Annotated in this window: 102 protein-coding genes, 4 tRNA genes, 1 other RNA gene and 2 pseudogenes (1 of these 109 running past the window's edge); 50 read left to right on the forward strand and 59 right to left on the reverse strand. The window is 62.9% G+C overall.

Features of this window, described 5'->3' with window-relative positions; translation table 11 throughout:
• Nucleotides 1-327: 327 nt before the first annotated feature.
• Nucleotides 328-1,788, reverse strand: a complete 1,461-nt coding sequence (gene guaB / locus BXU06_RS08530; RefSeq protein ID WP_077298655.1) for an IMP dehydrogenase — start codon at nucleotides 1,786-1,788, stop codon at nucleotides 328-330.
• 185 nt (nucleotides 1,789-1,973) lie between these two features.
• On the opposite strand from guaB, the gene uvrC reads away from it, so the two are divergent.
• From uvrC to BXU06_RS08575, 9 genes are all read left to right on the forward strand, one after another.
• The gene (gene uvrC, locus BXU06_RS08535; RefSeq protein WP_077298658.1) at nucleotides 1,974-3,770 is read left to right on the forward strand and encodes an excinuclease ABC subunit UvrC; all 1,797 of its coding nucleotides are present in this window, start codon (nucleotides 1,974-1,976) and stop codon (nucleotides 3,768-3,770) included.
• A gap of 257 nt (nucleotides 3,771-4,027) precedes the next feature.
• Entirely contained in the window at nucleotides 4,028-4,609 is a 582-nt protein-coding gene (gene pgsA, locus BXU06_RS08540; protein ID WP_077298660.1) for a CDP-diacylglycerol--glycerol-3-phosphate 3-phosphatidyltransferase, read from the forward strand.
• 74 nt (nucleotides 4,610-4,683) lie between these two features.
• Nucleotides 4,684-4,759, forward strand: a tRNA-Gly gene (locus tag BXU06_RS08545).
• A 40-nt stretch (nucleotides 4,760-4,799) separates the two neighbouring features.
• Nucleotides 4,800-4,875 (forward strand) — tRNA-Gly (locus tag BXU06_RS08550).
• Between the two features lie 36 nt (nucleotides 4,876-4,911).
• Nucleotides 4,912-4,987: transfer RNA gene (locus BXU06_RS08555), tRNA-Gly, on the forward strand.
• Between the two features lie 66 nt (nucleotides 4,988-5,053).
• A tRNA-Cys gene (locus BXU06_RS08560) sits at nucleotides 5,054-5,127 on the forward strand.
• Nucleotides 5,128-5,316: 189 nt separating this feature from the next.
• Nucleotides 5,317-9,825: a PAS domain S-box protein gene (locus BXU06_RS08565; protein WP_150125161.1), complete on the forward strand. Its 4,509-nt coding sequence runs from the start codon at nucleotides 5,317-5,319 to the stop codon at nucleotides 9,823-9,825.
• 169 nt (nucleotides 9,826-9,994) lie between these two features.
• Nucleotides 9,995-10,525, forward strand: coding sequence for a winged helix-turn-helix domain-containing protein (locus BXU06_RS08570; protein ID WP_077296878.1), 531 nt, complete (start codon nucleotides 9,995-9,997; stop codon nucleotides 10,523-10,525).
• Entirely contained in the window at nucleotides 10,495-11,052 is a 558-nt protein-coding gene (locus tag BXU06_RS08575; RefSeq protein ID WP_253189427.1) for an IS630 family transposase, read from the forward strand. The genes BXU06_RS08570 and BXU06_RS08575 overlap by 31 nt, the downstream gene beginning before the upstream one ends.
• 377 nt (nucleotides 11,053-11,429) lie before the next feature.
• Here the strand turns inward: BXU06_RS08575 and panD are convergent, their stop codons facing one another.
• The 6 genes from panD to pcnB form a co-directional block, all read right to left on the reverse strand.
• Nucleotides 11,430-11,813: an aspartate 1-decarboxylase gene (panD, locus tag BXU06_RS08580; protein WP_077298666.1), complete on the reverse strand. Its 384-nt coding sequence runs from the start codon at nucleotides 11,811-11,813 to the stop codon at nucleotides 11,430-11,432.
• Between the two features lie 30 nt (nucleotides 11,814-11,843).
• Nucleotides 11,844-12,677 carry a pantoate--beta-alanine ligase gene (panC, locus tag BXU06_RS08585; protein WP_077298668.1) on the reverse strand — a complete coding sequence of 278 codons (834 nt, stop codon included), beginning with the start codon at nucleotides 12,675-12,677 and terminating at the stop codon, nucleotides 11,844-11,846.
• A gap of 59 nt (nucleotides 12,678-12,736) precedes the next feature.
• Nucleotides 12,737-13,528, reverse strand: coding sequence for a 3-methyl-2-oxobutanoate hydroxymethyltransferase (gene panB / locus BXU06_RS08590; protein WP_077298670.1), 792 nt, complete (start codon nucleotides 13,526-13,528; stop codon nucleotides 12,737-12,739).
• 108 nt (nucleotides 13,529-13,636) lie between these two features.
• Complete coding sequence (locus tag BXU06_RS08595; protein ID WP_077298672.1) at nucleotides 13,637-14,275, reverse strand: deoxynucleoside kinase; 639 nt, start codon at nucleotides 14,273-14,275, stop codon at nucleotides 13,637-13,639.
• A 76-nt stretch (nucleotides 14,276-14,351) separates the two neighbouring features.
• Nucleotides 14,352-14,846, reverse strand: coding sequence for a 2-amino-4-hydroxy-6-hydroxymethyldihydropteridine diphosphokinase (folK, locus tag BXU06_RS08600; protein ID WP_077298674.1), 495 nt, complete (start codon nucleotides 14,844-14,846; stop codon nucleotides 14,352-14,354).
• Nucleotides 14,843-16,192: a polynucleotide adenylyltransferase PcnB gene (gene pcnB / locus BXU06_RS08605; protein WP_077298676.1), complete on the reverse strand. Its 1,350-nt coding sequence runs from the start codon at nucleotides 16,190-16,192 to the stop codon at nucleotides 14,843-14,845. Before pcnB ends, folK begins: the two co-directional genes overlap by 4 nt.
• 318 nt (nucleotides 16,193-16,510) lie before the next feature.
• Here pcnB and BXU06_RS08610 point away from each other — a divergent pair, with 318 nt between their 5' ends.
• The 4 genes from BXU06_RS08610 (at nucleotide 16,511) to ssrA (ending at nucleotide 19,584) form a co-directional block, all read left to right on the forward strand.
• Nucleotides 16,511-16,786, forward strand: coding sequence for a hypothetical protein (locus tag BXU06_RS08610; protein ID WP_077298678.1), 276 nt, complete (start codon nucleotides 16,511-16,513; stop codon nucleotides 16,784-16,786).
• Between the two features lie 211 nt (nucleotides 16,787-16,997).
• Nucleotides 16,998-18,530 (forward strand): threonine ammonia-lyase, biosynthetic, encoded by a 1,533-nt coding sequence (ilvA, locus tag BXU06_RS08615; RefSeq protein ID WP_077298680.1) that lies wholly within the window; start codon nucleotides 16,998-17,000, stop codon nucleotides 18,528-18,530.
• The gene (locus BXU06_RS08620) at nucleotides 18,527-19,189 is read left to right on the forward strand and encodes an HAD family hydrolase (protein WP_077298682.1); all 663 of its coding nucleotides are present in this window, start codon (nucleotides 18,527-18,529) and stop codon (nucleotides 19,187-19,189) included. Before ilvA ends, BXU06_RS08620 begins: the two co-directional genes overlap by 4 nt.
• A 32-nt stretch (nucleotides 19,190-19,221) precedes the next feature.
• Nucleotides 19,222-19,584: a transfer-messenger RNA gene (gene ssrA, locus BXU06_RS08625) on the forward strand.
• Between the two features lie 166 nt (nucleotides 19,585-19,750).
• On the opposite strand, the gene BXU06_RS08630 is transcribed toward ssrA, so the two are convergent.
• Nucleotides 19,751-20,407, reverse strand: coding sequence for a HugZ family protein (locus BXU06_RS08630; RefSeq protein WP_077298684.1), 657 nt, complete (start codon nucleotides 20,405-20,407; stop codon nucleotides 19,751-19,753).
• Between the two features lie 239 nt (nucleotides 20,408-20,646).
• Here BXU06_RS08630 and BXU06_RS08635 point away from each other — a divergent pair, with 239 nt between their 5' ends.
• The 3 genes from BXU06_RS08635 to BXU06_RS08645 all read left to right on the forward strand — a co-directional run bounded on the left by BXU06_RS08635 (nucleotide 20,647) and on the right by BXU06_RS08645 (nucleotide 24,958).
• On the forward strand, nucleotides 20,647-21,597 hold the full coding sequence (locus BXU06_RS08635) for an Rpn family recombination-promoting nuclease/putative transposase (RefSeq protein ID WP_077298686.1): 951 nt from the start codon (nucleotides 20,647-20,649) through the stop codon (nucleotides 21,595-21,597).
• A gap of 253 nt (nucleotides 21,598-21,850) precedes the next feature.
• Nucleotides 21,851-23,029 carry an acetyl-CoA C-acyltransferase family protein gene (locus BXU06_RS08640; RefSeq protein ID WP_077298688.1) on the forward strand — a complete coding sequence of 393 codons (1,179 nt, stop codon included), beginning with the start codon at nucleotides 21,851-21,853 and terminating at the stop codon, nucleotides 23,027-23,029.
• A gap of 273 nt (nucleotides 23,030-23,302) precedes the next feature.
• A complete protein-coding gene (locus BXU06_RS08645) occupies nucleotides 23,303-24,958 on the forward strand; it encodes a methyl-accepting chemotaxis protein (protein ID WP_077298690.1) in 1,656 nt (551 codons plus the stop codon).
• Nucleotides 24,959-25,063: 105 nt separating this feature from the next.
• Here BXU06_RS08645 and BXU06_RS08650 read toward each other — a convergent pair whose 3' ends face one another.
• The 4 genes from BXU06_RS08650 to BXU06_RS08665 form a co-directional block, all read right to left on the reverse strand.
• The gene (locus tag BXU06_RS08650; protein WP_171982166.1) at nucleotides 25,064-25,936 is read right to left on the reverse strand and encodes an efflux RND transporter periplasmic adaptor subunit; all 873 of its coding nucleotides are present in this window, start codon (nucleotides 25,934-25,936) and stop codon (nucleotides 25,064-25,066) included.
• Nucleotides 25,937-26,496: 560 nt separating this feature from the next.
• Entirely contained in the window at nucleotides 26,497-27,771 is a 1,275-nt protein-coding gene (locus tag BXU06_RS08655; RefSeq protein WP_077298694.1) for an RNA-guided endonuclease TnpB family protein, read from the reverse strand.
• A 325-nt stretch (nucleotides 27,772-28,096) separates the two neighbouring features.
• Nucleotides 28,097-28,708: a glutathione S-transferase N-terminal domain-containing protein gene (locus tag BXU06_RS08660; RefSeq protein WP_077298696.1), complete on the reverse strand. Its 612-nt coding sequence runs from the start codon at nucleotides 28,706-28,708 to the stop codon at nucleotides 28,097-28,099.
• 243 nt (nucleotides 28,709-28,951) lie between these two features.
• Complete coding sequence (locus BXU06_RS08665; protein WP_077298698.1) at nucleotides 28,952-29,653, reverse strand: SIMPL domain-containing protein; 702 nt, start codon at nucleotides 29,651-29,653, stop codon at nucleotides 28,952-28,954.
• Nucleotides 29,654-29,925: 272 nt separating this feature from the next.
• Here BXU06_RS08665 and BXU06_RS17390 point away from each other — a divergent pair, with 272 nt between their 5' ends.
• Nucleotides 29,926-30,939, forward strand: coding sequence for a LysM domain-containing protein (locus BXU06_RS17390; RefSeq protein ID WP_171982167.1), 1,014 nt, complete (start codon nucleotides 29,926-29,928; stop codon nucleotides 30,937-30,939).
• A gap of 39 nt (nucleotides 30,940-30,978) precedes the next feature.
• On the opposite strand, the gene BXU06_RS08680 is transcribed toward BXU06_RS17390, so the two are convergent.
• Nucleotides 30,979-31,488, reverse strand: coding sequence for a GNAT family N-acetyltransferase (locus BXU06_RS08680; RefSeq protein WP_077298702.1), 510 nt, complete (start codon nucleotides 31,486-31,488; stop codon nucleotides 30,979-30,981).
• Entirely contained in the window at nucleotides 31,472-32,023 is a 552-nt protein-coding gene (locus BXU06_RS08685) for a DinB family protein (protein ID WP_077298704.1), read from the reverse strand. The genes BXU06_RS08680 and BXU06_RS08685 overlap by 17 nt, the downstream gene beginning before the upstream one ends.
• 274 nt (nucleotides 32,024-32,297) lie before the next feature.
• Between BXU06_RS08685 and BXU06_RS08690 the strand changes: the two genes are divergently transcribed.
• From BXU06_RS08690 to BXU06_RS08705, 4 genes are all read left to right on the forward strand, one after another.
• Nucleotides 32,298-33,161: an MBL fold metallo-hydrolase gene (locus tag BXU06_RS08690; RefSeq protein WP_077298706.1), complete on the forward strand. Its 864-nt coding sequence runs from the start codon at nucleotides 32,298-32,300 to the stop codon at nucleotides 33,159-33,161.
• Nucleotides 33,158-33,961, forward strand: coding sequence for a sulfite exporter TauE/SafE family protein (locus tag BXU06_RS08695; RefSeq protein ID WP_253189428.1), 804 nt, complete (start codon nucleotides 33,158-33,160; stop codon nucleotides 33,959-33,961). The genes BXU06_RS08690 and BXU06_RS08695 overlap by 4 nt, the downstream gene beginning before the upstream one ends.
• Before the next feature lie 266 nt (nucleotides 33,962-34,227).
• A complete protein-coding gene (locus BXU06_RS08700; protein WP_077298708.1) occupies nucleotides 34,228-34,605 on the forward strand; it encodes a rhodanese-like domain-containing protein in 378 nt (125 codons plus the stop codon).
• A gap of 168 nt (nucleotides 34,606-34,773) precedes the next feature.
• The gene (locus BXU06_RS08705) at nucleotides 34,774-36,300 is read left to right on the forward strand and encodes a DUF1800 domain-containing protein (RefSeq protein WP_077298709.1); all 1,527 of its coding nucleotides are present in this window, start codon (nucleotides 34,774-34,776) and stop codon (nucleotides 36,298-36,300) included.
• A gap of 131 nt (nucleotides 36,301-36,431) precedes the next feature.
• On the opposite strand, the gene BXU06_RS08710 is transcribed toward BXU06_RS08705, so the two are convergent.
• From BXU06_RS08710 to BXU06_RS08725, 4 genes are all read right to left on the reverse strand, one after another.
• Entirely contained in the window at nucleotides 36,432-37,685 is a 1,254-nt protein-coding gene (locus BXU06_RS08710; protein WP_077298711.1) for a murein transglycosylase A, read from the reverse strand.
• A gap of 102 nt (nucleotides 37,686-37,787) precedes the next feature.
• The gene (locus BXU06_RS18135) at nucleotides 37,788-39,707 is read right to left on the reverse strand and encodes a sigma-54-dependent Fis family transcriptional regulator (RefSeq protein ID WP_077298713.1); all 1,920 of its coding nucleotides are present in this window, start codon (nucleotides 39,705-39,707) and stop codon (nucleotides 37,788-37,790) included.
• Between the two features lie 110 nt (nucleotides 39,708-39,817).
• Nucleotides 39,818-40,177 (reverse strand): DUF1304 domain-containing protein, encoded by a 360-nt coding sequence (locus tag BXU06_RS08720; RefSeq protein WP_077298715.1) that lies wholly within the window; start codon nucleotides 40,175-40,177, stop codon nucleotides 39,818-39,820.
• 49 nt (nucleotides 40,178-40,226) lie between these two features.
• Nucleotides 40,227-40,682 (reverse strand): thioesterase family protein, encoded by a 456-nt coding sequence (locus BXU06_RS08725; protein WP_077298717.1) that lies wholly within the window; start codon nucleotides 40,680-40,682, stop codon nucleotides 40,227-40,229.
• Nucleotides 40,683-40,746: 64 nt separating this feature from the next.
• Between BXU06_RS08725 and BXU06_RS08730 the strand changes: the two genes are divergently transcribed.
• Nucleotides 40,747-41,361, forward strand: a complete 615-nt coding sequence (locus tag BXU06_RS08730; RefSeq protein ID WP_171982168.1) for a TetR/AcrR family transcriptional regulator — start codon at nucleotides 40,747-40,749, stop codon at nucleotides 41,359-41,361.
• Here BXU06_RS08730 and BXU06_RS08735 read toward each other — a convergent pair.
• The 5 genes from BXU06_RS08735 to BXU06_RS08755 all read right to left on the reverse strand — a co-directional run bounded on the left by BXU06_RS08735 (nucleotide 41,350) and on the right by BXU06_RS08755 (nucleotide 45,710).
• On the reverse strand, nucleotides 41,350-42,120 hold the full coding sequence (locus BXU06_RS08735) for an arylamine N-acetyltransferase (RefSeq protein WP_077298721.1): 771 nt from the start codon (nucleotides 42,118-42,120) through the stop codon (nucleotides 41,350-41,352). The genes BXU06_RS08730 and BXU06_RS08735 overlap by 12 nt on opposite strands.
• Nucleotides 42,121-42,310: 190 nt before the next feature.
• Nucleotides 42,311-43,279 (reverse strand): GlxA family transcriptional regulator, encoded by a 969-nt coding sequence (locus BXU06_RS08740; RefSeq protein ID WP_077298723.1) that lies wholly within the window; start codon nucleotides 43,277-43,279, stop codon nucleotides 42,311-42,313.
• A gap of 52 nt (nucleotides 43,280-43,331) precedes the next feature.
• A complete protein-coding gene (locus tag BXU06_RS08745; protein ID WP_077298725.1) occupies nucleotides 43,332-44,237 on the reverse strand; it encodes an EamA family transporter in 906 nt (301 codons plus the stop codon).
• Nucleotides 44,237-45,103: an AraC family transcriptional regulator gene (locus BXU06_RS08750; RefSeq protein WP_077298727.1), complete on the reverse strand. Its 867-nt coding sequence runs from the start codon at nucleotides 45,101-45,103 to the stop codon at nucleotides 44,237-44,239. Before BXU06_RS08750 ends, BXU06_RS08745 begins: the two co-directional genes overlap by 1 nt.
• Nucleotides 45,104-45,161: 58 nt before the next feature.
• A complete protein-coding gene (locus BXU06_RS08755) occupies nucleotides 45,162-45,710 on the reverse strand; it encodes a YbhB/YbcL family Raf kinase inhibitor-like protein (protein ID WP_077298729.1) in 549 nt (182 codons plus the stop codon).
• 691 nt (nucleotides 45,711-46,401) lie between these two features.
• Here BXU06_RS08755 and BXU06_RS08760 point away from each other — a divergent pair.
• From BXU06_RS08760 to BXU06_RS17870, 3 genes are all read left to right on the forward strand, one after another.
• A complete protein-coding gene (locus BXU06_RS08760) occupies nucleotides 46,402-47,106 on the forward strand; it encodes a hypothetical protein (RefSeq protein WP_216352449.1) in 705 nt (234 codons plus the stop codon).
• Nucleotides 47,107-47,183: 77 nt separating this feature from the next.
• Nucleotides 47,184-47,525: a zf-TFIIB domain-containing protein gene (locus BXU06_RS08765; RefSeq protein WP_077298733.1), complete on the forward strand. Its 342-nt coding sequence runs from the start codon at nucleotides 47,184-47,186 to the stop codon at nucleotides 47,523-47,525.
• A gap of 256 nt (nucleotides 47,526-47,781) precedes the next feature.
• On the forward strand, nucleotides 47,782-49,725 hold the full coding sequence (locus tag BXU06_RS17870; protein WP_216352450.1) for a methyl-accepting chemotaxis protein: 1,944 nt from the start codon (nucleotides 47,782-47,784) through the stop codon (nucleotides 49,723-49,725).
• Nucleotides 49,726-49,778: 53 nt separating this feature from the next.
• Here BXU06_RS17870 and BXU06_RS08775 read toward each other — a convergent pair whose 3' ends face one another.
• From BXU06_RS08775 to metG, 7 genes are all read right to left on the reverse strand, one after another.
• On the reverse strand, nucleotides 49,779-50,021 hold the full coding sequence (locus tag BXU06_RS08775; protein WP_077298737.1) for a PhaM family polyhydroxyalkanoate granule multifunctional regulatory protein: 243 nt from the start codon (nucleotides 50,019-50,021) through the stop codon (nucleotides 49,779-49,781).
• A gap of 206 nt (nucleotides 50,022-50,227) precedes the next feature.
• The gene (locus BXU06_RS08780) at nucleotides 50,228-52,522 is read right to left on the reverse strand and encodes an NADP-dependent malic enzyme (protein WP_077298739.1); all 2,295 of its coding nucleotides are present in this window, start codon (nucleotides 52,520-52,522) and stop codon (nucleotides 50,228-50,230) included.
• Nucleotides 52,523-52,840: 318 nt separating this feature from the next.
• Nucleotides 52,841-54,124 carry a TRAP transporter large permease gene (locus tag BXU06_RS08785; RefSeq protein ID WP_077298741.1) on the reverse strand — a complete coding sequence of 428 codons (1,284 nt, stop codon included), beginning with the start codon at nucleotides 54,122-54,124 and terminating at the stop codon, nucleotides 52,841-52,843.
• Nucleotides 54,121-54,741, reverse strand: coding sequence for a TRAP transporter small permease (locus BXU06_RS08790; RefSeq protein WP_077298743.1), 621 nt, complete (start codon nucleotides 54,739-54,741; stop codon nucleotides 54,121-54,123). The genes BXU06_RS08785 and BXU06_RS08790 overlap by 4 nt, the downstream gene beginning before the upstream one ends.
• A gap of 109 nt (nucleotides 54,742-54,850) precedes the next feature.
• Complete coding sequence (locus BXU06_RS08795; RefSeq protein ID WP_077298745.1) at nucleotides 54,851-55,849, reverse strand: TRAP transporter substrate-binding protein; 999 nt, start codon at nucleotides 55,847-55,849, stop codon at nucleotides 54,851-54,853.
• Between the two features lie 145 nt (nucleotides 55,850-55,994).
• Complete coding sequence (locus tag BXU06_RS08800; RefSeq protein WP_077298747.1) at nucleotides 55,995-56,804, reverse strand: methyltransferase domain-containing protein; 810 nt, start codon at nucleotides 56,802-56,804, stop codon at nucleotides 55,995-55,997.
• Between the two features lie 301 nt (nucleotides 56,805-57,105).
• A complete protein-coding gene (gene metG, locus BXU06_RS08805; protein WP_077298749.1) occupies nucleotides 57,106-59,214 on the reverse strand; it encodes a methionine--tRNA ligase in 2,109 nt (702 codons plus the stop codon).
• A 78-nt stretch (nucleotides 59,215-59,292) separates the two neighbouring features.
• On the opposite strand from metG, the gene apbC reads away from it, so the two are divergent.
• The 4 genes from apbC to BXU06_RS08825 all read left to right on the forward strand — a co-directional run bounded on the left by apbC (nucleotide 59,293) and on the right by BXU06_RS08825 (nucleotide 63,301).
• Nucleotides 59,293-60,420 (forward strand): iron-sulfur cluster carrier protein ApbC, encoded by a 1,128-nt coding sequence (gene apbC / locus BXU06_RS08810; protein ID WP_077298751.1) that lies wholly within the window; start codon nucleotides 59,293-59,295, stop codon nucleotides 60,418-60,420.
• Nucleotides 60,421-60,712: 292 nt separating this feature from the next.
• Complete coding sequence (locus tag BXU06_RS08815) at nucleotides 60,713-62,065, forward strand: TrpB-like pyridoxal phosphate-dependent enzyme (protein WP_077298753.1); 1,353 nt, start codon at nucleotides 60,713-60,715, stop codon at nucleotides 62,063-62,065.
• An 86-nt stretch (nucleotides 62,066-62,151) separates the two neighbouring features.
• Entirely contained in the window at nucleotides 62,152-62,955 is an 804-nt protein-coding gene (locus tag BXU06_RS08820; RefSeq protein ID WP_077298755.1) for a hypothetical protein, read from the forward strand.
• Between the two features lie 100 nt (nucleotides 62,956-63,055).
• On the forward strand, nucleotides 63,056-63,301 hold the full coding sequence (locus BXU06_RS08825; protein WP_216352451.1) for a zinc ribbon domain-containing protein: 246 nt from the start codon (nucleotides 63,056-63,058) through the stop codon (nucleotides 63,299-63,301).
• Here BXU06_RS08825 and BXU06_RS08830 read toward each other — a convergent pair.
• The 3 genes from BXU06_RS08830 to BXU06_RS17700 all read right to left on the reverse strand — a co-directional run bounded on the left by BXU06_RS08830 (nucleotide 63,286) and on the right by BXU06_RS17700 (nucleotide 65,363).
• Nucleotides 63,286-63,612: a deoxyribodipyrimidine photo-lyase gene (locus BXU06_RS08830; RefSeq protein WP_077298756.1), complete on the reverse strand. Its 327-nt coding sequence runs from the start codon at nucleotides 63,610-63,612 to the stop codon at nucleotides 63,286-63,288. The two genes, BXU06_RS08825 and BXU06_RS08830, sit on opposite strands and share 16 nt — an antisense overlap.
• Nucleotides 63,613-63,674: 62 nt before the next feature.
• Nucleotides 63,675-64,271, reverse strand: a complete 597-nt coding sequence (locus BXU06_RS08835) for a trimeric intracellular cation channel family protein (protein WP_077298758.1) — start codon at nucleotides 64,269-64,271, stop codon at nucleotides 63,675-63,677.
• A 501-nt stretch (nucleotides 64,272-64,772) separates the two neighbouring features.
• A complete protein-coding gene (locus BXU06_RS17700; protein ID WP_171982169.1) occupies nucleotides 64,773-65,363 on the reverse strand; it encodes a hypothetical protein in 591 nt (196 codons plus the stop codon).
• 83 nt (nucleotides 65,364-65,446) lie between these two features.
• On the opposite strand from BXU06_RS17700, the gene BXU06_RS08845 reads away from it, so the two are divergent.
• Nucleotides 65,447-66,430, forward strand: a complete 984-nt coding sequence (locus tag BXU06_RS08845) for an IS481 family transposase (RefSeq protein WP_077298762.1) — start codon at nucleotides 65,447-65,449, stop codon at nucleotides 66,428-66,430.
• On the opposite strand, the gene BXU06_RS08850 is transcribed toward BXU06_RS08845, so the two are convergent.
• Nucleotides 66,390-67,565, reverse strand: a complete 1,176-nt coding sequence (locus BXU06_RS08850) for a calcium-binding protein (RefSeq protein WP_077298764.1) — start codon at nucleotides 67,563-67,565, stop codon at nucleotides 66,390-66,392. The two genes, BXU06_RS08845 and BXU06_RS08850, sit on opposite strands and share 41 nt — an antisense overlap.
• Nucleotides 67,566-67,762: 197 nt before the next feature.
• Here BXU06_RS08850 and BXU06_RS08855 point away from each other — a divergent pair, with 197 nt between their 5' ends.
• A complete protein-coding gene (locus tag BXU06_RS08855; RefSeq protein WP_171982090.1) occupies nucleotides 67,763-68,989 on the forward strand; it encodes an IS4 family transposase in 1,227 nt (408 codons plus the stop codon).
• Between the two features lie 8 nt (nucleotides 68,990-68,997).
• Here BXU06_RS08855 and BXU06_RS08860 read toward each other — a convergent pair whose 3' ends face one another.
• Nucleotides 68,998-69,201, reverse strand: coding sequence for a hypothetical protein (locus BXU06_RS08860; RefSeq protein ID WP_077298766.1), 204 nt, complete (start codon nucleotides 69,199-69,201; stop codon nucleotides 68,998-69,000).
• A 724-nt stretch (nucleotides 69,202-69,925) separates the two neighbouring features.
• Between BXU06_RS08860 and BXU06_RS08865 the strand changes: the two genes are divergently transcribed.
• The 4 genes from BXU06_RS08865 (at nucleotide 69,926) to BXU06_RS08880 (ending at nucleotide 73,746) form a co-directional block, all read left to right on the forward strand.
• Nucleotides 69,926-70,903, forward strand: coding sequence for an ABC transporter substrate-binding protein (locus BXU06_RS08865; protein ID WP_077298768.1), 978 nt, complete (start codon nucleotides 69,926-69,928; stop codon nucleotides 70,901-70,903).
• A gap of 125 nt (nucleotides 70,904-71,028) precedes the next feature.
• A complete protein-coding gene (locus BXU06_RS08870) occupies nucleotides 71,029-71,931 on the forward strand; it encodes an ABC transporter permease (RefSeq protein WP_077298770.1) in 903 nt (300 codons plus the stop codon).
• Nucleotides 71,928-72,722, forward strand: a complete 795-nt coding sequence (locus tag BXU06_RS08875; protein ID WP_077298772.1) for an ABC transporter ATP-binding protein — start codon at nucleotides 71,928-71,930, stop codon at nucleotides 72,720-72,722. The genes BXU06_RS08870 and BXU06_RS08875 overlap by 4 nt, the downstream gene beginning before the upstream one ends.
• 112 nt (nucleotides 72,723-72,834) lie before the next feature.
• Nucleotides 72,835-73,746: a LysR family transcriptional regulator gene (locus tag BXU06_RS08880; protein WP_150125164.1), complete on the forward strand. Its 912-nt coding sequence runs from the start codon at nucleotides 72,835-72,837 to the stop codon at nucleotides 73,744-73,746.
• Between the two features lie 34 nt (nucleotides 73,747-73,780).
• Here the strand turns inward: BXU06_RS08880 and BXU06_RS08885 are convergent, their stop codons facing one another.
• Nucleotides 73,781-74,314, reverse strand: coding sequence for a flavodoxin family protein (locus BXU06_RS08885; protein WP_253189429.1), 534 nt, complete (start codon nucleotides 74,312-74,314; stop codon nucleotides 73,781-73,783).
• Here BXU06_RS08885 and BXU06_RS08890 point away from each other — a divergent pair.
• Entirely contained in the window at nucleotides 74,313-74,453 is a 141-nt protein-coding gene (locus tag BXU06_RS08890) for a DUF2249 domain-containing protein (RefSeq protein ID WP_253189430.1), read from the forward strand. The genes BXU06_RS08885 and BXU06_RS08890 overlap by 2 nt on opposite strands.
• Before the next feature lie 13 nt (nucleotides 74,454-74,466).
• On the opposite strand, the gene BXU06_RS18610 is transcribed toward BXU06_RS08890, so the two are convergent.
• Entirely contained in the window at nucleotides 74,467-74,676 is a 210-nt protein-coding gene (locus tag BXU06_RS18610; RefSeq protein ID WP_216352452.1) for a transposase, read from the reverse strand.
• A 41-nt stretch (nucleotides 74,677-74,717) separates the two neighbouring features.
• A pseudogene (locus BXU06_RS18615) lies at nucleotides 74,718-74,762 on the reverse strand (hypothetical protein); the annotation flags it as partial.
• A gap of 132 nt (nucleotides 74,763-74,894) precedes the next feature.
• On the opposite strand from BXU06_RS18615, the gene BXU06_RS18620 reads away from it, so the two are divergent.
• On the forward strand, nucleotides 74,895-75,047 hold the full coding sequence (locus BXU06_RS18620) for a hypothetical protein (RefSeq protein ID WP_374754329.1): 153 nt from the start codon (nucleotides 74,895-74,897) through the stop codon (nucleotides 75,045-75,047).
• A 64-nt stretch (nucleotides 75,048-75,111) separates the two neighbouring features.
• On the opposite strand, the gene BXU06_RS08905 is transcribed toward BXU06_RS18620, so the two are convergent.
• Nucleotides 75,112-76,101: a CapA family protein gene (locus BXU06_RS08905; protein WP_077298776.1), complete on the reverse strand. Its 990-nt coding sequence runs from the start codon at nucleotides 76,099-76,101 to the stop codon at nucleotides 75,112-75,114.
• On the reverse strand, nucleotides 76,098-76,517 hold the full coding sequence (locus tag BXU06_RS08910; RefSeq protein ID WP_077298778.1) for a hypothetical protein: 420 nt from the start codon (nucleotides 76,515-76,517) through the stop codon (nucleotides 76,098-76,100). The genes BXU06_RS08905 and BXU06_RS08910 overlap by 4 nt, the downstream gene beginning before the upstream one ends.
• Before the next feature lie 210 nt (nucleotides 76,518-76,727).
• On the opposite strand from BXU06_RS08910, the gene BXU06_RS08915 reads away from it, so the two are divergent.
• A complete protein-coding gene (locus BXU06_RS08915) occupies nucleotides 76,728-77,108 on the forward strand; it encodes a 5-carboxymethyl-2-hydroxymuconate Delta-isomerase (protein ID WP_077298780.1) in 381 nt (126 codons plus the stop codon).
• A 221-nt stretch (nucleotides 77,109-77,329) separates the two neighbouring features.
• On the opposite strand, the gene BXU06_RS08920 is transcribed toward BXU06_RS08915, so the two are convergent.
• From BXU06_RS08920 to pmbA, 3 genes are all read right to left on the reverse strand, one after another.
• Nucleotides 77,330-77,833, reverse strand: coding sequence for a disulfide bond formation protein B (locus BXU06_RS08920; protein ID WP_077302778.1), 504 nt, complete (start codon nucleotides 77,831-77,833; stop codon nucleotides 77,330-77,332).
• A gap of 195 nt (nucleotides 77,834-78,028) precedes the next feature.
• Nucleotides 78,029-78,667, reverse strand: coding sequence for a DNA-3-methyladenine glycosylase (locus BXU06_RS08925; RefSeq protein WP_077298782.1), 639 nt, complete (start codon nucleotides 78,665-78,667; stop codon nucleotides 78,029-78,031).
• Nucleotides 78,664-80,010 carry a metalloprotease PmbA gene (gene pmbA, locus BXU06_RS08930; RefSeq protein ID WP_077298784.1) on the reverse strand — a complete coding sequence of 449 codons (1,347 nt, stop codon included), beginning with the start codon at nucleotides 80,008-80,010 and terminating at the stop codon, nucleotides 78,664-78,666. The genes BXU06_RS08925 and pmbA overlap by 4 nt, the downstream gene beginning before the upstream one ends.
• A gap of 116 nt (nucleotides 80,011-80,126) precedes the next feature.
• Between pmbA and yjgA the strand changes: the two genes are divergently transcribed.
• The 5 genes from yjgA (at nucleotide 80,127) to BXU06_RS08955 (ending at nucleotide 83,835) form a co-directional block, all read left to right on the forward strand.
• Nucleotides 80,127-80,690, forward strand: coding sequence for a ribosome biogenesis factor YjgA (gene yjgA, locus BXU06_RS08935; protein ID WP_077298786.1), 564 nt, complete (start codon nucleotides 80,127-80,129; stop codon nucleotides 80,688-80,690).
• Nucleotides 80,687-81,271 (forward strand): molybdopterin adenylyltransferase, encoded by a 585-nt coding sequence (mog, locus tag BXU06_RS08940; RefSeq protein WP_077298788.1) that lies wholly within the window; start codon nucleotides 80,687-80,689, stop codon nucleotides 81,269-81,271. The genes yjgA and mog overlap by 4 nt, the downstream gene beginning before the upstream one ends.
• 6 nt (nucleotides 81,272-81,277) lie before the next feature.
• Entirely contained in the window at nucleotides 81,278-82,252 is a 975-nt protein-coding gene (locus BXU06_RS08945; protein WP_077298790.1) for a YheT family hydrolase, read from the forward strand.
• A 15-nt stretch (nucleotides 82,253-82,267) separates the two neighbouring features.
• Nucleotides 82,268-83,056 carry an indole-3-glycerol phosphate synthase TrpC gene (trpC, locus tag BXU06_RS08950; protein WP_077298792.1) on the forward strand — a complete coding sequence of 263 codons (789 nt, stop codon included), beginning with the start codon at nucleotides 82,268-82,270 and terminating at the stop codon, nucleotides 83,054-83,056.
• 116 nt (nucleotides 83,057-83,172) lie between these two features.
• Nucleotides 83,173-83,835: an OmpA family protein gene (locus BXU06_RS08955; protein WP_077298794.1), complete on the forward strand. Its 663-nt coding sequence runs from the start codon at nucleotides 83,173-83,175 to the stop codon at nucleotides 83,833-83,835.
• Between the two features lie 29 nt (nucleotides 83,836-83,864).
• Here BXU06_RS08955 and BXU06_RS08960 read toward each other — a convergent pair whose 3' ends face one another.
• From BXU06_RS08960 to BXU06_RS09000, 9 genes are all read right to left on the reverse strand, one after another.
• Entirely contained in the window at nucleotides 83,865-84,362 is a 498-nt protein-coding gene (locus tag BXU06_RS08960; protein WP_077298796.1) for a phosphatidylglycerophosphatase A, read from the reverse strand.
• Nucleotides 84,346-85,299 (reverse strand): thiamine-phosphate kinase, encoded by a 954-nt coding sequence (thiL, locus tag BXU06_RS08965; protein WP_077298798.1) that lies wholly within the window; start codon nucleotides 85,297-85,299, stop codon nucleotides 84,346-84,348. Before thiL ends, BXU06_RS08960 begins: the two co-directional genes overlap by 17 nt.
• A gap of 226 nt (nucleotides 85,300-85,525) precedes the next feature.
• A complete protein-coding gene (locus BXU06_RS17875) occupies nucleotides 85,526-85,750 on the reverse strand; it encodes a zinc ribbon domain-containing protein (RefSeq protein ID WP_077298800.1) in 225 nt (74 codons plus the stop codon).
• Nucleotides 85,751-85,949: 199 nt separating this feature from the next.
• Entirely contained in the window at nucleotides 85,950-90,011 is a 4,062-nt protein-coding gene (locus tag BXU06_RS08975) for a DEAD/DEAH box helicase (RefSeq protein WP_077298802.1), read from the reverse strand.
• An 85-nt stretch (nucleotides 90,012-90,096) separates the two neighbouring features.
• A complete protein-coding gene (locus BXU06_RS08980; RefSeq protein ID WP_077298804.1) occupies nucleotides 90,097-91,164 on the reverse strand; it encodes an ABC transporter ATP-binding protein in 1,068 nt (355 codons plus the stop codon).
• Nucleotides 91,161-92,846: an iron ABC transporter permease gene (locus BXU06_RS08985; protein ID WP_308418066.1), complete on the reverse strand. Its 1,686-nt coding sequence runs from the start codon at nucleotides 92,844-92,846 to the stop codon at nucleotides 91,161-91,163. The genes BXU06_RS08980 and BXU06_RS08985 overlap by 4 nt, the downstream gene beginning before the upstream one ends.
• A gap of 182 nt (nucleotides 92,847-93,028) precedes the next feature.
• The gene (locus tag BXU06_RS08990) at nucleotides 93,029-94,027 is read right to left on the reverse strand and encodes an extracellular solute-binding protein (RefSeq protein ID WP_171982170.1); all 999 of its coding nucleotides are present in this window, start codon (nucleotides 94,025-94,027) and stop codon (nucleotides 93,029-93,031) included.
• Nucleotides 94,028-94,237: 210 nt separating this feature from the next.
• Complete coding sequence (locus BXU06_RS08995; RefSeq protein WP_077298806.1) at nucleotides 94,238-94,420, reverse strand: hypothetical protein; 183 nt, start codon at nucleotides 94,418-94,420, stop codon at nucleotides 94,238-94,240.
• Between the two features lie 79 nt (nucleotides 94,421-94,499).
• The gene (locus BXU06_RS09000; RefSeq protein WP_077298808.1) at nucleotides 94,500-95,054 is read right to left on the reverse strand and encodes a DUF4136 domain-containing protein; all 555 of its coding nucleotides are present in this window, start codon (nucleotides 95,052-95,054) and stop codon (nucleotides 94,500-94,502) included.
• A gap of 293 nt (nucleotides 95,055-95,347) precedes the next feature.
• On the opposite strand from BXU06_RS09000, the gene pdhA reads away from it, so the two are divergent.
• From pdhA to BXU06_RS09015, 3 genes are all read left to right on the forward strand, one after another.
• Nucleotides 95,348-96,415 carry a pyruvate dehydrogenase (acetyl-transferring) E1 component subunit alpha gene (gene pdhA / locus BXU06_RS09005; protein WP_077298810.1) on the forward strand — a complete coding sequence of 356 codons (1,068 nt, stop codon included), beginning with the start codon at nucleotides 95,348-95,350 and terminating at the stop codon, nucleotides 96,413-96,415.
• Nucleotides 96,412-97,389, forward strand: coding sequence for an alpha-ketoacid dehydrogenase subunit beta (locus BXU06_RS09010; protein WP_077298812.1), 978 nt, complete (start codon nucleotides 96,412-96,414; stop codon nucleotides 97,387-97,389). The genes pdhA and BXU06_RS09010 overlap by 4 nt, the downstream gene beginning before the upstream one ends.
• 394 nt (nucleotides 97,390-97,783) lie before the next feature.
• Nucleotides 97,784-98,896 (forward strand): dihydrolipoamide acetyltransferase family protein, encoded by a 1,113-nt coding sequence (locus tag BXU06_RS09015; protein ID WP_077298813.1) that lies wholly within the window; start codon nucleotides 97,784-97,786, stop codon nucleotides 98,894-98,896.
• A 163-nt stretch (nucleotides 98,897-99,059) separates the two neighbouring features.
• On the opposite strand, the gene BXU06_RS09020 is transcribed toward BXU06_RS09015, so the two are convergent.
• Nucleotides 99,060-100,508 (reverse strand): PLP-dependent aminotransferase family protein, encoded by a 1,449-nt coding sequence (locus BXU06_RS09020; RefSeq protein WP_077298815.1) that lies wholly within the window; start codon nucleotides 100,506-100,508, stop codon nucleotides 99,060-99,062.
• A 360-nt stretch (nucleotides 100,509-100,868) separates the two neighbouring features.
• Here BXU06_RS09020 and BXU06_RS09025 point away from each other — a divergent pair, with 360 nt between their 5' ends.
• The 4 genes and pseudogenes from BXU06_RS09025 to BXU06_RS09035 all read left to right on the forward strand — a co-directional run bounded on the left by BXU06_RS09025 (nucleotide 100,869) and on the right by BXU06_RS09035 (nucleotide 105,855).
• Nucleotides 100,869-101,150: a DUF2917 domain-containing protein gene (locus BXU06_RS09025; RefSeq protein ID WP_171982171.1), complete on the forward strand. Its 282-nt coding sequence runs from the start codon at nucleotides 100,869-100,871 to the stop codon at nucleotides 101,148-101,150.
• Nucleotides 101,151-101,312: 162 nt separating this feature from the next.
• Nucleotides 101,313-104,189 carry a caspase family protein gene (locus tag BXU06_RS09030; protein ID WP_077298819.1) on the forward strand — a complete coding sequence of 959 codons (2,877 nt, stop codon included), beginning with the start codon at nucleotides 101,313-101,315 and terminating at the stop codon, nucleotides 104,187-104,189.
• A 10-nt stretch (nucleotides 104,190-104,199) separates the two neighbouring features.
• Nucleotides 104,200-104,577 (forward strand): annotated as a pseudogene (locus BXU06_RS18625) (toll/interleukin-1 receptor domain-containing protein); the annotation flags it as partial.
• 27 nt (nucleotides 104,578-104,604) lie between these two features.
• A complete protein-coding gene (locus tag BXU06_RS09035; protein WP_253189432.1) occupies nucleotides 104,605-105,855 on the forward strand; it encodes a hypothetical protein in 1,251 nt (416 codons plus the stop codon).
• Nucleotides 105,856-105,947: 92 nt separating this feature from the next.
• Here the strand turns inward: BXU06_RS09035 and BXU06_RS09040 are convergent, their stop codons facing one another.
• The 6 genes from BXU06_RS09040 to BXU06_RS09070 form a co-directional block, all read right to left on the reverse strand.
• On the reverse strand, nucleotides 105,948-108,149 hold the full coding sequence (locus BXU06_RS09040) for a malate synthase G (RefSeq protein ID WP_077298823.1): 2,202 nt from the start codon (nucleotides 108,147-108,149) through the stop codon (nucleotides 105,948-105,950).
• Nucleotides 108,150-108,742: 593 nt separating this feature from the next.
• Nucleotides 108,743-109,105, reverse strand: a complete 363-nt coding sequence (locus BXU06_RS09050; protein ID WP_216352453.1) for a DUF4351 domain-containing protein — start codon at nucleotides 109,103-109,105, stop codon at nucleotides 108,743-108,745.
• Nucleotides 109,106-109,180: 75 nt separating this feature from the next.
• The gene (locus BXU06_RS09055) at nucleotides 109,181-110,143 is read right to left on the reverse strand and encodes an Rpn family recombination-promoting nuclease/putative transposase (protein WP_077298827.1); all 963 of its coding nucleotides are present in this window, start codon (nucleotides 110,141-110,143) and stop codon (nucleotides 109,181-109,183) included.
• A gap of 213 nt (nucleotides 110,144-110,356) precedes the next feature.
• Complete coding sequence (locus BXU06_RS09060; protein ID WP_077298829.1) at nucleotides 110,357-110,824, reverse strand: histidine phosphatase family protein; 468 nt, start codon at nucleotides 110,822-110,824, stop codon at nucleotides 110,357-110,359.
• Between the two features lie 69 nt (nucleotides 110,825-110,893).
• The gene (locus BXU06_RS09065; protein WP_077298831.1) at nucleotides 110,894-111,610 is read right to left on the reverse strand and encodes an LrgB family protein; all 717 of its coding nucleotides are present in this window, start codon (nucleotides 111,608-111,610) and stop codon (nucleotides 110,894-110,896) included.
• Nucleotides 111,603-111,841, reverse strand: partial view of a CidA/LrgA family protein gene (locus tag BXU06_RS09070; protein WP_077298833.1) — the 3' portion only. The gene runs 121 nt beyond the window's last position; the window shows 239 of its 360 coding nt (coding positions 122-360); the start codon falls outside the window, past its right edge — the gene reads right to left on this strand; its stop codon occupies nucleotides 111,603-111,605. The genes BXU06_RS09065 and BXU06_RS09070 overlap by 8 nt, the downstream gene beginning before the upstream one ends.

Consider the following 111,841-nt stretch of genomic DNA (forward strand, 5'->3'; position numbering starts at 1 on the left):
AGTTTTTTGGTGTTTCGGTAAAATCTGCGGGTCGCTGTGCATGAGCTGGCCAGCCAGTGGGCAGGAGAGTCTTTGATTATTGATCATGAGAATTTTCCCCGGCGCTATCGTCACATGCTGGCAGTGCCTTCTGATGACACACCAGAGCAGGAGCTGGTGCGCAGCATGCAAAGAGCTCGCTTGAACTAAGCCAAAGTTTGGCGCGCCATGGCTTTGGCTTTTCCAGTGTTTCTTCCTGGCCATCGCTAAATGGACAAAACCCCGCCGCCAATCCTGGCAACGGGGTTCTTGTCTATCCGGGCAACACCTGCATGCCCACGGGGTTGTTCAGTCCACGTGGTAGTTCGGTGCTTCCTTGGTGATCTGCACATCGTGCACATGCGATTCACGCATGCCTGCCGAGGTGATTTCCACAAACTCGGACTGGGTGCGCATGGCGTCGATGCTGGCGCAGCCGCAGTAGCCCATCGACGAGCGCAGGCCGCCCATCAGTTGATGGATAACGGCAATCACCGAACCCTTGTACGGCACACGGCCTTCGATGCCTTCCGGCACCAGCTTGTCGGCGTTGGCTTCGTTGTCCTGGAAGTAGCGGTCGCTGGAGCCTTGCTGCATGGCACCCAATGAACCCATGCCACGGTAGCTCTTGAACGAACGGCCCTGATACAGTTCGATTTCGCCCGGCGCTTCTTCGGTGCCGGCCAGCAGGCCGCCCAGCATTACGCAGTTGGCGCCAGCGGCAATGGCCTTGGCGATGTCGCCGGAGAAGCGGATGCCGCCGTCGGCGATCATCGGCACGCCAGTGCCCTTCAGCGCTTCAGTGACATTATGTACAGCAGTCAGCTGCGGCACGCCCACACCGGCGACGATGCGGGTGGTGCAGATCGAGCCGGGGCCGATGCCCACTTTCACGCCGTCAGCGCCGGCGTCCACCAGGGCGCGCGCGGCGGCGGCGGTGGCGATGTTGCCGCCGATCACGTCCACTTGCGGGTAGTTTTGCTTCACCCAGCGCACACGGTCCAGCACGCCCTGGCTGTGGCCGTGGGCGGTGTCCACCACGATGACATCCACACCGGCGTCCACCAGACGGGCCACGCGTTCTTCGGTGCCTTCACCCACGCCAACCGCCGCGCCCGCGCGCAGGCGGCCTTGGTCGTCTTTGTTGGCAAAGGGTTTTTCGCTGGTCTTGACGATGTCTTTGACCGTCATCAGGCCCTTGAGCTCGAAGTCGTCGTTGATGACCAGCACGCGTTCCAGACGGTGGGCGTGCATCAGTTCGCGGGCTTCTTCCAGCGCCGCGCCTTCCTTGACGGTGACCAGACGCTCGCGCGGGGTCATGATGCTGCGCACCGGAGCGTCCAGGCGGGATTCAAAGCGCAGGTCGCGGTTGGTGACAATGCCCACCACCTTGCCGTGCTCGATGACCGGCAGGCCGGAGACTTTTTTCTCGCGCACCAGACGGATGACCTCACCGACGGTCATTTCCGGCTTGATGGTGATGGGGTCTTTGACAATGCCGGATTCGTGACGCTTGACCCGCGCCACTTCGTCGGCCTGCTTGGCCGGAGACATGTTTTTATGGATGATGCCAAGTCCGCCTTCCTGGGCCAGCGCAATGGCCAGGCGGCTTTCTGTCACGGTATCCATCGCGGCAGACACCAGGGGCAGGTTCAGCCGGATATTGCGGGTCAGCTGAGTGGCCAGGGTGACATCACGCGGCAGAATGGCAGAGTGGGCGGGGACGAGCAGAACGTCGTCGAAGGTGTAAGCTTTCTGGACGATGCGCATGGGAATTCCTTTGCGGCAAAGGTCTATTATACCGACACTTTATGGGATTGGGCAAAAAAGCGTAAAACGGCCTGCGGCCAGGGCGATTTGGCCTTGGCCGCAGGCGCATTTTGTGAGCGCGTCTTAGCTGGCCCCGCGCCTCCATGGCACAATGCGCATCCTGCCTGCCGGATGCCTGCTCTGCCATGTTCGACCCGAAACCTGTTCTGGACAGCCTGCCCGCCCTGCCTGGCGTGTACCGCATGCTCGACGCCGACGTCCAGGTGCTGTACGTCGGCAAGGCCATCGACCTGAAAAAACGGGTCAGTTCGTATTTCCAGAAAACCGACCTCAGCCCGCGCATTCAGTTGATGGTGCGCCAGATTGCCGCGATTGAAACCACCGTGGTGCGCTCCGAGGCCGAGGCGCTGATTCTGGAAAACAACCTGATCAAGGCGCTGGCCCCCAAGTACAACATCCTGTTTCGCGACGACAAGTCCTATCCCTATCTGATGCTGTCCGGCCATGCCTGGCCACAGCTGGCGTATTACCGGGGGGCGCTGGACCGTCATCACCAGTATTTTGGCCCTTACCCAAATGGCTACGCGGTGCGTGAGTCGATTCAGGTGTTGCAGCGGGTGTTCCGCCTGCGCACCTGCGAGGACAGCGTATTTACCAACCGCTCGCGCCCGTGCCTGCTGCATCAGATCAAGCGCTGTTCGGCACCGTGCGTGGGCCTGATTGATGCCGACAGTTATCAGGCCGATGTGCGCCATGCGGCGGCGTTTTTGCTGGGCAAGCAATCCGAGCTGATCGACGACCTGTCGGCGCAGATGCAGGCGGCAGCCGAGGCGCTGGCATTCGAGCTGGCGGCCACGTTGCGCGACCAGATTCAGGCGCTGGCGCGGGTGCAGGAGCGCCAGTTTGTCAGCAGCAACGCCACCCAGCTGGATTGTGATGTGATTGCCGCCGTGGTGGCCGAAGGGCTGGCGTGTGTCAATCTGGTGATGATTCGCGGCGGGCGTCATCTGGGCGATAAAAGCCATTTTCCGGACCGCGCCATCGAGATGGACGCCGGCGATGTGCTGGAGGCGTTTCTGGCCCAGCATTATGTGGGCGCGCCCATGCCGCCGCTGATGCTGGTCAACCAGCCGGTCAGCGAGGCACTGGTGACGGTGCTGCAGGCGCAGGCCGAACACCGCCTGGCGGTGGTGCATCACACCGTGGGCGAGCGGCGGGTGTGGCTGGAGATGTCGGAAAAAAACGCCCGGCTGGCCATCGACCAGCGTGTATTGTCCAAAGCCACGCAAAGCCACCGGCTGGCGGCGCTGGCCGAGGCACTGGCGCTGCCGGGGGTGGAGCGGATGGAGTGCTTTGACATCAGCCATACCCTGGGCGAGGCGACGGTGGCGTCGTGCGTGGTGTACGACCATGGCGGCATGCAGTCCAGCCAGTACCGGCGCTATAACATCAGCGGCATTACCCCCGGTGATGATTACGCGGCGATGCGCGACGCGCTGACCCGCCGCTACAGCAAGCTGGCCGACGGCGAAGGCCAGTTGCCTGATGCCTTGCTGATTGATGGCGGCAAGGGCCAGGTGGGCGTGGCGATGGCGGTGCTGGACGAGCTGGGTTTGTCGTCGCTGCCCATCATTGGCGTGGCCAAGGGCGAGGGGCGCAAGCCGGGGCTGGAAACGCTGATTCTCCCACGCGAACAAAAAACGTTACAATTGCCGAAAGATCATCCGGCGCTGCACCTGATCCAGACCCTGCGCGACGAGGCGCACCGCTTTGCCATTACCGGCCACCGTGCCCGACGGGCCAAGGCGCGCACCACCTCGCGGCTGGAGGATATCCCTGGTATCGGGGCCAAGCGTCGCCAGCGCCTGCTGACCCGCTTTGGCGGGCTGAAGGGGGTGATGGCGGCCAGTGTGGATGAACTGGCCCAGGTAGAGGGCATCAGCCATACCCTGGCCGAGGCTCTGCACCGGGCTCTGCATTAAGTGTCAGTGCCGCGCACAACCCCCACCTGGTGTGGTGGCGCGGCCTTGCCGTACGGCTGTGTCTTGCCTGCGGCAGCACGCCTGACCAGGAACGCTACGCTGGGTGTTTGTTGGCAACGCGCAAAACGGGCCGGGGCAGTCCACCAGCACCATGTCTGTATCAATTCATCCCGCAGGGCCCTGGCCCTGCCCGACCAACCGATTGCCGATCCGCAGCGCCTTCTGCCCTGCCGGCAGAAACGTGCCAGCCAAGACCCATGCCGTTCAATTTTCCGATTTTCCTGACCTGGTTGCGGGTAGCCCTGATTCCGGTGTTTGTGGTGCTGTTCTATCTGCCTGACAGCTGGCTGCCGCTGGCCGGGCGCAATAGTCTGGGCGCGCTGATCTTTGCCCTGGCGGCGGTGACCGACTGGCTGGATGGCTTTCTGGCGCGCAAGTGGGAGCAAACCTCGGCGTTTGGCGCGTTTCTCGACCCAGTCGCCGACAAGCTGATTGTGGCCGCTGCGCTGATTCTGCTGGTGGAGCTGGACCGCACCCAGGCCTGGCTGGCGATGGTGATCATTGGCCGCGAGATCACCATTTCGGCGCTGCGCGAGTGGATGGCGCAGGTGGGCGAGCGGCGCAGCGTGGCGGTGGCCTATATTGGCAAGCTGAAAACCGCCGCACAGATGGTGGCGATTTTGCTGCTGTTGTACTGGCAACCCATCGTGCCGGGAATTGATACGCCGATGCTTGGAAATTTTTTAATGGTGATCGCAGCAATTTTGACTTTATGGTCAATGGCTTATTATCTGCAGATGGCCGGGCAGCAGTTACGTGCCGAAAAAAAATCGTTGTGAGGTGTTGACAGCAAAAAAAACTTGCTTATAATGCGCAGTCTCTTGCAGCGATTAACTGCAACGAAAGACACAGCGCGGGAATAGCTCAGTTGGTAGAGCGCAACCTTGCCAAGGTTGAGGTCGCGAGTTCGAGCCTCGTTTCCCGCTCCATTCTTTCGTTACAGATTAACAGCAAACAAGTTCTGGCCATGCGGGAATAGCTCAGTTGGTAGAGCGCAACCTTGCCAAGGTTGAGGTCGCGAGTTCGAGCCTCGTTTCCCGCTCCACCCCGCCAGAAGGTGTTTGTACCAGTCGCCGCAAACGCGGGAATAGCTCAGTTGGTAGAGCGCAACCTTGCCAAGGTTGAGGTCGCGAGTTCGAGCCTCGTTTCCCGCTCCATTTCATATCGGCAAGCTGCCGTCATCCATCCTGTCAGGATTATGCGCAGCTCGCTGGTTCGCCTACGGCGGGGTAGCAAAGTGGTTATGCAGCGGCCTGCAAAGCCGTCCACGCCGGTTCGATTCCGGCCTCCGCCTCCAGACTCAAGCCCTGAATGCTGATTCAGGGCTTTTTTGCGTTTGCCCTGTCCCTGAAAGAAACGCTGGCCGGCACGGCGTGTGACGCTACCGGGCAAGAAAAATGCCACTTCTGTTTAATCCCCCCGCTTTCCTGGCTACACGCCATTCGCAGACAATGGTAGGCTTATCGATTGATCTGGTTTCCGGGTATTGCAACATGCAAGGTTCCCTGATGAGCCCAACCCGGCATTGTGGGCGGGCATGGGCATGAATGGGGTGTTCAAGCAGTGGATGATGGTTCTGGCCGTGGCGCTGGCGTATTTTGCCAGCGGCCAGCTGGGGCTGACCGTGCCTTATCTGGGGGCGTTTGTTTCGCTGATCTGGCCGCCCACCGGGCTGGCCGTGGCGGTTTTGTGGCGCGGCGGCCTGTCGCGCTGGCCAGGCATCTGGCTGGGGTCGCTGGCAATTAACCTGGCAGCCGATGGTGCGCTGCCAATGTCGCTGGTGATTGCCTGCGGCAACACCCTGGCCCCGCTGATCACCGTCTGGCTATTGCGCCACAGCGGGGCCAGCCTGCACTTTGACAGCCGCCGCGACATGAACCACTACCTGCTGGCGATTGGCTCGGGCATGCTGGTATCCGCCAGCATTGGCGTGCTCAGTCTGTGGCTGGGCGGCATCATGCACGGCAGCCAGCTGTTGCGGATTTTCCTGATCTGGTGGGTGGGCGATGCCGTGGGTGCGCTCTTGCTGGGCATCCCGCTCCTGACCTTTTCCCTGCGCCGCTGGCGCGAACTGTCGCCTGGCCGTCAGCTGGAGGCGCTGGGCTGCCTGCTGGTTATGGTGCTGGTGGGTGGCCTGATGCTGCATTCGGCCACCCATCAATTGCTGATGCCGCTGGTGTTTGTGCCCTTCCTGTTGTTGTCCTGGCTGGCCGTGCGGGGCGGGCTGGGGCTGGCATCGCTGAGTGTGCTGCTGCTGTCGGCGTTAACGGCCTGGGGCACCGTGCAAGGCCAGGGGCCGTTTTACCGCAGTTCGGTGCATGAGGGCCTGGCGCTGTTGTGGGGCTATATGACCACGCTGATGGTGCTGGCGCTGCTGCTCAGTGCGCTGGTGGCCGAACTGTCGGCCAATGAGCGGCGCTGGCAGTTTGCTCTGGAAGGCGCAGACACCGGGGTGTGGGACTGGCATATTCCATCCGGACAAATGCATTACTCGGCGCGCTGGTGCGCGCTGTTGGGGCTGAGCCCCACCCAGCTGGGCCATCGGCTGACCGGTTGGGAGGCGCGGGTTCACCCGGAAGACCGCGCTGAATTTGCCGCGCTGTTGCTCGGGCGCAGTCAGGCAGAAGGCGCACACGGCAGCGAACTGCGCTTGCGCACCGGCAGCGGTGAATGGCGCTGGTATGGCTTGCGCAGCCGGGTGGTCAGCACCACGCTCCAGGGTGAGCCGCTGCGGGTGATTGGCACGCTGACAGATATCAGCCGCCACAAAGACACCGACTACTGGCTGCGCCTGCTGGAACGTGCGCTGCATTCGGCCCGTAACGGCATCATCATCACCGATGCCCGCCAGCCCGACCAGCCGATTCTGTACGTCAATCACGCTTTTGAGAAAACCACAGGCTATCGCAGCCAGGAAGTGCTGGGCATGAACTGCCGGCTGCTCAACAGGGCCGATCGCCACCAGCCTGGCCTGGCCATCGTGCGAGAAGCCATGCAGTCCGGACAATCCTGCCAGACGGTGTTGCGCAACTATCGCAAGGATGGTTCGCTGTTCTGGAATGAACTGAGCATCGCGCCAGTACACGACGCCCAGGGCAAGCTGAGCCATTTTATTGGCGTGCAAACCGATATCAGCGCCCAGGTGGTGGCCCAGGAGCGGCTGCGCGAGCGTGACCAGCTGCTGCGCAAGCTGTCGCAACAGGTGCCGGGCATGATCTGCCAGTTGCACACCCGGCTGGACCATCTCAGTCTGCCCTACGCCAGCGAAGCCATTCGCGAGGTATTTGGCCTGAGCCCGGACCAGGTGCGCGACGATGCCAGGGCGCTGTGCCTGCGCGTGCATCCGGATGACCGTCAGCGCCTGTACCACGGCCTGGCCCAGGCTGCCCGCCAGCAAGCGCCGTGGCGCGATGAGTTCCGGGTGGAATTGCAGCCCGGCCAGCCGGTCTGGCGCGAAGCGCATGCCATGCCTGAACAGCTGGAAGACGGTAGCGTGCTGTGGTATGGCTATGTGGCCGATATCAGCGAGCGCAAGGCGGCAATGCGCAAGCTGGAAGAAGGCGGTGCCTTTTACCAGGCGATGTTTGAAACCAATAATGCGGTCAAGCTACTGGTTGATCCGGTTAGCAAGCGGGTGGTGGACGCCAACCCGGCCGCCTCACAGTTTTATGGCTATCCGCACGATCTGCTGGTGGGGATGCCGGTCAATCAGATCAATACCGCTGCGCCAGAGGTGATTCACGCCGCCATGACGCGGGCACAGCAGCAGGGGCAAACCAGCTTTGAGTTTGTTCACCGGCTGGCCGACGGCAGCCACCGTCAGGTAGAAGTGTATTCCGGCCCGATCCGGCTGGAAGGCCGGCAGTTGCTGTTTTCCATCATACATGACATCAGCGAACGCAAGCAGGCCGAAGAACGCCTGCGCTTTACCGCCAGCGTGTTTGAGCATGCCCACGAAGGCATCATGATTACCGACGCCAGCGCGCGGATTGTCGATGTCAATCGCACCTTCAGCGAAATCACCGGGTATAGCCGCGAAGATGTGCTGGGGCGCTCGCCCAATCTGCTGCGTTCGGGCTACCACAGTCCGTCGTTTTACAGCGAAATGTGGGCGGCGTTGTATACCGACGGCTACTGGCGCGGCGAGGTATGGAACCGGCGCAAGAATGGCGAGGTGTACCCCGAACTGCTGACCATTTCCAGTGTGCAGCCGCCAGACGGTGGCGTCAGCCATTATGTGGCGGTGTTTTCCGACATCACCGTGCTCAAGGAACACCAGCAAAAACTGGAGCGCATGGCCCATTACGACGCGCTGACCCAGCTGCCCAACCGCGTGCTGCTGGCCGACCGGCTGATGCTGGCGCTGACCCAGGCGCGACGTACCAGCAAGCTGCTGGCGGTGTGTTATCTGGATCTGGACGGTTTCAAGCCGGTCAACGACACCTTTGGCCATGAAGCCGGCGACATGCTGCTGATCGAAGTGGCTGCCCGGCTCAAACAGGTGCTGCGCAGTGGCGACACCGTGGCCCGACTGGGCGGCGATGAATTTGTCCTGCTGCTGTCTGGCCTGGACGATATTGGCAAATGCCAGCTGGCGCTGGACCGGGTGCTGCAAACCATTGCCCAGCCCTATCCGCTGGGCAACGACCGCGTGGCCACATTGTCGGCCAGTATTGGCGTCACCCTGTATCCGGTGGACGGTGCCGACGCCGATACCCTATTGCGCCACGCCGACCAGGCCATGTACCTGGCCAAGCAGGCTGGCCGTCATCGCTACCATTTGTTTGACCCGGAACACGACCGCCAGGCGCACGCTCACCGCGAAGCCATGGCCCGAATTGAGCAGGCGCTGTCTGCCGGCGAATTCCGCCTGTATTACCAGCCCAAGGTGAATATGCGCTACGGCACGGTGATTGGCGCAGAAGCCCTGATTCGCTGGCAACACCCCGAACGCGGCCTGCTGCCGCCCAGCGAGTTCCTGCCCGTCATTGAAGACAGCGAGTTTTCTGTGGCGCTGGGTGAGTGGGTGATGGCCGAAGCCTTGCGACAGATGGACGCCTGGCAGCAGCACGGCCTGGCGCTGCCGGTCAGCGTCAATATTGCCGCCCGCCACCTGCAACACCCCGGTTTCAGCGAGCGGCTAAGTGCCTTGCTGGACCATTACCCCAATGTACCAGCCAACCAGCTGGAGCTGGAAGTGCTGGAAACCGCCGCACTGGATGATATCGCCTATGTGTCGGCGCTGATCGAGCGCTGCCGGGGGCAGGGAGTGAGCTTTGCCCTGGATGACTTTGGCACCGGCTATTCCTCGCTGACCTACCTGAAGCGCCTGCCCGCCAGTGTCCTGAAAATTGACCAGAGCTTTGTCCGCGACATGCTCAAGGATCCGGAAGACCTGGCCATTATCGAAGGGGTGATTGGCCTGGCTCAGGCGTTTCGCCGCAGTGTGATTGCCGAAGGCGTGGAAACCCTGGAGCACGGCGCACTGCTGATCCAGCTCGGCTGCGACCTTGGCCAGGGCTATGGCATTGCCCGCCCCATGCCCGCCGATGCCATTCCGGCCTGGGTGGCCGGCTTTGTGCCGCCGGCCATCTGGCAGGCGGCAGCCCGCCATCCCTGGTCACGCGATGATTTTCCGCTGCTGGGTGCCAGCATTGACCACCAGCACTGGATTGCCGAGCTGGTGCCATGCCTGGAGCAGGAACACCCCGGCCAGTGTGCGCCACCGCTGGACATTCATCATTGCCGGTTTGGCCGTTGGTACCATGGCGCAGGTGAAGACCGGTACGGCCATCTGCCCGCGTTTCGCGTCATCGACGCCTGCCATCGCGAAGTGCATGAGCTGGCCAGTCAGCTGCAGCAAGCGCACCTGGCAGGAGAAATGGGCCGCGTGCGCGCCGGCATTCCCCGGCTGTACACGCTGCGCGACCAAATGCTGGCACAACTGGACGCGCTGCGCCGGGTGGTGGCAAGCCGTCACGACGGACAGGCGTAGCACACACAGCGTAAAGGCAGGCTGCGCCAGTCAGTCACGTTGAAACACAACGGTTCATGCGAGCCAGTTTATGCCGGGTATCTCGGTTTCATTTCTGTTAAAACAAATCCTTATTCCAATTACAGATATAAAATGAAATAATATCTCCACCCTATCGATGGAGATGAACATGGCACGGCTTCCGGGCGGGATGGAACATCTGGCACAGGCTCAAGATTTGCTGAAAAAGGCAAAGACAGTAGAAGAGTTGCGCACCGCTCAGGCGGTTGCGCTGCCACTGCTGTTCAACCTCAGCATCGAGCAAACGGCTCAAATCATTGGTCGTTCGGTCGGGGCAACCTGTACGTTGCGGACGAATTTCTGCCGGGAGCAGGCTGGCGAAGCCAGGCCCAAGCGCAGCAAGCGCGAACTGCGCAACCGGGCCAAGGCCAGCCTGGAGCAAGAGGCCAAGATTCTGGATGAGGCACTCACCGAGGCGGCTACCGGCGGAGTGGTGATCGTTCCGCCGCTCAAGCCGGTCATCGAGGCCAAGCTGGGCAAACCGCTGGCGCTCTCCACCATTTATGCGATGCTGGCGCGCCATGGCTGGCGGAAAGTGGCTCCGGACAAGATTCATCCGAAAAGCGACCCCGATGCCCAGGAAGACTGGAAAAAAAACTGCAGGGGCGCTTGGCAGAAGAAAGAACCCGATTTGCCGTAGCGCGTCCGCTGCGATTGATGTTCCAGGACGAGGCTCGATTTGGCCGCATCAGCGACGTTCGCCACTGCTGGCAGAAAAAGCCGCATCGGCCCGTGGTGAAAGCCATGGTGACACAGCAATATGTCTATGCCTACGGTGCGATCAGTCCGGCAGATGGGCGTTTCGACTCATTGATCCTGCCGCAGGTGAACGGCAAGTGCATGCAGCTGTTTCTGGATGAGGTTGCCCGGCGCTACCCCGACGAAAACATCGTGATGGTGCTGGATGGAGCCGGTTGGCACAAGAGTCCGTTTCAGCTGGCGGACAACTTGAGGTTGATCCTCCTTCCGCCCTATGCGCCGGAACTCAACCCGCAGGAACACGTGTGGGATGAGTTGCGCGAGAAGTACTTCCACAACCGAGCCTTCGATAGCCTGGAGGCCTTGGAAGCCCACTTGGAACAGGGCCTTGCTCAGTTGGAAAACCAGCCGGGAAAGATGCAGAGCCTCACCGGCTGGGAATGGATAATTAATTCAATTTATAAATAGAAATGGAATTACCTAGTAGCCAGTCACGTTGAAACACGATGGCTCACGTTCCACGACGAACCACTCGCCGCGCCCCACCGCGTCATTCCCGCGCAGGCGGGAATCCAGGCGTGTCCACAGCGTACAGCGGGGTGAGCGCGCTCATCAGCGCTACCTGCGCCATGCCCACCGCGCCCGCTGTGGCGCGGTCTGGGTTCCCGCCTTCGCGGGAACGACACCTGAGGTGAAACTCATCCCGAAAGCGCTCTAATCGCCTGTCAGTCGATTCAGATCATGGTGACTGGCTACTAGCAATCCAGGAGCTTGATCATGCACATGGCCCGATCACGCTGGTGCGTGATCGGGCCATGAGGGTCTGGCGCTGGGTGGGGTTTGGCTTATTCTGCCGCCTGCACCGGAATCGACCCGCCAATCCCCTTGATGCGGTTGTGTTCATCGGCATACACCAGCTTGGGCGCGTAGCTGCGGCTTTCGTCGTCGGTCATTGCGGCAAAGGTGGCGATGATCAGGATGTCGCCCACGGCGGCGCGGCGGGCGGCTGAGCCGTTGACCGAGATGATGCCGCTACCGCGTTCGCCGCGAATGGCGTAGGTGGTGAAGCGTTCGCCGTTGGTCACGTTCCAGATGTCGATCTGTTCGTACTCCTTGATGTCAGCGGCGTCGAGCAGGTCGTCGTCGATGGCGCAAGAGCCTTCGTAGTGCAGTTCGCACTGGGTGGTGGTCACGCGGTGAATCTTGGATTTGAGCATCATGCGTTGCATGGTTGGGTGTCCTCTGCGGATGCGGCAGCGTTAGCGCTGCACTTCGATATTGTCGATCAGGCGGGTTTTGCCCAGACGGGCAGCGGCCAGCACCACCAGCTGGTGTTCGCCGGCATGGGCGATATCCAGGGTGTTGGCGGCGCGGATTTCAATGTAGTCCACCTGCCAGCCGTGCGTGGTCAGGTCAGCGCAGGCGGCGGCTTCCAGATCGGCGTACTGGTTGTTGCCGGCGGTCAGCGCATCGCGGATCTGGCACAGGTTGCGGTACAGCCGTGGTGCTTCGGCGCGCTCGGCCTCGCTCAGATAGCCATTGCGCGAGGACAGCGCCAGGCCGTCGTCGGCGCGGCCTGTGTCTACCGGCACGATGTCAATTGGCATGTTCAGGTCGCTGACCATGGCGCGGATGATGGCCAGCTGCTGGAAGTCTTTCTTGCCAAAACAGGCGGCGTCTGGCTGGACAATATTGAACAGCTTGGTCACCACCGTGGCCACGCCACGGAAGTGGCCCGGACGGAATGCGCCACACAATTCGTTTTGCAGGTGCGGCGGCTCGACGTTGAAATCCTGACGGATGCGCGGGTAGAGCTCGCGCTCGTCGGGGATGAACAGCGCGTCCACGCCGGCGGTTTCCAGCTTGGCGCGGTCGGCGTCAAAGGTGCGCGGATAGCTGTCGAAATCCTCGCCCTGACCAAACTGCAGGCGGTTGACAAAAATGCTGACAATCACCGCATCGCCGCGCTGGCGCGCTTCGCGCACCAGGGCAAGATGGCCATCGTGCAGATTGCCCATGGTGGGCACAAACACCACACGGCCGGCCTGGCGGCGCCAGTCGCGCACGGCCTGAATGGAATGAAGAATATGCATGAGTCAAATCCGGGTTGGGTGGCCAGGCCGCATCCTGCCGGCGGGCCTGGCGGGGTCCATCAGAAACAGTGTTCCGGGGCGGGGAAGCTGCCGTTTTTCACGGCGTGCACGTAGGCTTTGACCGCGCCGGGAATGCTGCCGGCTTCGGGCATGAAGTTTTTCACAAAGCGGGCTTTTTTGCCGGGATAGACGCCCAGCATGTCGTAGATCACCAGCACCTGGCCGCTGACCTCGGGGCCGGCACCAATGCCGATGGTTGGCACCGACAGCTCGGCGGTGATGCTGGCAGCCAGGCCAGCCGGCACACATTCCATCAGCACCATGCTGGCCCCGGCGTCGGCCAGCGTGCGGGCGTCGGCGCGAATGCGCGCGGCGTCGTCCTCGCTCTTGCCCTGCACCCGATAGCCGCCAAAGGTGTTGACGAACTGCGGGGTCAGGCCAATGTGTGAACACACCGGAATGCCGCGTTCGACCAGAAAGCGGGTGGTATCGGCCATGAAGGCACCGCCTTCGAGCTTGACCATGTGCGCACCGGCCTGCATCAGCCGCACCGCGCTGGCAAATGCCTGCTGCGGGCTTTCCTGATAGCTGCCAAACGGCATGTCGCCAATCACCAGCGCATTGCGCGTGGCGCGTGCCACACAGCGCACATGGTAGATCATTTCGTCCAGGGTCACCGGCAGGGTGGAGTCCGCCCCTTGCATCACCATGCCCAGCGAATCGCCCACCAGCAGGGTTTCCACCCCGGCTTCGTCCAGCATGGCGGCAAAGCTGGCGTCATAGCAGGTCAGCATGGTGATTTTTTGCCCTTCCTGGGCCAGTTTCATCAGGGTTTGGACGGTGATCTTCATCGGTAGGTGATTCCTTCATGGTTCGGCGCGCCCGTCTGGCTGGGGTAAGCCGCCTGACGCGCGCGCGGGGAGGCATTGGCCGATCAGCCAATGGCGCAGCCAGGCGGCTTACACGGCCACGTTAAAGTAACTGCGTTGCCCCTTGGCCTCGCTGATGCAGCGCAACAATAGCTCGAAGTCTTCCGGCTTATCAACAAAATCCAGCCGCTCGGTGTTGACCATAATCACCGGGGCAGCTTCGTATTGCATGAAAAACTCGCTATAGGCGGTGTCGATGCGCTTGAGGTAGCCATCAGGAAATGCCACTTCGTAGGGCGCGCCGTAGGCGGCAATCCGCCGGCTGAGCACCTCGACCGGGGCTTGCAGATACACCACCAGATCGGGCACGGGTAATTGTGCTGGCTGCAGTGCCGCCTGCAGGGTCTGGTACAGCGTCAGTTCGTCGGCTTCCAGGGTCAGCCGGGCAAACAGCGCGTCCTTCTCAAACAGGAAATCGCTGATCATATTGCCACCGTTGCCTTCTTCGGCCACCAGCTGGCGCAGGGTGTCCGCACGCTGCAGCAGGCTGTGCAGCTGGGTGGACAGCGCGTGGTGGCCCATGCTCTGGTAAAAGCGCGGCAAAAACGGGTTATCGCGAACCGGGTCGGCGTACAGGCGCAGGCCACAGTGCTCGGCCAGTTTTTTGGCCAGTGCGGTCTTGCCAACGCCGACCGGGCCTTCAATGGCAATATAACGGTATGGAATCATGGGTAAGCATCCGGTTGGCAGCGCACAGCATCAAGGCACACCCAGCTGAGTGGCCGGCAGAACGCTCACCTTGTCGTCAGCCGGGCAGAATGTCAAGCCGGTAAATGCCCGACTGGTCACAATCGGCCAGGCAGTCCACCACCCGGCCCCGCCCCGGAATCTGCAGTGCTGCGGCCAGTTCGGCCAGCGGTACCAGCACAAATGCCCGCTCGTGCATGCGCGGATGCGGCAGGATCAGCGTCGTGCTGTCCTGGCAGTGTTCACCATACAACAGCAGATCGAGATCGAGCACGCGTGGCGCATTGCGAAAGCTGCGCACCCGGCCAAAGCGGGTTTCCAGCGCCAGCAATGCCTCCAGCAGGGCGGAGGCATCCAGTGTGGTATCCAGCCGGGCAACGGCGTTGACAAAATCTGGCTGGTCGGCATAGCCCACCGGGGTGGTGGCGTACAGCGACGAGGCACAGACATTGTGGCAGTGTGGCAATGTGGCCAGCGCCGCCAGCGCGGCGCTCACCTGCTGCGCGGGCTGTTCCAGATTGCTGCCCAGGGCAATATAGGCGGTGACGCTCATTCGCCGCTGTCCACCGGCTGGCCGTTGCCATTGGGTTTTTTCTTGCGCCGGCGGCGTTTTTTGGCGGCACCGCTACGTGGGCCGCCGCTGTCGCGGGCTGCGGCAATCAGTGCCTGGCGCTCGGCTTCGTCGCCATCCTGAAAGTCCGTCCACCAGTCCACCAGTTCCTGCGGCACTTCGCCCACCGCCGCGCGCAGCGCCAGGAAGTCGTAGCCAGCACGAAAACGCGGCTGCTCCAGCAAGCGGTAAGGCCGGCTGCCGTCACGGCTGTCAAAGCGCGGCTGCAGCGCCCAGATTTCACGCATGGTGGTGGCAAAGCGGCGCGGAATGGCCAACTGCTCTTCCTGGATGCGCTCGGCGGTGGCCATGGCGTCAAACAGCGCCGGAATCGGCTTGTCGCCCAGGTCCATGCGCCGGGTCCATTCGCGCTGGACCTGGTTCCACAGCAGGGTGGCAAGCAAGAAGCCCACCGACACCGGTTTGTCTTCGCGGATGCGCCGGTCGGTGTTTTCCAGCGCCAGCTGGACAAACGACGCGCCGGAAGACGACTCGGCAATCATGTCCAGTAGCGGGAAAATCCCCTGATGCAGGCCTTCCTGGCGCAGCATCTGCACACAGTCGTAAGCGTGGCCGGAGAACAGCATTTTCAGCATTTCGTCAAACAGCCGCGCCGCCGGCACGTTTTGCAGCAGCGGGGCCAGTTCGGCAATCGGCTTGCGCGTGGGCTCGTCAATGCGCAGCCCCAGCTTGGCGGCCAGACGCACCGCGCGCAGCATGCGCACCGGGTCTTCGCGGTAGCGCTGCACCGGGTTGCCAATCATCGCCAGCTTGCGTGCATGCACATCGCGCACGCCGTGGTGGTAGTCGATGATGGTTTCGTCGCTGGGGTTGTAAAACAGCGCGTTGACGGTGAAATCCCGCCGGCGGGCGTCTTCTTCCTGGCTGCCGAACACATTGTCGTTGAGAATGCGCCCCTCGCTGTCGGTCACCGTGTCGTCGCCGCCACGGAACGTGGTGACCTCCACGGTTTCTGCGCCGACCATCACATGGACGATGCGAAAGCGCCGGCCAATGATGCGCGAACGGCGAAAGGCATGGTGCACCTGCTCGGGCGTGGCGTTGGTGGCCACGTCAAAGTCTTTGGGGTGCTGGTCCAGCAGCAGGTCGCGCACCGCGCCGCCCACCACAAAAGCGGCAAAGCCAGACTCCTGCAGGCGGGTGATAACTTTCAGCGCGGCCGGGCTGATGCCTTCGCGGCGCACCCCGTGCTGGGTAAATGGGATCACCCGAGGCCGCACACGGCGGCTGGGGAACTTGAACACACGGCTAAGGAGCTTGCGAATCATCGCTTTCGGATAAACAGTTGGCGAAACAAGGTCGGGATTATACCGCCTTGTGGCCGGTTTCTGCGTGAATTCGGCAAGATGGCGTCATTCTGTTGGCTGGCTGGCAGCAGATCGGGGCATTCAGCCAGCCACGGCACTGGACGAACAAAGGTTAAAAACCAGAAAGCACTTGCCGACACAAATAAGAATAACTATCATTTGATGGGTGTATTATCGTGGCAACCGTCCCGCTCACCGGCCCAAATCGGCCAGGCTGGCCCTGGGTGCCTGACCGCCCTGGCATGCGCCAGCACGCCAATCTGAATCAAGGAGTCCGCCATGTTGTCCTGGTTATCCCGCCGCCGCCCCGCCCCGCTGATTCCACGTGCCCCGCTGTTTCGCCTGGCCCGTTTGTATGCGCTGTCCAGCGCGGTGATTGGCGAATACCTGTGGGAAGAGCGTGCCCGCTGGCAACGAGCGGTGGAAGGCGCATGGACAGTAGAAGAATACGCCCAGTTGCGCGAGCCGCTGGCGGCAGCGTTGCGCGCCGTAGGGGCCGAAACCGAGGCGCAGGGGGTGATGGCCGAGTTTGATGCGCTGATTGCCCCCGGCTGAATCCGCCCCATAATTGTGCTGGCCAGGGTGGTTGTGCCTTGGCTGGCCAGCGTCAGCAAGCCAATTTTATGGCGCTGGCACAGGCCGTGGCGGCTTAAACCGACAAACCGCCATGCTGCACTGCGGCACTGCCCGCCAGAGTGGATTCCTGTTAATCTTGCCAGCATTGCCGACTTTGCCGCTTTTGCGACGCTACCCCAAGATTGCCGCCATGCAACACGACTACCTCGAACGCATCCTCACCTCCCGCGTCTACGACGTGGCCATCGAAACCCCGCTCGACCCGGCACCAGGCCTGTCACGCCGGCTGGACAACACCGTGCTGCTCAAGCGCGAAGACCTGCAGCCGGTGTTCTCGTTCAAGCTGCGTGGAGCCTACAACAAAATGGCCCGCCTGAGCGCTGAGCAACTGCAGCGCGGGGTGATTGCCGCCTCCGCCGGCAACCACGCCCAGGGCGTGGCGCTGTCGGCGCAAAAACTGGGCTGCGAAGCCACCATCGTCATGCCGGTCACCACCCCGCAGGTGAAGATTGATGGCGTCACCCGTCGCGGCGGCAAAGTGGTGCTGCATGGCGATTCCTACAGCGACGCCTATCAGCACGCCAAAAAGCTGGAAGCCGAAAACGGCATGACCTTTATCCATCCGTACGACGATCCGGATGTGATTGCCGGCCAGGGCACCATCGGCATGGAAATCCTGCGCCAGCACCCGGATCCCATCCACGCCGTGTTTGTTGCCATCGGCGGCGGTGGCCTGGCTGCCGGGGTGGCGGCGTATGTGAAGCGACTCAAGCCAGAAATCAAGGTGATTGGCGTGCAAACGGTGGATTCCGACGCCATGCACCGCTCGATTGCCGCCGGCCATCGGGTGGAACTGAAAGACGTGGGCCTGTTTGCCGACGGCATCGCGGTGAAGCTGGTGGGCGAGGAAACCTTCCGTTTGTGCCGCGAGCTGCTCGACGAAGTGATTCTGGTCGACACCGACCAGATCTGCGCGGCCCTGAAGGATGTCTTTGAAGACACCCGCGCCATTCTCGAGCCCGCCGGTGCCGCCGCCGTGGCCGGGCTCAAGCTGTACGCCCAGCGTCAGGACATTCATGGCGAAACCCTGGTGGCAGTGGCATGCGGGGCCAATATGAACTTCGACCGCCTGCGCCATGTGGCCGAGCGCGCCGAGCTGGGCGAACAGCGCGAAGCCGTGCTGGCCGTCACCCTGCCGGAACAGCCAGGCAGCTTCAAGAAATTCTGTTCGCTGGTGGGCAGCCGCAACATCACCGAATTTAACTACCGCTACGCCGATGACCACACCGCCCATGTGTTTGTCGGCGTGCAGATCCAGCGCCGCCAGGACGTGGCCGGCATGCTCAAGGATCTAGCCGACAGCGGCCTGCAGGCGCTGGACCTCACCGACAACGAACTGGCCAAGCTGCATATCCGCCATCTGGTGGGCGGCCACGCGCCACAGCTGCCCAATGAACGCGCCATCCGCTTTGAGTTTCCCGAACGCCCCGGCGCGCTGATGCGCTTTCTGACCGCCATGCACACCGACTGGAACATCAGCCTGTTCCACTACCGCAACCACGGTGCCGACTATGGCCGCGTGCTGGTGGGCGTGCAAGTGCCAGACAGCGACCGCCAGGCATTCCAGACCTTCCTGGACGAACTGGGCTACCCCTGGGTAGACGAAACCGACAACCCGGCGTACCGGCTGTTTCTGGGCAATAGTCAGGCGAACAAACCATGATCCGCGCCGTGCTGTTTGACCTGGACGGCACGCTGGCTGACACCGCCCGCGACCTGGGCTGGGCGCTGAACGCACTGCTGGCCGAGCACGGCCTGCCGCCGCAGCCGTATGAAGCCATGCGCCCGATTGCCTCGCACGGCGCACGCGGGCTGATTCGCCTGGGCTTTGGCCTGGACCGTGACGACAGCCGTTTTGACGGCCTGCGCCAGCGCTTTCTGGACCTGTACGATACCCATTACGCCGACGATACCGTGCTGTTTGACGGCGTGCCCGAGCTGATCGACGGCCTGGCCCACGCCGGCTACGCCTGGGGAATTGTCACCAACAAGCCGATGCGCTTCACCGATAAGCTGGTGCCCCGGCTGGGCTTTCCCATCGCGCCAGCCGTGGTGGTCAGCGGCGACACCGTGGGCGTGGCCAAACCCGACCCCAGACCCATGCTGCACGCCGCCGCCGGGCTGAACACCCCCCCGGCGCAGTGCATGTACGTGGGCGACGCCGAGCGTGACATCGAAGCGGGCCGGGCCACCGGCATGCGCACCGTGCTGGCCGACTATGGCTACATTGCTGCCCACGACGCCCCACACACCTGGGGTGCTGACCTGCGCATTGCCCAACCAGTGCAATTACTGGACTATCTGCCCCCACTTGGGCTATGATGGAGCACTGAATTCGTTTTCAGACCAGCATCGGGGGCGACATGGCTTCGACGGGGGTTGCAAAGCGGATGAGGGCATACCGGGATCTCAGACCCCCGTAAAACACTGAATTTATATATTCGCAAACGACGAATCTTACGCTCTGGCCGCTTAATTGCGCCGGACTCTGCGCTATCTCGCCCATCGGGTAGGTCGGGTCAAACCGACAGCAGAGTCATTTAGATGGGATCGTGCCGATCCGGGTTACTTGGGTCGGAGCTAAACTATAGGTAACTCGCCAAAGCACAGCCTGTCGGTCGGCGGTGTGGCGGTTAAATCCAGTTGGCCAGACTAAGTATGTAGAACTCACCGTAGAGGATTTCCGGACGCGGGTTCGATCCCCGCCGCCTCCACCAAAACATCACTTCATGGCCTGCCATGAAGCCTTGGAAACCCCGATAGCCTGCTTAGGTTTTCGGGGTTTTTATTGGCCTGAATTTTCAAATCCTAGGCATGCGCAGATCTGCCCAATTCGACTGCGCAACCAGCACATCTACCCGTTGGCCGGCTGAACCAGTGTCGTCAATCCTCCCCACACCGCCGCCGCCCGGCCCATGCCGCGCGCACCGCCTCGGCACTGGCGCAGGGGGCGTTGAACTGGTCGCGCCAGCGCTGGCCGTTGCCATCGCAGCCGTCCACGCCATAGGCATCCACGCCCAGCAGCGTATCGCCGTTCGCCATCTCCCCGCCCAGTTCTGCCAGCAGGCGGGCCTCGTCCGCCAGACTCAGCGCCGGGGCATGGCCGTAGCGGCTTCCGGTGACCCAGCCGGCGGCGCCAAAACCGCCAATCAGCCGCAGTCGCTCCGGGCGCAGTTGCCAGAAGCTGAAATCACCAAATGACAGGTACTGTTCTGCCGCCGGGTGCAGGCGGGCAAAGCGTGCCTGGGCCATGGCGTCCAGCGTTACCGGTTCGGCGTAACCCATCAGGCTGAGCCGGGGGGCACCTTCGGTGGGGGCATACGGATCGACCACCAGCAGGCTGGCGCGCGGGTCGGCACGCAGGTTACGGGTGTGTTCGGCCAGGCCGCTGATCAGGAATGCCGGGCAGCCATCCGGCTGGGCCACCAGGTTGACCGCAGACGCAAATGGCCAGCCATCCTGCTCGACCGACAGGGTGGCCAGTGCGCCATGTGACGCCCGGCGCAACACCCGCTGGGCCAAATGGTAGGGGTCTTTCATACAAACTCCATCTTGCTGGGCATGTTTGGGGTAATGCGGATCATTGTCGCTGGCCCTGTCCGGTGTGACAACAGGGCGATCGCCCGAACGCCTCCCCCTTGACAATCAATCCCCTCAACACCGTCTCGGTGGTTCATCGCTTCTGGAGGTGTGCTGCGTCCTGCTTTTTTGGCCCGACACATGACAAACAAGCACAGCAGCATCTTGAGCCCACCCATCCGCCACGCTACACTTGGGCGATGGCACACCTCCACGACAACGGTTATAAATACCTGTTTTCCCACGCCGAACTGGTGCAGGAACTGCTGGAAGCTTTTGCCCCGCCGGGGGTGTCCGCTTTGCTGGATTACACCACCTTGCGCCTGGAAAACGGCAACTACGTCACCCCGGCGATGAAGCCGCGCGCGGATGATCTTGTCTGGTCGGTCGAACTACAGGGGCGGCGGATTTATTTGTATTTGCTGCTGGAATTCCAATCCACCCCAGACGACACCATGCCGGCGCGCATGCTGCAATATGTGGCTGCGCTTTACGACCACCTGCTGCGCAGCAAGGCGGTCAATGTCGCCGAAGGGCTGCCGCCGGTATTGCCCATCGTGCTGTACAACGGCGACGCCCGCTGGCGGCAAAGCAGCGAACTCTACGATCTGATTCGCGTCCATCCGCAGGTGCTGAAAGCCTTTCAGCCCCGGCTGAAATTCTGGCTGCTGGACGAAGGGGCATTCCCCGCTGCCGAGCTGGAAGACATGCACCGCGTGGTGGCGGCCATCTTTTGTTTTGAACACACGCCAGACAGCGCAGCGGCCAAACGCGCCATTCGCAACCTGGCTGATGCCGTCGCCCACTCCCCGTTCAAGCAACGCATCGACCGGGTGGTGACGCGCTGGATAAAACACCGGCTGCAGAGCAAAATGCCCGGACTGGCCGTGCCCGATGCCGAAGAATTGACGAAAGGGATGGAAATGCTGGAAACCAATATTGACCGCTGGGAAGCGCAGGCGATTGCCAAGGGGATGCAGCAGGGTGAAGCGCTGTTGCTGCAACGCCAGCTGACCCGCCGTTTTGGCGCGCTGTCGGCCACGCGGCTGGCCAACATTGCCGCAGCCACGCCGGCCCAGCTGGAAAGCTGGGGCGACCGGGTGCTGGAGGCCAAATCGCTGGATGAGGTATTTGGCGACACCCGGCACTGAGCGTGGACTCCCCACAACCCCTTTCTGCCACAGTGGGCCGCCACACACAAGCGGCGATGCGCCACCCAGGCCGTGAGGCTGACCGGCCAGCGGTGATGCGATTGCCTTGGGGGCGACAAGCCACACTTTGCCTGCATCGCAACTAATGGTAAAGTTGGCCCCGGCGCAATGTTGCAATGCAGCATTGCGCCGCAGGATCGCAAGGAAATCCCGGTTGCCGGGACACATCAGAAAAATAGAGGAACACTGACAAATGACAAAAGACGTTTTGGTATTGAGCGCCGTGCGCTCGGCGGTGGGTACGTTCAATGGCTCGCTGGCCAGCCTGGAACCGGCTGATCTGGCTGGCCGGGTGATGAAAGAAGCGATTGCCCGCTCCGGCGTGGACGCTCAGGCCATCAATTACGTGACCGTGGGCAACTGCATCCCCACCGAGTCGCGCTTTGCCTACGTGGCTCGTGTGGCATCGATTCAGGCCGGTCTGCCGATGGAATCGGTGGCAATGGCGGTAAACCGCCTGTGCTCGTCCGGCCTGCAGGCTGTGGTCAGCACTGCGCAAAACATTTTGCTGGGTGATTGCGACTACGGCATTGGCGGCGGCGTGGAAGTGATGTCGCGCGGTGCTTACATGCTGCCGGCGCTGCGCAGCGGTGCCCGTCTGGGCAATACCCAGGCCATCGACATGATGGTGGACACCCTGACCGACCCGTTTGGCGTCGGCCACATGGGCATCACCGCTGAAAACCTGGCCAGCAAGTGGGGCATCAGCCGCGAAGATCAGGACGCCTTTGCGCTGGAATCGCAGCAACGCGCGGCCAAAGCCATCGCCGAAGGCCGTTTTGCCGGCCAGATCGTGCCGATCACGCTGAAGGGCCGCAAGGGCGACACCGTGTTCGATACCGACGAACACCCGCGCGCCACCACGCTGGAAGCGCTGGCAGCCATGAAGCCGGCCTTCAAGAAAGATGGCTCGGTGACGGCAGGTAACGCCTCCGGCCTGAACGACGGCGCAGCTTTCCTGGTGCTGGCTGATGCCGCCACGGCGATGAACGCTGGCCACAAGGCGATGGCGCGTCTGGTGTCTTATGCCGTGGCCGGGGTGCCCAACGATGTGATGGGCGAAGGCCCGATTCCGGCTACCAAGCTGGCGCTGAAAAAAGCCGGCCTGAGCCTGGACCAGATCGATGTGATCGAATCCAACGAAGCATTTGCCTCGCAGGCGCTGGCCGTGGCCAAGGCGCTGGAACTGGATCTGGGCAAGACCAACGTCAACGGCGGTGCCATTGCCCTGGGTCACCCGGTGGGCTGCTCCGGTGCGCTGATTGCCACCAAGGCGCTGCACGAACTGCATCGCGTGCAAGGCCGTTACGCGCTGGTGACCATGTGTATCGGCGGCGGTCAGGGCATTGCGGTGATTTTTGAACGGGTGTAAGCCTGCGCTGATGTTACCCCCGGCTTGAATCTGTTTAAGCCTTCATCGGGCCGCGTTTTGCGGCCCGATGGCATTTTCCCCTTCCCCCGGCCAAGTGCTGCGCCCAAAAAAAACCCACAAAAAATTCATTTGTATTTTATTTAAGTACAAAAGCATGTTTCACCAAGGTGACGCCAGCGCCACCTTGCCGTAATATTTGAGCTGATTTGTGATTGACTGAGCCCTGCTGCGTGCCGGTCAACACCCCATCATGATTTTCAAGGACATCCCCCCATGACCCATCCTCCGGCTGGCTGGCTCCAGCGCATGGCGCTGCAGACCAAACTCTTGCTGATGTTGATTACCATTAATCTGCTGACTGTGCTGGTGTATACCGGCTATGCAGCCTACGCCCGTCAGCAGGATGAAATTCGCCGGCTGGATAGCATTCTGGAAACTGCCAGCCATGCCGTGCCAGGGCTGCTGGCGGCGGGTATGCTCGACCGCGAGCGCACCCCTGATGCCATCAGCCGCCAGGAATACCGCGAGCAAAGCCAGCGTCTGCGCCACTACGCCGACCAGACCGGGCTGGCGTATCTGTATGTGCTGGACATGAAGGATGGCAAGGCGCGCTACCTGATGGACAGCGCCACCCCGGCAGAAGTGGCCAAGGGCGACGCCGGGTTTTATCTGGAAGCCTATCCAGACGCCAGCCCTGCGGTGGCCAGGGCATGGGACAGCGGTCAGCTACAAGTGGATGAATACACTGATAGCTATGGCGCATTCCGCTCGGTATACCTGCCCCAGCGCACAGCCCAGGGACATCGCTATGTGATTGGTGCCGACATGAGTGCCGACAGCGTGGCGCAGGTGATGCAGCAGGCGCTGCTGCGCCAGCTGGGCATTGGCGCGGTGATGCTGCTGCTGGGGGCGGCTTTGTCCTGGCTATTTGCCCGCCTGCTGGCGCACAGTCTGCGCCGGGTGTCGCGCCAGATTGGCCAGATTGCCGTCAGCAAGGATTTGTCCACCCCGATCCGGGTGGCCAGCCGTGATGAAATTGGCGAAATGGCCGGCCAGCTTAACAGCCTGTTTGATGTGCTGCGCCAGTCGCTGGGCAAGGTGCGCGACGTGGCCGAACACAATGCCGCGCTGGCGTCGCAGTTCAAGTCCAGCTCGGGAAAAATGCAGGAACAGGTGGCCAGCAGCGCGCTGCGCATGGACGAAATGGCCGGCGGTGCCGTGCAGATTGCTCACTCCGCCAGCCAGGCCGCTGAAATTGCCGGTCAGGTGCGCGATGAAGTGCAACAAACCAGTCAGCAGCTTGACCAGGCGCGTCAGGTGCTGGCCGAGATGATGCAGGGCGTGGAAACCAGCACGGCCAGCAGTGTCCGGCTGGCCGACGAGCTGCACGCACTGAACCAGGATGCCAGCCAGATCAGCCAGGTGCTGGGGGTAATTGGCGAAATTTCCGACCAGACCAATCTGCTGGCGCTTAACGCCGCCATCGAGGCCGCCCGCGCCGGCGAGGCCGGGCGCGGTTTTGCCGTGGTGGCCGACGAAGTACGCGCCCTGGCGGTGCGCACCCAGACCACGGTCAAGCAGACCCACGCGATTGTGGCCAAAATCACCGATGGCATCGACCGGGCGGTGGAACGCATGGCCGACAACCGCCAGCAAGCCGACCGGCTCAGTGCCAACTCACAGGGCGCGCTGGCGCGCATTGATGGCATGGTCGTGCAAATCCGCCAGGCTTCCGGCAGTGTCGATCTGGCCGCCAGCCAGGGCCACAGCATCAAGGGGGCCACTGAACAAATGTCCGGGCAGATGGATTCGGTGAATCAAACCCTGGCCCACTGTGCCAGCGACGCCGAAGAAATCCGCGATGCCGCCCGCACCCTGGGCGACCAGGCCAGCCTGCTGCAAAGCCAGCTGGCGGTGTTCCGGTTTTGAAAGGTTTTAAAAAGGTGTGGATTGATTCAGAAACATCGTTTTAGCCAAAAAACCCAGTTTGGCGCGGGAATGACGATTTTTTCAGTATTTCCCGGCCCGAAGGTTTTATCGCGATGGGCGGGACAACCCCGCCACCTGGGCCGGCAGGGCGCTGCGCATGCGGGGATGATACTGTTGTAATTGAATCACCAGCGTATGTGGTGGCAGCACGCGCAGCACTTCGCCAGCAAACACCTGCCCAGGCAAGGCAGCAAACTGCACGGCACAGGCCTGGCCAAGCTGGGCATGCGCCAGTTGGCTGGCGCTCAGGCTCACGCGCAGTTGCAATGACGCGGCGTCAACCAGACTGAATAACGCCCGCTGCGCCTCGCTGGCCGCCGGGGGAATGTCACCGCCCAGCTGACCCTGTCGCTGCTGCACCCAGCCCGCCCAGGGCGCGCGCACCAGGGTGGCATTCAACGCCTGAACGGCTTCCTGCATGGCGGTTTCAGCCTGGCCGATGGCGGTCTGTCCAGCCTGTTCGCTGGCCTGTGCCTGCTTGAGCTGCACCTCAGCCTGTGCCAGCGCGGCGCGGGCGGAGGCCGAATGGCGCCGTTGGGCGCGGGCCTGTGTCAGTTTGCCACTGGCCTGTTCCAGCTCGGCACGCGCCTTATCCTGCCCGATGCGCGCGCGCACCAGCACTGCCTCGGCCTGCTGCTGCGCCTGCTCCAGCCGGGCAGAGTGCAGCCGGGCCAACACTTCGCCAGCCACCACCCGCGTGCCCACCGGCCCACCCAGCCACTGCACGCGGCCTGCTGAGTTGGCCACCAGCGTCAGCGTGCGCAGCTCGCCCAACTGGCCGGATGCCTGCCACAGGATCGGATCGGCCAGCGGTGCCGGCCTGGCCAGCCAGACCCCAAGCCCCCCCACCAGCCACAGCACTGCCACCCACCCGCGCAGGCGCACAAGCACGCGCAGGCGGGCCAGCAATCGGGACACATACACTCGGACGGGCAGACTCACACGATACCTGTTGGGCAAAACATGCACAGCTTGCGGCTTCATCCCCATCAGATGCGGACAGGCTTGTGTACCGGCTGTGGATAAAGTGGGCAAGATATTGTTGTTATTCGGGTTTTTGCTTTTGCCTATTTTTTAGGCAAAAGTGGGGGCAAGCGGCAAGATAATACGGAGTATTGACATTCTCTTCCCCCTCTCACTAACGCTTGCTGGCCTTGAAGCCGGGGGATTCCTACCGCGCTCAGGCGCAGCATGAGCCGGCCCTGCTGAGTCGCTGCGGTGGGTTCCTGCTGCTGACGGCAGGACCGCACCATTCACTTCACAGGCTAACCGGATGTGTCCCACCCTTAGAATATTCACCGTGCCAACCACATCGGCGTTTTCCTTCGAAACCACATTCCACGCACAGAAACAGCACCTGCGTCTGGCGGTTATTCGCCGATGCATGGCTGCAGGCCGGGCGCATCCGGCTCGTGTTTTGTGGCAGCACGACGATCAGGTGCCCTCCGCGCATGCCAGCTTTTGACATCCTCCCCGGCCTAAAGTCGGGGGATTCCTACGGCGCTCATCCCGGCATCGAGCCGGCATAAGTCGCTTCGGCGGGTTCCTGCTGCTGGCGGCATGACTGCACCGCTCACTTCACAGGCGATCCGGGCATCGTCCTGCCCTTCGCTACTCAGTAGCGCTTCGCCGTGGCGAAGCACGTTGATCGCGCCGACCAGATCGGCGTTTTCCTCGAAGCCACATCCAACGCACGCAAACCGTTCCTGTGTGCGCCGGTTATCCGCCGACACATGGCCGCAGCACGGACACGTCCGGCTGGTGTTCTGCGCCGGCATGGCGATGAGATGCCCGCCGTTCCACGCCAGCTTGTAGTCCAGTTGCCGCCTGAACTCGGCCCATCCCTGATCCAGAATGGCCTTGTTCAGCCCGGATTTTGCCCGAACGTTTCTGCCCGGTGTTTCGGGTGTGCCTGCCGCCGACCTGGACATATTCCGCACCTGCAAGTCCTCGATACACACCATCGCGTGGTTTTGGCTGATCGTGGTGGAGCACTTGTGCAGGTAGTCGCGGCGGGCATTGCCGATGCAGGAATGAATCTTCTGAACGCGGGCTTTCGCCTTCTTCCAGTTGCTGCTGAACTTCACTTTGCGGCTCATCGCCTGCTGCGCTTTGCGCAGCGCCGTTTCATGCCGCTTGAAGCTGTTGAGCGGCGCGTAGAACGCGCCATCCGAGAGCGTGACAAACCGTGCAATGCCCATGTCGATGCCGACTGCGCCACCCTGCGGGATGGGCTGCTCAATCTCGCGTTCGGTCTGGATGCTCACGAACCATTTGCCGCAAGACTGGCTCACCGTGATGTTCTTCACCGCGCCCAGCGCTTGACGGCTGTTGCGGTAGCGCAGCCAGCCGAGCTTGGGCAGGAACAGGCGGCTGTTGGCCTGATCGAGCTTGATCTGTTTTGGGTCGGGATAGCGGAAGCTATCCGACTGGCCCTTCTTCTTGAAGCGCGGGAAGTCTGCCCGCCTGGCGAAAAAGTTGCTGTAGGCCCGTTCCAGGTCCTTGAGCGTCTGCTGCAGCGGATGAACGGGCGCATCCGCCAGCCATGCTGTCTCCGCGCTGTGGCGCCACTCGGTGAGCAGCTTGCACAGCCCTGCGTAGCCGAGCTTCTTCTTGCCTTGCTCGTAGCGCGCCTTCTGCAACGCCAGCGCCTTGTTGAACACGAAGCGGCACGAGCCAGCAAAGCGGCGCATTTGCCGCTCTTGCTGGCCGTCTGGCCGCAATTCGTATTTGTAGGCTTGAAGGCGTTGCATACTGGTATTTTATACAGTCCACCCCCATCGACGGCAAGGACGGCTACGCCGTCCGCGCCATCCTTCCCCGCCCTGAACGGCGGGGCTTGCCGCGCACCGGGTCATTCAGTTGGCGGCAGAACCCGAACCCGCCTGGATTGAGAATGGCTTTGTTCAGCCCAGACTTGGCCTGAACGTTTTTCCCCTCCCGGCTGTGGTGATAGCCGCAGCCCTTCTCTGCCCTCGTTGAAGGGCAAGATTTGCCGCGCAACGGATCAATGCCCGACCCACGCCAATCAGGCGGGTGTCGGGCATGCGGGTTTACCTGTGTTGGTATTGATACCGCTCATGCCACCGGCGGGCGGGTGTCCACAAACGACGGGCGGGCTTCCAGCTTGGCCATCAGCGTGGCCAGGTTGGGATATTGTTCGCGCCATTTGATGTGCGGAAAGCGCAAATCCAGATAGTTCAGGCTGCAGCCCACAGCAATGTCAGCCAGGCTGTAAGACTCACCGTTGCACCAGGTTTTTTCACCCAGGTCGGTGGCCATGGCTTCCACGCCACGGCGCATCTTGCCCAGCTGGCGTTCAATCCAGCCGGGGTTCTGCTGGGTGGAGTCGCGCTTTTTTTCCAGAAAAATGGCCACGGCGGCGTCCAGCACACCATCGGCCAGCGCTTCCCAGCGCTTGGTCATCGCCATCGGGCGGCTTTCGGCTGGCAGCAGGCGGGACACCGGCGAGAGCTTGTCCAGGTATTCGACAATCACCCGGGAGTCGTACAGCGCGGTGCCATCGTCCAGCACCAGCACCGGGACTTTACCCAGCGGGTTGTAGTCCGGCACCTTGGTGTCTTCATCCCAGGGGATGTCCACCTCAAGCTGGCAGTCGATTTTCTTTTCCAGCAATACGATCCGGGCCTTGCGGCCATAGGGGCTGGTCAACGAACTGAGGATTTTCATGGGCGGTGCAACAGTCTTCAATAAGAGGAATGAATCGGGTCATCATAACACTGCGCCAGCCTCCGGCGCAGTTGCGCACCGGCCAGCCTGCACACCCCGGCGGTGCATTATCTTGCCATATTCGCTTGCCGCTGTGGCGATCCTGGATGGCTTTCTGTTGTCAGCGCCCGTCAGACCGCCGCAGATAAGGCCGGGGGCGGACGGTTTGGGCCTGAGTGGGGGCTGAGGTGTGGCCGGCCCCCGTCAGGGCTGGGCCTGCACTGTGCCGTTGACCTGCACGCTGATTTCGCTGGCACCGGGGGCAAAGCCTGGGGCCGGGCTGGCTTCGGCGGCCATGGCCAGTTTGTTGCTGCGCGGCGCGCGGAACAGTTGCATGCCGGGAGCGCCATTGTGTTCCACCCGCATCTCCACCAGCTTGTAGTCGCGGCTGCCCAGCGCCCGGCTGATCAGCTGGGCCTTGTCGCGAAAGGCGTTGATGGCTTGCGGAATCAGTTCGGCTTCGGTCTTGCGTCGGGCTTCGTCCGAGACTGAAAACCCAATCTGGCTGATTTGCAGGCTGCCCTGCAACTGGCCAATCAGCTGCGAGGCGCGTTCGATATCGCGGCTTTCCAGGCGAATTTCTGCCCGACCACGCCAGCCGGTGATACGGTTATTGTTGTCGTACAGCGGCCAGGTGCTGAGCTGACCGCTGCTGGTTTTGACCTGGCTGGCTGCTTTGGCAACATTCAGCGCGGTGGCGATGCGTTCGTTCAGCAGCGCCGCCAGCCGGGCCGGGCTGCTGTGGCTTTCTTCGCTGAACAACACGGCGTTGAGGGTGTCGTTATTGACTTCGCGGCGGGCGTCGGCAGACAGCTGCACCTGGTTGTAGTTCAGCGGTTCGGCCAGTGCGCTGGCGCTGAGGGTCAGCAGCAAGGCGGCGAATGCCGGGTAGAGTCGAATGGCCATGTGCGCAGTCCTTGGGTGAAAAGTGGCAGGGCAAAGCTGTGCTGCTAGACGGGTGTGGGCATGGCAAGTTCCCGGCTGGACTGGCAACGTCGGCAAGCAATGAGTCCGTGTATGTCAGTGTAATGGAATGTTGTCGGATTTTGCGCCATGCTGGACTTTGGCCGGCAAGCTTCACAAGCGGGGGAGGGGTAGCGTTCTCTGGCTGGGTTGTTCGCGCCATGCTGACCTACAGCTTGAGCCGGCGCTTGTTCACTTTATCCAGGATGACATGCATGAGCATTGCACTGATTTATACCGTTCTCCCCGGTGATAGCTATTTTTCCATTACCCAGGGCATTGATCTGAGCGCCGGCGTCAGTGTTCAGACGATTGAAGCCGCCAATCCTTCGATTGCCGCCAGCCGCCTGATGCCAGGGCAGGTGCTGAATATTCCGTCAGCGCACAATGCCAGCGAGATTGTCCTGCATTACACCGTGCAGCCAGGCGACAGCTATGCATTGATTGCCCAGCAATTGGCCTTGTGCGCCAACCTGACGGTGGCCGAGCTGGAAGCCGCCAATCCTGGCTCGGCCCCCACTGCGCTGCAGCCCGGGCAAACGCTGCAGGTTCCCCGCCCGCAGGATACCCCAACCGACCCGGTGTCACCGGATGCAAGCGTGCTGGGCTACTGGTGCTGGAGCTGGGACGCCGGCAGTGCGCCAGCCGGGGCCAATCTGGGCATTGCCTTCAGCGGCTGGGTCAGCCCGGACGAGGCCTTGAGCAACAGCCTGGCGGTGGTGAATCAGTTGCAGGGCAAGAAATTCATTTGTCTGGGTGGCGGCAATAGCAGCGGTGCCTGGAGCAATGACGCGGTGAACGCGGTAACCCAGGCGATTGAAGCCAATCGTTTTGCCGGCTATCACGGCATTGCTTACGATATTGAAGAAGGCAGCGCCGGCCTGGAAGCGCAGTTTGCTGCCTCGTTTGCCGCCGCCAAGGCCAAGGGCATGACCGTGCTGGTGACGGTCAGCCATTCCTGCCCGTACGGAATTACCGACGCGGTCAGCCTGATGAACAGCTTTTTTGCCAATCGCGATATCGACCTGCTGTCGCCGCAGCTGTATACCACCGGCCAGGAAACCAGCAACGACTACACCGCGCTGAATGTGCCATGGAGCGCTTACGCCCAGGCCCAGGCGGCCATTGTGCCCAGCATTGTCCGCGCCAATCTGTATCCGTCGGCGCAAAGCTATTTTGCTGACCAGGGGGTAACGCTGGGCGGTTTTGTCCAGTGGGCGCAAAACTGAGCGACATCGCGCCGGGGCACGCGCCCCGGCCAATACCGCTTACGCGGGCGCGCGCAACCGGGCGCAGTCGGCGCGAAAATGCACCAGCGCCACCGGCTGGCCATCGCGCTGGCGCGCTTCAACGGCAAACGGCTGGAAACCCAGCGCCGGGTAGCACAACAGCCCGGCCACATTGCCATTAAAGCAGGACACTCTTAGTTCCCTCACCTGCCAGCGGGCGTGCGCCTGCTCGGCCATTGCCGCCATCAGCGCCCGCGCCGCACCCCGGCCTCTGGCCTGCGGTGCGACAATCACATTGCCAATGCAGGCATACTCGCCCGGCTGCTGGCGGTAGCAGTTGGCAAACCCCACTGGCGCGCCATCGGCCAGCAGCAGCGTGCCCAGCTCACGTTCAGCCAGGGTGGCGGCCAGTTGCGCCACTGTCAGCGGAAACTGCGCCCTGGGGTGCAGATAAAACAGCGTGTCGGCATTGTCTACCCAGGCGCATACCGTGGCCAGATCCTCTGGCTGCACGGGCCGGTAGCCGAATGGCTCAAACGGGCTCTTCATCGCATTGCGGAATCAGCCCAAGCAGGTCGGTTTCGCCAATGTCCACCCCGCACTGCGACAGCAAGGTGCTGACCTGGCCGCGATGGTGGGTCTGGTGATTGAAAAAATGCATGATCAGGCTACCGGTAGGACGCACCGCCGGCACGCCTTTCAGGCTGTGGTAGGGCAGTGGGCAGATCAGGTCGTCGGCCTTCAATTCGGTACACCAGTCGACAATGGTTTGGTCGAGCTGGTGGCGATCGGCCGTCAGCGCGGGCAGGGTGTCGTGAATCAGCACATCCACCCGCTGCGGCGCGCTGGTGTGGCGAAACAGCTCCAGGCTGGCATGGCGGGCCGGGTGGCGGGCAAAGCGCGACAGCCACACCCGATCCCCCACCATGATGTGATTCAGCGTTCCCAGCACCGAGCGAAAAAATGCGCCGCGATCCTGAGTCAGCATGTCATGAGGCAGTTCTGCCGTGGCGGCGTACAAACGGGTGTTGATCCATTGGTTGTAGTCCGCCATCAAGCGGATATGGGCAAGCAGGGCAGGCATGATTCCCTCCGACTTTTTGTTGTATGGTGCAGTGCAACATAAGCGTAGCACAGAAGTGCGCCGGGTTGATACGTTCAGGCCCGCCGGCAGGGGTGGTCGCCAGCCAGGCGCAAGTGGGGTGCGCAGCAGGATATTTGTCCGACATTATGCCATGACTGGCTGCCAGAGCAGGTGGATTGGGGAGATTCCACCTGACCCGCGCAGGGGCTGACAAACATTTTATAAAATCATATAATAAATTCACTCGACTATCACTGTTGTCACGGAGCCTGGCATGTCCCCGCTTGTGGAAAGCTTTTACGATCCCGCCACCTGGACCTTCACCTATCTGGTCTACGACCGCCCCGGCGGCACGGCGGCAATCATCGACCCGGTGCTCGACTTCGACCCGCGCTCCGGACGCACCCACACCACCTCGGCACATGCCGTGCTTGACGCGGCGCACGCACGCGGGCTGACGGTGGCCTGGGTGCTGGAAACCCATGCCCACGCCGACCACCTGTCGGCAGCCGACTGGCTGAAAACCCAGCTGGGCTGCTCGATTGGGATTGGCGAGGCCATCCGTCAGGTGCAGCAGGTGTTTGCCGGACTGTTCAATCTGGGCGAACACGCCCCGCGCGATGGTGTGCCGTTTGACCGGCTGTTTGCCGATGGCGAGATTTTTGCCATTGGCGAACTCAGCGTGGAAGTGCTGGCCGTGCCCGGCCACACCCCGGCTGACGTGGCCTATCGGATTGGCGACCATGTGTTTGTTGGCGACACGCTGTTCATGCCCGATGTGGGCACCGCCCGCTGTGACTTTCCTGGCGGCGACGCCCGCCAGTTGTACCGCTCGATCCGCCGTCTGCTGGCACTGCCCGACACCACCCGGCTGATGCTGTGCCACGACTATCCGCCAGCCGAACGCAGTGCGCCGTGCTGTCACTGTACCGTGGCCGAGCAGCGTGCCGGCAATCTGCATGTACACGACGGCGTGGACGAAGCCAGCTTTGTCGAACGCCGGCAGGCGCGCGACCGCACGCTGGACATGCCCACCCTGCTGCTGCCGTCGGTGCAGGTGAATATCCGCGCCGGCCAGCTGCCGCCAGCCGAAGCCAATGGCGTGCATTACCTCAAGCTGCCGGTTAACGCGCTGTGAGCCTGCAACTGTTCAATCTGCTGTGGGTAGGGGCGCTGATTGGCGGCCTGCAGGGCATCACCGGTGCAGGCGGCGGCATTCTCGCCGTGCCTGCGCTGGTGGCGGTGCTGGGCTGGGGGGTGTTGCAGGCCGGGCCAGTGGCCTTGCTCGGGGTGGCCGGCAGCGCTGCGCTGGGCGCGTGGGATGGCTTTCGCCAGGGGCTGGTGCGCTATCGGGCCGCCTTGCTGATGGCCTGCGCCGGCGTGCCGGCGTCCTGGCTGGGCAGCCTGCTGGCGCACTACCTGCCGGGCCGCCTGCTGCTGGCGCTGTTTGCCCTGGTGATGCTGTGGACTGCCTGGCGTTTGCGCCATCGGCAACCCGATGACGGCGCACTGCCAGCATCGCTGTGCCCATTGCACCCGGAGACCGGGCGTTTTGTCTGGCCGCTGCGCAGCCTGCTGATGATCAGCGGGGTGGGCGCGCTGGCCGGGCTGATGACCGGGCTGCTGGGCGTGGGCGGCGGTTTCATTATTGTACCGGCCTTGCGGCGGATTTCTCCGCTGCCCATGCACAGCATTGCCGCCACCTCGCTGCTGGTGATTGCGCTGGTGGGCGCAGGCGGGGTGGTGATGGCCGGCCTGCACGGCTTGCCGCTGCCCATCGACGTGGCCCTGCCGTTTTTGCTGGCCACCCTGGCCGGCATGCTGGTGGGCCGCCGCTTGTCGCGGCGCTTGTCGCAGGCGGCAGTGCAGCGCGGGTTCATTGGCTTGTTGTGCGTGATTGCCGGGTATTTGCTGCTCAAAAGCCTGGCACTGGTTTAGGGATACGCTGAAAAAATCGTCATTCCCGCGAAGGCGGGAATCCAGGTTTTTGATTTTACTAGGTTTTGTTTTTGGCAAAAACGGTTTGTCTGAATAAATCAGCGCGTCCTTAGTTCCCCCTCTGACATTGTTGTGCTGCCTTGCCGTGCTGTCTGCGGAAGCACACCTCGCCAGCATCGCTATGCTGTTTTTTAGCCACGCTTAAACGTTTCATTGGCGTCTGACCAAGCGATCAACGCAACTTTAATCATTCTGGAGAATGCAAGATGAAAACCGCCCACGACCTGGTGCTGGCTGCGCGTGCGCAGATTGAAGAATTGTCCCCGCAAGATGCCCAGCGCTGGCAGGCTGCCACGGCGGCGCGGGTGCTGGATGTGCGCGAACCGGACGAGTTTGCCGCCGGCCACCTGCCCGGTGCGGTGAATGTGCCACGCGGCATGCTGGAATTTCGCATTGGCGAACTGCAACCCGACGGCGATGCGGCCATTTTGCTGTACTGCAAAACCAGTGGCCGCGCCGCGCTGGCCACCCAGTCGCTGCACAGCCTGGGCTACACCCGGCTGCGCTCGGTGGCCGGGGGGTTTGACCAATGGCAGGCCGATGGGTTGAGTGTGGAAAAACCGGTTCTGCCATCGTTTGAATAACCTGGCGGCAACACCGCCGTGCCGGTGAGAGCCACCCGCAGCAGACCATGCCCGGCGGCACGCTTCATGCGACTGTTGAGTTCGCTTTTGCACCGTCCATCCGCGCTGGTTGCTTTGGGCGCTTGGTGGGACAATCCGTGTCATACCTTGCCTTAACCGGATTGTTCGATGACTGCTGCCCGTTTTTTCTGTCGCATTGGCCTTGTTCTCCTGCTTGCCCTGGCTGCCAGCACCCGCGCCGCGACACCGGGCCTGGCGCTGAACCAGCCGATGGGCGAGCCGCTGGCGCGGGCCATGCTGGCGCGGTTTGGCTATGGCGCAACAGAACGCAGCCTGGCCGAATACGCCCGGCTTAGCCCCAGCGCCATGCTGCAGCGCGGCATCCGCGACGGTGCCATGCTGCCCGAAGCGGTGCGCCAGCAGCTGGCCGTGTTACCTGGCTCCCGGCCAACCGACCAGCTGTGGCGCGAGTTCGGGCCGCAGCGTCAGCAGGAAGTGCGCCGCAGCGGCGATGCCATGGCATGGCGCGCGCTGGATCTCGGCGGCCAGGCCATGGTTCGCTCCGTCGTGCATCGGCGCTTGCTGGCCATGGCCAATAGCGACAATCCGGCGCATGAAAGCCTGCTGAGCTTCTGGCTGAACCATTTTTCCGTGCATGTCTACCGGGGGTGGGTGCGCTGGGTGGCCAACGACTACGCCAGCCAGCTTGAAACCGCCATGGCGGATGACCGGTTTGAAACCCTGTTGCGCGCCAGTTTTTACCATCTGGCCATGCATAGCTATCTGGATAATCTGTCCACCGTGTCCCCCGACAGCCCGCTGGGGCGGCGTGGGCGCAGCCGACAAAACGAAAACCTGGCGCGCGAGCTTCTGGAACTGCACACCCTGGGCGTAAATGGTGGCTATACCCAGGCCGATGTGCAGGCGCTGGCGCGCATCATCAGCGGCGTGGCACCGCCGGATCTGGCCGACCCGGCCAGCCTGGCCGAAGGACGTGGCGGTTTTGTGCTCGACCCGGCGCGTCAGGATGATGGCGACAAAACCCTGCTTGGCCAGCATTACCCGGCTGGCGGCGGCCGCGCCGATATCGACCGGGCGCTGCACCAGCTGGCCAGCCATCCGGCCACTGCCCGGCATATCAGCCACAAACTGGCCGTGCGATTCCTGTCCGACCAGCCGTCCGAGGCGCTGGTGGCGCGCATGGCGCAGGTGTTTGTGCGTACGCAGGGCCGGGTGTCAGCCACTTTGTCGGTGTTGCTGGCCAGCGCGGAATTTACCCGCAGCCTGCAGCCGCCAGGCAAATTTCGCGAACCGCTGGACTATGTGCTGGCGCTGAGCCGGGCGGTGTGCCAGGAACGCCCGATCCTTTATACCGAACCTTTGCTGGTGGCCTTGCTGGGCATGGGGCAGGCACCGTTCATGCATGTGTCCCCGGAAGGCTATGGCGCGCGGCAAAGCGACTGGCTGTCCCCGCTGGCAATGGTGCAGCGGGTACGGGTGGCCGACAACCTGGCCATGCAGCGCTGGCGACTGACCGGCCCCGGCGACGCGCCACAGCCCTGCCTGATTGACCCGGCCGCGCTGGCGCACAGCCTGGGGCCGGCGGCAGCCAGCACGCAGGCGGCGCTAACTGGGCTGGACGCCCGCCAGCAAGTGGTGGTCCGGCTGGCGGCACCGGAGGGATTGTGGCGTTAAGTGCGCACCTGCTGGGGGTTAGGAATACGCTGAAAAAATCGTCATTCCCGCGCAGGCGGGAATCCAGAATGTTGATTTTGCGGGATGTTGCTGTTGGCAAACACGATTTTTCTGATTCAGTCCGCGCGTCCTTAGCGACCGCCCGCCATCGCCTGCGCCGGGGTCATGCCCTTGGGCAGGATGATCCACATTTCGCCGGTCTGCTTCATCCGGCCCGCCTGCTCGCCGGCTTCACGGCCAAAGCCCCAGAAAAAGTCGGCGCGCACTGCGCCGCGAATCGCCCCGCCGGTATCCTGAGCGTACATCAGCCGTTGCAGTGGCTGGTTGCTCATCGGATAGCTGGTGGACAACCACACTGGCGCACCCAGCGGGGTGTAGCGCGGATCCACCGCAATGCTGTAGCCATCGGTCAGTGGCACACCCAGCGCGCCCAGCGGGCCGCCTTGGGTGTTGTTCAGCCGGCGGAAAAACACATAGCTGGGATTGCTGTTCAACAGCTCGGCCAGGCGTGCCGGGTTGGCCTGCGCCCAGGCCTGAATGCCCTGCATGGTGGCCTGGCCTGCGGTCAGCTCCCCCTTGTCGATCAGCCATTTGCCAATCGATTTATACGGAAAACCATTCTGGTCGGCATAGCCCACCCGCATCAGTTCACCATTGGCCAGCTCCACCCGGCCTGAGCCCTGCACCTGCAGGAAAAACAGCTCGATCGGATCTTCCACCCAGGCCAGCACCTCGGCGCGCTCCACCCCACGCCCGACTTCAATCTCGCTGCGGGTCCAGTACGGCACCACCTTGTTGCCCTGCACCCGACCGCGCAGGCGCAGGTTTTTCAGTTCCGGATAAATACTGGCCAGGTCTACGGTCAGTAAATCCGCCGGTGGTGCATAAATCGGGTAACGGCCACGCGCGCTGCGCTGGCTGTCGCCACGCAACAGCGGTTCGTAATAGCCGGTGACCAGGCCCTGCAGTTTGTCGCCATCGCTCAAGCGGTAGGGGGTGAAGCGGGTTTGGTAGAACTGACGCACGGCGTCGGGCTGGCGCGCGTCCACCTGAGCGGCGGCGTCGCAGCTGGCACGCCAGCCGGCGCGTTTGCCCAGCGCCTTGCAGCTTTCGCTGAAGGCGCTGAAACCTTCGGCCAGATTGGCCACATTCCAACCCGGCAGGGCGGCCCAGGTGACCGGGATATATTTGGCGTCGGCATCGCTGGCGGGCACGGGCGCTTTGACCACTGGGCCAGTGGGGCGCGGTGGCGTGGATGGCGTGGGCGTGACTGGCGGCGTTGGGGTGGGGGTCACCGGCGGGCGGGCGGGCGGCGGGGGCGGCGCGGTCACGCAAGCAGCCAGCACCAGGGTGGCGCACAGGGACAGAATCGAACGTAAGGTCATCGGGCTGCACAAATGAGAATTAAGCCAACGCCGATTGTACCTGAACCCCGGGGGGAGGCGGGCTGGAGTGAGCGCGGGAACAACCGCCCGCGCGCCTTGCCTTCACGCCCGCAAGCGCCGGTACAGCGTGGCCCGGCTGATGCCCAGCTGGCGGGCGGCAGCGGAAATATTGCCGCCGCAGGCACTCAGGGTATGCTGCATGGCGCGCTGCTCGATGTCGGCCAGCCGGCTGGCCTGGCTATGGCTGGTCAGCAGGGAGGGCGGCATCATCCGCATGGAAAAATCTTCGTCCAGATGACAGCAATCCAGCGCTTCCAGCGGATCGTCGCGGCTGGCCAGCGCTGAGCGCAGCACGCTGCGCAGCTGGCGCAGATTGCCCGGCCAGGGATGTTGTTCCAGCCAGCGGCCAAGCGCCGGGCTCAGGCTCACCGGCAGGCCGTGGTTTTCTTCCGCCAGCAGACGCTGGCACAGCGCCAGGCGGTCGCTGCGCTCGCGCAGCGCCGGCAGGCGCACGCGCACCCCGGCCAACCGGTAGTATAAATCTTCGCGAAACCGCCCCTCGGCCACCGCCTGACGCAGGTCGCGGTGGGTAGCGCAGACAATGGCAATATCCACCGGCTGGGCCTGACGCCCGCCCAGTGGACACACTTCGCGCTCCTGCAGCACCCGCAGCAAGTGCGCTTGCAAACTAAGCGGCATATCGCCAATTTCATCCAGAAACAGCGTGCCGCCGTCCGCCTGGGCAATCCGGCCAACATGGCCCTTGCGCCGCGCGCCGGTAAATGCGCCGTCCTCGTAGCCAAACAGCTCGGATTCGATCAATCCTTCCGGAATTGCCGCGCAGTTCAGCGCCACAAACGGGCCATTGCGCCGGGGGCTGCTGCGATGAAACGCCTGGGCAAACACTTCTTTGCCGGTGCCGGTTTCGCCTTCGATCAGCAGCGGAATATCCTTGCCGACAATGCGCAAGGCCCGCCGCGCCGCGCTGTCCAGCTGCGGATCGCCGCCGGTCAGCGCCATCAGCGTGCGTGGCAGGCCCGGACTGGGGGCCGCGCTCAGCAGGGAAGGCGGCAAGGGGTCGTCGGTCACCACCCGGCGCACATGGCCGCGCCACAGCCGGCCCTGATGGTCGGCCAGCGGGTGGCTCTGGCCGGGCGCGTGCAGCGCGCGCTGGGTCCAGCTGGCAAAGTCATCGGCAAACAGCTGGGCAAAACGCCAGCTGGGCAGCACCCTGGCGTCGGGGGCAAACTGGTGGCGGGCCGGCGCACAGGCGGCCAGCCAGTCGCCGTGCGCGCTGAACACCAGTTGGTATTCCGCCCCGGCCTTGCCGCTGGCGTCAGCGTCGGCCACGCTGAGCAGCCAGTGGCCAGCCGCCTGCTGGTGCAGCAGGCGCTGTTCAATGCCTTGTGCGGCCAGGCTGACCAGTGCCAGGGTGTGTGGCTGGCGGTGCCGACACGGCCCGGTGATGCCCAGCACCCCGGCGCGCCGGCCACAGGGCAGGCGCAGCGGCGTGGCAGCACAGGTAAGCTGGCGCAAGGCGGCCAGATAATGTTCCGGGCCATGCACGGTCAGCGCCTGGTCGGCTTCCAGCGCCGTGCCAATGGCATTGGTGCCACAGCGCGCTTCGCGCCAGTCTGCGCCCAGTTGCAGGCCCAGCGCGTCCAGCTGGTCGAGCAACACCGGCTCGCCCAGCCGGTCCACCACCACCCCGTCGGCATTGGCCAGCACCACTGCGCTGCCACTGGCGGCCAGCTGGCTGGCCAGGGTGGCCAGCAAGGGTGCCGCCGCCCGCAACAAGGCACCCGCCTGCTGGCGCAGCGCATACGCCTGGCTGGCGCTGGCCTGGCCGGCGGGCAGGCTGTGGCTGGACAGGCCGGCAGCCTGACAGCGTTGCCACGACTGCGCCAGCAGGGCAGGCAGCGGGCTGCGGGTGTCACCCAGCTCGGGCGGGAGGGAAGTTTCCAGGGCCATCGGCAGTTCCTCGTCGGCGTTTTCTTGTTCGACATCCAGCAGGCGGGCCATGCGTTGCTTGCCCTGCCCCCTGGCTTTCTACAAGTAAACTGCCGTGTCGGGCTATCCGTCCTTGGTCGGGGTGCCGCCGTCGAGTCGCACCGGCAGGGTGCGGCCTGCCCCTATCGAGCCAGCAACACGCAGGCCAGCGCCAACCCGGCGGGCAGCGCCTGCACCCACCAGATTTTGCGACTGACGGTGCAGCCGCCGTACACGCCAGCCACGATCACGCAGCCCAGAAAAAACTCGGCCAGCCCCGCCGGGCTGCCCGGCCACAGCGACCACAGCAGGCCAGCGGCCAGAAAGCCGTTGTACAGGCCCTGATTGGCCGCCAGCGTGCGGCTTTGAGCAGCATATTCCGCGCTCAGGCCAAACACCCGTCGCCCGGTGGGACGTGTCCACAAAAACATTTCCAGCACCAGAAAATACCCGTGCAACGCCGCTACCAGGGCGGTCAGCCCGATTGCCAGCACAGCCCACATGATTCACTCCTTGCGTAATTGAAAAAAATATTGAAAACGCGCTGGCAACTTACTGGTATTGCGGTTGCGGCAGGGAGGAAAAGTCCACTCTGGCCAGGCTGGCAAAAATTGCCATCAGCCCGGCGCTGGGCGGTGCCAGCTTGCGTTCGGCCAGATTCAGCCAGGCACCGTACACCCGGTGGGTGGCGGCCAGGCTGCCGTCGGCCTTGTGCATGTCCTGGCGGATTTTCCAGCGGCCATAGTCCGGTGTGGCGGCTTCCAGGCGCAGGGAAATCTCCAGACGCTCGCCCAGATGGACTTCACGGAAGTAATCGGTACTTTCCTGGAATAACACCGGGCCCAGGCCAAGGCGGGCAAAATCCTGGCCGGCAAATCCATGGTGGCTGAGCCAGCCCAGCCGGGCGTGGGTGCACAAATCGGCGTAGGCGCTGTGGCGCATATGCTGGTTGGCGTCGAGATCAGCCCAGCGGACTTCGACGGATTGGGTGAAAATAGCGTCTGACACTGTGAACCTCCTTCAAAAAAGAACGATCGTTCTTTTTTACAGCAAAATCGCCCGGATGACCAGAATGACCCGCAAAAAAAACCAGACTCGTGAGCATATTCTGCACCACGCCCTCGCCCTGGCCAGCCAGGTGGGCATTGCCGGCCTGACCATTGGCCAGGTGGCCGAGGCGTGCGGATTATCCAAAAGCGGGATGTTTGCCCATTTTGGCAGCAAGGAAGCGTTGCAGCTGGCGGTGGTGGAAACCGCCCAGTTGCAGTTTGTCAGCGAGACGTTCCAGCCGATTCTGACGCTGCCACGCGGCTTGCCGCGCTTGCAGGCACTGATGGATGCCTGGCTGGCGTGGCTGGACCAGGCCCGCTATCCGGGCGGCTGTCCATTGCTGGCGGCGGTGTACGAGTTTGACGATCAACCGGGGGCGGTGCGCGACGCGCTGGTGCGCGGGCAGGGCTGGCAGCGCGATACCGTGCTGCGGCTGGCGCAGGCGGCGGTGGCGCAACAGCAGCTCCCCGCCGATACCGACGCCGAACTGCTGGCGCTGCTGCTGTTTGGTCTGGTGCAAAGCGCACACCATGATGTGCGCCTGCTGGCGCGGCCAGGCAGCCTGGCGCTGGCGCGACGCGGCGTGAGTCAGTTGCTGACTGCGCCGCCGCGTGGGGGTCCGCCGTCAGGCGGGTAAGGATAGGGCAAATTCTTCAACCAGCAGCTGGTCGGCCTGCTCTGCCGGCACGCTGTGCTGGCGGGTTACGCCGTTTTCGATCCGCTTGAGGCTGTCGCCGAGCAGAATCTTGCGGCCCTGCGGGGTATGCAGCACCACCAGGCGTTTTTGCACAAAAATTGCCTCGGGGTGGGTGGAGTTCAGGTAATTGGCCGGCGCAAAGTCGATCCACTCCTGCGGATGCAGGTCAAAGCCGTACTGATTGGCCCACTGGCCATCTACCCAGGCCTGCAGCAGATACACGCCGTCGGCGTCGCGGCTGAGGCGAAACTGGTCATCATCCTGCGCCACTGGGGTATCCAGCACATCCAGCGCCATCGGCGCACGGATACCGTAACTGCCAAAGCCCAGATCGCACAGCCAGTCGCGGCCATCGGCGCGCACCAGCAGCACCATATGGGTTTTGGGCCGGCGTACCGGATAAAACATGGGCCGGGCGGCCAGCAGGCAATACGGCAGGCCAATGGCCTGCAAGGCCATGGCAAACAGGCCGTTCACTTCGTAGCAATAGCCGCCGCGTGGCTGGTAGACAATTTTCTGCACAATATCTTCCGGCGTCATCGACACCACCTTGCCGGCTTGCACATCCAGGTTTTCAAACGGCACGCTGAACAGCTGGGCGCGCATCAGCCGCGCCAGGGTATCCGCGTCGGCGGCCAGTGGGCCGCTGAAGCCGATGCGATTCAGGTAATCGTCAAGCACAAAATTATTGGCATGCATGGTCTGGCTTTCTCAGGAAGAACGAACACCTGAGCCAGTGTACGCGATGGCGGCGCATGCGCCAGAGACAGCCAGCCGGCAATCCGGGCGGTACAGTTGCGCACGGATCTGCCTGGGGTAGCGCATCCGCCAAGCCGGTGTGGGCCACACGCGGGGGCGCACGACGCCATCGCGCCCCCGCGTGGCGCGCTTACGCCCGCGCCCGTACCGCGCCTGGCGACAGATGCTCAAACTTCTGCCACACCCGGCGCAGGCTGCGCGCCGAGCCAAAGCCTGCCTGTTGCGCGGCACACTCCACGCTTTCGCCACGCTCCAGCCGCTCGCGGGCCAAGGCCACGCGCAGGCGGTGCTGGTAGTCGATGATGCTCAGGCCTGCATGCTGGGCAAACAGCCGGGCCAGATGGCGCGGGCTGACATGCACCCGGTCGGCCAGCTCGCTGACCGGCCAGTGCCGTTGCGGGTCGAGCGCAATCAGGTCTTGTGCGCGGTGCACTGCCGGGTGCAGGTGGTTGCGGTTGGCCAGCCACGGCGACAGTTGCGGGTCGTTGCCCTCGCGGCGCAGATACACCACCATTTCCCGTGCCACCGCCAGCGCCACCGCCGGGCCAGCCTGGCGGGCAATCAGGTGCAGCGCCAGGTCAATCCCGGCGGTCACCCCGGCGCTGGTGTACACCTGGCCGTCTTCAACAAAAATCCGGTTTTCCAGCACGTCGGCCTTGGGGGCCAGGCTGGCCAGCCGGTCGGTCAGCGTGTGGTGGGTGGTGCAGCGCCGGCCATCCAGCAGCCCGGCCATGCCGGCCAGCAGCGAGCCAGAACAGATACAGGCCAGGGTGTGGCTGGGGCGCAGCGTGCGCGCCAGCCAGTCCCGCGTTTGCCGGGCTGCCGGGGTGGCGTAATCCTTGGCGGATTCGGTCACGCCAGACAGCATCACCCAGGCGTGCTCGGGCAAGCGTTCGGGCAAGGCTTCCACTGTGTGCACCGGCAGGCCCAATGAGCTGTTCGGGGTTGGTTCCGGGCCAATCAGATGCAGCCGGAACTTGCCACCGTAGTCATTGGCCAGCCGGAAGGCTTCCGCCGGACCGGCGAAATCCAGCAGGAGAAACCGTGGCAGCAAAACACAATACACATCCACACCCTGCGGACTGGGCCACTCGGCCATGATACGTCACTCCTTACAGGTGTTCTCCCTCGCCCGCGCGCCAGCCTGGCCATTACACCTCCGGCGTCCGGCGCGTGCGCAGCCTGGCAAGGAAGGAACCCCCTGAAACATGAACAATCAATCCGGCCAGCACCAGCGCGCTTCCGGTCATTTGTGGGGAGGACAAGCGTTCATCCAGCAGCCACGAAGCCGACAACAACCCCACTGCAGGCACCAGAAGCGAAAAAGGTGCCACCCGGCCAGCCGGATGGCGGGTGAGCAGCCGGCTCCACAGGCTGTAGCCCAGCAAGGTGGCCACCAGCGCCAGATAAATCACGGCAAATCCGCCGCGCCAGCTTAGCCCCGCCAGCCCCTCGCCAATCCGCGCCGGGCCTTCCAGCAGCAAGGATAGCGCCAGCAAAGGCAGGGGTGGAACCAGGCTGCCCCACACCACCAGCGCCAGGGTGTTGGGGCGATAGCCCGACTGGCTGGCGTGGCGCACCACCAGGTTGGACATGGCCCAGCACAGGGCGGCCAACAGGGTCAGTACAAAGCCGGTCATCGTCATGTTTGCGCCATGAGTGGAGGCAATCAGCCATAAACCGACACTGGCGCACAGCATGCCCAGCAGGTGGTTCAGCTGCCAGCGCTCCTTGAGCCACAGCCCGGCCAGCAGCAAGGTAAAAAATGCCTGCGACTGCAACACCACCGACGCCAGCCCGGCGGGCATGCCGTAGGCCATGGCAGAAAACAGCAAGCCAAACTGGCCCACGCCCATGGTCAGCCCGTAGGCCAGCACATAGCGCCAGGGCAGCGCCGGGCGGGCAATCAGCCAGCCCGCCGGCAGCGCCGCCAGCATAAAGCGCAACGCGCCCAGCAACAGCGGGGGCAAATCGCCCACTCCCCACTTGATCACCACAAAGTTCACGCCCCACACCAGTACCACCAGCAAGGCGGCCATCAGATCATTGAACGGCATCATGCCTCCTGAGTCTTCACATGCCTGTCGCCCCGCGCCGGCAGCAGGGTGGCGCGCAGGCTGCTGGGCGACACCCCATAACGCTGTCGAAACGCCAGGGCAAAACGCGACGGGCAGGTATAGCCGCACACCCCGGCAATCTGTGCAATCGGCTGCGCCGTGGTTTGCAGCAGCATCAGCGCCTGCCCCAGCCGGCAGTCGCGCAGCAACTGGTTAAACGCCTGGCCTTCCCGCGCCAGCTGCCGGCGCAAGGTGGCCGGGCTGCGATGCAGGCGCAGCGCCACCGCATCGGCCAGCCACGGCGCGCCGGGCTGATTGAGCAGCAGCCGGCGCACCTGCTCGCTGACCGTCAGCGCTGCCGGCGGGCGCAGGGCGGCGCGATGGCCGTCCAGCGCCAGCACCAGCAGCAGTTCTTCCAGCCGATGGCTGAACACGCGTGGATCGACCGGCTGGCCCCAGCACGCCAGACAGTGCCGCCACGCCTGCTGCAATGCCGGCGACAGCGGCACGCACGGGGTGGGCGGTGAGGTTGGGCCATCCAGCAAGGCGGCATGGCGATGGGCAAACCCCTCTACCAGCGCCGGGGCCAGCACCAGGCATTCCGAGCGGAAGCCACTGGCCGAAGGCAGGTTTTCCACATCCATCCGGCTGCCCGGCGGGGCCAGCAGCAAGGTGTGTGGACAGGCCAGCGCACGGTGCCCACCCAGGCTGACCCGTTTACTGCCCTGCACCACCTGCACCAGGGTCAGGCGGGGAAATTCAACCGCGCGCATCTGTTGCGTGCGCGCGGCGCGAAACCCCAGCCAGCTGGCCACATCGGGCATATGCCAGGCCGGAAGGTCGGCGGGCGTCAGGGGAAATGCCATGCGGGCTCCAGACGTGAAGGGGTTGAAAAGTGTTCAGGGCAAACCGCCGCCACCCCGTTCAGCGGGCGTACTGCACCGTCAGGCTGGCCTGCCCCAGCGCATGCTGGCGCAGCATATACCCGGTCATCGCCCCGCTGGCTTCGCCGTTCAGCGGCAACTGCTCGCTGGATAGCGCCCAGACGGTAAACTGGTAGCGGTGGCGGCCATGGCCTGGCGGCGGGCAGGCACCGCCATAACCCGGCTGGCCAAAGTCGGTGCGGGTTTGCACCGCGCCCGCCGGCAGACCGCTGACGCTGGCGTTGCGCGGCAGTTCGCGGGTGCTGGCCGGCAGATTGACCACCTGCCAGTGCCACCAGCCGCTGCCGGTGGGCGCATCCGGGTCGTATACGGTAATTGCCAGACTCCGCGTGCCAGCCGGCGGGGTGTTCCAGCGCAGCGCGGGCGACTGATTGCCACCCTGGCAGCCAAACCCGTTGAAGACAAATTCAGCTGCCAGCGGCTGGTCTGGCGACACGTCCGGGCTGCTTAACTGAAAGCGCTCGGCCTGCGCCAGCGTGGACACACTCAAGCCTGCCAGCAACAGGGATACGGCAATACGATGCAACATGGTGAACTCCTTGAAAAGACACAGCCGGGGAGGTTTTTCCCAGCCCAGCCCGGTGGGCTGAAGATGGAGTATGCCGGCTTGCGTTTGCCGGTGGCGTGCGTGGCCGCGCAGTCAGCATGCCAGGCCGCGCATTCTGCGCGATGGCATGCCTGCATCTGCGCAATAAGGCATGGCCCAAGTTGAGCGTACATGACCAGCTTACCCTGATGCCGCTGTCTCGCCAGCCCGCTATCCGGCCAATATCAGGACGGATTCGGCCAATATTGTCCAGTATGGGGTTAGTAGCCAGTCACGCTGAAACACAAGGGTTCATGTCGCCACGAAGAACTACTCGCCGCACGACACCGAGTCATTCCCGCGCAGGCGGGAATCCAGGCGTGTCCACAGCGCACAGCGGGGTGAGTTCTCACGAGCGCTTACCTGCGCCATGCCCACCGCGCACACTGTGGTGCGGTCTGGGTTCCCGCCTGCGCGGGAACGACACGTCAGATGAAACTCATGCCGAAAACGCTCGAGTCGCCTGTCATTCGGTTCATATCATGGTGACTGGCTACTAGCCCACGCGCCTGTTTGCGCCAGCCAATCCACCTTGGCCTTCTTTCCTCCTGGCCGGGCTGATTTCCCGATGACGCTGGCAGTCAGGGCTGGCTACAATGCCGATAGCTGATTTGAATGAAATACGGAGCCCATGATGAAAGTGTTTCCTCTGTTACTGGCGGCTCTGGCTGCCTCGTCCCTCAGTCTGGCAGCCCCCTCGGCCACGCCGCCTGCCGGAGAATATCTGACTGAACAAGGCTGGGGGGTGCTGACGCTGAAACCGGCCAGCGCCAGCGGCCAGCCGTTCAGCCTGTCCACCGTGGGCAGCAATGCCCATGTCTGCCAGATCGAAGGGGTGATTCGTCAAGGGCATGCCCAGGTGCCCACCGAGGGCAGCGATGAGCGCTGCGAGATGGATTTTGTCCGCCAGGGCCACGATATTGCCCTGAGCAGCACGCCAGGCTGTCGCTACTTTTGTGGCATGCGCGCCGGGCTGGACGGCTTGTACCTGCGTCCGGCCCCAGGCTGCGACACCGCCAGCGTGCGTCAGCAGCGCAAGCTGTTCAAGCAGCACTACGATCAGAAGGACTACGCTGGCGCGGTGAACATCCTGGCCCCGGTGCTGGCGCGTTGCCAGAAAACCCTGGACTGGCTGGGCGCACACTGGCTGCGCAATGATCTGGCGCTGGCGCAGCTGCGCCTGGGCGACGCCGCCGCCTGCCGGGCCACCCTGCAACCGCTGGCCGCCGATGCCGCCCGCCGCGACGAGGCCATCCGCGACAGCTACCCACCCGCCGAGGCAGAAGGCTATCTGGGCGTGCTCCGGGCCGCCCGCACCAACCTCAAGCTGTGCCGGTAAACCTGTCACCTTTGAACCTTGGCCCGGCCTGGCCGGTCCAAACAGGCTTGCCATCAACCCTGAGAAGGATGCGTGTGATGAAATGCCCAGTATGCCGAGACGTGACCCTGGTGATGAGCGAACGCCAGGGCATCGAAATTGACTACTGTCCGCAATGCCGTGGCGTATGGCTGGACCGGGGCGAGCTGGACAAGATTATCGAGCGCTCGGCCAGCCCGGCTTATGCGGCCACCCCGGCCAGCCCTCCGCCGGCCCAGCACGCCACCCCCGCGCCAGCGCCGTCTCACCCCAGCAGCCTGCCTTACCCCGACCCGCGCCAGCATCATGGCTATCCGGCACATGGGCAGCACAAGCACGACAGCCATAAACACGGCAGCCACCGGCGCAAATCGTTGTGGGAAGAGTTGTTTGACGATTGATTGACCAGTGGCCGATGCGCACTGAGGGCCACTCGCGGTCCCTGTGCGTGCCGGCAGCGGTTGTCCCCATTTCCTGCCACGCTGGCGTATCCTCACACAGCGCGTTGCCCCCGACACGCGCCCGCCCAAGACGATAATTATTCTTGCTGGCATTTCCGTCCGGCCTGTATCCTAGGTAGATACCGCAATGCTCAGCCGCTGGCGTATTCGGCGTGGCCGGGCAGTTGATCACCAACTTTACCAGGCAGGAGGAACTATGGCCGTCAGAATGGGAATATCGTTTCGCGGACGCATTGTGCTGGCGCTGTTGCTCAGCCTGGTGATGATGCTGCTGACCGCAGGCACACAGATTTATTTCACCCAGATCAACCAGCTGGAGCACACGCTGGACGCTGACATGCGTGGTGATGAACAGGTTTTTCTCAACCAGATTGCCAGCGATGCCGAAGGCCTGGGCCGGGCGCTGACCACCACCGCGCAAATCGACCATCTGCTGGAGCCCTTTGTCAGCAAAAACCGCGAGCAACTGTATGCGCGCGCCAAGCCCTTGTTCGACGAGCTGAAAAGCCAGTTCCGCATTACCCATTTTTATTTTCATGATGCGGATGGCACCACTTTTTTGCGCGTGCACAAGCCAGAACAGTTTGGCGATAAAAACGCCCGCAACAGCTTCAAGCTGGCCGACGCCAGCAATGCGCTGGCGTCCAGTCTGGATATGGGCAAAAACTTCTTTTCGCTGCGCGCTGTGCGGCCCGTGATGCTGAACGGGCAAAAAATTGGCTACTGGGAGCTGGCTCAGGAAATTGACCATGTGCTGCCTGCCACCAAACGCATGACCGGCGACGACGTGGCCGTGCTGCTACGCGCCAGCTACACCGAGAAAAAAGGCACCGAGATCAAGGGCGAAAAGCTCAACGGGCTGATCCTGCTGGATGCCACCGACAAAGCGCTGGCGCTGAGCACCGCCCAGACCGCCGGCCTGAACGCCGACAGCCAGACCGCCCAGCTGTATATTGGCCCAAGCCATGCGGTAATGAGTTTTCCGTTCAAGGATGGCGCGGGTGAAGTGGCCGGCCTGCTGGTGTTTACCCGCGACATCCAGGCCACGCGTGACGCCGTGCAAGCGGTGATCTTCCGCAATCTGGCCTGGATGGCGCTGATCCTGACGCTGGGCAGCGCGGTGGTGCTGCTGGCGGTGCAACGGGCACTGGGCCAGTTGGGCGGCGATCCGGCCTATGCCGTGCAGGTTGCCCGTGAAATTGCCAGTGGCAACCTGACGGTGGAAATCCACAGCGACAGCCCCCGTGCCGACACCCTGCTGGCGGCGGTCAAAACCATGCAAACCCAGCTGCGCGATACCGTGGCGGAAATCCAGCGCAGCGCCGACACCCTGGGGCGGGACGCCAGCCAGCTGGCCCAGCTGGTGCGCCAGGCGTCGGGCGCGCTGAACGAAGAAGTCCACTCGGCAGAAGCCATTGCCGCCGCTGTCGAACAGGTGTCGGTCAGCATCACCAGCGTGAATGACAGCGCCAGCCAGGCCAGGGCCACGGCGCAGGCGTCCGGGCAGTTGTCCCGTGAGGGCGGCCAGATTATTGACCGTTCGGTGCAGGAAGTGTCACGGATTGCCGACACCGTACACCGCTCTTCGGAGATGATCGAAAACCTGGTGGGCCAGTCTGACCGCATTTCGGCGGTGACCGCCGCCATCAAGGACATCGCCGACCAGACCAATCTGCTGGCGCTGAACGCCGCGATTGAGGCCGCCCGCGCCGGTGAGTCCGGGCGCGGCTTTGCCGTGGTGGCCGACGAAGTGCGCAAGCTGGCCGAACGCACTGCCCGCTCCACCCAGGAAATCAGCGAGATCATCAGCCTGATCCAGCACAGCACCCACGCTGCGCTGGACACCATGCAAACCGAAGTGCGTCAGGTGGAAGAAGGCGTGGAGTTTGCCCGTCAGGCCAGCACGGCCATTCGCCAGATTGAAAACGGCTCGGAGCGGGTGGTGGACGCCATCAGCGGCATTTCCGACATGCTGCGCGAGCAAAGCGCCGCCAGCGAAAGTATGGCTGGCAGTGTGCAGCGGGTGGCAGAAATGACCGAGCGCAACAGCACCACCCTGCATCAGGTGGAACACGCCGCCAGCGAACTGGCCGGCCTGGCCCAGCGCCTGCAGCAGGCCGTGCGGCATTTCCGCGTGTAACTCTCGCCCCTCGACACCCCGGCCAGCGTCCAGTGAAGGCCGGGGTGCCGGATTCAGTCTTTGGGCTTCAGCGCCGCACGCGCGGCTTTTTGCATTTCCAGCGTGCGCACCTGCAGGTGCAGCATGCCCAGATTCATCGTCAGCCAGTCTTCCACCACTTTCAGCTCGGCCAGCTTGCGCTCAAGGTCTTCTTCGGTCATGGGTGGCAGGAATGGCTGGGCACCGGGCGGGGTGGCGGCCTGCCAGAATTGGCGGAACAGGGCAAATGGGTCGCCGGGATTGAAGTCTGCGTTCATGGTGAAGTCCCCTGGTTATGTGATAAAACGCCCCGCGCCGGATACTGGGCCACACGCCAGCGGGTGCGGGGTTGCACCAGGCTCCGCTCTGGCGGCCAACCCAAAAAAACGGGCCGGCTCATTGGAGCCTGCCCGTTCAGTATAAGCCGACCGCGCCGCGTCAGGGATAGCCCCTTGGTCGCAGCGCGGTTTTCCCCGCAGTGGAGTCAGTCTGCCTTGTTGGCCGCCTGGTTTTGCGCGTCCACTGCTGCCAGCGCCACCATATTGACGATGCGGCGCACCGACGAGATGGCGGTGACGATATGCACCGGCTTGGCCATGCCCATCAGGATCGGGCCGATGGTCACGCCGTCGGAGGCCGACACACGCAGCAGGTTGTAGCTGATATTGGCGGCTTCCACGTTCGGCATCACCAGCAGGTTGGCCGCGCCCTTGAGCGTGGTGCTTGGCATGGCTTGCAGGCGGATGGTTTCCAGCAATGCGGCGTCGCCCTGCATTTCACCGTCGATTTCCAGTGTCGGATTCTTGGCGCGGATGATGTCCAGCGCGTCGCGCATCTTGCCAGCACCGGCGCTTTGCACCGTGCCAAAGCTGGAGTTGGACAGCAGTGCCACCTTCGGCGCAATACCAAAGCGCTTGACTGCCTTGGCGGCCATGTCGGTAATGGCGGCCAGCTGTTCGGCGTCCGGGTTGGCGTTGACGTAGGTGTCGGCGATGAAGATATTGCCGGTTGGCAAAATCAGCGCGTTCATGGCACCGGCCACCTGGTCTTCATGGCCGTAGCCAATCACGTTTTCGACAATGTCGAAATGCTGGCGATAGGTGCCATACGTACCGCAAATCATCGCATCGGCTTCACCACGGCGCACCATCAGCGCGCCAATCAGCGTGGTATTGCCAATCACCCGGCGGCGGGCCTGCTCTTGCGAGACGCCTTTGCGCTTCATCAGGTGGTAGTAGTCGTTCCAGTAGTCGTTAAAGCGCGGATCGGATTCGTTGTTGACCAGTTCGAAATCCACACCGGCCTGCAGCTTCAGGCCGAGTTTTTCGATGCGCTTTTCGATCACGCTCGGACGGCCAATCAGGATCGGGAAGGCCAGGCCTTGCGAGGCGATTTCCTGGGTGGCGTGCAGCACGCGCTCGTCTTCGCCTTCGGCCATGACCACGCGCTTTTTGTCTTTCTTGGCCTGGGTGAACACCGGCTTCATGAACAGATTGGTCTTGTAGACAAACTGGGCCAGTTGTTCGATGTAAGCGTCCATGTCGGCAATCGGACGGGTGGCCACGCCGGAATCCATCGCTGCCTTGGCCACTGCCGGGGCAATCTTGACGATCAGGCGCGGGTCAAACGGCTTGGGAATCACGTACTCGGGGCCAAACGACAGGTCCTGGTCGCCGCCGTAGGCCGAGGCCACCACTTCGTTTTGTTCGGCCATGGCCAGATCGGCCAGCGCACGCACGCAGGCGAGCTTCATTTCTTCGTTGATGGTGATGGCACCCACGTCCAGCGCACCACGGAAGATGAACGGGAAGCACAGCACGTTGTTCACCTGGTTCGGGTAGTCCGAACGGCCAGTGCCGATGATGGCATCCGGGCGCACTTCCTTGACCAGATGCGGCAGGATTTCCGGCTCCGGATTGGCCATGGCCAGAATCAGCGGATGCGCGGCCATGCTCTTGACCATTTCCTGGGTGACCAGCTTGGGACCGGACAGGCCCATGAAGATGTCGGCACCGACCATGGCGTCGGCCAGTTTGCGCTGGCCATTGTCCGGGATGGCGAAGCGTTTTTTCGATTCGTCCATCTTGTCGTCGCGACCCTGGTAGATCACCCCCTTGGAGTCACACACGGTGATGTTGGCGCGGGTGACGCCCAGTGCAACCAGGAGTTCCAGGCAGGCAATGGCGGCAGCGCCAGCGCCAGAAGCCACCACGCGCACCTGGCTGATGTCCTTGTTCACCAGGCGCAGGCTGTTGAGCACGGCAGCCGCAGACACAATGGCGGTGCCGTGCTGGTCGTCGTGGAACACCGGAATGCCCATGCGTTCGCGGCATTTTTGCTCAATGTAGAAGCATTCCGGGGCCTTGATGTCTTCCAGATTGACGCCGCCGAAGGTGGGCTCCAGCGCGCAGATGATGTCCACCAGCTTGTCCGGGTCGTTTTCGTTGACTTCCAGGTCAAACACATCAATGCCGGCAAACTTCTTGAACAGCACGCCCTTGCCTTCCATCACCGGCTTGCCGGCCAGCGGGCCAATATTACCCAGGCCCAGCACGGCGGTGCCGTTGGAGATGACCGCGACCAGATTGCCGCGCGAGGTGTATTTGTAGGCGTTGTTCGGGTCTTCGACGATGGCGTCACACGCTGCGGCCACGCCGGGCGAGTAAGCCAGGGCCAGATCGCGCTGGGTGGTCAGCGGCTTGGTCGGAGCTACCTGGATTTTGCCGGGGGTCGGGTACTGGTGATATTCGAGAGCGCTTTGGCGCAGTTGCTCATCCATTGCTGGATCTCCTGATCAGGGTGCGAGGTTCTTCGTGTCTTTGGGAGGATGCGTGTCTGGTCGTGATACGACTCATTGTGGATAGTGCAGATATCGTGTCCAGCCCGATAACCTTGCCAGCGCAGCGGGTAGCTGCAGCCGGTGGCTGACGGGAGGGAGTTGGGCAGGATAAGCCCCAGCCCTGGCATTATAGGGGCTTGGCGCACAGTTGGCGCAGCCGGTCATGCATGGGGTTATGCCGTGTTGGCATGGGTCACCCCATCCGCTGGCTCCCGCCGGCCCAGGCGGGCCAGCGGGGACATGCGCTCAGTCAGGCATTTACATCATGCCCAGGGTGCGCGGCAGCCACAGCGAAATTGCCGGAATATAAGTCACAATGCCCAGGAACACGATCATGGTCAGCAGCCATGGCCATACGGCCTTGGTCAGCTCGGTGATGCCCATCTTGGTGATGCCCGAGGCCACGTATAGGTTCAGGCCCACTGGCGGATGGCACATGCCCACTTCCATATTCACCGTGATCAGGATGCCAAAGTGCACCGGGTCGATGCCCAGGCTTTGCGCCACCGGAAACAGAATCGGCGCAAAAATCAGCACAATCGACGACGGCTCCATCACATTACCGGCCAGCAGCAACAGGATGTTGACCATCAGCAGGAAGCTGATCGGGCCCAGGCCCATGTCCAGCAGCCAGGCGGCCATGTTTTGCGGGATGTTCTCGCTGGTCATCAGGAAGGAGAACAGCACGGCATTGGTGATGATGTACAGCAGCATGGCGCTCATCGATGCCGAATCCAGCAGCACCTTGGGCACTTGCTTGAGGGTCATGTCCTTGTAGACAAACACCGCCACGATAAAGGCATACACCGCGCTCATGGCCGCTGCTTCGGTCGGGGTGAAGATGCCGGAATAAATCCCGCCAATCACCACCACAATCAACAGCAACCCCCACACGCTCTCACGCAGGGCGTTCAAGCGCTGTGCCAGGCTGGCCTTGGCCAGACGCGGGTAGTTGTTCTTGCGCGCCCGATACCAGGTGGTCAGGCCCAGCAGGGTGGCCAGCATCAGGCCCGGAATCACCCCGGCCATGAACAGCTGACCCACCGAGGTGTTGGTGGCCACCGAATACATCACCATCACGATGGACGGCGGAATCAGGATGCCCAGCGCGCCAGAGGTGGTGATCACCCCGGCACCAAAGCCATTGGGGAAGCCTTGCTTGACCATGGCCGGCAGCAGGATGGAGCCAATTGCCACCACGGTGGCCGGGCTGGAGCCGGATACCGCCGCAAACAGCGCGCAGGCCATCACCCCGGCCAGACCCAGGCCGCCATGCCAATGGCCCACCATGCTGGTGGCAAAGTTGATCATCCGCCGCGCCACGCCGCCGTGGGTGAGGAAATTGCCGGCCAGAATAAAGAACGGAATCGCCATGATTTCGAACTTTTCAATACCGGTAAACAGCTTGAGCGCCACCGACTCGATCGGAATGTCGGTCATGGTGAAGAAGAAGGTCAACACCGTCAGGCCAAGCGAAATGGAAATCGGCATGCCAGTGAGCATCAGCGTCAGCAGCAGCACAAAAATAAAGACGGTGCTCATTGTTTGCCTCCGTGCGGATGATTTTTAATGTCGTGCGGATGCAGATCATCATCCATGGCGAACCAGTTGATGTCGTCCTTGGCGTCGTCCATGCCTTCCACGTGGCTGTGGTCATGCTTGGGCAATTCGCCAGTACGGATGAAGTTCACTGCCACTTGCAGGAAGCGGAAGCACATCAGGTAAGAGCCGCACGGCACCGCCAGATACACCAGCCACATTGGCAGTTCCAGGTCAGCCGAGGTTTGTTCGGTGTGGGCAATTTCCCAGACAAATGTCGCGCCCAGGGTGCCAACAATGGCGGTAAACAGCGCGCCGGCGCACAGGCCAAACACAATAAACTTGGCGCGGTTGCTGTCTTGCAGGCGGTTGATCAGCACGTCAACACCCACATGGATGCCGGTGCGCACGCCGTAGGCCGCGCCAAATTTGGCCATCCACACAAACATGTAGATGCACAGCTCCTGCGCCCAGGAAAGATGAATGTCTTGCAGATACGGCTGCAGCGCCTCAATGCCCATTCCGTAGCGATGCACCACCGCCACAAAAATCAGCAAGGTCGCCGCCGCCATCAGGGTGGCAATCAGCCACTCTTCAAGATGGTCAAGAAAGCGGAACATGGATAAAGTCCTCGTCAAGTTACACGGCAAAACCCACCCCTGCCGGCGTCCATCATGGGCGCGGCATCAGGGGTGACACGGGCCCGCCGGATAGCGGGCCAGCACAGGATTACTTGGTAAAGCCGGTTTCTTTGTAGATGGCGTCAATGATGTCCTGGCCAATGCGGCTGGCCATCTTGGCGTGAACCGGGGTCAGCGCCTGTTTCAGCGCCGCTTTTTCTGCCGGAGTCGGCACGTAGATGGTGGTCTTGCCCGAAGCCTTGACCTTTTCCAGGTCGCTGGCGTTTTCTTTCTCGGCAATCTGGTTGGCGTAGGCAGTCGAATCCTTCATGGCACTGTCCAGCGCCGTGCGCACGTCAGCCGGCAGACCGTCCCAGAACTTCTTGTTGACGATCACCGCGTAACCCAGATAACCGTGGCCGGTCAGGGTCATGTGCTTTTGCACTTCGTGCATTTTCTGGGTGTAGAAATTGGACACCGGGTTTTCGGTGCCATCCACCACGCCAGTTTGCAGCGCCTGATACACTTCGGAGAACGCCATCACCTGCGGAATGGCACCGAGCGAGCGGACTTCTTCTTCCAGCACCTTGGACGACTGGATACGCAGCTTCAGGCCCTTGAAGTCTGCCGGGGTTTTCAGCGGCTTGTTGGCAGAGAACTGCTTGAAGCCGTTATCCCAGAACGCCAGACCCTTGATGCCCTTGCTGTCGAGCTTGCCCAGCAGTTGCTGGCCGATCGGGCCCTGGGTGACCTTGTGCAGCTCTTTGTAGTCGTCAAAGATGTACGGCAGGTCGAACACTTCAAATTCCTTGGCACCCAGCGGGCCAAACTTGGCCAGCGACGGGGCCAGCATCTGCACCGCGCCCAGCTGCAGCGCTTCCAGCTCTTCCTTGTCCTTGTACAGCTGGCTGTTCGGGTAGACCTGCACCTTCACCTTGCCCTTGGTCCGCTCTTCAGCCAGCTTCTTGAAATATTCCGCCGCCTTGCCCTTCGGCGTATCCACCGCCACCACGTGGCTGAACTTGATGACAATCTCGCCTGCGGCGTGCGCCATCGACGACAGACCCAGGGCTGCGCCCACCAGGACAGCAGCAATTTTCAGTTTCATTTGTTTTCTCCTCGGCTATTTTGCGGATGATTTGGCAGATGGTTAAACCGCCAGTATCGCCACAATAGGCAAAGCGGACGGTAAGCGCCATTGGGGGATTCCGCATTAGGGTTTACCCTAATGCACCTGATGCTGGGCCTGCATGCTATGGAGCCACCGCACACAGCCGCACCGCCAGATACTGAAACGCCACCTCCGGGCGCGCTTCCAGCGCGGCAAATTCAGCCAGCAAAGCCTGTTCATCGGCTTCGCTGACCAGGCCCGCGCGCTTGAGACTGTCCGCGCCGGACAGCAATAAGTCGCGGGTGTAGCGCAGCAAGGCCAGCCGGCGCTGCGGCGCTTGCCGGCTGGAGACAATCGGCAAGAGCTCCACACGGATGTCCTGCAGGCCCACCTCTTGCGCCAGCGACGCCAGTTGCTGGCCAATAAACGGATCAGCCCCGGATTGGCTTTGCAAGATGTTGAATGTCTCCCACCAGCCTTCAATCACTGGGTTGTGCGGAAAAAACCGGAAGGTGCTGTTGTCTACCTCGGTCAGAATCACCCGCCCGCCCGGCTTCAGCACGCGCACCATCTCGGCCAGAATCTGCGCCGGCTGGGGCACATGCTCCAGCACCCAGATGGTCAGCGCCACATCAAACTGCCCAGCCGCCAGCGGCAGGCATTCGGCCTGGGCGCGGGTCAGGGCCACCTGGCCCTGTGCCATTTCGTCGCACAAATACGCCGCCGCCGCCGCCAGATGGGTGGGGCTCTGGTCCACGGCATGAATGTGTATGTGCGGCCAGCGCGTCAACAACTGCCGGGTTTGCGCACCGACACCGCAGCCGACTTCCAGCAGGGTGCGCGTATCAGCCAAATTCAGGCCGCCAAAAACCACCGACGCCAGGGCGTCAGCCTGCGCCACCAAGCGGGCTTGCTCGGTGGCGGAAAAACCGTGGATGTAAGTACAAGACATGGGGAAGGCTCGATCATTATCAGGAAAAATGCCGGAAACATTATACTGACGTCATCGACTTTGGGTGTAAACAACACGCACATGCTGATGCCGGAGGGAAAAACCAGAGAAAACGCCGGGTGCGGTGGCGATGGCTCACGCTGTTCTGGCAGCTTGCCGCAGCCAGAACAGCGTGAAGATGGGGCTTGGGAGTAACGCGGAAAAAAATCGTCATCCCCGCGCAGGCGGGGATCCAGACTTTTGATTTTGCTGGGTTGTGCTTTTGGCCAAAACGCTGTTTCTGAATCAATCAGCGCAAGCTTCAGCTCACCCGCATGCCCGGCATGGCACCATCATCAACATCCAGCAAAAACAGCCCGCTGCCGTCGTCCACGCCGCTGGCGCACAGAATCATGCCTTGCGACACGCCAAAGCGCATCTTGCGTGGGGCGAGGTTGGCCACCACAATCACCTGGCGGCCAATCAGGCTGGCCGGGGCGGCGTAGGCTTTGCGGATGCCGGAGAAGATATTGCGCGTTTCACTGCCCAGATCGACGGTGAATTGCAAGAGCTTGTCCGAGCCGTCCACCAGCTTGCAGTCCAGCACAGTGGCCACGCGCAGGTCCAGCTTGGCAAAGTCGTCGATGCCGATGGTGTCGGCAAACGGTTCGATGTCCACAGCAGCCGGAGCGGTGTCCAGGCTTTGCTTGTTGGCTTCGATCAGCGCTTCGATCTGCTTCGGGTCGATGCGCGTCATCAGGTGCTGGTAAGGCTGGATGCTGTGGCCCAGCAGCAGGCTGCCGGCATCCTGCCAGGTCAGCGGGGCGATATTAAGGAAAGCTTCCACATCGGCGGCCAGCTTGGGCAACACGGGCTTCAGGTACAGCGCCAGCAGGCGGAATGCGTTGATCAGCACGCTGCACACTTCGTGCAGACGCGCTTCCTGGCCTTCCTGCTTGGCCAGCTCCCACGGCTTGTTGGCGTCTACATAGGCGTTGACCTTGTCGGCCAGGCCCATCACCTCGCGCAGTGCGCGGGCGTATTCGCGTGCCTCCAGCGCGCTGGCGATGCTGTCGGCTTGCTGTTGCAGGTGAGCCAGCAGTGCCGCGCCGGATTCCAGCTCGCTGGCGTAGCACACCGGGCTGGCCAGGCTGTCTGGCGCGCTCAGCGTGGCGGCCAGTTGGCCGGCAAAGCGCTTGCTGATAAAGCCGGCGGCGCGGCTGGCAATATTGATGAACTTGCCAATCAGGTCGCTGTTGACGCGGGCGACAAAGTCCTCCAGCGACAGGTCGATGTCCTCGATCTTGCTGGTCAGCTTGGCGGCGATGTAATAGCGCATCCATTCCGGGTTCAGCCCGCAATCCAGATAGCTTTGCGCGGTGATGAAGGTGCCGCGCGACTTGGACATTTTCTGGCCGTCCACAGTCAAAAAGCCATGGGCAAACACCCCGGTCGGCGTGCGGTAGCCAGAATATTGCAGGGTGGCCGGCCAGAACAGCGCGTGGAAATACAGGATGTCCTTGCCGATGAAGTGGTACAGCTCGGCAGTCGAATCCGCCTTGAAGTAGTCGTCAAAGTTCAGGCCGCTGCGCTCGCACAGGTTTTTGAAGCTGGCCATATAGCCAATTGGCGCATCCAGCCACACATAAAAATACTTGCCCGGTGCGTCGGGGATTTCAAAGCCGAAGTACGGCGCATCGCGCGAGATGTCCCAGTCCTGCAGGCCGCCGTCGATCCACTCGTTCATCTTGTTCAGCGATTCGGTTTGCAGGTGCGGCTGGCGACGGCCATCGGCCAGCGTGCTGGCCCCGGCGGTCCAGTCGCGCAGGAAGTCGGCGCATTCGCCCAGGCGGAAGAAGAAATGCTCGCTCTCGCGCAGCACCGGCGTGGCACCAGACACGGCGGAATAGGGGTTTTTCAGCTCGGTTGGGCTGTAGGTGGCACCACACGCCTCGCAGGAATCGCCGTATTGATCCTTGGCACCGCACTTGGGACATTCGCCCTTGACGAAGCGGTCGGGCAGGAACATCTGTTTTTCCGGGTCGAACAGCTGCTCGATGGTGCGGCTGACAATCTTGCCGTCGGCTTTCAGCTTGCGGTAGATGTCATACGAGTAATGGCGGTTTTCTGCGCTATTGGTGCTGTAGTAGTTGTCGTAGCCGATGTGAAAGCCGGTGAAGTCGCGCAGGTGCTCGGCGTGCACGCGTTCGATCAGCGCCTCGGGGGTGATGCCGTCTTTTTCGGCCTTGAGCATGATCGGCGTGCCGTGGGTGTCGTCGGCGCAGACATAGTGGCAGTCGTGGCCACGCATCTTCTGGAAACGCACCCAGATATCGGTCTGGATATGCTCGACCATATGGCCAAGGTGGATGGCGCCGTTCGCGTAGGGTAACGCGCTGGTCACAAGAATCTGGCGTTTCTGGGCAGTCATGGGATTCCGCGTCTTGTAAAAAGCAGTAAAACCCCTATTGTAGCAAGTTGACCCGCCACACCCAATGGAACCCCCACCATGAATCTGATTAAAACCCTGTTTGGCGGCGGCAACGCTGCCCTGACCCCGGAGCAGGTAACCGAGCACCTGACAACCTGTCTGGACCCCAACACCGGCAAGGATCTGGTCAGCGCCAAAGCGATCAAGAACCTCAAGATCGACGGCGGTCGCGTCAGCCTGGACGTGGTGCTGGGCTATCCGGCCCGCTCGCAGTGGGACGCACTGGCTGCCCAGGTGCGTGCCCATCTGCTCACCCTGGCCGGGGTGACCGACGCCGAGGTGAAGGCCAGCAGCCAGATTGTCGCCCATGCCGCCCAGCGTGGCGTGTCGCTGCTGCCTGGCGTGAAAAACATCATTGCCATTGCTTCCGGCAAGGGCGGGGTGGGCAAGTCCACCACCACGGTGAACCTGGCGCTGGCGCTGGCCGCCGAAGGTGCGCGGGTGGGCATTCTCGACGCCGACATCTACGGCCCGTCGCAGCCCTTGCTGCTGGGCCTGCAAGGCAAGCGCCCGGAGTCGCCGGACAATAAGTCGCTGTTGCCGCTGGAAAGCCTGGGCCTGCAAAGCATGTCGATCGGCTATCTGGTGGACGACGACCAGGCGATGATCTGGCGCGGACCGATGGTCAGTCAGGCCCTGCAACAGCTGCTGAACGACACCCGCTGGGACAATCTGGACTATCTGCTGATCGACATGCCGCCGGGCACCGGCGATGTGCAGTTGACGCTGTCGCAAAAAATCCCGGTCACGGGCGCGGTGATTGTCACCACCCCGCAGGATATTGCCCTGCTGGACGCCAAGAAGGGCCTGAAGATGTTCGAGAAGGTTGGCGTGCCGATTCTGGGCCTGGTGGAAAACATGAGCGTGCATATCTGCTCGAACTGCGGCCATGCCGAGCCGATTTTTGGCGAGGGCGGCGCGGCAAAAATGGCCGAGCAATACGGCGTGGCCGTGCTGGGCCAGTTGCCACTGGATTTGTCCATCCGCCTGGCCGCCGACCAGGGCAAGCCCACCGTGGCCGCCGATCCCGATGGTGCCATTGCCCAGCGCTACCAGGCGATTGCCCGTCAGGTAGCCATCCGCGTGGCCGAGCGGGCGCGGGATTTCTCCTCGCGCATTCCCAAGATTGTGATTCAGAACAGCTGAGCCACAGCCAGCGCCTGGCTGACCAGATCAGCCTCCTGCCTGGCAGTGTGAACCCGTGGCCCATCAGCCCGCCCGGCGTGAACGCCGGGCTTTTTTGGCCGGGTGGCTGTGCACGCTTTCACGCAAAACGCATGGCCGAGATTGCCCGCTGGAGGGCGATGGATTATTCTCTTGCGCTGACCTGAAACATCCGCTTGTTTTGGCCGGCTGGGCCGGTGGCTGCAAGCGGCAGGCGTTGAGGGGCGTGCGCTGTTGGCCGCCCTGTGTTTATCTTGCCCATCACGAGAACATCATGTCCGCCACCCGCTTCATCCTGCCCGAAACCGACATTCCCACTCACTGGTATAACGTGGTTGCCGACCTGGCCCATCCGCCAGCGCCGGTGCTGGGGCCGGACGGGCAGCCCATCGGGCCGGACGCGCTGTCGGCCATCTTTACCGACGCCATCATCGAACAGGAAATCTCCAGCGAACGCTGGATTCCCATCCCGGAGCCGGTGCGCCAGCTTTACCAGCTGTGGCGGCCCACCCCGCTGGTGCGCGCGCGCCGGCTGGAAGCCGCGCTGGGCACCCCGGCGCGTATTTATTACAAGTACGAAGGCAGCAGCCCGGCGGGCAGCCACAAGCTCAATTCAGCGATTGCCCAGGCCTACTACAACCACGAAGCCGGCATCCGCCGCATGACCACCGAAACCGGTGCCGGCCAGTGGGGCAGCTCGCTGGCGTTTGCCGGTCAGGCCTTTGGCATTGATGTGCGGGTGTTCATGGTCAAGGTCAGCTATGAACAAAAGCCGTTCCGCCGCTCGATGATGCAAACCTGGGGTGCCGAAGTGCTGGCCAGCCCCAGTGCGCACACCGCCGCTGGCCGCGCCGCGCTGGAAGCTGACGCCAACAATCCCGGCTCGCTGGGGCTGGCCATTGCCGAAGCGGTGGAAGAAGCCGCCAGCCGCAAGGACACCACCTACGGCCTGGGCTCGGTGCTCAACCATGTGCTGCTGCACCAGACGGTGATTGGCCTGGAAGCCATCAAGCAGTTTGCCCTGGCCGACGACTACCCGGACATGGTGTTTGCCCCGTGCGGCGGTGGCTCCAACTTTGGCGGCGTGGCCTTCCCCTTCCTGGCCGACAAGGCCTGTGGCAAGCCGGTGCGGCTGGTGGCGGTGGAGCCGTCCAGTTGCCCGACACTGACCCGTGGCCACTATGCGTATGATTTTGGCGATACTGCCGGGCTGACCCCGCTGATGAAGCAATACACCCTCGGCCACGACTTCATGCCGCCGTCAATCCACGCTGGTGGCTTGCGCTACCACGGTGCCAGCTCGCTGGTCAGCCAGCTCTACCACGATGGGTTGATCGAGGCGCGCGCGGTGCCGCAGCTGTCCACCTTTGAAGCCGGCGTGACTTTTGCCCGCGCAGAAGGCATCATCCCTGCGCCGGAGTCTTGCCACGCCATCCGGGCCACGCTGGACGAAGCGCTGGCCTGCAAGGAAAGCGGTGAGTCCAAGGCCCTGTTCTTCAACCTGTCCGGGCACGGTCACTTCGACATGGCAAGCTACGACAAATATTTTGCCGGCGCGCTGGAAGATTACGACTACCCCGACGAGGCCATCCGCGCCGCCCTGGCGCGCCTGCCCCGCGTCGGCTAACCCCGCTCCGCTGGCCCGGACCCGCCACTGCCTGCCGCCACCCTCGGCAGGCAGTGGTCATTTGCACCCATGAGGAAGCAGAATTCATGCGCTTCATCCAGTACATGCATCCGGCCGCCCAGCCCATACCCGACGGCTCCGGCCTGTGCCCGGCCAACCCCGGCCCGCGCCATCAGCGCAAATTTTTTCAGGTGGGCCACGCCCACTGGCTGGCCCGTCCTGGCGCGCCGATTGAAACCGGCGCGCTCAGTTTCTGGGGCAGCTGGGAGCAAGCCACCCGCTACCGTGCGCTGCCGGCCAGCCGCAACAAGGCCGACGCCAACGCCGTGCATCAGCCAGTGCTGTCTGGCCGCGCCAGCCGCCAGCATGGCGACCAGGCCCAGGCACTGCCCACTCACCCGTTTGTGTTTGACGCACCGTTTTTGTTTTTGCCGGGCAAGGACAGCCCCAACCGGGTGCTCAGCCGGCTGGACATTGGCGATATTGTCGCGTTTGGCTCGCACCTGCAGGGCGAATTTGCCCTGGATACGGTGTTTGTGGTCAATGGTCGCCAGCCGGTAGGCGACGCCAGCCTGTCGGCGCTGTTTCGCCGGGTAAATCAGGCGTGTTTTGACAGCCCGACCCTGCCGGTGTATCGCGGAGCCAGCCTGGACCAGCCGCTGGGGGCCTTGTTCAGCTTTTTTCCGGCCCGCCCGGTGGGCGCTGATGGCGTGCATGGCTTTACCCGCCCGCTATTGCGCCCGGAAGGCGCGCTGGCCGAGCTGATCCAGCCCCGTCTGCCGCATAATTTCCGCAGCCGGGAAACCCTGTTGCCAACGGGTGCGGTATGGGACGAAATCTGCCGGCAGGTGATGGCGCAGGGCTGCGTGCTCGGGCTGGTGGCCAGTTGACCCGGTGCGCGGCAAGCCCCGCCGTTCAGGGCGACGAAGGATAGCGCGGACGGCGTAGCCGTCCTTGCCGTCGATGGGGGTGGACTGCAAAAATACCAGTATGCAACGCCTTCAAGCCTCGCGGACGTGCCCTGCCTGCGGCCATGTGTCGGCGGACAACCGCCAGACGCAGGCACGGTTCCAGTGTGTTGAATGCGGTTTCGAGGAAAACGCCGATGTGGTCGGCGCGATCAACGTATTAAGGGCGGGACACGCCCGGTTAGCCTGTGAAGTGAGCGGTGCAGTCATGCCGCCAGCAGCAGGAACCCACCGAAGCGACTCAGGGGCGGTTCAATGCCGCGCCTGAGCGCCGTAGGAATCTCCGGCCTTTAGGCCGGGGAGGATGTCAAGCAGCGCTTCCAGCACTTCCACCGCTTCGCCGCGCAGGCGCAACAAGGGCAGGCCCAGTTCGGCCAGCGATTTGCCCAGGGCAGTGAGGGATTCTTCGACAAAGCCCCAGTGCCACGCCGATGCATCCGCTGCCTGCCACACTGATGGCTCGGCAATATACAGCGGCAACACCGGCCCAGCGCGACAGGCAGCAGCCAGGGCGGCATGATCAACCACGCGCAAATCGCGCTTGAACCAGACAAGATGGACGGGGGCAGCGGTTTTCATAAGCGTGACAGTAACGCAAATCAGACACGATAACCAGAGGCAGACACGGTGCTGGGCACCGCCTATGGTGCGGGCAAGGCCAGCGCCTGCCGGTGCGCCCACAGCCGCAATGCCAGGCCCAGCGCAAACAGCGCATATTCTGTCTGCATGCTATACCAGCCCAGCTGCTGCAAGCCATACCAGCCCAGCGCCACCAGAATCGACACCGTGCCGTAAAAATCCTGATGCAGGATAAACGGAATATCATTGACCAGCATGTCGCGGATCATGCCACCGCCCACCGCGCTGATAAAGCCGAGCATGGCCACGCCAAAGGCGCTCATCTCCAGCGCCACGCCGATTTGTGCACCACCAATGGAAAACGCCACCAGACCAATCGAATCAGCCAGGATGAACAGCCGCTCCAGCTGCGGCGCGCGCCGACGCTGCAGGCGCAGTACCCAGGCCAGCGCCAGCGTGGCGGCAATCACCCACAGCGTGTCGTTCTGGTACAGGATGCGCGGGGTGCGCTGAATCAGCATGTCACGCAGCATGCCGCCCCCCACGGCGGTGAGCAGGGCCAGAATGGCCACGCCCAGCCAGTCAAAGCGCTTGCGCACGCCCAGCAGATAGCCGGTGAGGGTGAATGACACCGTGCCGATGAAAAAAAAGATGTCCATGCGCCCAATCCAAAAGCAGGGTTATACCGGATTGATCCGGTGCGCGGCAAACCTCGCCCTTCAGGGCAGGATGGCGCGGGTGGCGTCGCCGCCCTGGGTTTTTCGTGCCGCGTGTGCTGCGGCTGTCGCCAAGCAGATGCGCTGATGGATTCAGAAAAATCGTGTTTACCAAAAGCAAAACCCAGCAAAATCAACATTCTGGATTCCCGCCTTCGCAGGAATGACAATTTTTTCAGCGTTTCCTCAGATAAGTCCGCCATATTAAAAAATCATATACCTAATAACATAGACAATACAGTCATCACCCCATAAATCCCATTTAGCATCAACTGGGTGGCGACGCGCTACAACAAAACTGGCCAGATTTTCATTTGAAAAAATCTGGCCAGCGTGTGATGTGGTCAAAAGCCACCCCCGGTTTATTTGCCTGTTCTGCAGCTCAGAGATAAGCCTGGCAAGCAAACCGCACGACATGCGCCCGCAGGGTGGTGCAGGCGGCTGTTACACCCCCACCAGGCCAAATGCCAGATCCGACCAGGTGATCAGTGGCGTGCCAGCCACTTTGATGGCGGTGTCTGTCCCGGCAAAGCCATTGCTGGTTGTACGGTCCATCACCAGATAGGTGTCGCCGGCAAACACAAACTGGCTGACGGTGGTGATGGTGCTCATCTGGCTGGTGGCCAGGTTGAGCATGTCGTCCAGCGTGGCACCAGCCGGTGTGCTCAGCGTCAGCAGCGTGGTCGGTGTACTGCCGCTGGCAAACAGAATCTTGTCCACGCCATGCTGGAAGTCACTGACCAGCGCGGTGTTGTTGGCCCCCACCAGCTTGCCGCAGGCCCCAATGGCAAAGATATCCGTGCCGGCTCCCCCCACCAGGGTCACGCTCTGGTCGCCATACACTGCCGGGTCAAACGTATGCGTCACTTTCAGCGTGTCGTTGCCCGCGCCGCCATTCAGCAGATCGTGGCCGCCCCGGCCATTGAGCACATTGTTCCCGCTGTTGCCCAGCAGGGTTTCGCTGGTCGTGGTGCCATAGGCACTGATATGCGCCGTGCCCATCAGCTCGATAACTGTTGCATCCCGTGTGATCATATTCCAATTCGTAGCAGGCCACTCTTCTGGGCAAGAGACATGATGCGTGGTCTAATTGAGACCTTGAAAGCAGAGCAATCAACATGAGTGAAGTCCACGCCCAGGCTCGAACCACCCCTCGTACGCGAGCGGAGATCAAGAATTCAGCCGCATCGTTGCTTGAGTTGGCAAAACGCTACAACATCAGCGTGGCAACCGCACGCAAGTGGAAACAGCGCGACAGCCCGGAGGATTTATCCCATCGCCCGCACAAGCTCTGCACCACGCTGACTCCGGCACAAGAGGCGATTGCCGTGGCCTTGCGAAGCCTGACGCTACTGGGATTGGATGACCTGGTCGCTGTGGTGCGCGAATTCATCAATCCAGACGTCTCTCGCTCTGGGCTGGATCGCTGTCTGCGCCGCCATGGCGTGGCCAATTTGCGTCAACTGCAAGCCCAGGCGCTGGCTGATGCCGGCCAGGTTGAGCCACAGGTCAAAACCTTCAAGGATTACGAACCTGGCTTCCTGCACATGGATATCAAGTACTTGCCGCGGATGCCTGACGAGAAAGAGCGACGTTACCTGTTTGTAGCCATCGACCGCGCCACACGCTGGGTGTTCATGCATATCTATGCCGACCAAAGTGAGCAAAGCAGCGTGGACTTTTTAAACCGGCTGGAACGCGCGGCACCGATGAAGATCGTCAAATTGCTCACTGACAACGGCAGTCAGTTCACCGACCGCTTCACCAGCAAAAAGCGTGAGCCAACCGGACGCCACGCCTTTGATGTCCGTTGCATGACGCTGAATATTGAGCACCGCCTGTGCCCGCCGCGCCACCCGCAGACAAACGGGATGGTTGAGCGCTTCAATGGCCGAATCAGTGAGGTGGTGAACCAGACCCGATTTGCTTCAGCGGCTGAGTTGGAGACAACGCTTAAGCGCTATGTGAACACTTACAACCAGCAGATTCCGCAGCGTGCGCTCAACCATCTTTCGCCCATTCAGGCGCTGAAAGAATGGCAGAAGAAAAAACCTGAATTGTTCAAGAAGCGCATTTATAACCAGGCGGGACTTGACAGATAACTTCAATGTCCGGGCTGCCATTGGAGTTCTGCAGGTCGGGCGAGCCACCTGCGCCGAACGACACATAGCTGCGTACGGTGTCGATACCTTCGCCGGGCATTTCCTGCACATGGTTGTTGACGCCATTGATGTAGTAAATGTCGTTGCCCACGCCGCCGTACAGAATGTCGTTGCCGTCGCCATACAAGGTATCGTTGCCGGCTTCGGCATACAGCACATCCACTTCGGTATTGGTGGTGCCATTCACCACATTGCCGTACAAGGTGTCGTCGCCAGCACCAGCGTACAGCGTGTCGATGCCTGTCCCACCCATCAGCACATTGTTGCCGCTATTGCCCAGCAGGGTATTGTTCACGCCATTGCTGCCCAGGCCAATCAAATGTGCCGAGCCTTGCAGTTCCAGCCGCTCCACTGCGCCAGATGCCACTTGCGTGGTCGGCATGCCAGCCAGCGGCACGCTCAGGCCCAGCGAAAACGAAATGTCGCTCTTGACCGTGTCCAGAGCAGTCGAGGGGGCGACATCCTCAATAATGCTGTTGGCCAGCCCGGCGCGGATGATGTAGGTGTCGGCGCCTGCACCGCCAAGCAGCTTGTCGTTGCCATCGGCGTACAGGGTGTCATTGCCATCGCCACCATACAGCCAATCCTGGGTGGCATCGGCCAGCACATTGGCGGCATTGCCATACAGCACATCGTCACCGCCTCCGCCTTGCAGGGTGTCGCTCCCAATGCTGCCCCACAGGGTATTGGCGCTGATATTCCCGATAATCAGATTATTCAGCGTATTACCGCCGGCTTGCAGGTTGACCGGGCCATTGGTCAGCGTGAGGTTTTCCACTTCACCGCTGATCAGCGGCGCGCCAGCCAGCGAGTTGTCCAGGGCAACCGACACTGCGCTGTACACGGTATCCACCCCTTGGCCGGCTTGCTCTACCACCGTGCTGGAGACATTGCCCAGGTAATACGCGTCATTGCCAAGACCACCGTACAATTGGTTGCTGGTGGTATTGCCGTCGGACAGGGTGTCGTTGCCATCCTCGCCATACAGATGGTCAAAGCCATCTGCATACAGCGCATCGTCCCCGGTGCCGCCATACAGCATATCCTGCCAGGTGGTGCTCAGGCTGCTGACCATATTGGCATAAATCGTGTCATTGCCAGCCCCGCCATACAGGCACTGCCGCGAAATTAGCTAAAAATCATACACCGTGCAACCTTCCCTTACGGTAGAATAGCGCGCACAACCAATTGATCAGTATGTAAAAATGACAAAAAAACCGCCCCTCTCAATACTCCAGTTCAATCCATAAAATTCACACCCTCATCACGTCCGTGGACTTCATTGCCCGACATCGCCAGGCTGCTCGCGACTTTACCCGCCGCGCCGTTTTCACCTTCGAGCGTGTCGTCGGCGTCTTGCTCGTCAATCTGATGCGCTCGCTGCAAGTCGAGCTTGATCAGTTCTTCTCCCGGATTTCCTTGCCCTTGGGCCGTCGCGCTCATGACGATGCTTTCCGCATGGCGCGCAAGAAGTTGCGTTGGCAAGCCTTTGTCGAACTTAACCAGGCGGTTCTGGCAGACCTCCATCCCGCACCAGATTGGCACGGCTTGCGTGTGGTTGCCTGCGATGGCACCACGCTTTATCTGCCCACCACACACCCTGACACCATCAGCAGCGGCCCAGATGGATTCAACTGCTACCACTCGCAGGGCGGCATCTACAGTCTTGCCCGCGCCAGCGCCTTGTGTGAAACCAGTTCAGGTCTGATTCTGCACGCCAGTCTGGCTGCCGACACCCGTGACGAACGCAGCATGTTGGCCGAACAGTTTGAGCATCTGCGCCCTGACGATTTGTTGGTGTTGGATCGCGGGTATCCGGCTTATTGGCTGTTTGCCTTGTTGCTGGCGCGCCAGCAACATTTCTGCATTCGTCTGCCACAGAGTTTTTCGCCACAGGTTCAGGCTTTTGTGGCGTCTGGTCAGGCTTGTGCTGTCATCAGGATGCAGCCTGGCCACGGGCAGCGCCAGGATTTTGTCCAGCACCAGCTGCCGATGGATGCATTCTCGGTGCGCCTGGTGCGTGTTCCGCTCAAAACAGGCCAGATTGAAATTCTGGCCACGTCGCTGCTGGATGCGTCACGCTGGCCCGCAGTAGACTTTGCAGCGCTGTATCAGCAACGCTGGCGCATCGAAGAGGCGTTCCGGCATCTCAAATGTCGCTTGCAACTGGAGCAGTTTGGCGGAGAGACGCCACAGGCGATTCGTCAGGAGTTCCACGCCTCAATCCTGTTGCACAATCTGACCATCATTGCCGCGCAGGATGTGTTGGCGGAACAGGAGCTGGATGCGGCCACGCTGGTGCCAAACCTGACTCATGCCACACATCTGGTGCGTTTGTATCTGCCGCAGTTGCTGGAAGACCCGGCATCAATCGACAGGATTGGGCCGGCCTTGTTTGCTGGAATTGCTGGGCAGATCAGCAAACGACGGCCTGGCAAGCCAGCGCCGCCACGTAAGCCGAACCGGAAGAAACCACGCCGTCACCGGGCTTATAAATGACGGTAGGGTCATGCGATGTGGCTATTTTCGCGGCAGTGGCCATACAGGGTGTCAGCACCTTGCAGACCAGTGATGATATTGTTGCCGGCATTGCCATACACAACATTGGAATTGTAATTGCCCATGCCGTTGATATTGCCTGTCCCGGTCAGGTACAGGACATCATCGCTTGGTGACAATGTGTAGTTGGTAGTGCTGCTGATGCTTGCCATGATTTTGTCCTTTTGTGTTATCTGCGGTTAGCCCGCGATTTCACTTTACCCATGGGCATCGGATGTTTTCAAGCTTGAGATTGTTTTCCATGCGTTACCAGCCGGTAATTATGAATTTTGCCGATTTTTTGTGAGTGTTTTTTATATAAACATAGGCTTTACGCATATGGGAATAGGGTTAACTTTGACGGGAAGCGGACGCTCCCCGCCACTGGGGCTGTCGACAAAACCCGCTTGAAAACCTCAATGGGATCATGAGCTTGAACGCTACCGCATGTTAATACAATGATCATTGTGGCCGTGCCGGCTGGCGCAGGCCCCGACTGATGGCCGACCTTGCGTTGCACAAAAACCACAGAAGCAGGCCAGGCAGCACACCACACACAGTAGACAGACGCCCTGCTTGTGTGCCGCCAAGTGGTGGCGAGCCCCCGGTTTTTAAGCAAAACCTACCCCAAAAGACAGGCAAAAAATCAGCATGATATGTCCTAAACCCTTGCTTAAATATAAAAAATAATTGAATTTTACGCATAAAGTTTATTTTTATTGCTCATTTTGTCATATCAGTGAAATTATGTTTATAGTTTTTTGTAGTTGCATTCATGAATTTGCAATAAGATTGCCCTGTGATGCGACAGCCGCGCCGTTCTGCCTGGGCCGCGCCTGGCCGTCGTCTTCCTGTCAACCTTCACACAAGAGCACACGCTCACCGCAAGGAAGCACCATGACGCTGATCTCCCGCCGTATTGTCCTGAACTGTCTGACCGCCAGCGTGCTGGCCGCCCTGGCCCCGTTGAGCCTGGCTGCCGACATGAAGTCGGTGGCTGTCACCGCCATTGTCGAACACCCGGCCCTGGATGCCGCCCGCAAAGGGGTGGAAGACGAACTGAAAGCCAATGGTTTTGAACCTGGCAAGCAGATCAAGTACCAGTTCCAGAGCGCACAAGGCAATGCCGCCACTGCCGGCCAGATTGCCCGCAAATTCATTGGCGACAATGTTGATGTGATCGTCGCCATTGCCACGCCTAGCGCCCAGGCTGCCGTGGCCGCCACCAAAACCGTGCCGGTGGTGTTTGCCGCCGTGACCGACCCGGTGGCCGCCAAGCTGGTGGGCAGCTGGAAAGCCAGCGGCACCAATGTCACCGGCGTGTCCGACATGCTGTCGCTGCCGCCGCAAATCGACCTGATCGAAAAGGTCAAGCCGGGTGCCAAGCGCATCGGCATGGTGTACAGCCCGGGTGAAGTGAACTCGGTGACCGTGGCCCGCGAACTGAAGGCCGAACTGGCCAAGCGCAACATGACCCTGGTGGAAGCCGCCGCGCCGCGTACCGTGGACGTGGCTCCGGCAGCCAAGAGCCTGGTGGGCAAGGTCGATGCCATTTACACCTCCACCGACAATAACGTGGTGTCCACCTACGAATCGCTGGTGCGCGTGGCCTCTGACGCCAAAATTCCGCTGATTGCCGCCGACACCGATTCGGTCAAGCGCGGTGCCATTGCCGCGCTGGGCATGAACTACTACGACATGGGCCGGCAAACCGGCAAGATCGTGGTGCGCATCCTCAAGGGCGAAAAGCCGGGTGACATCGCCCCGCAACTGGGCGACAAGACCTCGCTGACCGTCAACCCGACCGCCGCGCAAAAACAAGGCGCACCGCTGTCGCCGGCCTTGCTCAAAGAAGCCAAAGACACGGTAAAATAAGCGCTTGATCCAACGGCCTGCCGTTTGCGTTCCAAGCCTTGCCGGCCTGGTGTCCTACCCGACGCCCACGGTCGGCAGTCTGCCGCGCCCTACCGGGCGCGGTGTTCGTTTTTGTCGAGGTAACCATGTCACTCATCTCCCTGATGGGAGCGCTGGAAATTGGCCTGATCTTTGCCCTGGTGGCGCTGGGCGTGCTGATTTCGTTCCGTATCCTCAATTTTCCTGACCTCACCGCCGACGGCAGCTTTCCGCTGGGCGGCGCGGTGGCGGCCATCCTGATCGCCGGGGGCCAGTCGCCGTGGCTGGCCTGCGCCGCCGCCATGCTGGCCGGTGCCGGTGCCGGCTGGGTGACCGCCTGGCTGAATGTGCGGCTGAATATCCTGCAATTGCTGGCCAGCATTCTGGTGATGATTGCGCTGTATTCGATCAATCTGCGGGTGATGGGCGCGCCCAATGTGGCATTGATTGGCTCGCCCACGGTATTCAGCCCGCTGATCGGCGAAGCCTCCGAGCGCGCCATGTGGGTGCAGCCGGGCGTACTGGCGGCCATTGTGGTGGCGGCCAAGCTGCTGCTGGACGCCTACTTTGCCTCACAATCCGGCCTGGCCATGCGCGCTACCGGGGCCAACCCGCGCATGGCGCGCGCGCAGGGGATTTCCACCGACCGCGCCATCCTGTCCGGCATGGCCTTGTCCAATGCGCTGATTGCACTGGGCGGCGCGCTGTATGTGCAAACCCAGGGTGGGGCGGACATTTCCATGGGCGTGGGCACCATCGTGATTGGTCTGGCGGCAGTGATCATCGGCGAAACGCTGATTCCGTCGCGCTCGCTGTGGGTGATTACCCTGGCCACCGTGCTGGGGGCCATTTTGTACCGGCTGTTCATTGCCCTGGCGCTGGGGGCGGATTTCATTGGCCTGCAGGCGCAGGACCTGAACCTGGTGACTGCCTTGCTGGTTGGGCTGGCGCTGGTATTGCCCACGCTGAAAGCCAAACTGCGCAAAACCGTAAAGGGGAACCCGGCATGATGCACGCCAAAGGTCTGATCAAGACATTCAACCCCGGTACGCCGATTGAAAACCGCGTGCTGCGCGGGCTGGACCTGCACATCGAAACCGGCCAGTTTGTCACCGTGATCGGCAGTAACGGTGCCGGTAAGTCCACCTTCCTGAACGCCATCAGCGGCGACTTGCTGGTGGACAGCGGCAGCCTGCACCTGGACGGCCAGGACGTCACCCGGCAAAACGCCTGGCAGCGCGCCGGGCTGGTGGCGCGGGTGTTTCAGGATCCGATGGCCGGCACCTGCGAGGCGCTGACCATCGAAGAAAACCTGGCGCTGGCCTGGCAGCGCGGCGAAAAGCGCGGGCTGGGCCGCGCGGTGAAAGCCGAGTTGCGCGAGCTGTTTCGCGACAAGCTGTCCATCCTCAAGCTGGGCCTGGAAAACCGCCTGACCGACCGCATTGGTTTGTTGTCTGGCGGGCAGCGCCAGGCAGTCAGCCTGCTGATGGCCTCGCTCAAGCCCTCGCGCATGCTGCTGCTGGACGAACACACCGCCGCGCTCGACCCCAAAACCGCTGCCTTTGTGCTGGAGCTCACCGACCAGGTGGTGGCCGATGGCAAGTTGACCACACTGATGGTCACCCACTCGATGCGCCAGGCGCTGGACCACGGCGACCGCACCGTGATGCTGCATCAGGGCCGGGTGGTGCTGGATGTCAGCGGCGAAGAGCGCGCGCGCATGGATGTGCCCGACCTGCTGGCCATGTTTGAGCGTACCCGAGGGGAAACCATCACCGACGACGCCTTGCTGCTGGGCTGAGACAAGACGACGCACATGACCATCCCCGCCCAGGCGGGGGGATGGTCACCTCCTGGTGTGCTTTTCTGGCCCCCCCTGTATATCTTCCACCTGTTCAACTTGGCGCATCCCGATGCACACCCGAATTGGTTTTGACTGGCGCGATCTGGAAGTGTTTGTCGCTGCTGCCGAAAGCGGCAGCATTGCCCGCGCAGCCGAGCGTTGCCGGCTGGCCCCGTCGGCGGTCAGCAAACGGCTGTCTGATCTGGAGGCCGCACTGGGCACGCCCTTGCTGGCGCGGCATAACCGGGGCGTGCGCCCAAGCGCGGCAGGCCAGGCCTTGTTGCACCGCTCGCGTGGCCTGCTGGAAGAAGCGCGACGCATGGAGCGCGAGGTGCGCAGCTACGGCGAGGGGCTGAGTGGGCATGTGCGCCTGTTTGCCAATATTTCTGCCATTGTTGAGTACCTGCCGGCGGTGCTGGCCCAGTTTGCCCAGGCCTGGCCGGGCATCCGGGTAGAACTGGAAGAACATGTGTCCAGCCGGGTGGCGCAGGCGGTGGCGGAAGAAGTGGCCGATGTCGGGGTATTGAGCGATCTGGCGGCGTATGAGGGGGTGGACATGCTGCCGTGCTGGCGTGACGAACTGGCGCTGCTGGCCCCCGCCGGGCATGTGCTGGCGCGAGACGGGGGCGTGCGCTTTGCCCAGGTGCTCGACCATCCGATGGTGGGCCTGAAACCGGGCAGTAGCCTGCATGGCCGCCTGCTGCGCGCCGCTGCCGAGCGCGGGCGCGGCTTGCCACTGCAGGTGCAGGTGGGCAGTTTTGACGCCGTGTGCGCGATGATTGCCGCCGGCATGGGGGTGGGCATCATGCCCAGGGCGGCGTCGCTGCCGTATCTGGAAGCACTGGGGCTGGTGGCGGTGCGGCTGGACGAGGCCTGGGCCGAACATCAGCTGTATTTGTGTCGCCGCACCGACAGCCCGCTGCCACCCGCAGCGGCGCGGCTGTTTGCCCACCTGGCCGACACCGCCAGACTCCAGCCATAGCTGGGGCATGGCCTCTGGGCACCACAGGCCCCGGTCAGAATACCCCGCACGCCAGACCGCTGGCCAGCGCTGCGCCGAGTTCGCTGGCCTGAGCCAGTGCCGCTGCGTCGGGCTCGCCCACTACCCGCAAGGCCGGGCTGATGCTGCGCCAGCCATAGCCGATGGCAATCCGCTCAATCGCGGCCATCGCGCCACGCCCGTCGTTGCCGGCGCTGACCACGATGGCGTAGGGCAGCCCCTGGCAGCGGCCTTGCGCCGGGGTATAGGTCCGGTCAAGAAAGTCTTTGAGCAGGCCCGCCATATAGCCAAAGTTTTCCGGGGTGGCCAGTACCAGCGCGTGGGCGGCCAGCAGGGTGTCCAGCGTGGCATCAGGGGCCTGGCAGCAGTGCACCTGCACGCCGATTTCCTGCTGGGCGCGCGCACCGTCGGCCACCGCTTGCGCCAGCCGGGCGGTGCGTCCGGTCTGGCTGGCATACACAATCAGCAGGATTTTCTTATCCGCGCTCAAGGCCGGCGCGGCGGGGGGCATGGCACAGTCCGGGTTCATTTCTTCAGGAGGGTGTGTCATGTCCATGCAGTCCAGTGAAACCTATGTGTTTGATGCCCGAGGGGTGGCCAAGCGCTTCCGTCATGCAGCGATTTTTGGCGCGCTGGAAGCGTTGAACCACGGTGAAACCATACGCTTTTTGACATCCTCCCCGGCCTGAAGGCCGGAGATTCCTACGGCGCTCGGGCGCGGCATTGAACCGCCCCTGAGTCGCTTCGCTGGGTTCCTGCTGCTGGCGGCATGACCGCACCGCTCACTTCACAGGCTAGCCGGGCGTGTCCCGCCCTTGGCACATTGATCGCGCCGACCACATCGGCGTTTTCCTCGAAACCACACAGCACACACTCGAACCGGGCCTGCGTCTGGCGATTGTCCGCCGACACATGGCCGCAGCAGCGAAGCGGCGCATTTGCCGCTCTTGCTGGCCGTCTGGCCGCAATTCGTATTTGTAGGCTTGAAGGCGTTGCATACTGGTATTTTATACAGCCCACCCCCATCGACGGCAAGGACGGCTACGCCGTCCGCGCTATCCCCGCCCTGAACGGCGGGGCTTGCCGCGCACCGGGTCAACGACCACGATCCGCTGCCGCTGCTGGCACAAATCCAGCAGTGCTACGGCGAGCAGATTCAGGCGCACTACCAGCAGCGCGACGCCGGACAGGTGGTGATTGATTTTGCCGTGCGCATTCCGGATGCCGCACCTGCCAGCCGTTGTGGCGGCGGCGGGCATGGGTGCGGGTGCTCGGGTGGCTGAGTGTCGCGGACGGCAGCGGGCAAGGGGTTTCGCTGCCGTGTGACGGATGGCCCGGCGGGGCGTGTCAGTGCGCTGGCACCGGCCAGCGCTGGCAGCTGCCCACCGTGGCGTCGCCCGCCTTGCCGCATGGGGTGGCCACTGCCACCGGGTGTGGAATGCCCTCGGCGTCCATATCGGCAGCCACGGTATCCCAAGTGTGTACCCCGCGCTTGTTCAGGGTCAGGCGCAGCAGCCAGCCGCGTTTTTCGGCTGGGCGCTCAAAGCCGTCAAATACAAAATTACCCAGACTATAAATAATCGGCTTGCCCCGATAGGTTTCTGCCCCCTGGGTGACATGCGGATGGCCGCCGACCACGGCATCGGCACCGGCGTCAATCAGCGTGCGTGCCAGTTGGCGCTGGCGCGCGCTGGGCGTGGTTTCCCGCTCCCAGCCCCAGTGCATGAATGGAATCACCACATCGGCCCCGGCAGCGCGCGCAGCGCGGATGTCGGCCACCACCTGGGCGTCTTCGCTCCAGGCAATGCCGGGCTGGCTGGCCCCGGCCTCGAATGAGCGCGGCTTGAATTCGTTGTAGCTGAGCAGCGCCACGCGCAGACCGGATTTTTCCAGCCACAGCGGCGCGTGCGCCTCACGCAGATTGGCCCCGCCGCCAAAGTACGGCAGTTGCTGCTGTTTCAGCAGCGCCAGGGTTTCGGCAAACGCCGCTTTGCCGTAGTCGCCCGAGTGATTGTTGGCCAGCGCCACCGCATCGATATGGCGCTTGAGCACCGGCAACACCCTGGGGTGGGCGCGGAAGGTGTAAATCTTGCTGTCCAGCGCCTTGCCGGTGGTGGCCACCGGGCATTCCAGGTTGCCAATGGTGTAATCGCCATCGGCCAGCAGGCTGGCAAACGGGGCAAATGGGTCGCGGCCCGAGGCGATCACCTGGCCGGGGCCGTCATCGAGCATGATATCGCCCACCATCAAGAGGCGCACCTGGCCGGCATCGGCCTGGGCCAGCGCAACAGACAGGCCAAAAGCGGCCAGCAACAGGCCATGGAGCAATCGGGTCATCGGCGTTCACACCAGTAAAGCAGCTCACCATCGCGCACCGGCTCGTAAACGCGGTGCTGGCCGGTAAAGCCGTAGCCTCGGGCCGGCTGGGCGGCGGGCGGGAAAGGGTAGCTGGCCTGGTGAATCAACACCACGCCGTCTTCGTCGCGGTCAGCGTAGGTGTACACCTGCACGCTGGCCAGATCCGCCGGGCGGGTTTGCAGCACCACGCGAAAGCGGAAATACGAGCCCACCGCCACGCTGTCCACCCCATAGGGCGACACACTGGGCCGGGCGCGCAGGGTATGGGTTTCGCCACCATAGCTGTAATGACAGTCCACCGCCGGCACCGCCGCGTGGACAGGCAGGCTGGCGCACAGCAGCAGCGGCACAACAAGCCCGGCGCACAAGGCCGGACGAACAAGCAGGCGGAGCATGACAGGCACCGTAGAAAACACTCAGGCAGGCATCATACCAGTATCACTGCCTGGGGCGGCAGAGGGCTTGCTCCGTCCCGGCACAGACGGAAACCTGCCATCGGTCAGGGCGAGCGGGTGAAGACTTGGCAGGCAATGGCGCAATCTCCCCATCAGGCCAATCCCTGGCCTAGAATACAGCACCGTTGACCCTTTTTTGGTGAGCCCGCCATGCCCCATCTTGTGATTGAATATTCTGCCAATCTGGTCGGTTTTGATCCGCAGACCACCCTGAACCACGCCAATCAGATGCTGGATGCGGTTGGGCTGTTTCAGGAAATCGACATCAAAAGCCGCGCCCTGGCCTGTCCGGTGTTTCAGGTTGGCCTGGCCGACAGCGGACGTGGCTTTATGCATGCCCGCCTGGCGCTGATGCCAGGGCGCACCCCTCAGCAAAAATCCGATGTGTCGCAAGGCCTGCTGCATGTGCTGCGTCAGGCACTGCCGGTCTTGCCTCAGCTGCATGTGCAGCTCTCGGTGGAACTGTATGAACTGGACGCCAGCTGTTACGCCAAGGAAAGCATGCTGGGCGGCGAGCCCATGGGGAATTAGGGATGCGCTGATGGATTCAGAAAAACCGTTTTGCCAAAAACAAAACCCAGCAAAATCAAAAACCTGGATTCCCGCCTGCGCGGGAATGACCATTTTTTCAGCGTATCCTTAACAGGGCACGCTGGTTTATTCTGGTTTATTCTGGTTTATTCAGAAAAATCATTGTTGCAATCAGCAACACCCAGCAAAATCAACCGCCTGATTTCCCAACAAGGCAAGGCTCAGCCACGTCGCCGCAGCAGCCACAGCGCCAGGCCGGCAAATGCCAGAAACCCGAGCAGCGTCCACACTGGCATGGGCAGCCCCAGCAAGCGCCAGTTGATTTCGGCGCATTCGCCGCTGCCGCGAAACACTTTGGCCAGCATGTCGGCCAGCGGCATGGTTTCCAGCATGTAGTCCAGCCCTGGCCCGCAGGCGGGAATCTTGTCCGCCGGGGTGAACAGCTGCAGCTTGACCTGCCAGCCGGCCACGCCGGCACCGGCCAGCGCCGCCAGCAGGCTGAGACCGGCCCAGACCGCCTGCGACTTGCGGTAATGGGGGTCATGCCAGGCGGCCAGCAAGGCAATCAGGCCCAGGGCGATGACCGCCACCCGCTGAAAAATGCACAGCGGACAAGGCTCCAGCCCCAGGCCATGCTGGGCATAAAGGGCAAATGCCATCGCGGCGGCGCAGGCCAGCGCCAGAAACAGATAAACACGGCGTTGCGAGGGCAGGCGGTAATGCATCACGATAAAAAATTCCTTGGCAACCACAGAATTAGGCTGAATAAAAATCTGCAAGGCAGTGTGGCGCTGCGGCAGTTTTAGGGGATTCTACGCAATTCACCGGCTTAGTGGCCCCGGATCGGCGCAAGCTTCATCCGAGTGGCCAAACGCCAGCAGGTTCCCCGAGGCCTGGCGCATTCTGCCAGCCTGACCCCGTCAATACAGCACCGTCTCCGGGTCCAGGCTGCGCCACAGATACCAGGTGGCAACGGTGCGCCATGGCGCAAAGCGCTGGCCAAACTGGCGCAGCGCCTTGGGCGTGGGGCTGATGCCGTGCAGATAGTGCCGGCCCACCGCCCGCTGCAAGCCAATATCGTCCACCGGCCAGACATCAGCGCGCAGCTGGTTGAAAATCAGGAACATCTCGGCGCTCCAGCGGCCAATGCCGCGCACCGCCACCAGTGCATCAATCAGCGCCTGATCGTCCATCCGGGCAAAGCTGTCAGGGTCGAGCAAGCCATCGGCAAAGTGACGGGCCAGGTCGCGGGTGTATTCCACCTTGCGCCCGGACAGCCCGGCGTCGCGTAGCGCCACCTCCGGCACGGCCAGCAGCGCCTGCGGACTGAGCGCCGGCACGGCAGCCTGCAGCCGGCCCCATACGGCATCGGCGGCGCGGGTGGAAATTTGCTGGCCGACAATCGCCCGCACCAGGGTGACAAACGGCTCCCCGCGTGAATGCAGGTGTGCGTCAGGGTAGCGGCCAATCAGCTCGGCCAGCACCGGGTCGGCCTCGCTCAGTGCGGCACAGGCATCGCCCCAGTAGGCCGGCCTGGCTGCCTGATGGGTGGGGCTCATTCGCCGGCAACCGTCATGCGCGACAGCAGGATGGAACCGCAACGGGTGGCACCGCGCACCAGCTGGTCGCTGCCAATGGCGACGATGTCGCGGAACATGTCCTTGAGGTTGCCGGCGATGGTGATTTCTTCCACGGGGTAAGCCAGCACGCCGTTTTCCACCCAGAAGCCCGCTGCGCCGCGTGAGTAATCGCCAGTGACGGTGTTCACCCCGTGGCCCAGCAGCTCGGTGACCACCAGGCCGGTGCCCAGCTGTTGCAGCAGGCCGGCAAAGTCGGGGCCGGTGGCGTGGACGTGCAGATTGTGGCAGCCGCCGGCGTGGCCGGTGGTGGTCATGCCCAGCTTGCGTGCCGAGTAGGACGACAAGAAGTAGCCATTGACCACGCCTTGCGCCACCACGCTGCGTGCGCAGGTGGCCACGCCTTCGTTGTCAAACGCGCCAGAGGCAATGCCGCGTGGGATGAACGGGTCTTCGTCGATGCTGACCCGCGGAGCAAACACCTGCTGGCCCAGCGAATCCACCAGAAAGCTCATTTTGCGGTACAGCGCGCCGCCGCTGACGGCAGACACAAAATGGCCAATCAGCCCGGCGGCCAGCGGCGCTTCAAACAGCACCGGGTACTGGCCGGTTTTCACCCGGCGCGCGCCCAGCCGGCGCACGGCGCGCTCGCCGGCAATCCGGCCCACGGTAGCGGCATCAAGCAGGTCTTCGGGATGGCGGGCGCTGCTGTACCAGTAGTCGCGCTGCATGTCGCCGTTCTGTTCGGCAATCAGCGTGGCCGACAGGCTGTGGCGGCTGCCCTGATGGCCGTGGCAAAAGCCGTGGCTGTTGGCGTAGACAAACTGGCTGACCTGGGTATTGACGCTGGCACCTTCCGAGTTGTTCACCCGGTTGTCCACGGCCTGGCCGGCGGCTTCGGTGGCGCAGGCCAGGGCAATGGCGTCTTCTACCGGCAAATCCCAGCGGTGACACAGCGACAGGTCAGGAAATTCGGTGGCCAGCCGGGCCGGGTCAGCCAGGCCGGCAAACGGGTCGGCAGCGGTGAAGCGGGCAATGTTCAGCGCGGCCTTGACGGTGTCTTCCAGCGCGGCGGATGAAAAATCCGAACTGCTGGCGTGGCCTTTGCTCTGGCCCAGGTAAACCGTCACCCCCACGCCCTTGTCGCCGGTGTATTCGATGGTTTCCACTTCACCCAGCCGCACGCTGACGGCCTGGCCAATGCCTTCAGACACTTCGGCCTCGGCGGCAGTGGCACCGTGGCGGCGGGCCAGATCCAGCACTTGCGTGGCAAGGTCGGCAAGCTGGGCTTGACTATAGTTCAGGGAGCTGGCGGATTCGGTCATGATCACAGTCGCAATGGGTTGGCAAATGCCCGCAAGCGTGCCGGATTTACCGGGCAGTCCGCAAGAGTGGGCAGGGTTCCTGTATCATACCAGTCTTAGTCTTTTCCCCAAGCACCATGACAACATCGATCCAACCCCGCCAGCCGGACGAAACGCTGGTCAGCAAGTCGCAAAAAAAGCGCGAAATGGACGCCCTGCAGGATTTGGGCAAAGCCCTGATCGGCCTGTCCAACGACACCCTGAAAACCATGCCGATCCCCGACGCGCTGCGCGAAGCCGTGCTCGAACACAAGCGGCTGAACGCCCACGGCGCGCTACGCCGCCAGCTGCAGTACATCGGCAAGCTGATGCGCAATGTCGATCCGGCCCCGATTGAAGCCCGTCTGGCGGTGCTGCGCGGCGAATCCGACCAGCACACCGGCTGGATGCACCGGCTGGAGCGCTGGCGCGAACGCCTGCTGGCCGAAGACAAGGCGCTGGACGCCCTGCTGGCCGAATACCCCGGCATCGACGTACAAACCCTGCGCACCCAGATCCGCAATGCCCGCCGCGAACAGGCCGACAACAAGCCGCCCAAGGCGTTCCGCATGGTGTTCAAGCTGCTCAAGGACATTATTCCCGAGCCTGGCGGTCCGGTAAAACCGGCGCGCCCGGAGGATGACGACGAGGACGCCGCATGAGCCAGCTGGTGAAAATTGGTCTGGTGTCGGTCAGTGACCGCGCCAGCCAGGGGGTGTACGAAGACAAGGGCCTGCCGGCGCTGCGCGACTGGCTGAAACAGGTAATCACCACCCCGGTGGAGTTTGAAGCCCGGCTGATTGCCGATGAACAGGATGATATCCAGGCCACGCTGATTGACCTGGTTGACCACCAGGGCTGCCATCTGGTGCTGACCACCGGCGGCACTGGCCCGGCCCCGCGCGACGTGACCCCGGACGCCACCCTGGCGGTGGCCGACCGGGTGATGCCCGGCTTTGGTGAGCAGATGCGCCAGATCAGCTTGGCCTTTGTGCCCACCGCCATCCTGTCGCGTCAGGTGGGGGTGATTCGCAAGCAGGCGCTGATTCTCAACCTGCCCGGCCAACCCAAAGCCATTGCCGAAACCCTGGAAGGCCTGCGCAACGCCGAGGGCCAGGTCACCGTGCCGGGGATTTTTGCCGCCGTGCCCTACTGTCTGGACCTGATTGGCGCACCGTGGATCGACACCGACCCGGCGCGGGTCAAGGCTTTCCGCCCGAAATCTGCCGTTCGGCCCGCCTGAGCCACCATGGCCGCCGTGTTGCACGCCTCGGCCTACCAGGCCCCGCGCTGGCTGCCCGACGGGCACAGTCAGACGATCTACCCGGCGCTGTGCCTGCGCTTGCCGCTGCCGGCCTACCGGCGGGAAATCTGGCCCACCCCGGATCACGGCCAGATTGCCGTGGACTGGCTGGACAGCCCGACACCGCACACGCCGCTGGTGCTGCTGCTGCACGGGCTGGAAGGCAGCAGCCACAGCCATTACGCCAAAGCCCTGATGCACGCGGTGGCTCAACGCGGCTGGCAGGGCGCGGTGGCGCATTTTCGGGGCTGCGGCGGGCTGGCAAACACCTTGCCGCGCGCCTACCACGCCGGAGACTCTGCCGAAGTGGCCTGGATACTGGCCCGACTGGCCCACGCGGGCCGGCCACTGTATGTAGTGGGGGTGTCACTGGGCGGCAATATGCTGCTCAAGCACCTGGGCGAGGCGGGCGACTGCGCCCAACTCACTGCGGCAGCAGCGGTGTCGGCACCGCTTGACCTGGCCGCTGCCGGAGCCCGGCTGGATCAGGGGTTGTCCCGGCAGATTTACACCCGGATGTTTCTGCGCACGCTCAAACCGGCCAGCCTGGCCACCGCCCAACGCCACCCCGGCCTGCTTGATCCCGCCCAGATTCGCCGCTGCCGCAGTTTCCGGGCGTTTGACGACCACGTCACCGCCCCACTGCACGGCTTTGCCGGGGTGGACGACTACTGGGCGCGCGCCTCGGCCAAGCCCTGGCTGAGCCGGATTGCCCGGCCCACTCTGGTGCTGAACGCTGGCAACGACCCGTTCTTGCCCGCTCACGCCTTGCCCGGCCCCGAACAGGCCAGCGCCGCCGTCACCCTGGAATACCCGACCAGCGGCGGCCATGTTGGTTTTGTCTCCGGCGCGTTTCCCGGCCACCTCGACTGGCTGTCGCACCGCCTGCTGGATTTTTTTGCCACCCATGCCCTGCATTAACTGGATGCTCTGCCCATGTCCGACATTCTGAACACCATTGTTGCCACCAAACGGCGCGAAGTGGCGGCTGACCAGCTCAGCCGCCCGCTGGCGGAACTGACCGCCGCCGCCCGCGATGCCGGCCCCACCCGCGATTTTGTCGGTGCCCTGCGCGCCAAGCTGGCCGCCGGCCTGCCGGCAGTGATTGCCGAAGTGAAAAAGGCCAGCCCAAGCAAGGGGGTGATCCGCGCCGACTTCGACCCGGCGGCGATTGCCGCCAGCTACGCCGCCCACGGTGCCGCCTGCCTGTCGGTGCTGACCGATCGCGACTATTTCCAGGGCTCGCCCGCCTACCTGCAGGCTGCCCGCGCCGCCTGCCCGCTGCCGGTGCTGCGCAAGGACTTCATCATCGATCCGTACCAGATTGTTGACGCCAGGGCCATGGGCGCAGACTGCATCCTGCTGATTGCCGCCGTGCTCGACGCGGCGCAGATGCAGGCATTTGAACAACAGGCCAATGAACTGGGCATGGCTGTGCTGGTAGAAGTACACAATGCCGCCGAGCTGGAACAGGCGCTCACCCTGCGCACGCCGCTGATTGGGGTGAACAACCGCAATCTGCGCACCTTTGAAGTGAACCTCGACACCACGCTGGACCTGCTGCCGGCCATTGGCCCCCAGCGGATTGCCGTCACCGAAAGCGGCATTGCCAGCGCCGCTGACGTGGCCCGCATGCGCGCCGCCCAGGTGCACACCTTTCTGGTGGGCGAGGCTTTCATGCGTGAAGCCAACCCTGGTGAAGCGCTGGCGCGCCTGTTTGCCTGAATTGATGGCGCTGGATTAAACCCCGGGCAAGATTGGCTGCACCGTTGCCCGGCCAGCCACTACACTGACAGAAACCGCCCAAGTACGCGGCATTCACCCCCCACGGAGACACCACCATGAAAAAATCCCTGCTGGCCGGACTGGCCATGACTCTCGCTGTCAGCGGTTGCGCCAACACTAGCGGCTGGGACAGCATGAGCAACACCCAGAAAGGGGCCATCATCGGCACCCTGGGTGGTGCTGCCGCTGGGGCTGCCATCAGCCATAACCATCGCGGTCGCGGCGCGCTGATTGGCGCCGTGGGCGGTGCGCTGGCAGGCGCGGCGATTGGCAATTACATGGACCAGCAAAAGCGCGAGCTGGACATCAATCTGGCCTCGGAAGTGCAGGCTGGCAATATCGTGATCCAGCAGTACAGCGACAAGTCGATCAAGGTCACCATGACCTCGGCTACCGCATTTGACACCAACAGCTACCAGATCAAGCCCGGTTTTTATCCAACGCTGAACAAGATTGGCAATACCCTGGTGAAGTACCCGAAAACCACGATGGCCATCAGCGGGCACACCGATAACCAGGGCAACGACGTCATCAACCAGCCGCTGTCGGAAAACCGCGCCCGGGCCGTGTCCGGCTATTTTGGCGGACGCGGTGTGTATGGCGAACGGATGAGCGTGTATGGCCGTGGCCGCTACGAGCCGCGCGCCAGCAATGCCACCGAAGCCGGGCGTCAGCTGAACCGCCGGGTGGAAATCCTGATTGCGCCGATCACCGAGTAACGTTGTGCCAGCCAGGGGTAGGCAAGCGCTTACCCCGGCAAGCCCGCCAGATTTACCAGCGCCAGATACGTCAGCCAGGCCATCAGCGCCGCCAGCACATCGTCCAGCATGACGCCAAACCCGCCCTTCACCCGTGCATCCAGCCAGCGAATCGGCCAGGGTTTGACAATATCGAACAGCCGGAACAGCCCAAACCCCAGCAGCCAGGCCAGCGGCGTGGCTGGTAGTGCCGCCAGCACGCCCCACATGGCCACCATTTCGTCCCACACCATGGCACCGTGGTCGGGCACGCCCAGTGCGTCGCCCGTGCGCTGACATGCCCAGCAGCCCAGCACAAACGCCGGCAGCAGCAATACGGCTACCCACAGCGGGGTCAGGCCGATATCCAGAAACAGCGCGTACAGCGGCAATGCTGCCAGTGTGCCAAAGGTGCCGGGTGCTTTCGGGGCCAGGCCGCTGCCCAGACCCAAGGCAATCACGTGCGCCGGATGGCGCAGCATAAAGCGCCAGTCAGGCAAAGTGGTCATAACCTTCACGCTCCAGAATAATCGGCTGCCCCTGCGTATCCAGCAGGCGACAGCCCTGGCCGGGAACAATCCGGCCAATACAGCTCAACGGTAGGCCCAGCGGCGCAGCCAGGGCGGCAATCGCCGCATGGTGGCGGGGCGGGGCGGTAAAGCACAGCTCGTAATCGTCGCCACCCGCCGCCAGGCAGGGCAAGGTAGCCAGACCCTGGGCGCACAGCCAGGGATGGCTGGGCAACTGCCCGGCCCATACCTCACCGGCCACCCCAGAGCGCTGCAGGAGATGGCCAAGATCGGCCAGCAGCCCATCCGACACATCCAGCGCCGCGCTGGCCAGCCCGCGCAAGGCCTGGCCCAAGGCCAGACGCGGCTGCGGCCAGTCCAGCTGCTGCTGGCACAACGCCCGCACCGGTTCAGGCAAGCTAAGCGTACCCAGCCGGTGCTGCAAGGCGGCGGCGGCCAGCCCCAGCTGACCGCTGACCCAGATTTCATCGCCGGGCTGCGCGCCATCCCGGCGTAGCGCCTGCCCGGCAGGCACCTCACCCATGATCTGCACCGACAGGGTGAGCGGGCCACGGGTGGTGTCACCGCCAATCAGGTCTACCTGATGGTGCGCCGCCAGGGCAAACAGCCCCTCGGCAAAGGCGGCAATCCAGGGGCTGTCCAGCTGCGGCCAGGCCACGGCCAGCGTGGCCCAGCGCGCCCGTCCGCCCATCGCGGCCATATCAGACAGATTGACCGCCAGGGTTTTATGCCCCAGCGCGCGCGGGTCCACCTCGGGAAAAAAATGCCGGCCAGACACCAGCATATCGACCGACACCAGCAGCTCGCAGCCGGCGCTGGGACGCAAAATCGCCGCGTCGTCGCCCACGGCCAGCACCACGCCATCGTCACGGGCCAGGCGGTTAAAATAATGCTCAATCAGGGAAAATTCGTTCATGCATGGTTGGCTTTTTTGAACTGTCGTGTCATGACAAGGAATGGGGGCTGGCATGAAGAGTCGCGAGGGCAATGCTGAAAAAACCGTTATTCCCACCAAGGCAGGAGTCCAGGTTTTTGATTTTGCTGGGTTTTGCTTTTTGCCAAAACGATTTGCTGAATCAGTCAGCGCATGCCTGGGGTGTCAGAGGAGCCTCTTGCAAAACCCATGCTTCGCTGAGGTTTTTTCACTCCGGGAGGGCGGGTCGAAGACAATGCGGGCGGTGGCTTCTGGCATGACAACGGCTACCAGACCCATCATCATCACGCCCGCCCATGAATGCTACCCAACGCAACTTGATCATGCAACGCTGGCACGTGATATTGATCGCGCCGACCAGATCGGCGTTTTCCTCGAAACCACACGCCACACACTCGAACCTGGCTTGCGTCTGGCGATTCGCCGCCGACACATGGCCGCAGCACGGACACGTCCGGCTGGTGTTCTACACCGGCACGGCAATGAGATGTCCACCGTTCCACGCCAGCTTGTAGGCTTGAAGTCGTTGCATACGGGTATTTTTGCAGTCCACCCCCATCGACGGCAAGGACGGCTACGTCGTCCGCGCCATCCTTCCCCGCCCTGAACGGCGGGGCTTGCCGCGCACCGGGTCAGCGCTTCCGGTTTTCGGGCAACGGCTCCCCGCGCAATACCGCCAGTAAGGCTTCGGCGTCCAGTTTGGCGCTGATGTCGCCACCTTCCAGCAAGCTGTCGGCCAGATCGCGCTTGGCGTGGTGCAAGGCGATGATCTGTTCTTCGATGGTGCCGGCAGTAATCAGCCGGTAAACCGTCACCGGGCGTTGCTGGCCAATCCGGTGAACCCGGTCGCTGGCCTGGTCTTCCACTGCCGGGTTCCACCAGGGATCCAGGTGAATCACATAATCCGCCTCGGTCAGGTTTAACCCGGCACCGCCAGCTTTCAGGCTGATCAGGAACACCTGGCCTTCACCGCGCTGGAATGCCTCGACCCGTGCCTGACGGGTTTTGGCGGGCGTGGCACCGTCCAGATACTGGAACGGCACGCCCTGCTCGGTCAGCCATTGCCGGGCCAAGGCCAGGTGGTCAACAAACTGGCTGAACACCAGCGCCTTGTGGCCGTTGTCCAGCAGCTCGCGAACAATCTCGGCAAACGCTGCCAGCTTGCTGCCGGCCAGCGTGCTATTGGGCAAGACCAGCGAGGGGTGGCAGCAAAAGCGGCGCAGGCGGGTGATTTCTGCCAGCACCTGAATAGCCTGCTGCTCATCATTTTTGCCCAGCTTGGCCAGCGCTTCCTGGCGCAGTGCTTCGTACAGATGCTGCTCGTCGCTGGACAACGCCACCTTGTGCAAAATTTCCGTGCGGGGCGGCAGCTCGGTCAGCACCTGGGCCTTGGTCCGGCGCAGGATAAACGGCTGCACCAGGGTTTTCAGCGCCTGGCGGGCCTGGCCGTCGCCATTGGCAATGGGGGTGGCAAAGCGCTGGTTGAAGCGCTCCTGGCTGCCCAGCAGGCCGGGATTGAGAAACCGGAATAAACTCCACAGTTCGCCCAGATGGTTTTCAATCGGCGTGCCGCTGGCAGCCAGACGAAACTCGGCCTGCAGCGACATCGCCGCCTGGGCGCGGCGGGTGGCCGGGTTCTTGATGGCCTGGGCTTCATCCAGCAGCACGGTGCGCCAGGGCACGGCGGCAAAGTGCGCGTGGTCCTGTTGCAGCAGACCATAGCTGGCTATCACCAGATCGTTGGGGCCAAGATTATCCAGATTGCGCTGTTGGTGGTAAGGGCGCAGCGTCAGGCTGGGGGCAAAGCGTGCGGTTTCAACCAGCCAGTTTTGCGCCACGGAGGTTGGGGCCACCACCAGTTGCGGCCCCTCCCCGGCGCGGTACAGGCACAGCGCCAGCATCTGTACGGTTTTGCCCAGGCCCATGTCGTCGGCCAGGCAGGCCCCCACGCCCCAGTGTGCCAAGCGTGCCAGCCAGCGAAAGCCTTCCAGCTGGTAGTCGCGCAGCGCGCCATGAAACCGCTCGGGCAACGCAATCGGCAAATCGCGCAGCGATTGCAAGCGGGCCAGATGGGTATCCCAGGCGCTATCAGCGCTGAATTCGCCCACTTCGTCGGCCAGTTCTGCCAGCAGCGGGGCGGTCAGCGGGTTGAGGCGCACGCCCTCGCCCTTGCCGCTGGCATCCGACAGTTGGGCCAGCACGCCCAGCCGCTGGCGCAGGCTGTCGCCCAGCGCCAGCCAGTCGCGCTCGCCCAGCGGTACAAACTGGCCGCCATGCTGGCTGACCAGCGACAGCAGCTCGCGCAGCTGCAACACCCGGCCATCGTCCAGCGCCAGTTGGCCAGACAGCACAAACCAGTCGCCCTGCTGTTTCAGGCCCAGCGACAATTGCGCCAGCGTGCGCCGCCCCTTCAGGCGCATGCGCTCGCCCTCTGGCCAGACACACTGCAGCAGCTCGGCTGGACAGGCTTGTAGCTCGGTCAGCGTGGTCAGCGCCTGCTGCGGGTCGGCGCACTGCCATTCGCCCCCTTCTTTCGGACTGGCCGCCAGCGTGGGGCAGCGTTTCAGCAGTGCCTTGACCGCACGGCGCTCGCCAGCCAGATCACGCTGGGTTTGTACCGCCTTGCCATCCTGCTCGCCCACCAATGACATCATGCCCTCGCCCGGTGGGTAGTCGTTGCCACCTGCCAGGGGCTGCACCCGCAGTTGCAGGCGCAGGCCTGCCTCCAGCGGCAGCAGATGGGCGTAGAGCATGCCATTGGCCGGCACGCTCTCCAGATGCTGGGACAACTCGGCCATATCGCTTTGCACCGGAATCAGCGGGGCAATATGGGCAATGGCATCAAGTAACTGGGCCTTGCCACTGAGCGGCACCGACAAACCCTGGCCAATAATGTGGCTGATCTGATGAATGTCCTGGGTGATGGCAAACGCCCGCCAGCGGGTGGGGGTTTCCCGCTCCAGCAACAGGGTGTCGGCCTGAGCCAGCTTGGGCGGCCACAGCGACACTTGAATCTCACCGCCTTTTTGCGCCAGATGCAGGGCGGGCTGGCCTGCCAGCAAGTCAATGCGCACGTCTGGGGCCTCGGTGCGAAACAGCGCCGGATGGCCCACCAGCCCCAGCAGCGCCTGCTCGGCATCCAGCTCATAGCGATAGCCGCCGTAATAATACTGCTGCTCGGCATGCACGGCGCTGAGCGCGGCACGGTCCTGGGCGCACAGATAGGCCGGCGGCGGGCCATCGCTGCCAATCAAACGGCGCAGAGCCACCGGGCGGCCCTTGCTCCATTGCCCCTTGGCACTATATTTTTGTTCGCGCGGCTCAAGGGTAATCAGCTGATGTTTGGTCACTTCCACAAACCAGGCCAGCCGGTATTCGCTGCTGACCGATGGGCTGCTGGTTGCGGGTTGGTACAGCCGGGTCAGGGTGGCCAGCGCCTGTTGCCAGGCCGGGGCGGGCTGGTAAATCTCGGCCAGAGGCCGGGTAGTGCCGTGCTGATGCCAGCTAAGATCGGGTGTCTGGCCGGTGCGGCGCTGAATCAGCCCGGTCAGTTCCTGTTCGCAAAACGCGTAATGGCCGTTGCGCAGGGTATTGCGCAACGCCATGATGGCCAAGTTCCAGTCCTCGCGAAGCCTAGGGCGGGCAGGCTTGCCTGCCTTAAGCTCGCTCCAGTGGCAGCTCAGCGCCAGCCAGAACCCCGACCAGCCGCGCAAGACGGTGCGTGGTGCCTCGTCCAGCAACGACACGCCCGATGTGCCATTCTGCTGTGACATCCATAGCCAGACCACCTGCTCAGGCCGCTTTTTATGCTCAGCCATCCAGTGCTGAAACGCATCGTAACCTGCATCGCCCTGGCATAGCAGGGCTGCGGCGTAGCAATGAAACAGCCATTCTGGCACCACCGGTTTGCGCTTGCCTGGCGGGCAGCCATACTGCTGCAGCCAGTGCTGGCTCAGTTCCACCGCCCGGGCAAATTCGCCGCGCAGCAGCGCCAGCAGGATGCTGGCTGCACTGCCCTGCGGTGGGGTGACCAGTGGCGCGTGGCTGGGGCGGCAGAGCAGTTGCAGCAGGCCCAGTTGGTCTTGCGCGGCAGGTGACAATGCCGGCGGCTCAGGCAGCGGCCAGCAGGGTAGCGGCGACAGGGTGTTCAGCCAGTAGGGCAGCGCGCTGGCCCAGACCAGGCGCTGGGTGGATTCTGGCAAGCATTGCAACAACAGGTTGGCGTGCTCGCCCTGGCCAAACAGGTTTGCTGCCCAGTCGGGATGGTCTTGCAGCTGCTTTTGCCCATCTGCGTCCAGATCCGTCTGGGTGAATAATTGGAGATATAAGGCACTACGCTGGAGGGCCTGCAGATCGGCAATACCGTAAGACGTGCGGTAATCTTTTTGCAGAAGTCCGCTCTGGCCCAGCACCAAGCGCTCGGGATAGTCGGCCAGATCGGCCCAGACGGCCACCAGCGCCTGCGGGCTCAGGCGGGCATGCTGAATGGTGGCTGCCCCCACAATCCATCCCGTGTCATGCCATTTTTTGAGTGCCTGCGTCAGCTGCGTGTGACTCGGCTTGGGAGTATTGGGCAGAAACTGGTTTATCAGCTGGCTCAGGGAGGCCATGGTGCCCCCCGTTGGCAACAGCGCCAGGTAATGCAGCACCGCACGTTCCAGCGCGGTGGATTGGGAAGGGATCAGCGCAAACATAGGCAGGTATGAGCAAATAATCAGGATCGCCAGCAGTATACGCCAGCCTGTGCCCGCTCAAGTGTTCCCGTTTGCCACACGGCCTTTAATGTGGCGCATCGGGGGCCGACACGCCAAACGCCACCAGATGCGCGGTATCCAGCCGGATGCCGATGGATTCGCCCAGCGCATGGTTATGGTGGCTGGCCACTTGCGCCAGCAGGGTGTGGCCGGAAGGCAGCGCCAGGGTGTATAAAAACTCGGCACCGCGAAACGCCCGGCCCACCACCGTGGCCTGCAGCGGGCTGCTGTCGTCGTGAATCACGTCATCCGGGCGCAGCAGCACTTCGACTGGTGTGCCAGCGGCAAAGCCATGCGGGCGCATGCTGCATGCCTCGCCCAGCTCAATCTGGATGCAGGCATCGGCACACACCACGCCAGGCAGCAGCACGCCCTGGCCAATAAAGCTGGCCACGGTGCGATTGGCCGGCTGGTGGTACAGATTGTACGGGGTGTCCCACTGCATGATGCGGCCCTGGTCCATCACCCCCACCTTGTCGGCCATGGCAAAGGCTTCGTTCTGATCGTGGGTAACCAGAATCGCCGTGGCCCCCGCTGCCTTGAGAATATCGCGCACTTCCTGGCCCAGCCGTTCGCGCAGGGCCACGTCCAGATTGGAAAACGGCTCGTCCAGCAGCAAAAGGCGCGGGCGCGGGGCCAGCGCGCGCGCCAGCGCCACCCGTTGCTGCTGGCCACCGGACAGCTCGTGCGGATAGCTGTCGGCCAGATTGGCCAGGCCCACCAGGGCGAGCATGTCGCTGGTGCGCCGGGCCTGCTCGTCCCGTGCCAGCGCGCTCAGGCCAAAGCCGATATTGCCGGCCACAGTCAGGTGGGGAAACAGGCCGTAGTCCTGAAACACCATGCCGATTTGCCGGGTGTGCGCCGGGGTGTGCAGGCGGGTGTCGGCCAGCAGCTGGCCATCCAGCACAATCCGCCCGGCGCTCAGGGTTTCAAAGCCGGCAATGCAGCGCAGCACCGTGGTTTTGCCGCAGCCGGAGCCACCCAGCAGGCAGCCGATTTCGCCGCGTTGCAGCGAAAATGACAGCTGGTCTACCACGGTCTGGCGGGCGTAACGTTGGCTGATGGCGTCAAGTTGCAATAAGGGAGGGGTCATCGGGAGGGGGCCTGAGCAGAAGACGATGAATGGGCCAGCAGCAGCACCGGCAGCAGCCCGGTCAGCACCAGGGTGACCGCCGGCAGCGCGGCGCGCTCCCATTCGCCTTCGGAAGTCATCTCAAAAATTCGCACCGCCAGGGTGTCCCAGCCAAAGGGCCGGGTCATCAGGGTAATCGGCATTTCTTTCATGACGTCTACCAGCACCATCAGCAGCGCGGTGAACAAGCCGCCGCGCAGCATGGGCACATGCACCCGGCGCAGCAGGCGCCAGCCGGATTCACCCAGGGTGCGGGCGGTTTCTTCCTGGCTGCGGGTAATGCGCTGCATGGCGGCGTCCACCGAAGAAAACCCCACGGCGGCAAAACGCGCCAGATAGGCCAGCAGCATCACCGCCAGCGTGCCTTTGAAAATGGCCGTGGTGCCGCTGGGCAGCGCCTCGCCCAGCCAGGCCAGCAGCAGATTGTCCAGCCAGGCTACCGGAATGAACAGCCCAACCGCCAGCACCGTGCCGGGCACCGCATAGCCCAGCGTGGCCAGGCGCACCAGCAGGCGGGTGCGCGGCTGCGGGTCGCGTCGCTGGGCGTAAGACAAGGCCAGCGCCACGCACACCACCAGCGCGCCGGCCATGCCGGCCAGCGCCAGCGAATGCCAGACAAAATCGATATAGCGAGCGTCCAGGTCGGCCTGCCAGACCCGTGCCGCCCACACCAGCAGCTGGCCAAACGGCAGCACAAACGCCAGCAGCAGCACCAGGCTGGCAAAGCCACAGGCCAGCCAGGCCGACGCGCCGCGCAGCGGCAGGCGCGGCTGGGGCGCGGCCAGCCGGCCAGCGTGGTAGGCACGCCGACCGCGGATATGCTGTTCCAGCCAGATCAGCACAAACACCAGCAACACCAGCAAGGACGCCAGCTGCGACGCCGCCGACAGCGAGAACATGCCAAACCAGGCCTTGTAAATAGCCGTGGTGAAGGCGTCAAAGCTGAAAATCGACACCGCGCCAAAGTCGGCCAGCGCTTCCATCAGCGCCAGCGACACCCCACCCATCAGCCAGGGCCGCGCCATGGGCAAGGCCACCCGCCAGAAACCCTGCCAGGGGTTCAGCCCCAGCGACTGGGCCGCTTCCAGTGCACGCCGACCCTGAGTGGCAAAGGCATCGCGGGCCAGCAGGAACACATACGGGTACAGCGCCAGGCTCATCACCAGCAGCACGCCACCGCGTGAGCGGATGGGCGGCATCCACGCCGAGCTGCCCCAGGTATCGCGCAGCCAGGTTTGCACCACGCCGGTGAAGTCGAACAGGCCAATCTGGGTAAATGCCATCACATAGGCGGGCATGGCCAGCGGCAGCATCAGCGCCCAGCTGAACAGCCAGCGGCCAGGAAACTCATGCACCGCCACCAGCCAGCCCAGCGGCACGCCCAGCAACAGCACGCCAAGACTGACCCCCACCAGCAGCAGGGCGGTATTGGCCAGCAGACGGGGCAGAACAAATTCGGACAGATGTGCCCAGATTTCGCCGTCGATATGCAGAAACGAAGCCAGAATCACCGCCAGCGGAATCAGCGTCACCAGGCTCAGGCCGGCGGCCAGCCATTGCCAGCGCGACAGTGCAAACCGGGGCAAGCGCCAGCCAGGCAGCGCGGCGGTGGCAGGAGAAGGAGACAGGCTGTTGCTATTCAATGGAAAAAGCCTTTCTGCAAACGGGGCAAACCTTCATGGCCAGGCAGGAAATGCAAATGCCGTGGGGCAATTTCGCCACACGGCAGCGGTTAAATCAAGCCATTGGGTTGGGCGCAAGGCGGTTTTTGCAAAAACCATGCCTGACTTTGCTCAGACAGGCCGTGCGCCCCACTGGCCGGACATCAACGATAGCCGGCGCGGTCCATCAGCTTGACCGCTTCAGCCTGCAGCTCGCCAGCCTTGGCGACGTTGATGTAGTTGTGTTTGAAATCCCCCCATTTGGCCACTGCCGGGTCGGTTTTGACCTTGAGGTTGACCGGGTATTCCATGTTCACGTCGGCATACAGGTTTTGTGCCTTGTCCGACGACAGCCATTCCAGCAGGCGCAGCGCGCCTTTTTCGTTTTTGGCGTGACGGGTGATGCCCGCGCCAGACACATTCACATGCGTGCCGGAGCTTTTCTGGTTGGCCCAGAAAATACCCACCGGCAGGTTCGGGGTTTTTTCCATCAGACGACCATAGTAATAGGTGTTGGCAATGCCCACTTCACACTGGCCGGCGGCAATGGCTTCCAGCATCTTGGTGTCGTCCGGAAACACATCGGTGGCCAGATTATCCACCCAGCCACGCACCACCCGCTCGGTTTTCACCGGGCCGATATCGGCCATCAGCATGCCCACCAGCGACTGGTTGTACACCTTTTTCGAGGTGCGCAGGCACAGCTTGCCCTTCCATTTCGGGTCGGCCAGGTCTTCGTAGCTGGACAACTGCGCCGGCTTCACCTTCTGGGTGTTGAAGAAAATCGTGCGGGCGCGCACCGACAAGCCAAACCATTGGCCCTTGGGGTCACGCAGGTGGGCGGGAACATTGCTTTCCAGCACCTTGGACTGGGTCGGCTTGAGCAAGCCTTCATTGGCCGCCTGCCACAGATTGCCGGCATCCACCGTCAGCAGGATGTCTGCCGGGGTATTTGCTCCCTCGGCCTTCAGCCGGGCCATCAGCGGGCCTTCCTGGCCGGTCACGAACTTCACGTCAACGCCGGTTTCCTTCTTGTAGGCGTCAAACAGCGGTTTGATCAGCTGCTCATTGCGGGCGCTGTACACCACCACTTCTTCAGCGTGGGCAACAGCAGACAGGGCGGTCAGGGTGGCCAGGGCCAGCAGGGTGCGTTTCACAGGCATACCTATCGATAAAAGTGGGCAATTGCGGAATAGGCAAATCCTAACGCAAAAAATAAGGATTATCAATTAGCGTACTGGGGTGGGATCAAACAGGGCGCAGATGGTGGCTGGACAAGCGGGGGAAATCGGGCGTCACCGCCGGCAAGGCGAGTGGGTCGGGGCGGGCATCGCTGGCGCCACCCCGCCCCGACTTACCGATTGCGCACCCGATCAGCGCTGAATATTGATCCCCGAGCCAGCAATCTGAAACACCTGATTGCCATTGCCCGTGACCGTAGCATGTTGCGTGGCCCCCAGCTGTGCCTGCACCTGCTGCGCCTGTTTCAGCCAGGCCGCCAATTCGTCAGCCAGGGCCGGATGATCCGCCAGCGTTTTTTTCAGCTGTATGCGCAAATCCGTCTGAATTGTCCTCCAGGCGGACACAAGCGCGGTAATCGGGTTGCTACCGTGGGGATCTACGCCGCTACCCGCTTCAGCGCGCCGTGCCCGGCAAGGCCCCCACCACTTGCCGCAGGCCATCCAGCATCCGTGCATCATCCCATTGCCCGGCGTGATTCAACGTCAGCCAGGTTTCGCCGCGCCAGCGCAACACGCCGTCGGCGAGCAGGTCCACGCGCAAGCGGCCTTCAGTGTAGCCACGCGCCACCGGCAGCTGCCAGCCCATGCCCCAGCCGGGGTAGATGCCCCGGCCCACGCCGATGCTGACGCGCGGGCGGGGGTCGATGGGGGTGACTTCGCGCTGTTCCACTTCCACATTGACCTGCACGTCGGCCCGCAGCGCCAGCGGGCTGATGCCACGTTCGGCCAGGGCGGTAGTCAGCGCACGGGCAATGCGGTCTTTTTGCAGGGTGTTGTCGGCATCCAGCCGGCCCTGGGCATCGTAGACGCGCAGCTCGCCTAACTGGTAGGTGTGCAGCGGCGGCAAGGGTTTGGCCGGGTTGTAGTCGGTGTGTACCGCCAGTTGGGCGCAGCCGGTGAGAATGGCCGTGGCAGCGGCCAGCAGGGTGTGACGGATGCGGGGGTGCATTGTGCCCTCCAGTGCCCGGCTGGCAAGGTGCCGGGTGGGTCAGTATGAGGCCATCGCACGATGGTGCGCGCAGCTGGCCATGGCAGGTGGCGGCAGTTTGCCACACGCCTGACGTGCATGCTGCCCTGATTCGGCGTGGGGCCTGGCCCGATAGCGCTGACCCCCTTCGCTGCACTGCAGCTACCGCAGTGCAGAATGACGGCCCAAAAAAACTCGGCTATGGTGGAACTGCCCTCACAAAGGGCACCGATTGATCCCCTCCGGATCAACGCTTCGACAAAGGAGACACCACCATGACCCCGATTGCCGAATTCCGCATCCCGTATACCCGTTATCTGGATGCGCACGGCCACCTCGCTTGCCCGCCCCCTGATTTTCAGCTGGATGCCCTGCTGCCGGTTTACCGCGCCATGGTGCTGACCCGCACCTTCGACGCCAAGGCAGTTGCCCTGCAACGCACCGGCCAGCTGCGCACCTACCCTTCTTCACTCGGCCAGGAAGCCATCACCGTGGGCCTGGCCAGCGTGATGCGCGCCGACGACGTGCTGCTGCCCACTTACCGCGAAACCGGGGCGATGCTCTGGCGCGGGGTGAGCATGACCGAAATGCTGCTGTACTGGAGCGGCGACGAGCGCGGCAGCGATTTTGCCGGCCCGCGTGAGGATTTTCCGATTGCCGTGCCGATTGCCAGCCAGTGCGGTCATGCCGTGGGCGTGGGTTTTGCCTTTCAGTATCGTCACCAGCCGCGCGTGGCGGTGGTGACGCTGGGCGACGGTGCCACCTCAAAAGGCGATTTCTACGAAGCCATGAACACCGCCGGAGCCTGGCGCTTGCCGGTGGTATTTGTGGTGACCAACAACCAGTGGGCCATTTCCGTGCCATCGCGCCGGCAGACCGCCGCCGCCACCTTTGCGCAAAAAGCCATCGCCGCCGGGATTCCCGGTGAACAGTGCGACGGCAATGACGCACTGGCGGTGCGCGACTGCATTGGCCGCGCCATCGAGCGTGCCCGCGCAGGCGACGGCCCGTCGCTGGTGGAGTGCGTCAGCTATCGGCTGAGCGACCACACCACCGCCGACGATGCCCGCCGCTACCGCCCTCAGGAAGAAGTCAGCGCCGCCTGGGCGCTGGAGCCGCTGGCCCGGCTGCGCCACTATCTGGTGGACCAGCGGGTGTGGAGCAAGCAGGACGAAGAAGCCCTGCTCAGCGATGTGCAAGCCCGCGTGGCCGACGCCGCCGCCCGCTATCTGGCCACCCCGGTGCAGCCACTGTCCAGCCTGTTTGACTATCTGTACGCCGATATTCCCGCCGACCTGGCCATCCAGCGCCAGCAACTGCTGACCGAAAGGGGGCAAGCATGAACACCCTGACCCTGCTGGACGCCATCACCACCGCACTGGCCTGGGAACTGGCACACGACCCCAATGTGGTGCTGTTTGGCGAAGACATCGGCAAAAATGGCGGTGTGTTCCGTGCCACCCTGGGCCTGCAGGAGCGCTTTGGCGAACATCGCGTGCTGGACACCCCGCTGGCGGAAACCCAGATTGCCGGCATGGCCATTGGCATGGCCGCACAAGGGCTGCGCCCGGTGTGTGAAATCCAGTTTGCCGGCTTCATGTACTCCACTTTTGACCACCTGATCAACCACGCCGCCCGCCTGCGCCACCGCACCCGTGGCCGACTGAGCTGCCCGATGGTGCTGCGCACCCCGGTGGGCGGCGGCATCCATGCGCCGGAACACCACGGCGAATCTCCCGAAGCCTGGCTGGCGCACACCCCCGGCCTGAAAGTGGTCAGCCCCAGCTCGCCCGCCCGCGCCTACGGCCTCTTGCTGGCCGCCATCCGCGACCCCGACCCGGTGATTTTTCTGGAGCCTACCCGGCTGTACCGGCTGCTGAAAGAACCGGTAGAAGACAACGGTGTGGCGCTGCCGCTGGGCGCGGCATTTGTGCTGCGCGAAGGCAGCGATGTCACCCTGGTCAGCTGGGGGCCATCCGTACTGGAAACCCTGCAAGCCGCCGACCGGCTGGCTGAACAGGGGGTGTCTGCCGAGGTGATTGACGTGGCCAGCCTGAAACCGCTGGACATGCCCACCATCCTCGCCTCGGTGGCCAAAACCGGCCGCTGCGTGATCGTGCACGAAGCCGCCCGCCAATGCGGTGTGGGTGCCGAGATTGCCGCCAACCTGGCCGGCGACGGGCTGATGAGCCTGCTCGCCCCGGTAGAACGCGTGACCGGCTTTGACACTCCAATGCCCCTGGCGCGGCTGGAAGAAGAATACCTGCCCAGCGTCGCCCGCATCTTGGCGGCAGTCGAACGCGTGCGGGCGTATTGATCCGAACTGAGCTTGATTGAACTTGATTGCAACTGGGCATGAATCAGCATGGCAGTGAGTGCATTGCGCAATCCGTCGCGCCTAACCGGTTTATCCCCCGTAAAGCGCGCCGAGCATCGCAGAAAACCGGGGGGCCGTCCGCCATGGTTGTTTGAGCAGCGGCGCAGCCGATGCGAGTTCCATGGCGGCCCCGGTTTTCGAGAAGCACAGGGAACCCCCGCCGCCGCAGGCGGCGGACAGGCGCGCGTCCCGGGGTCGCCTTTCTTTGCCTCCTTTCTTTGGCGAAGCAAAGAAAGGAGGGCGGCATGCGGGACGCACTCCCGCTCCCAATTAAACCCTGCGCGCAGCGCAGCACCGCTTGCCCATGCCCAGCCCCACACAGGAACCCAACACCATGAAAACCTTCAAACTCCCTGACCTGGGCGAAGGCCTGCAAGAAGCCGAAATCGTTGCCTGGCACGTCAATGCCGGCGACCATATCGTTGTCGATCAACCGCTGCTCTCGGTCGAAACCGACAAAGCCATTGTCGATGTGCCCTCGCCATTTGCCGGCAAAGTGCTCACCCTGCACGCCAAAGTGGGCGATGTGGTGGCGCTGGACGGCGCGCTGGTGGACATCGACGACGGTGGCGAAGTGGAAGACAGCGGCTCAGTGGTCGGCGACATGACCACGACCACCCCGGCGCACACCGTCAGTGATGCCGCTGCTACCGTGGGCAAACCCGCCGCACGCGGTGTGCGTGCCACCCCCGCCGTGCGCGCACTGGCCAGCAAACTGAACGTAGATCTGTCGATTGTCACCCCCAGCGGCCCGGAGGGGGCCATTCTGGCCAGCGATGTCGAGCGGGTGGCCAAGGTACTGGCCAATGTCGCCGCCCTCACCCCGCTGCGCGGCCCACGTCGGGCCATGGCGCAAAACATGGCGCTGGCCCATGCCGAAGTGGTGCCCGTCACCCTGGTGGACGACGCCGATATCGATGCCTGGCAACCCGGCGAAGACACCACCTGGCGGCTGCTGCGCGCCATGGTGGCCGGCTGCCGCGCCGCGCCAGCGCTGAACGCCTGGTATGACAGCCAGGCGGTGGGCGTGCGCCAGCTGGCGCATATTGACGTGGGCATTGCCACCGACACCGAAGAAGCCCTGTTTGTGCCGGTGCTGCGCAATGTGGCCGAGCGCAGCCGCGACGACTTGCGCGCCGCGCTGGAACAGATGAAGCAGGACGTGCGTGCGCGCACCATTCCGGCTGAATCGCTGCGCGGCCACAGCATCACCTTGTCCAACTTTGGCATGTTTGCTGGCCGTTACGCCAGCCCGGTGGTGATGCCACCGACAGTGGCCATTGTTGGCGCTGGCCGTGCCCGGCGCGAGCCGGTGGCGGTGGGCGATGCGGTGGTGGTGCATCGGGTGCTGCCAATGTCGCTGACCTTTGACCATCGCGCCGCCACCGGAGCCGAAGCGGCACGCTTTCTGGCGGCGCTGATTGCCGATTTACAGCAGGCTGGGTAAACCGGGCAGCCGTATTTTTTTAGGAAACGCTGAACAAATCGTCATTTCCGCGCAAGCGGGAATCCAGAGTGTTGATTTTGCTGGATTTTGCTTTTGGCAAACACGGTTTTTCTGCATCCATCAGCGTGTTCTTAGCGCTGTGTCTGGCCGGGCTTGGGCCCGGTCAGGCGCGTGCCCTGAGCGGGCGCTCGCCCGCCAACTGCTGGCTGACCAGCTCACCCAGCCGGCGCATGGCCAAGGCTTGCTCTGGTGTCCATGGCGAGCCACACGACAGCCGCACACAGCTATTAAACCCTTCCCGCGCCGAAAACAGCGCCCCCGGAGCCACGCTGATGCCCTGGCCGTAAGCGTCCTCCATCAGCCGCACGCTATCCACCCCTTCTGGCAACTCCACCCACAGCACATAGCCGCCCTGCGGCGGATTAAGCTTGGCCCCGCTGGGCAGCCAGCGCGCCACCCCTTCCATGGTTTGTTCTACCTGGTCGGCGCAGGCCCGGCGCAGGCGGCGGATGTGGCGGTCAAAGCCGGATTCCAGAAACTGGGCAATGGTTTGCTGCATCAGCGCCGGGGTGGTGAATGAATTAATGTATTTCAACACCTCCAGCTTGGCCTGATAGCGCCCGCCGCACACCCAGCCCACGCGCAGGCCGGGCGAGATGATTTTGGTAAACGACGCGCAGTAAAGCACATTGCCCGTGGTATCAAACGCCTTGGCCGGCAGCGGGCGTTCGCGGCCAAAATAAAACTCGCCGTAAATGTCGTCTTCAATCAGCGGCACATTGCGCCGCGCCAGCAGTTCCACCAGCTCGCGCTTGCGGTTTTCCGGCATCAGGCTGCCCAGCGGATTAGAAAAATTGGGCGTGAGGATGCACGCCTTGACCTGGCCATGACGGGTGGCCAGCTCCAGCGCTTCCAGCGAAATGCCGGTCACCGGGTGGGTGGGAATCTCCAGCGCCTTCACCCCGTGGGTTTCCAGCAGCTGCAGCAAACCAAAATAGGTGGGCGACTCGATTGCCACCACATCACCGGCCTGGGTCACCGCACGCAAACACAGGCTGAGCGCCTCGATACAGCCGTTGGTCACAATAATATCGTCCGCCGACCAGCGCCCGCCCCAGCCCAGCGCCCGTCGGGCAATCTGCCGGCGCAGGCTGTCCAGCCCGGCGGTGCGGCCATAGTCGCTGATCAAATGGCTTTGCCGGCGGGTGATGTCGCCCAGCAGTTTTTGCAGCTGGCCAGTGGGAAACAGCTCCGGGGCCGGCACCGCGCTGCCAAAGGTGGGGCTGACCTCGCGCGAGATCTGCATATAGCGCCACAGCAGGGCATTTACCGACACCAGCGCCGGCTCGCTGGATGGCGTGCTTTGCGCCGGCAGCGGCAGCGGTGGACGGCGGCGGACATAAAACCCCGACTGTGGCCGTGCCTCAATCAGGCCACGGTCTTCCAGCACGCGAAACGCTTCGGTGACGGTGGACAAGCTGACCTGGCGGCGGGTGCGCATTTCGCGCAGCGACGGCAGTTTGTCGCCAGGGCGCAAGGTGCCGCTGGCAATCATGCTGGCCACATCGTCGGCCAGGTGCTGATACAACAAAGGGGGGGCTGGGGCGTTCATAGGCTTTATCCTCTCTCTGCCCGCCGCCATGCGCCAGAGACAGTTGCACTGCAACATGAGCATGACAGTTGGCCAACTGCCCCGGCGGGCACGGCCAAAACAGTGTGCGGGTGCCTCTGCCGGGGTAAGCCGGCAAGGCCTAGCATAAGTGGGGTTCACCGCACGCTTGCTGCGAACCCCAGCTCGCTGGCCAATATTGGCTGAATCTGTCCTGATCTTGGCCTGATGGCGGGCTGGCAGGCTCGCTTGTGCACAGTAAGCTGGGCATGCCATGGTCAAGCCAAGGACACGCTGAAAAACCCGTGTACCCCTCAGCCATGGCGGATTGTTGCTCACCCACGCACCCCAAGGAGCCCCATCATGTCTGCATCCACGCATTTGCTGTCATCCGGCCAGTTGTTTTGCCTGCCCCGCGCCCAGGGGCTGACCGTGCTCTGCCAGTCTGGCCTGCTCTGGCTGACGGCGGGCGACGGCGATATCGTACTGCATGCTGGCGAAATGCACACCCTCACCCGGCCCGGCAAGCTGGTGGTGGAAGCCATCTACCCCAGCCAGCTGAGCGTGCAACGCGGCCACCCCACCCCCGCAACCCCCACCCCACACCCAATGCCCGCCGTCAATGCCGCGTGGCGAACGGTATGACGCCCTGTGTGGGCTGCGTTGCCACAACGGGGCGACGCAGCCCACCTTCAGCAACACACCGGCACAGGCAAACACCCCAGCAGCATATGGTCGTAGACGGGCACCCCTGCTACACTCAGCCCCATCCAACTGCACCACCATGCCCCTGCCGGAACTGTCGCCATGCCGCCAATCCCTCCTCCCCGCCCCCGCGTAGGCCAAACCCACTGGGCCAGGCTGTATACCCTGCTGTGCATACTGCTGCTGACCATCACCGCCCACGCCAGCGAACCCACCGCCACCCCGCTTCTGCGCCTGGAAGTCGGCATGCTCACGGCCAAGATCAACCGAATCGCCAGCGATGGCCAGGGACGCTGGGCGGTGACCGCATCACATGACAAAACTGCCCGGCTGTGGGAAGTCGCCAGCGGCAAGCTGCTGGGTGTGCTGCGCCCGCCGCAGGGTGAGGGCAATGAAGGCAAGCTGTACGCGGTGGCGATGTCGCAGGATGGGCGGCAGATTGCTGTGGCGGGGTGGACGGGTGAAGACACTATCTACCTCTACCAACATAACCCGCAACAGCACTCCCTGCGCCTGGCGCGCCGCTTAAGCGGCCTGCCCAATGTGGTCAATCATCTGGCATTCAGCGCGGATGGCCGCTGGCTGGCGGCGGGCTTGGGGGGAAACCACGGCGTACGGGTGTTTGATGCCGCCAGCGGCCAGCTTACCGGGCAAAACACCAGTTATGGCGACCGTTGCCACAGCGTGGCGTTCCGCCCTGTGAAAGGCAACCAGCCGCTGGAACTGCTGACCAGTAGCTATGATGGCCTATTGCGCCTGCACCCGGTGGACGCGCAAGGCCGCCTGGGCGCGCCCAGGGTGCAGCGCGCACCGGGCGGCGGCCAGCAGCCATTTGCCGCCCGCTTTTCCCCGGATGGCCAGCGCATTGCCGTTGGCTTTGCCGACAGCACGGTGGTGCAGGTGCTGGATGCGCACGATTTGCGCGAGCTGTTTCGGCCCGAGCGCCAGGGGGTGGATAGTGGTGGCCTTTCTAGCGTGGCCTGGTCAGCCGATGGCCGCAGCCTGGTGGCGGCGGGGCGCGGGGATGTGCAAGGCCAATACACCATGCGCCGCTGGGCGGCGCAGGATGGCCATCGGCTGACGGACACCCCCTTGGCCGCTGACACGGTGATGGACTTGGCGCCGCTGCCGCAGGGCGGCTGGCTGTTTGCTGCACAAAACCCCACTTTGGGTGTGCTGGATGCCCAGGGCACAGTGCAAGGGCGACAGGATGCGCAACAGGCAGATTTGCGTGGCCAGCACGACCAATTGCGGCTGTCCGCTGATGGCCAGCAGCTGCGCTTTGGCTTTGCTAAGTGGGGTAAGCAGCCGTATGTGTTCGACATCAGCCGCCGACAACTGCTGCTGCGCCCAGCGGCGGCCAACGAGCCCAGCCTGTACGCGGCCCGCACCCACGCTGGGGCCCTCAAGGTAGAAAACTGGGAAGACAACACACAACCCCGGCTGAATGGTCAACCCATTCAATTAAAACCATACGAACTAGCGCGCAGCCTGGCGATTGATGCCAACGGCCAGGGCTTTGTGCTGGGCACCAGTTGGTCACTGCGCGGCTATCAGCGTGACGGCAAGCGACAGTGGCAAAAACCCGTGCCTGGCGTTGCATGGGCGGTGAACCAGAGCCAGGATGGCCGCTGGGTGGTGGCTGGCTATGGCGACGGCACTATTCGCTGGCATCGCCGTGAGGATGGCCAGGAAGTGCTGGCGCTGTTTGCTCATCGCGATGGCAAGCGCTGGGTGTTGTGGACGCCGGAGGGGTTTTATGCGGCATCGGAAGGTGGGGAAGAGTTGTTTGGCTACCATCTGAACCGCGGCAAGGATCAGGATGGCGAGTTTGTCAGCGCCGGCCAACTGTCGGAGTTGTTTCATCGCCCGGCGTTGATCAGCCAGCGGTTGAGCCCAGAAGGCGATGCGCTGATGGCCGAGGCGGTTAAGCAGCTGGGCACGGTGGATGAGGTGCTGGCGCACGCCCGCAGCCTGCCGCCCATCCTGACGGTGGAAGCCCCAAGCGGACAGCGGGTGGAAGGCGACAGCGAAATTGAAGTGACGGTGCGCTTGCAAAACCGTGGCGGTGGAATTGGCCCGGTGAAGCTGTTTGTTGATGGCCAAGAGGTCAGCGGACGGCAAGCGGCCGCCACCGAAGGCATCACCAGCCAACGCACTTATGCGCTGCGCCTGTCCCCTGGCGAGCACCAAGTGGCTTTTCAAGCCACCAGCTTGCGTGGGGTGGCGGGCCCGCTCAGCGCGCCGCTGCACGCCAGAGTGCGTCAGGTGGGCGTAAAAACCCTGCATATTCTGGCGATTGGCGTGCAGAATTACCCGGCAGACAGCGGCCAATCCAAACTGAACTACAGCGTGCTCGACGCCAAGGCCGTGGCCAAAGTGCTTGCCCGCCGCGCCAAACCGGTGTTTAGCCACGTGGCCGAGCCGGTAGTGCTGACCGAGCAAAACGCCAGCCTGGCCGGCATCAATCAGGCGTTTGCGCAACTGAAAACCCGCATGCAACCTCAGGACACCTTGGTGATTTTTCTGGCGGGGCATGGCCAGGTTCACGTGGACAGCTACCGCTTTTTGCCGTGGGATTATCGCCCAGGCAGCGCCGGGCTGAGCGAGACGCGCTTGTTTGAAATGCTGAAAGAAAGCCCACAGCACACGCTGTTGTTGATCGACACCTGTGACGCCGGCAGCATGGTGGAGATGGCCGGCGCTTACGAGCGGATGAGCCGCGAACGCCAACGCCCGGTGATCGGTGCCAGCCGCAAGGGCGAATTTGCCCGTGAAGGTTATCAAAAGCATGGCGTCTTCACCGCCGCTTTGCTCAATGTGCTGGCACGCCCCCAAAGGGAGCAACTGACGGTCATGGAGTTATATCCGCAGACCAAGCGCAGGGTGGAGGAGTTCAGTAAAAAGCTGCCGGGCAACTATTTACAGACTGTGCAGGGCTATGTGGCGAACGGAGAGTTCCCATTGGTGTGGCGTTGAGGCATCCCACATGACTGCTGCAAATACTCCGCCTATTACCCCTGCGCCTGCGCCGCTGAAGGTGTTTATTTCTTATGCGCATGAAGATGATAAACATCGTATTGCGCTGGGCGAACAACTTGCGCCATTAATCAGAAATGGCACGTTCACTGTGTGGCATGACCGTTGTTTAAGTGGTGGACAGGAGTGGGCAGGCCAGATAGACCAACACTTGGCTGAATCCCAGATTGTGCTGCTTCTGTTGAGCCGGCATTTTCTGGCTTCAGACTACTGTTCTGACGTGGAGGTCAAGCAAGCCTTGGCCATGCATCATGCTGGGCAGGCGCGAGTGGTGCCTGTGGTGCTCAAGCATTGCACATGGCAGCACTCTCCGCTAAAAATTTTGGAAGCGCTGCCACTTGATGGCGAACCTGTGGTGCAATCGGAGTCAGAACGGGATGCCCAAGATCAGCGTTACCTACAAGTGGTGGAAGGCTTGGTGCGGGTGGCCCGTGAGCTGCATGCTCCGCCAAATGACTCCCCGGTGATCCCCACAACGCCTCCGAGCATCAGCCAGCCTCCAGGCTGGACGCACAAGCTGCGCCGCTATTGGCCGCATGCCGTAGCCGGCATGATCATGGTGCTGGGATTGGGGATGCTGGCTGCTGAGAAAACCCGCTGGCAGGAGCAAACACGGGCGGATTTGCGGGTGGATCGCGCCGATTTGGCGCTGGCGCGCTGGCAGGCGCGCCCAAGCTGGCAAGTTGGGCTGCATCACTTACTGGGGCTGGATGATGCGTACTCCATTGCCGAGCTGCACAACACCAGCCGCCAGGCCAATCTCGACGCCACTTGGCTAAAAAGCCAGCTGACGCCATTGCGCGACGCAGCCCCCAACAATGCCGACCTCCGCTTTATTGAGGCGCGCCGCCTGTGGCTGCATGGTTACGATGGCCAGACCGTGCAAAATGCCCTACACGCGGTATTACGCGCCGATGGCGACTATGCCGCCGCCGACACCTTGCTGGGCCTGCTGGCAGACCGGCACGGCGAGCTGGCCGTCGCAGAAAGGCACTATGCCGCTGCCCTGCGCAAGGCGCCAGACATACCGGATTATCTGAGCAATCACGCCCGCAGCCTGCTGGAGCTGGGGCAGCCGGACAAGGCACGGGCAGAATACGCCAAAGCTCCGCCCAACTATGTGCTGGCCTTGGTGGAGTCGGCATTGGCCGCCTGGGCGCTGGGCCGGCCAGATTGGGCGCAGGATGAACAACAGCGCGCACTGGAATGGCTGGGCGACGATCAGGTCATGAAGCAGCACGACAATCGCCATGATTGGGTGTTTTTTTATCTATCCTCCACCTCCCCACCCGAGGTTGTCGAATTGTATCTGGCAAAGCCGGATAAGTATTGCTATGTGAATATTCAACACAGCATTAGCCAACGCTGGTCTACTGGCCAAGCGGCACCAGTGATTTCACAAACAGTGCCCGCTGATTGCCAACAGCGCCCGCAATGGCATGTGGTGCAGGCGTTGGTCAGTGCGGATATATGCCGCTATATACTTGGCAGTGAGGCATCAACAGCCATGGCTTGGCGTGAACACGCGCAAGCGCTCCGCCAGCAATTGGGCCACCCGCTGCCGTGTCCACGGTTGGTTCGCTTGCTGTCTGCCAATCCAGCATGACGGCAGTGGCGTCACTCATCTTGCAAAAAGCGCCCAACTGGGCGCTTTTTGTATTGCTCACGCTTGGTAACAAACGGTCAGCATCCGCGTGCTCAGCCCGCCTTCACCTTCAAGCGCCAGGCATGCAGCAGCGGCTCGGTGTAGCCACTCGGCTGTTCCTTGCCCTTGAACACCAGTTCCAGCGCGGCTTGATACGCCGCACCGTCCGGATTCGCCACCAGGCTCTGGTAAGCCGGGTCGCCAGCGTTTTGCTGGTCCACCTTGGCGGCCATGCGGGCGAAGGTTTCACGCACCTGCTCTTCAGTCACCACGCCGTGCAGCAGCCAGTTGCAGATGTGCTGGCTGGAGATGCGCAGGGTGGCGCGGTCTTCCATCAGGCCGATGTCGTTGATGTCGGGTACCTTGGAGCAGCCCACGCCTTGATCCACCCAGCGCACCACGTAGCCCAGAATGCCTTGGGCGTTGTTGTCGATTTCCTGCTGGCGTTCTTCGGCACTCCACTGGGCCTGGGCCACCACCGGGACGGTGAGCAGGTTGTTCATCAGCTGTTCGGTGATGTCCGTGTTGGCAGCGTCGCCGCTGGCTTCGATGGCCTTTTGCACCTCAGCCACGTTCACCTGGTGGTAGTGCAGCGCGTGCAGGGCGGCGGCGGTGGGGCTCGGCGTCCAGGCGGTGTTGGCACCGGCCTTGGGATGGCCAATTTTCTGCTTGAGCATTTCCGCCATCAGGTCCGGCATGGCCCACATGCCCTTGCCAATCTGGGCGCGACCGCGCAGGCCGCAGTCCAGGCCAATCAGCACATTGCGGCGCTCGTAGGCGGCAATCCAGGCGCTGTTCTTGATGTCGCCCTTGCGCAGCATCGGGCCGGCGTACATGGCGGTGTGCATTTCGTCGCCGGTGCGATCCAGAAAGCCGGTGTTGATAAAGGCCACGCGGCTCTTGGCAGCGGCGATGCACGCCTTCAGGTTCACCGAGGTGCGGCGCTCTTCGTCCATGATGCCCAGCTTGACGGTGCTGTCCGGCAAGCCCAGCAGTTGCTCGACACGGGCAAACAGTTCGCAGGCGAAGGCCACTTCGGCGGGGCCGTGCATTTTGGGCTTGACGATATACACCGAGCCCTTGCGCGAGTTGGTGATGCCGTTCTGGCCATGGCGTTGCAGGTCGTGCAGGGCGATGGTGGTGGTGACCACGGCGTCCATGATGCCTTCGGGAATTTCGCGGCCCTCGGCACCCCACAGGATGGCCGGGTTGGTCATCAGGTGGCCAACGTTGCGCACAAACATCAGGCTGCGGCCATGCAGCTTTACTTCGCCCTGGCCGTTGGCGGCGGTGTACACGCGGTCGGCGTTCAGCGTGCGGGTGAAGGTGGCGCTGCCCTTGGTCACTTCTTCGGTCAGCGTGCCCAGCTGGATGCCCAGCCAGTTGCGGTAGCCCAGCACCTTGTCTTCGGCATCAACGGCGGCGACCGAGTCTTCCAGATCAAGAATGGTGGACAGCGCGGCTTCAACAATCACATCGCTCACGCCAGCGGCGTCGCTCTGGCCAATGGCGGTGCTGCGGTCAATGCGGATATCCAGATGCAGGCCGTTGTGTACCAGCAAAACGGCGCTGGGCGCGGCGGCGTCTCCCTGGTAGCCCACCAGTTGGGCCGGGTTGGCCAGGCTGGCGCTGCCGCCATTGGCCAGTTTGACTGCCAGCTGGCCGTTCACGATGGTGTAGCCAGCGGCATCCTGGTGGCTGGCATTGGCCAGCGGCGCGGCCTGGTCGAGCACATTGCGGGCAAATTCAATCACCTTGGCACCGCGCACCGGGTTGTAGCCACGGCCTTTTTCAGCGCCGTTGTCTTCCGGGATGGCATCGGTGCCGTACAGCGCGTCGTACAGGCTGCCCCAGCGGGCGTTGGCGGCGTTCAGTGCGTAGCGGGCGTTCAGGATCGGCACCACCAGCTGCGGGCCGGCCTGGATGGCCAGTTCGTCGTCTACATTGGCGGTGGTGGCTTGCACCTGGGCCGGCTCCGGCACGATATAGCCAATGTTTTCCAGGAAGGCACGGTAGGCGGCCATGTCGGCAATCGGGCCGGGGTGGGCCTGGTGCCAGGCGTCCATTTCCAGCTGGATGCGGTCACGCTCGGCCAGCAGGGCGGCGTTTTTTGGGGCGAGGTCGTTGACGATGGCGTCAAAGCCGGCCCAGAACGTGGCCGAATCAATGCCGGTGCCCGGCAGCACGTTATCCTGAATGAAATCGTACAGTTCGGTGGCCACTTGCAGGCGGTGAAGAGTGGTGCGTGCGGTCATGAAACAACCTTTCAGATTCAAAATGACAATTCGGTTCGGATGATCAGAAAAAAACGTCCAGTGCAGCGTGGCCACGCCAGGCGATGAACAGGCTGGGCGGGTTTTTCCCCGGTGTTTGCGCGACTTGGCGCGGCAAGCGAGGCGGCGCAGCGGTGAAGCGCCACCCTCGGTCAACCTGTCGTGCGGGCTGGACGGCTGTTGCAAGCTTTGCGCCATGGCCCTGGCACTGGCAGGCTTGTGGCCTGCAGGGGGCGTGGCGGCAAGGGTAAGATAGGCGCGTATTTTTGCATGATACTGGCCGGTATTCCAAATTTGACCGCCTCCCCCGCCGGAAGCCGGGAACGTTGCCTCGCTGGATAGATACCGCTGGCCGCAACGGTCCGTAATAAAATCATTCTCTTGTCTGGTGGGCCATCGCCTGGCAACGCCATCATCGGCAAGAAAGCGGATGCGGATAACCTGTTCACCTTGAAGGCCCCCAGGCTGCTGACGGCAGAGCAGAAGCCGGACGGCTGTCCGCAGCAAGCGGCTGGCCGCATGGGGAAATTCCGCCGGAAAAAACAGCCGATGCCCGGGGATGCGCTGACAACTCTCTACTGAAACACTTCAGTCAGGCTGTGCGCATCCAGCACACGGTCACTCCACCGTTCCAGCTGCTCGGGACTCGCGGCACGGATTCGGGCGACGCAATCAGCAGGCAGTGCGCCAAAGCGGCGGGTGAGCAAGCGTTGCAGCAGCCGTGCCTCACCCGTTTGTTCGCCTTCTAGCCGGCCTTCTAGTCGCCCCTCTTGCCGGCCTTCTTTCCACCCCACCAGCTTGCCACGCTGTTCATGCTGCTGCGCCCATTGATCAAACCGTTCGGCCAAGGTCATCTTCAGCTCCTTCAAGTCGCGCACCTTGGGCAAGACCAGGGTGTGTTTGCTTTGTCTTAACAGCACGGCCCGGATCCAGGTCATGGGGCATGGGGCATGGGGCATGGGGCATGGGGCATGGGGCATGGGGTATGGGGTATGGGGTATTGTCGATCTTGGTCAGGCTTGCTCAAACACCTCGGCCAGCGTGCTGGCGTCCAGTACCCGATCACTCCACCGCTCCAGTTGCTCGGAACTTGCGGCACGGATTCGAGCGACGCAATCAGCAGGCAGTGCGCCAAAGCGGCGGGTGAGCAAGCGTTGCAGCAACCGTGCCTCACCCGTTTGTTCACCTTCTAGTCGCCCAACCAGCTTGCCGCGCTGCTCGTACTGCTGCGCCCATTGGTCAAACCGTTCGGCCAAGGTCATTTTCAGCTCCTTCAAGTCGCGCACCTTGGGCAAGGCCAGGGTGTGTTTGCTTTGTCTTAACAGCACGGCCCGGATCCAGATGGCAAACGTGCGTTTCAGCTCTGGCTTGCCTTCCAGCCATTCGTTCAACAGATCAATCAGTTGCAGCAGTGCCTGTTCGTTTTCCGGGTGTTCTACCCGGATGATGGCCGCCACCAGGTTTTTCAGCTCGGCCAGATCGGCGTCGGTGTAGCGGTTTTCGTCGATCAGCAGGTATTCCAGCTTGGGCAGGTGTTTGGCCACCAGGCCGGGGGCTTTGGGAATCAGGTCGGCGATGTCGGTGGCGGCGCGCCAGTTGCCCTGGCCGTTATACAGCACAATCGGCAGCACGGGCGGCAACCGCCGGCCTGGCAGTACGTCGCCGCGCCGGATCAGGTCCTGATAGAGCAGGCCGAGGTACGTCATCATCCGCACCGCCATCCACGGGTCGGCGGTGCTCTGGAATTCAATCAGCAGGTAAAGATACACCCACTCGCCGTCGGCCTTGACTCGCCAGACCACATCATCGGCGCGGTCGCGCAGGTCGTCGGTGACGTAGCTGCCGGGGATTTTTTCCAGGGTGGTGTAATCCAGGCTGTGCAGCCAGTCATCGGGGATGAAGCCCAGCACCAGATCGCGCACCACTTCGGGGGCGGAGAACAGCAGCTTGTAGGAGGCGTCGGTGTCGTGGGGCATGCGTGATGATAACGATTAAAACCAATGAAAATCAATGCACTGACTTCCAACACACCCAGAAACACACTGATATGGGGAGATTTGACAAATTGACCCCACACCTCTTGCCCCGCCCGTGCCGGGTGACCGCCTGCCATAAAAAAACCCCGGCAAATGACCGGGGTCGGGTGTTGGCAGGCCAGCGAGCTGCGCCATGGCGCGCGCGGTGGTCGCTCAGTCTTCGCTGGCGGTGAGCATGCCGGGGTTGAGCACCAGCTTGAGGCTGTTTTGTGCAATCCCGTGGCGCACCCGGTGGCTGATCCACCAGACACCGCCTTTTTTGACATTCCACATCTGCGCTTCGCCGCCAATCAGTTGCGAGGCAATCTGGCCAATATACGGCTGATGCCCCACCAGCACGATGGGGTGGCGCGAGTCTGGCCAGCTGACGGTAGACAATACGCTTTCCAGGGTGGCGTCCGGATTCACTTCCGGCAGCACCTGGTAATTTTTCGATAAAAACGCCGCCGTCTGCTGTGAGCGGCGGGCCTGGCTGGCCAGCAGCTGGAAGTCGCGCGGCAGGCGCAGACGCAGCCAAGCGGCCATCAGTCCGGCCTGTTGCTGGCCTTTGCGGGTCAGCTCGCGGGCCAGATCGTTGCTGCCTTCCTCGGCTTCGGCATGACGCCACAGAATCAGATCCATTCAGTCTCCTTTATTATTGATATCCTGCTGTGCGCAGACTACCGGCGTCAGATGACCGGAATGTGTCAGTTAATGCCATGCCTGTAACAAAAGTGGAATCAGCACGGCAGTGACCAGCCCGTTCAGCCCCATGGCCAGGCCGGAAAACGCACCGGCTGTGTCTGAGCGCTGAAACGCCCGGGCGGTTCCAATGCCATGCGCGGCCATGCCAGTGGCAAAACCGTACACCACATCCTGGCCCAGACGCAAACGGCTGAGCATGGGCCAGCTGAGCATGGCACCAAACACCCCGGACACAATCACAAACACCGCTGCCAGTTCGGGCGCACCGCCGATTTTGCTGGCAATCCCCATGGAGATGGGGGTGGATACCGAGCGCGACAAGAGCGAGCGAATCAAAATGTCATCCAGCCCCAGCGCCCAGGCTACCCCGGCGCTGGACACAATGCCCACCAGCGACCCCAGCGTCAGGCTGATCAGCAATGGCCAGAACACCCTGGACAAGCGATGCAGATTGGCGTAAAGCGGCACTGCCAGCGCCACGGTGGCCGGGCCCAGCAACATCTGGATGAATTTGCCGCCGGTAAAATACTGCGCGTAGTCAGTACCGGTGGCCAGCAGCACGGCAATCAGCATCAGCGCGCCCAGCCCCACCGGGTTGGCCAGCGCATGGCCGCCGGTTTTGCGGTTTAGCGCAACCGCCAGCCGGTACACTGCCAGGGTGACAAACACCCAGGTCAGCGGCTGCTGCTGGGCGGCGCGCCACAAGGTTGCCGGATCAATCATGGCGGGCCTCCCCGCGCAGGCGCATCAGCCCGGCCAGCAGCAGTGCGCTGGCCAGCAGGGTGACCGTGGTGCCCACCGCCAGCGCCAGTGCCAGCTGCCACAGCGTCTGGCCGTTCAGCAGATGGGCGTAAAGCAGAATCCCGGCACCAGCAGGGACAAACAGCAAGGACAGATGCTGCAAGAAGGCCGGCACACCATGCTGCAAGGCTGGCGGCACGCCACGGCGCACGC

It is taken from the genome of Aquaspirillum sp. LM1, from assembly GCF_002002905.1.
Lineage (GTDB): Bacteria > Pseudomonadota > Gammaproteobacteria > Burkholderiales > Aquaspirillaceae > Rivihabitans.

Excerpts from the sequence above, each read along its gene's own strand:
- BXU06_RS08925 (WP_077298782.1), bottom strand. The coding sequence starts at position 78,667 with ATGAGCCCCACCCATCAGGCAGCCAGGCCGGCCTACTGGGGCGATGCC.
- BXU06_RS09065 (WP_077298831.1), bottom strand. The coding sequence starts at position 111,610 with ATGATTGATCCGGCAACCTTGTGGCGCGCCGCCCAGCAGCAGCCGCTG.
- BXU06_RS08875 (WP_077298772.1), top strand. The coding sequence starts at position 71,928 with ATGATGCACGCCAAAGGTCTGATCAAGACATTCAACCCCGGTACGCCG.
- BXU06_RS09040 (WP_077298823.1), bottom strand. The coding sequence starts at position 108,149 with ATGACCGCACGCACCACTCTTCACCGCCTGCAAGTGGCCACCGAACTG.
- BXU06_RS08955 (WP_077298794.1), top strand. The coding sequence starts at position 83,173 with ATGAAAAAATCCCTGCTGGCCGGACTGGCCATGACTCTCGCTGTCAGC.
- BXU06_RS08660 (WP_077298696.1), bottom strand. The coding sequence starts at position 28,708 with ATGAAAATCCTCAGTTCGTTGACCAGCCCCTATGGCCGCAAGGCCCGG.
- BXU06_RS17390 (WP_171982167.1), top strand. The coding sequence starts at position 29,926 with ATGAGCATTGCACTGATTTATACCGTTCTCCCCGGTGATAGCTATTTT.
- BXU06_RS09030 (WP_077298819.1), top strand. The coding sequence starts at position 101,313 with ATGCCGCCAATCCCTCCTCCCCGCCCCCGCGTAGGCCAAACCCACTGG.
- BXU06_RS08750 (WP_077298727.1), bottom strand. The coding sequence starts at position 45,103 with ATGGCATTTCCCCTGACGCCCGCCGACCTTCCGGCCTGGCATATGCCC.
- BXU06_RS08835 (WP_077298758.1), bottom strand. The coding sequence starts at position 64,271 with ATGGACATCTTTTTTTTCATCGGCACGGTGTCATTCACCCTCACCGGC.
- BXU06_RS08905 (WP_077298776.1), bottom strand. The coding sequence starts at position 76,101 with ATGACCCGATTGCTCCATGGCCTGTTGCTGGCCGCTTTTGGCCTGTCT.
- BXU06_RS08775 (WP_077298737.1), bottom strand. The coding sequence starts at position 50,021 with ATGAACGCAGACTTCAATCCCGGCGACCCATTTGCCCTGTTCCGCCAA.
- BXU06_RS08760 (WP_216352449.1), top strand. The coding sequence starts at position 46,402 with ATGAAAGTGTTTCCTCTGTTACTGGCGGCTCTGGCTGCCTCGTCCCTC.
- BXU06_RS08690 (WP_077298706.1), top strand. The coding sequence starts at position 32,298 with ATGTCCCCGCTTGTGGAAAGCTTTTACGATCCCGCCACCTGGACCTTC.
- BXU06_RS08730 (WP_171982168.1), top strand. The coding sequence starts at position 40,747 with ATGACCCGCAAAAAAAACCAGACTCGTGAGCATATTCTGCACCACGCC.
- BXU06_RS08630 (WP_077298684.1), bottom strand. The coding sequence starts at position 20,407 with ATGAAAGACCCCTACCATTTGGCCCAGCGGGTGTTGCGCCGGGCGTCA.
- BXU06_RS09025 (WP_171982171.1), top strand. The coding sequence starts at position 100,869 with ATGTCTGCATCCACGCATTTGCTGTCATCCGGCCAGTTGTTTTGCCTG.
- BXU06_RS08885 (WP_253189429.1), bottom strand. The coding sequence starts at position 74,314 with ATGACACACCCTCCTGAAGAAATGAACCCGGACTGTGCCATGCCCCCC.
- BXU06_RS08865 (WP_077298768.1), top strand. The coding sequence starts at position 69,926 with ATGACGCTGATCTCCCGCCGTATTGTCCTGAACTGTCTGACCGCCAGC.
- mog (WP_077298788.1), top strand. The coding sequence starts at position 80,687 with ATGAGCCAGCTGGTGAAAATTGGTCTGGTGTCGGTCAGTGACCGCGCC.
- BXU06_RS08880 (WP_150125164.1), top strand. The coding sequence starts at position 72,835 with ATGCACACCCGAATTGGTTTTGACTGGCGCGATCTGGAAGTGTTTGTC.
- BXU06_RS08915 (WP_077298780.1), top strand. The coding sequence starts at position 76,728 with ATGCCCCATCTTGTGATTGAATATTCTGCCAATCTGGTCGGTTTTGAT.
- BXU06_RS08790 (WP_077298743.1), bottom strand. The coding sequence starts at position 54,741 with ATGTTCCGCTTTCTTGACCATCTTGAAGAGTGGCTGATTGCCACCCTG.
- BXU06_RS08610 (WP_077298678.1), top strand. The coding sequence starts at position 16,511 with ATGTTGTCCTGGTTATCCCGCCGCCGCCCCGCCCCGCTGATTCCACGT.
- BXU06_RS08755 (WP_077298729.1), bottom strand. The coding sequence starts at position 45,710 with ATGTTGCATCGTATTGCCGTATCCCTGTTGCTGGCAGGCTTGAGTGTG.
- BXU06_RS08765 (WP_077298733.1), top strand. The coding sequence starts at position 47,184 with ATGAAATGCCCAGTATGCCGAGACGTGACCCTGGTGATGAGCGAACGC.
- BXU06_RS08820 (WP_077298755.1), top strand. The coding sequence starts at position 62,152 with ATGCGCTTCATCCAGTACATGCATCCGGCCGCCCAGCCCATACCCGAC.
- apbC (WP_077298751.1), top strand. The coding sequence starts at position 59,293 with ATGAATCTGATTAAAACCCTGTTTGGCGGCGGCAACGCTGCCCTGACC.
- pgsA (WP_077298660.1), top strand. The coding sequence starts at position 4,028 with ATGCCGTTCAATTTTCCGATTTTCCTGACCTGGTTGCGGGTAGCCCTG.
- uvrC (WP_077298658.1), top strand. The coding sequence starts at position 1,974 with ATGTTCGACCCGAAACCTGTTCTGGACAGCCTGCCCGCCCTGCCTGGC.
- BXU06_RS18135 (WP_077298713.1), bottom strand. The coding sequence starts at position 39,707 with ATGGCCCGCCTGCTGGATGTCGAACAAGAAAACGCCGACGAGGAACTG.
- BXU06_RS17870 (WP_216352450.1), top strand. The coding sequence starts at position 47,782 with ATGGCCGTCAGAATGGGAATATCGTTTCGCGGACGCATTGTGCTGGCG.
- BXU06_RS09015 (WP_077298813.1), top strand. The coding sequence starts at position 97,784 with ATGAAAACCTTCAAACTCCCTGACCTGGGCGAAGGCCTGCAAGAAGCC.
- BXU06_RS08635 (WP_077298686.1), top strand. The coding sequence starts at position 20,647 with ATGGCACACCTCCACGACAACGGTTATAAATACCTGTTTTCCCACGCC.
- panB (WP_077298670.1), bottom strand. The coding sequence starts at position 13,528 with ATGAAGATCACCGTCCAAACCCTGATGAAACTGGCCCAGGAAGGGCAA.
- BXU06_RS09010 (WP_077298812.1), top strand. The coding sequence starts at position 96,412 with ATGAACACCCTGACCCTGCTGGACGCCATCACCACCGCACTGGCCTGG.
- BXU06_RS17700 (WP_171982169.1), bottom strand. The coding sequence starts at position 65,363 with ATGATCACACGGGATGCAACAGTTATCGAGCTGATGGGCACGGCGCAT.
- BXU06_RS08825 (WP_216352451.1), top strand. The coding sequence starts at position 63,056 with ATGCAACGCCTTCAAGCCTCGCGGACGTGCCCTGCCTGCGGCCATGTG.
- pdhA (WP_077298810.1), top strand. The coding sequence starts at position 95,348 with ATGACCCCGATTGCCGAATTCCGCATCCCGTATACCCGTTATCTGGAT.
- thiL (WP_077298798.1), bottom strand. The coding sequence starts at position 85,299 with ATGAACGAATTTTCCCTGATTGAGCATTATTTTAACCGCCTGGCCCGT.
- BXU06_RS08680 (WP_077298702.1), bottom strand. The coding sequence starts at position 31,488 with ATGAAGAGCCCGTTTGAGCCATTCGGCTACCGGCCCGTGCAGCCAGAG.
- BXU06_RS08710 (WP_077298711.1), bottom strand. The coding sequence starts at position 37,685 with ATGACCTTACGTTCGATTCTGTCCCTGTGCGCCACCCTGGTGCTGGCT.
- BXU06_RS08945 (WP_077298790.1), top strand. The coding sequence starts at position 81,278 with ATGGCCGCCGTGTTGCACGCCTCGGCCTACCAGGCCCCGCGCTGGCTG.
- BXU06_RS09000 (WP_077298808.1), bottom strand. The coding sequence starts at position 95,054 with ATGCACCCCCGCATCCGTCACACCCTGCTGGCCGCTGCCACGGCCATT.
- BXU06_RS08640 (WP_077298688.1), top strand. The coding sequence starts at position 21,851 with ATGACAAAAGACGTTTTGGTATTGAGCGCCGTGCGCTCGGCGGTGGGT.
- BXU06_RS08960 (WP_077298796.1), bottom strand. The coding sequence starts at position 84,362 with ATGACCACTTTGCCTGACTGGCGCTTTATGCTGCGCCATCCGGCGCAC.
- BXU06_RS09055 (WP_077298827.1), bottom strand. The coding sequence starts at position 110,143 with ATGCCCCACGACACCGACGCCTCCTACAAGCTGCTGTTCTCCGCCCCC.
- BXU06_RS08990 (WP_171982170.1), bottom strand. The coding sequence starts at position 94,027 with ATGCCTGTGAAACGCACCCTGCTGGCCCTGGCCACCCTGACCGCCCTG.
- BXU06_RS08665 (WP_077298698.1), bottom strand. The coding sequence starts at position 29,653 with ATGGCCATTCGACTCTACCCGGCATTCGCCGCCTTGCTGCTGACCCTC.
- BXU06_RS08980 (WP_077298804.1), bottom strand. The coding sequence starts at position 91,164 with ATGACCCCTCCCTTATTGCAACTTGACGCCATCAGCCAACGTTACGCC.
- BXU06_RS08720 (WP_077298715.1), bottom strand. The coding sequence starts at position 40,177 with ATGTGGGCTGTGCTGGCAATCGGGCTGACCGCCCTGGTAGCGGCGTTG.
- BXU06_RS08870 (WP_077298770.1), top strand. The coding sequence starts at position 71,029 with ATGTCACTCATCTCCCTGATGGGAGCGCTGGAAATTGGCCTGATCTTT.
- BXU06_RS08745 (WP_077298725.1), bottom strand. The coding sequence starts at position 44,237 with ATGCCGTTCAATGATCTGATGGCCGCCTTGCTGGTGGTACTGGTGTGG.
- panD (WP_077298666.1), bottom strand. The coding sequence starts at position 11,813 with ATGCAACGCATGATGCTCAAATCCAAGATTCACCGCGTGACCACCACC.
- BXU06_RS08910 (WP_077298778.1), bottom strand. The coding sequence starts at position 76,517 with ATGCTCCGCCTGCTTGTTCGTCCGGCCTTGTGCGCCGGGCTTGTTGTG.
- BXU06_RS08850 (WP_077298764.1), bottom strand. The coding sequence starts at position 67,565 with ATGGTCAGCAGCCTGAGCACCACCTGGCAGGATATGCTGTATGGCGGC.
- BXU06_RS09060 (WP_077298829.1), bottom strand. The coding sequence starts at position 110,824 with ATGGATCTGATTCTGTGGCGTCATGCCGAAGCCGAGGAAGGCAGCAAC.
- panC (WP_077298668.1), bottom strand. The coding sequence starts at position 12,677 with ATGCATATTCTTCATTCCATTCAGGCCGTGCGCGACTGGCGCCGCCAG.
- BXU06_RS09020 (WP_077298815.1), bottom strand. The coding sequence starts at position 100,508 with ATGAACGCCCCAGCCCCCCCTTTGTTGTATCAGCACCTGGCCGACGAT.
- BXU06_RS08785 (WP_077298741.1), bottom strand. The coding sequence starts at position 54,124 with ATGAGCACCGTCTTTATTTTTGTGCTGCTGCTGACGCTGATGCTCACT.
- BXU06_RS08685 (WP_077298704.1), bottom strand. The coding sequence starts at position 32,023 with ATGCCTGCCCTGCTTGCCCATATCCGCTTGATGGCGGACTACAACCAA.
- BXU06_RS08975 (WP_077298802.1), bottom strand. The coding sequence starts at position 90,011 with ATGTTTGCGCTGATCCCTTCCCAATCCACCGCGCTGGAACGTGCGGTG.
- BXU06_RS08815 (WP_077298753.1), top strand. The coding sequence starts at position 60,713 with ATGTCCGCCACCCGCTTCATCCTGCCCGAAACCGACATTCCCACTCAC.
- BXU06_RS08890 (WP_253189430.1), top strand. The coding sequence starts at position 74,313 with ATGTCCATGCAGTCCAGTGAAACCTATGTGTTTGATGCCCGAGGGGTG.
- pcnB (WP_077298676.1), bottom strand. The coding sequence starts at position 16,192 with ATGATTCGCAAGCTCCTTAGCCGTGTGTTCAAGTTCCCCAGCCGCCGT.
- pmbA (WP_077298784.1), bottom strand. The coding sequence starts at position 80,010 with ATGACCGAATCCGCCAGCTCCCTGAACTATAGTCAAGCCCAGCTTGCC.
- BXU06_RS08620 (WP_077298682.1), top strand. The coding sequence starts at position 18,527 with ATGATCCGCGCCGTGCTGTTTGACCTGGACGGCACGCTGGCTGACACC.
- BXU06_RS08570 (WP_077296878.1), top strand. The coding sequence starts at position 9,995 with ATGGCACGGCTTCCGGGCGGGATGGAACATCTGGCACAGGCTCAAGAT.
- BXU06_RS08845 (WP_077298762.1), top strand. The coding sequence starts at position 65,447 with ATGAGTGAAGTCCACGCCCAGGCTCGAACCACCCCTCGTACGCGAGCG.
- BXU06_RS08795 (WP_077298745.1), bottom strand. The coding sequence starts at position 55,849 with ATGAAACTGAAAATTGCTGCTGTCCTGGTGGGCGCAGCCCTGGGTCTG.
- BXU06_RS08705 (WP_077298709.1), top strand. The coding sequence starts at position 34,774 with ATGACTGCTGCCCGTTTTTTCTGTCGCATTGGCCTTGTTCTCCTGCTT.
- ilvA (WP_077298680.1), top strand. The coding sequence starts at position 16,998 with ATGCAACACGACTACCTCGAACGCATCCTCACCTCCCGCGTCTACGAC.
- metG (WP_077298749.1), bottom strand. The coding sequence starts at position 59,214 with ATGACTGCCCAGAAACGCCAGATTCTTGTGACCAGCGCGTTACCCTAC.
- BXU06_RS08800 (WP_077298747.1), bottom strand. The coding sequence starts at position 56,804 with ATGTCTTGTACTTACATCCACGGTTTTTCCGCCACCGAGCAAGCCCGC.
- BXU06_RS08780 (WP_077298739.1), bottom strand. The coding sequence starts at position 52,522 with ATGGATGAGCAACTGCGCCAAAGCGCTCTCGAATATCACCAGTACCCG.
- guaB (WP_077298655.1), bottom strand. The coding sequence starts at position 1,788 with ATGCGCATCGTCCAGAAAGCTTACACCTTCGACGACGTTCTGCTCGTC.
- BXU06_RS08735 (WP_077298721.1), bottom strand. The coding sequence starts at position 42,120 with ATGCATGCCAATAATTTTGTGCTTGACGATTACCTGAATCGCATCGGC.
- BXU06_RS08830 (WP_077298756.1), bottom strand. The coding sequence starts at position 63,612 with ATGAAAACCGCTGCCCCCGTCCATCTTGTCTGGTTCAAGCGCGATTTG.
- BXU06_RS08595 (WP_077298672.1), bottom strand. The coding sequence starts at position 14,275 with ATGATTCCATACCGTTATATTGCCATTGAAGGCCCGGTCGGCGTTGGC.
- BXU06_RS08700 (WP_077298708.1), top strand. The coding sequence starts at position 34,228 with ATGAAAACCGCCCACGACCTGGTGCTGGCTGCGCGTGCGCAGATTGAA.
- BXU06_RS08645 (WP_077298690.1), top strand. The coding sequence starts at position 23,303 with ATGACCCATCCTCCGGCTGGCTGGCTCCAGCGCATGGCGCTGCAGACC.
- trpC (WP_077298792.1), top strand. The coding sequence starts at position 82,268 with ATGTCCGACATTCTGAACACCATTGTTGCCACCAAACGGCGCGAAGTG.
- yjgA (WP_077298786.1), top strand. The coding sequence starts at position 80,127 with ATGACAACATCGATCCAACCCCGCCAGCCGGACGAAACGCTGGTCAGC.
- folK (WP_077298674.1), bottom strand. The coding sequence starts at position 14,846 with ATGAGCGTCACCGCCTATATTGCCCTGGGCAGCAATCTGGAACAGCCC.
- BXU06_RS08860 (WP_077298766.1), bottom strand. The coding sequence starts at position 69,201 with ATGGCAAGCATCAGCAGCACTACCAACTACACATTGTCACCAAGCGAT.
- BXU06_RS08655 (WP_077298694.1), bottom strand. The coding sequence starts at position 27,771 with ATGCAACGCCTTCAAGCCTACAAATACGAATTGCGGCCAGACGGCCAG.
- BXU06_RS08920 (WP_077302778.1), bottom strand. The coding sequence starts at position 77,833 with ATGCATTACCGCCTGCCCTCGCAACGCCGTGTTTATCTGTTTCTGGCG.
- BXU06_RS08740 (WP_077298723.1), bottom strand. The coding sequence starts at position 43,279 with ATGGCCGAGTGGCCCAGTCCGCAGGGTGTGGATGTGTATTGTGTTTTG.
- BXU06_RS09050 (WP_216352453.1), bottom strand. The coding sequence starts at position 109,105 with ATGACCTGGATCCGGGCCGTGCTGTTAAGACAAAGCAAACACACCCTG.